Genomic DNA, 115343 nt, shown 5'->3' on the forward strand with positions numbered 1-115343 from the left:
GCGAAGGTCAAGGCGTTCGATCCCGTCGGCATGGAGCAGGCCAAGGGTGAGCTGCCGAACATCACCTATTGCGAGGATGCCTATTCCTGCGCGCAAGGCGCCGACGCGCTGGTCGTCGTCACCGAATGGGTGCAGTTCCGCGGCCTCGATCTCGACCGGCTGAAGAGCGTCATGGCGCAGCCCGTCGTCGTCGACCTCCGCAATATCTACAGCCCCGAAGACATGCGCGCGGCCGGCTTCACCTATGAGAGCGTCGGCCGCCCGTCGGCGCGGGGCTGACAGCGACACACGATTGTCATACCCCGCGAAGGCGGGGTATCCAGTACACACAGATCTCCGGAATGGCCGGGATCTAATTGACTGGATCGTCCGCCGCGCGCGGACGATGACGGACCGAGACTATTGCCCCGCACTTTCGACACGCCCCTCCCGATCGATGCCGTGCTCGACGATTTGTCGCGCACGCTGGAGGCGCACAACGCGGCCGTGCTGGTGGCTCCCCCGGGCGCCGGCAAGACCACGCGCGTGCCGCTGGCGCTGCTGGATGCGCCCTGGGCCAAAGGCAAAAAGATCATCGTGCTGGAGCCGCGCCGTATCGCCGCGCGCGCCAGCGCCGACCGCATGGCCAAGTCGCTCGGCGAGCGCACCGGGGAGACCGTCGGCTACCGCGTGCGGTTCGGCTCGAAGATCTCGCGCGCGACCCGCATCGAGGTCGTGACCGAAGGCATCTTCACGCGCCAGATCCTCGACGATCCTGAATTGTCAGGCGTTGCCGCTATCCTGTTCGACGAATTCCACGAGCGCTCGCTCGATGCCGACATGGGCCTCGCGCTGGCGCGCGATGCGCAAACCGGCCTGCGCGAGGATCTCCGCATCCTCGTGATGTCGGCCACGCTCGATGGCGCGCGTGTGGCAAAGCTGCTGGGCGAGGCGCCCGTCGTCGAAAGCGAGGGCCGCGCCTTTCCGGTCGAGACGCGCTATCTCGGCCGCAAGGCGGACGCACCGATCGAGCGGCAGATGGCGGATGCCATTGTCTCTGCGCTCCGCGCCGACAGCGGCTCGGTGCTGGCATTCCTGCCGGGCGCCGCCGAGATTCGCCGCACCCAGAATTTCCTTTCCGAGCGCGTGCAGGACGCCAGCATCGAGATCGTGCCGCTGTTCGGCGCGCTCGATGCCGCCGTGCAGGACCGCGCTATTGCTCCGGCGCCGAAGGGTACGCGAAAAGTGGTGCTGGCGACCTCGATCGCGGAGACCTCGCTGACCATCGAGGGCGTGCGCATCGTGGTCGATTCCGGTCTCGCCCGCGTGCCGCGCTACGAGCCCGACATTGGCCTGACCCGGCTCGAGACCGTGCGCGCCGCGCGCGCGGCGGTGGACCAGCGCCGCGGCCGCGCCGGCCGCACCGAGCCCGGCGTCTGCTACCGGCTCTGGGACGAGCCGCAGACGGCCTCGCTCGCGCCTTACACCCAGCCGGAAATCCTCAGCGCCGACCTGTCCTCGCTCGTGCTCGATCTCGCGCAATGGGGCGTCGCTGATCCCGCCGCGCTGTCCTTCCTCGATCCGCCGCCGCAGCCGGCCTGGAAAGAGGCAAAGAGCCTGCTCTCCGAGCTCAACGCGCTCGATACCGATGGCCGCATCACGGCGGAGGGCAAGAGCCTGCGCGCGCTGGCGTTGCCGCCACGGCTGGCGCGCATGATCGTGGATTCGCATCGCGCCGGCGAGGGCGAGGCCGCCGCCGAGATTGCGGCCATCATCACCGAGCGCGGGCTCGGCGGCGACAGTGTCGATCTCGAGCACCGGCGCGACCAGTTCCGCCGCGACCGCTCCCCGCGCGCCGCGAGCGCGCGCGATCTGGCGCGACGCTGGGCCTCGCAGGTGGCAGCGTCCGAGAAGGCGGGGCAACAGGAGGATCTCTCCACCGGCCTGATGCTGGCCTATGCCTTCCCGGACCGCGTCGCGCGCAATCGCGGCAATGGCAGCTTCGTGCTCGCCAATGGTCGCGGCGCCGCCGTGGAGCAGACGTCCTCGCTCGCCCGTGCGCCCTATATCGCAATCGGCGAGATGACGGGAACGGCGGCGAGCGGCCGCATCCTGCTTGCGGCGCAGATTACGCAGGACGAGATCGAGCTTCATTTCGCCGAGCATATCGGAACCGTCGACGAGATCTCCTTCGATCGCGGCGCGATGGCGCTGCGCGCACGGCGCAAGCGCGCGCTGCATGCGATCACGCTCTCCGAGGCCACGCTTGCCGTGTCGCCTTCGGAAGACACCGCGCGCATCTTTGCGGACGGACTGATTGCCGCGGGCCTCGACCGGCTGCCCTGGTCGAAAGCCGCCAAGCAATGGCGCGACCGCGTCATGTTCCTGCGCAAGGCCGAGGGCGACAGCTGGCCGGATCTGTCCGACGACGGCCTGATTGCGCGGCGCGACGACTGGCTGGTGCCGGCGCTCTACGACAAGATCGCGGTCAAGGACATCTCCGCCGGCGATCTCTCCGATGCGCTGATGGCGCTGTTGCCGTGGGAGATGCGCGCACGGCTCGACCGCGAGGCGCCGACCCATTTCGAGGCGCCGACGGGGAGCGTGCTCGCGATCGACTACGAGGCCGAGCAGGGGCCGACCATCGCGGTGCGTCTGCAGGAATTGTTCGGCCTCAACACCCATCCGTCAATCGCGGCCGGCAAGGTGCCCCTGGTGCTGGAATTGCTGTCGCCGGCACAGCGCCCGGTGCAGGTGACGCGCGACCTCCCCGGCTTCTGGCGCGGCAGCTACGCCGCCGTGCGCTCCGACCTGCGCGGCCGCTATCCGCGCCATCCCTGGCCGGACGATCCCGCGAGCGCACTGCCGACCCGGCGGGCGAAGCCGCGCGGGACGTGAGATGTCTTCTCCCTCGCCCCGCGCTTGCGGGGAGAGGGTTGGGGTGGGGGTTGTCTCCTCAGGCTCGTCTCCATCGATAGACCTGTACCCCCTCACCCGGATTGCTTCGCAATCCGACCTCTCCCCGCAGGCGGGGAGAGGTTTAAGTAGCCGCATTAACCGTACGCTCATCCTTTTCGCCAAAATGGCCAGGTTCTGGCCGCGGCTCCGCTCGCGGGCAGACGGGTTGCGTGGTGAAATCGAGCATTCCGGCTCGGAAGTGGTGTGATGCGTAACATTATGATCTTCGCGGCCATCATGATCGGCCTCGGCACCTTCATGGCGCAGATGGCGGACAAGATGAGCTCGGCGTCTGCCACCTCAGTGCCGCGCACGACAGTCGCTGTCGCCGCCGCAGCGCCGGCCGGAGGCCGCAGCCTCGCCATTTCCCGCGATGGCCGTGGTCACTTCCAGACCGAGGGCCGGATTGACGGACAGCGCATCGGCTTCATGGTCGACACCGGCGCCTCCGTCGTCGCGCTGAACGAGACATCGGCCGCCCGCTTCGGCCTGCGTCCCTCGCGCAGCGAATACAACGCCACCGTCTCCACCGCCAACGGCACCATCAAGGCCGCGCGCACCCGCATCGCCATGCTTGATGTCGGCGGCCTCATCGTGCGCGACGTCGATGCCATGGTGCTGCCCGACGAGGCATTGTCGGAAAACCTGCTCGGCCTGTCCTTCCTGTCCCGCCTCAAGCGCTTCGAATACGCCAACGGGCAGATGGTGCTGGAGCAGTAATACGCGTCATGCGCTCCCTGGCGCGCTGACGAACGGCCATTCGCACCAAATTTTTGAACGGAACGAGCGCAAGTCCCGCGCAAGATTGCGTTTCGCCGTTACCAAACTGCCGCAATTATCGGCCATAAGCCTTCATTCCCGCCTTCCGCTGCGGCCCGGCATTCGCTAAGGCTGCATCAATTCCTGCCCTTTTCACGAGACTGTATCAATGTTTCCCAAGCCGAAACCCGTCTTGCTGCCCAACACCTACGCCTTCGAATCCGAGCCGATGGTGAAGCCTACCGGCTTTCGCGAATACGACGCGCGCTGGTTGTTCCAGAAGGAAATCAACCTGATGGGTGTGCAGGCGCTCGGCATGGGCCTGGGCGCACTGATCGCCGAGCTCGGCGTCAAGCAGGAGATCGTCACGGGCCACGACTTCCGCGGCTATTCGGCCTCGATCAAATATGCGCTGATCTCCGGCCTGATGGCGGCCGGCTGTAAGGTGCATGACATCGGCCTTGCGGTGACGCCGATGGCCTATTTCGCGCAGTTCGACCTCGACGTGCCCTGCGTCGCCATGGTCACCGCCTCGCACAACGACAATGGCTGGACCGGCGTGAAGATGGGCGCCAACCGTCCGCTGACCTTCGGCCCCGACGAGATGACGCGGCTGAAGGAGATCGTCCTCAACGCCGAGTTCAAGAACAAGGCCGGCGGCGCCTACCAGTTCCACGAGAATTATCCAGCGCGCTACATCGCCGATCTCACCAATCGTCCGAAGCTGACGCGCAAGCTCAAGGTCGTCGCGGCCTGCGGCAACGGCACCGCCGGCGCGTTCGCGCCGCAGGTGTTGGAGGCGATCGGTTGCGAGGTGATCCCGCTCGACACCGAGCTCGACCACACCTTCCCGAAATACAATCCGAATCCAGAAGACATGGAGATGCTGCACGCGATCCGCGACGCGGTGCTGCATCACAAGGCCGATGTCGGGCTCGGCTTCGACGGTGACGGCGATCGCTGCGGTGTCGTCGACAACACCGGCGAGGAGATCTTTGCCGACAAGGTCGGCGTGATGCTGGCGCGCGACATGTCGGCGATCCACAAGGACGCGCAGTTCATCGTCGACGTGAAGTCCACCGGCCTCTTCATCACCGACCCGGTGCTGCAGAAGCAGGGGGCCAAGACCGCCTATTGGAAGACCGGCCATTCCTACATGAAGCGCCGCACCAACGAGACCGGCGCGCTCGCCGGCTTCGAGAAGTCGGGGCATTTCTTCTTCAACAAGCCGTATGGCCGCGGCTATGACGACGGCCTGGTGTCGGCGATCGCGATCTGCGACATGCTCGATCGCGCGCCCGGCAAGTCGATGGCGGACTTGAAGAACGCGCTGCCAAGAACCTGGTCGTCGCCGACCATGTCGCCGCATTGCGCCGACGAGGTCAAATACGGCGTCATCGACAAGGTGGTGAAGCATTTTGAAGGCCTGCAGGCCAAGGGCGCGAAGATCGGCGACCAGTCGATCCGCGATCTCGTCACCGTCAACGGCGTCCGCGTCACGGTCGAGGACGGCAGCTGGGGCCTGGTGCGCGCCTCCTCCAACAAGCCCGAACTCGTTGTCGTGGTCGAGAGCCCGGTCTCCGAGCAGCGCATGCACGACATGTTCGAGATGGTGAACAGCGTGCTGCGCACGCATCCCGAGGTCGGCGAGTACAATCAGACGATCTGAGCGCCTGCGCGCGCTCAGCCACCGGGCGGGCCGAACAGGGCGCGGAGCTTCGCGCCTGCGCCCTGCGCTTTCCAGGCATCGCCCAGCATCGCGATCCATTCGCCGAGCGCGATCCGGATCGGATTGAAGGATGCCGTTCCGCCAACGAGACCGAAGCGGAGCGGCTGGTCGGAGGGCTGCTCGGCAAAGGTCCCGAACAGGCGGTCGAATGCGATCAGGATGCCGCCATAGTTCTTGTCGAGGCACGGCTCGTTGCAGGCATGATGCACGCGATGGTGGCTCGGCGTGTTGAGCAGCCATTCGAGCACGCCGAGCGTCGGCGCGAAGTCGCTGTGGATGAAGAACTGGTAGAACAAATTGATCCCCAGCATCGACACGATCGCGAGGGGATGGAAGCCGAGCAGCGCGAGCGGCAGGAAGAATAGAAAATTGCCCGAGAGGTTGCCGGTCCAGCCGAGCCGGATCGCCGCGGTCAGGTTCAGCCGCGTCGTCGAGTGATGCACCGCATGCGTCGCCCACATCCAGCGAATCCGGTGCGAGGCGCGGTGCTGCCAGTAGTACAGGAACTCACTGCCGATGAATAAGCCGGCGAGCGCCGGCGGGCTGGTCTGCGCGAAGTCGAACAGGCGATGCTCGTACAGGAACGCGAACGGCACCGCGAGAATGCCGGCCTCGACCGCGCGTAGCAGGTTCTGCCCGAGGGCTACGCCGAACGATGCGACGCTTTCGCGCCAGTCGTGGGTCTCGCGATGCGCGAGCCGGCCGATGCCGTATTCGAGCAGCATCAGGCCGACCGCCGTCGCCAGGACCACGTGCCGCAGCGTCGGATCAAGCAGGAGTGAGGCGTAGCCCACAGCGTCCTCCTATTTCGGTGCGACGCCGGCGCTGACGGCGCTGTCCCTCAGCGCCTGAGCGCGGGGCAGGGCTTGTGCGCAGGTCGGGGTGAGCTGGCCGGCATGGGATTGCAGGCAGGCGAGGATGCGTCCGCCTCCCGGCGCGACATCGCTGCAAAGCCGGTCATAGTCGGCGCGGCAGGCCTGCATGACCGCTCGCGCTTCGCTCCGCATCTGCGGCGTGATCTGCATTTGCGGTTGGCTTTGGGCGAACGCGGACGTCGAGGCGCCGAGGGCGATGATGGCCACAGCTCGCGGCAGGAAACGGAAAATCGATGACACGGTGCTCATCCTTTCTGATCAGAGGTGATGGACCGTCGCCGCCCGGGGCAGGCGCGGCGACGGTCCGGCCCGCTCAGCGCGAAATCGTGCCGGTGCGGGTGTAGGTGTTGCCGGCCGGGCCGGTGCGGGTGACGTTGCGCGTGCAGCTTCCGTTGGCGCAGCTTCCCGTCGCGGTGACGCTGGAGGTGCCGCGCGGACCGGAGCCGGTCGCCGAGCGCGTCCAGGCATTGGCGTCGGCTGCGGCAGCAACCGACAGGGCGCCGATGACGAGGGAGGTGAGGAAGAACTTGGTCATGATCGTCGTCTCCTTGTGGGGCTGCCGTGAGCGGGAGCCGTGAGGAGGAGACTGGCGCTACGGCGTCTGCACCGCTTTGCAGGAGCGAAACGTTTGTTAGGGCTTTGTCGGCCCCGTGTAACACTATGTAACAGGTGCGCCGGCGCCCTTGCGCGACGCGTGCCGTTGCCCACAATGCAGCCATGAACACGCAAGCGGTCACGATTCTCATGGTTGAGGACGATCCAGAGATCAGCCGCCTCGTTGCCGACTTCATGCGACGCGAGGGGTTCGAGGTCGCCTGCGTCGCCGACGGCAAGGCGATGGACAACATGCTCCAGCGCGTGCGGCCCGACCTCGTCATCCTCGATCTGATGCTGCCGGGCGAGGACGGGCTCTCGATCTGCCGCCGCTTGCGCGCCGACGACTCTCTCCCGATCCTGATGCTGACCGCCAAGAGCGACGAGATCGATCGCGTCGTCGGCCTCGAGATGGGCGCGGACGATTACCTGACAAAACCGTTCGGGCCGCGCGAACTCTTGGCGCGCGTTCGTGCCATCCTGCGCCGCGCCAACGGGGCGCCGGCAAAGCCGCTGGTTCGGCGCTTCGCGTTCGACCGTTTTGTCATCGATCTCGACTCGCGCAGTGTCGAGACTGTCGAGAGCGAGGTCGTCGCGTTGCAATTGACGAGCGCGGAGTTCGACTTGCTCGGCTGCTTCGTGCAGCGCCCGCGCCGGGTGCTGACGCGCGACCAGATCCTCGACTGGACCCGCGGCCGTTCGGCTGAGCCGTTCGACCGCACCGTCGACATGCTGATCTCGCGGCTGCGACGCAAGCTCGACGGCGCAAGCCCCGGCTCGAACCTGATCACGACGGTGCGCAATGGCGGCTACCTGTTTACCGCGACCGTGAAGCAGGTGTCGTGATGCTGCGCGTCACGCTTGCCGCGCGACTGGCGCTGATCGGACTGGTGGGATTCACCGTGGTCGTCACCGTCATCCTGGCGATCTTTTATCGAACCACGGTGCACGAGAACGAGCTGACGCGGCCATCGCCGGCGCGGCTCGATGCGCTTGCAACGCTGCTCGAGCGCACGGCCGGCGACGCGCGGCAGGCCGTCCTCGACGCGGTGTCGTCGCCGCAATTCATGGCGCGCATCGTGCCGTCGGGCGCACCCGTCAGCGGCGAGACGCCGCCGCAGCAGGAGCAGTTGCGCGAGACCTATGCGGCCGGCCTTGCGGGCCGCCCCGTCGAGATCGTGTCCCCGCCCGATCATCGCGCCAGCCGATTGTTTCCCCGTCTCGCGCGGCTGATGGCCAATGCGGTCGAGTTCCGCATCGGACTGCGCAGCGGCGATCTGCTGGTCATCGACGCCTATACCCGCCTGCCGGTGACCCCGTTCGGCCTGCCCGTCGGCTTCGGCGCGGGCCTGTTCGGCTCGATCGTGGCGCTGCTGGCGCTTCTCGTCATGCAGCGCGAGACGCGGCCGCTGGCGCGGCTTGCCGCGGCGGTCGACCGCGTCGATTTGTCGGCCGATCCGCCGCCGCTGCCGGATGCGCGGCGCAGCGCGCCGGAGATCCGCGCCGTCATCGCCGCGTTCAACCGCTTGCAGGCGCGGCTCGCCGAGATGCTGCGCGCGCGCATGACGCTGGTCGGCGGCATCGCCCATGACGTCAGGACGTTTGCGACACGGCTGCGGCTGCGCGTCGAGCACATCCCCGACGATGCCGAGCGGCAGCGCGCGGTCGCTGATATCGACGACATGATCCGGCTGCTCGACGATGCGCTGCTGTCGACGCGGGCCGGCGCCGGCGGGCTGTCGCAGGAGATGGTGGAACTGGCTGCGCTGATCGCCGTCGAGGTGCACGACCGGCGCGTTCAGGGCAAGCCGGTCGATCTGGTGACGGACGAGCGCGCCCGGAATGCCGTCGTGCTCGGCGACCGGCTGGCGCTGCGGCGTATCCTCGCCAACATCATCGACAACGCGCTTGCTTACGGCCACGCGGCGCATGTGCGCACGGCCCTGAAGGACGGTGCCGTCGTCGTGTCGATCGACGACGAGGGGCCGGGCATTCCCGCCGATCAGCGTCAGACCGTGCTGGAGCCGTTCCATCGGCTGGAGAAATCGCGCAATCGCGCGACCGGCGGCGCCGGCCTCGGCCTCGCCGTGGTCCGCAATTTGGTCGAAGCCCATGGCGGCACGATCGAGATCGGGGCGGCCCCGGGCGGAGGCACGCGCGTCAATCTCGCGCTCCCGGTCTTTCAGACGGCGTGAAGCGTTTTCGAGCGAAGTGGATACCGGTTCACGTGAAGAAAACGCGTCAAAACAATAACCGCGCGTCAGGCCGCCACCACCGCCGGGATCGGCAGCGCCGTGACCGACTTGATCTTCTCCATCGCGAAGCGCGAGGTGACGTTCTTCAGTGGCACGGCGCTGATCAGCTTCTTGTAGAAGATGTCATAGGCGTGCATGTCCGCGACCACGACGCGCAGCATGTAATCGACGTCGCCGGCCATGCGATAAAACTCCATCACTTCCGGCATGGCGCTGACGGCCTCCGCGAACCGCTTCAGCCAGGCGTCCGAATGGTCGGCGCTCTCGACCGACACGAACACAGAGATACCGAGCCCGATCTTGTTCTGGTCGACGAGGGCGACCCGCTTCAGAATCACGCCATCGGCCTCCAGGCGCTGGATGCGCTTCCAGCAGGGGGTCGAGGACAGCCCGACGCGGTCGCCGATTTCGGCGACGGACAGGGAGGCATCTTCCTGGAGTACCATCAGGATCTTGCGGTCGATGGCGTCGAGGCGGCGGCTGGTCTCGGGGATCTGGACAGCGGCATCAGTCATTTGAAGAACTTTGTTCCATTTCAGGGGCAGATTTCCCTGATATAGAGAAAATCCTTCCACCACAAGCCCATAATCTCGGCGTAACGGTGGAATCGCTCTAGGGTTGACCGCACAAAAACTCTTCAACTTCAATGCGTTGCGGGGCAGCCAGGCCCCCGCCGTGACGGGTGCATTTCAGCGCTGCGGCGGCCGCGGCGAATCGCAGCGCCTCCCGCACTCCCTTACCCTCGGCAAGGCGAAGCGCGAATGCGCCATGGAAGACGTCGCCGGCGCCAAGCGTATCGACGGCCTGGACCGGGAAGGCCGGGGTCTCCTCCAGCGCGCCCGCCTCGTCCAGCCAGATCGTGCCCTGCGGGCCGCGGGTGGCGGCGAGGAAGGCCGGGGTCAGGCTTGCCAGGAGCTTCAAGGCCTCGCCGTCATTGGCGATGCCGGCCGTCTCCTGCACCTGCTCGCTCGAGAACAGCAGGTGCGAGGCAGCGGTGAGCAGCCCGTCCTGCAACGACATCGCGCGGTCGACGCCGGCTACGACGGCAATGCCGCGCCGACGTGCCTCAGCGCAGAGGTCTACGCAGAACGATGCGCAGCGGCTCTCGACCAGAACCGCCCGGCAATCGGCGAGCAGCTTGTCGGCGTCGGGCAGCTTCACCGTCCACAGCGCAGGATCGCGATAGATGGTCAGCGTCCGTTCGCCTGTCGCATCGATGATGATCGCAGAGACGGGCGTGGTCGCGCCCGGCATACGCAGGATATGGCCGGTCTCGATGCCCTCGGCGGCCATCCGCTCAAGAATGAAGCCGCTCGATGTTTCACCGGCATCGCCCATCGGCCCCGCGAACGAAACGCGGCCGCCAAGCCGCGCGATGGCGATCGCAGCATTGAGCGCATTGCCGCCGCAGATCTCCGCAAGATGCGTGGCGTTCGCCTTGCTGCCGCGCGCGGGCACGGCCTCGACGCGAAAGGTCAGATCGCGCACGGGAATGCCGATGCAGAGGATGCGCGGCGCGATCACGGCTGGCGCCATCGGCGGTTAGCCCTTGTCGTGCACCCAGCGGCCGAGCAGGTGATGGGCAATCGCAAAGGGATGCGGGCCGGCGAGCCCGTCCGGATGCGTCCGCGTCAGCATCTTCGCCGCTTCCTCGCGCGTGAACCAGCGCGCGTCTTCCAGCTCGGAATGGTCGACGACGATGTCCTCGCTCACGGCCCGCGCACTGCAGCCGATCATCAGCGACGACGGATAGGGCCAGGGCTGCGTCATGTAATATTGCACGTCGGTGCAACGAATCCCGGATTCTTCGAGGATCTCGCGGCGCACCGCGTCCTCGATCGTTTCGGCCGCCTCGACGAAGCCGGCGAGGCAGGAATACATGCCGGGCGGGAAGTGCTTCTGGCGGCCGAGCAGGCATTTTTCGCCCGAGGCGACGTGCATGATCACCACAGGATCGGTGCGCGGAAAATGCTCGGCCTTGCAAGCAGGGCATTCGCGCTTCCAGCCGCCTTCCTTCATCGCGCTGCGCGCGCCGCAATTGGCGCAATAGCCGTGGCGTTGATGCCAGCCCACCATCGACTTCGCCATTGCGATCGCGGACAGCTCGTCGGGCGGGATCGCGCCCTGCATCGCCATGCCGCGCAGCTCGGTGACGGTGTAGTCCTCGCGCCCGATCAGCTTTTCGGCGGCAGCCTGCGGCATGCCCATGCCGAACATTGCCGCGCCGTCGCGCAGGCCCAAAAAGATCGTGCCGGGATTGGCGCCGCATTTCAGCGCCTCGTCGATCGAGAGCAGCGCGCGCACCTTGTCGCCCTCACGCTTCACCAGCAGCGAGTCGCGGTAGACGACATAGGCGCGCGAGGACGGTTTTTGCTCCAGCGCGAACAGCTTTTCATCGTCGCGGCGCAGATGCGCGGCGCGGTCGAGGACGTTGGTGACGAAGGCCGGCTGCCCCAGCGGAAATGCGTCGAATGCTGACATTGTTATTCTTTCAACCCAACCAGATTTTTCGGCGAAGCGCGCTGATGAAATTCTGAACTTCAGTGGCGTCATGAGCCAGAGGCGGCATCACGCCCCACACCGGCCGCGGCCAAGCCGCGTCACTGGTGCGGCGCGCGATGATGTGGACGTGCAGCTGCGGCACGAGATTGCCGAGCGCTGCGACATTGAGCTTGTCGCATTTGGTGATCTCCTTCAGCGCGCGCGAGACGCGGGAGATCTCGGTCATCAGCTGCGCTTGCTGGACCTCGTCGAGATCGATGATCTCGACCGCATCGGGTCGCCGCGGCACCAGCAGCAGCCAGGGATAATGTGCGTCCTTGATGACCAGCACCTTCGACAGCGGTAGATCGCCGATGTCGATGGTGTCCTCTTTCAGGCGGGAGTGCAGCGACCAGGCGGGTTCGGACATATGAGTTTCCGGATGGCCCGATGGGCGGGCTTGTTTGGTGCGACCATACGATACGGGGTCTGATTGGGGAAGGATGGCAACTGCATACGCGCTCGTCGTCCCGGACAAGCGCGCCCAAGGCGCGCGCTGCTCCGGGACCCATAACCACAGGGAGTGGTTGCTACGCGAGCTGATAACTCCGAATCTTCGCCAAACTCGATCCTGTGGTTATGGGTCCCGGGCTGCGCTGACGCTTGCCCGGGACGACAGCGAGGTTGTGGCGCCTCTTTACGCCTCCGCCAGCACCCGCGCATTGGCGCGGACGGAGGCTTCGCTGACGCGGATGCCGAGGCCGGGGCCGTCGGGCACCACGACGTGGCCGGCGCGGTTGGCGACGCGTTCCTCCAGCACGTCCTCGGTCAGCACGTGGTGCGGCATGTAGAATTCGCAGCCGAGCGAGATGCCCGGTGTGGCTGCGATCAGCTGCGTGCCGGCGGCAAGCCCGATGCCGCCCTCCCACAGCGTGCCGCCATAGCCGGGCAGGCCGGCGATGTCGGCGATCGCCATGATCGCCTGCGCCTCGAACAGGCCGCCGGCCTTCATCAGCTTGATCGAGACGACGTCCGCCGCCTCGCGGCGCACCACCTCCATCATGTCGCGGCGGTCGAAGCAGCTTTCGTCTGCGAGCACGGGCGTCTCCAGCGCCGCGGTGAGCTGCGCCATCACGTCGAGATATTTGCGCGGCACCGGCTGCTCGATGAAGGTCGGCGCGAACTCTTCGACGTCGCGCAGGATCTTGATGGCACCGAACGGCGCCAGCGCCTGGTTGTAGTCGACGCGCAGATCGACCTTGTCGCCGAATTCCTTTCGGATCGCTTCGAGATGATCGAGGTCCTCGCGATGCGGCTTCACACCGGTCTTGACCTTGTAGATGACGTTGCCGTCCGGAACCATCTTTCGCATGCGCTCGAGGTCGGCGGCGAAATCCGGATCGGCGATCGAGAAGGAGAGGGGGATGGTGTCGCGCACGCGGCCGCCGAGCAGGTCGGCGACGGACAGTCCCGACGACTTGCCGACAATGTCGAGCAGCGCCATCTCGATTCCGACCTTGGCTTCGGCGTGTCCGACCAGCGCGCGGTCGAGTTCCGCCATCAGCGCGCGGATGCGGCGCACGGATTTTCCGCGCACGATGGGACGCAGATAGATGTCGAGCGCGGAGAACGCAGCCTCGGGCGTGCCGGTAAACACCTCCCAAGGGGCCGCCTCGCCCCAGCCGACGACGCCGTCGCTCGAGGTGAGCTCGATCAGCACGCGCTTCACGGTGCCCTTGACGTTGCCGACGCCCTGCAGGCGCGCCATCTTGATCGGGCTTTCGATCAGGAACAGCCTGATGCGTTCGACGGTTGCTTCGGTCATGTCAGGCCTCCATTGACGTGCCAGACCTGGCCGGTGACGTAGGACGCCTTCGGTGATGCCAGGAAGGCGATGATTTCGGCGACTTCCTCCGGCCGCCCGCGGCGGCGCATCGGGATCAGTGCTTCGGTTGCGGCGATCTGCTCGGGCGAGAGCCGGCTCTCGCTCGGCTTGTCCTTGACGATCAGGCCCGGCGACACCGCATTGACGGTGATGCCATCTTTCGCAAGCTCCATCGCGGTGAGGCGCACCAGCGCTTCCAGTGCGGAGCGGCTTGCGGCGGTCGCGGCGAAGGGAGCGAATTCGGGACGGATCGCATGTGCGACGAAGGACGACACTGCGACGATCCGCGCATCGCTCCCGGCACGCAGCAGCGGCAGCGCGGCGTCAACGAGCCGCGTGAAGGCCAGCGCCGATTCATCCATGGCCTTGCGGAATTCATCCGCGGGCGTGCCGATGGCGCTGCCGCGGCGGGCGTGGCCGCCGACGAGAACCAATCCATCGAGCCGGCCGAAGGCGGCTTGCGCGGCGGCAATGGCGTTAGCGGCAGCAGCCTCTTCGGCGAGGTCGCCGAGGCATTTTGCGACGACGGCGCCTTTCGCTTCGGCCTCCGCGGCGGTGGCGTCGAGACCTTCGGCGTTGGAGCGCGTGTGCAGAAGCAGCGCGGTGCCGGGGGCCGCGAGCAGCTTGGCGGTGGCGCGGCCGATGCCGCTGGCGGCACCTGTGACGAGATAGACGCGATCGATGTTTGGCATCACGATGCTGGCGTGGCCGGCGGCAATGCGCCGGTGCGGTGGAAATGGCTGAGGAAGGCGCGTGTGGCGGCTTCCCTTGGATTGTCGATCACCTGCCGCGCCGGGCCTTCCTCGACCACGACGCCGTCGCGCATGAAGATCAGGCGGTCGGCAACTTCGCGGGCAAACGCGATCTCGTGGGTCACGATCACCATGGTCATGCCCTCGGAGGCAAGGCGCTGCATCACGTTCAGCACCTCGCCGACGAGCTCGGGATCGAGCGCCGAGGTCGCCTCGTCGAACAGCATGACGTCAGGCTCCATCGCCAGCGCGCGTGCGATCGCGACGCGCTGCTTCTGCCCGCCGGAGAGCGTCGCTGGATACTGATCTGCCTTTTCCGCGAGGCCCACCTTGGCAAGCTGCGCCCGCGCAAGCTTCTCGGCGTCGGCCTTCGCCATGCGGCGCACCGTCACGGGACCCTCCATCACGTTCTGGAGCGTCGTCATATGCGGGAACAGGTTGAAGTGCTGGAACACCATGCCGGTGGTCGCGCGAAACCTTGCCAGCGTCTTCACATCGGGCAGCTTTGCGCCCTCGCCGAACGCAAAGCTTGTGTCGCCGACGCGGACGCTGCCGCCGTCGGGCACGACCAGCAGGTTGATGCAGCGGAGCAGCGTCGATTTACCGGAGCCCGATGGCCCGATCAGCGCGACGACGCCGCCCTTGGCGACGTCGAGATTGATGTTCTTCAGGACCTCGTTGCTGCCAAAGCTCTTGCGCAGGCTGCGGATCTCGATCTTCGTTGTGTCGCTCATTCGCTGACCGCCAGTCGCTTCTCGCCGCGCCGGACGATGATGGTGAGCGGAATCAGGATCGCGGCATAGGCGACCGCAACCGCGGTGTAGGTTTCCAGCGGCCGGTAGCTGTCATGGGCGGCGACCTGGCTCTGATACACAAGGTCCGGCACCGCCAGCACCGAAACCAGCGAGGTGTTCTTGAACTGGATGATCGACTGGTTCATCAGCGCCGGGATCATGCGCTTGATCGCCTGCGGCAGCACGATGCGACGCATGGTCTGGATCGGCGTCATGCCGAGCGCGGCACCGGCCTCCGACTGGCCGCTGTCGATCGAGACGATGCCGCCGCGAATGATCTCCGAATAGAACGAGCCGCCATAGAGCGAGAGCGCCAGCGCCGAGGCGGTGATCGGCGTCATCTCGACACCGGCGAGAATCGGCAGTGCGTAGTAGAACCAGATCAGCTGCACCAGGATCGGCGTGCAGCGAAATGCCTCGATGAAAGCCAGCGCGGTCAGCCGCAGCGCCCTGAAGCGCGACAGGCTGCCGAATGCGCCGAGCAGGCCGAATAGCAGCCCGCAGACGACGATGACCACGGTGAAGCCGACGGTGACGCCGAGCCCGTTGAGAAAGAGCCAGCGATAGCTCCAGAGGATGCCGAAGTCCCACTGATACATATTCTTTCGGACCTCAGTCGCGACGAAGTTTGGTTTGGCAGAGCGGCAGTCTCACTGCACCTCTCCCGCTTGCGGGAGAGGTCGGTGCGCGTCAGCGCGCCGGGTGAGGGCTCTCTCCTCTGGGGGAGTCCCTTTGTGGAAGCACCCTCTCCCCGACCCTCCCCCGCAAGCGGGGGAGGGGGCGGAGCGGAGTCCGCGGGGCGAGCCAGCCTCGAACATCACCTTACAACGACACGCCCGGCGGAATGTCCGCTTCGGTCACGCCCACGAGCTCCATGTTGGTGATGATCGCGTTGCGGATGAAGCCGAGGCCCTTGTTGAAGTCGATCCAGGTGTTGACGTAGTCGCGCCAGGTCTTGTCGGCCTCGCGGCGGAAGCCGGCGTTCGAGGTCGTCGCGAAGATAGGCGTCGGCAGCACGAACTGGCCGAGCGAGGGGTTCTTCTTCAGCACGGTCAGCGACAGCATGGTGATCAGGCACTGCGCGTCGACGCGGCCGGTTTGCAGCGCGGCGGTGGCATCATCGGCGGTCTTGAGCCGGGTGATCTGCGCCTTCGGCGTCAGGCGGCTGACGACCTGGTCGTGCGAAGAGCCCTGGTCGACCGCGATCTTGATGTCGGGCGAGTTCAGCTCGGCCCAGCTCTTCGGCTTGAAGTCCTTCTTGCAGAGAATGCCGAAGGCGTTGTTGAAGACCGGCACCGAGAAGTCGACCACCAGCGCGCGCTTCGGGGTCGGGTTGAGGCCGAAGAAGATGTCGATCTTGTTGGACTGCAGGTCGAGCACCGAATTGCCCCAGGTGGTCTCGGTGATCTCGAGCTCGGCCTCCATGTCGTCGGCAAGCCCCTTGGCAATGTCGATGTAGAAGCCCTTCCACTGGCCGGTGGCGAGGTCCTTCATGTAGTAGGGCGCGCCGCCGCCGACCGCGCCGATCCGCATCTTCTTGGTCCGGCGGATGCGGGCGAAGGTCGATTCGTTCGGATCGGCGGTCTGGGCCACGGCCGGCGCCGCCAGCGCGGCCGCGGTCACGGCGCCAAGTCCGACAATCGATGCAACATCACGACGTGTAACCATTGGGATCAATCGCTTTTCTGGTTGGATGGAGTTCCGGCCGCGTTCTTACCAAGGCGGCGCCAGCAGTGAAAGCACAGCCTATCGGCTGGGCAGGCCCGGGATTGCCCGGATGCTGGGCAAACTCGATCCGTTCGCGCCGATACCCGCTTGCTTTCCGCTCCCTTTGGCCCCAAATAGGGACCGGGAGATTGGCGGTGGACGAGCCACTCGCCAACCGGGTCAGGTCCGGAAGGAAGCAGCCCTAACGAGGTCCGGATCGGGTCGCTCGTCAGTCTCCTACCTGTTTTTCCGAGCGAATTGCGCCGGCGGGCTCCCCGCCAGCGCGCTCCTTTCCGCAAAAGCCGGCCGAGAGAGATTTCATTGCGGATCGACCGATGACCGACGCTGGCGCCCCTCCCAATCCTGACAGCGCCGGCCCGGCTGGCAACGCGCCTTACCGGGTGCTGGCGCGCAAATACCGTCCCTCCAGCTTCGACGATCTGATCGGCCAGGAGGCCGTGGTCCGCACCGTCTCCAATGCGTTCGAGACCGGCCGCATTCCGCAGGCCTGGATCCTCACCGGCGTCCGCGGTGTCGGCAAGACCACCACAGCGCGCATCCTGGCCCGTGCGCTCAACTACGAGATGTCGGACGGCTCGGTGCAGGGGCCGACCATCCACATGCCGACCTTAGGGGTGCATTGCCAGGCGATCATGGAAAGCCGGCACATGGACGTGCTGGAGATGGACGCGGCCTCGCATACCGGCGTCGACGACGTCCGCCAGATCAATGACAGCGTGCGCTATGCGCCGGCCAGCGCCCGCTACAAGGTCTACATCATCGACGAAGTCCACATGCTGTCGACGGCGGCGTTCAACGCCTTCCTGAAGACGCTGGAGGAACCGCCGGAGCACGCCAAGTTCGTGTTCGCGACGACCGAGATCCGCAAGGTTCCGGTCACCGTGCTGTCGCGCTGTCAGCGTTTCGACCTGCGCCGCGTCGAGGCCGACGTGCTGATGAAGCACCTCGCCAACATCGCCGCCAAGGAAAGCGTCGAGATCGAGCCCGAGGCGCTCGGCATCATCGCCCGCGCGGCCGAAGGCTCGGTGCGTGATTCGCTGTCGCTGCTCGACCAGGCGATCGCGCATGCGGCGGGGCAGGTGAAGGCCGACGCGGTCAGGCAGATGCTGGGCCTCGCCGACCGCACCCGCGTCATCGACCTCTTCGATTCGCTGGCGCGCGGCGACATCGCGGCCGCCTTCAAGGAGTTCCGCGACCAGTACGATGTCGGCGCCGATCCGATCGTCGTGCTCTCGGACCTCGCCGAATTCGTCAATTTTGTCACCCGCGTGAAGATCGTGCCGGCGACGGCCGACAATGTTGCCTATGGCGAGACCGAGCGCGTCCGCGCGAAGGATTTCGCCTCGAAAATCTCGATGCGCGTGCTGTCGCGGATGTGGCAGATGCTGCTCAAGGGCATCACCGAGGTGCAGGCCGCGACGCGCCCGGCCGCGGCCGCCGAGATGGTGTTGGTGCGCATCGCCTATGTCGCCGACCTGCCGACACCGGACGAAGCGATCAGGATGCTGGAGCAGAACGGCGGCGGCTCGCCGGTCGTGAACGGCGGCGGTGCTGCACGCAGCAATGCGCCGGCCGCACCGATGGCCTCGGCGGCGCCGGTTGCGTCGGCCTCGCCCGTTCGTATGCCGACATCGTCGCCGACCGGGTTCGGCGGCGCTGCCCGTCCGCAGATGGCGGCACCAGCGCCCGATCCGCAAGGTGCGGCGCCCCAGCTGCGCATCACGAGCTTCACTCAGCTCGTCGCGCTCGCCGGCCAGAAGCGCGACATCATGACCAAGAGCGCGCTCGAGGGCGACATGCGCCTCGTCCGTTTCGAGGAGGGCCGGCTCGAAGTCGCGCTCGAGCCCAACGCCTCCAAGACCATGATCTCGGAGCTTGCGAAGAAATTCGAGCTGTGGACCGGCCGGCGCTGGACGGTGATCGTCTCGAACGAGCAGGGCCAGCCGACGCTGCGCTCGGTGAACCAGGCCGCCAAGCAGGAGCATGCGCGTACCGCCGAAGCCGACCCGCGCGTGCAGGAGGTGCTGTCGCGCTTCCCCGGTGCGAAGGTCGTCGAGGTCCGCAGGCTTGCCCCCGAGGCGCCGGAATCCAATATTAATGCGGACTATGGCAGTGACGATCCGCCCGACGGTTCCGACGGCGACGACGATCTCTGAGCCAATTTTCCAAGGACACATATCGATGGCTGATTTTCTCGGCATGATGAAGCAGGCGGCGCAGCTGCAATCCAAGATGCAGGAGATGCAGGAGCAGCTCGCCAATGTGGAAGTTGAAGGCATCTCCGGCGGTGGTCTCGTCGCGGTGCGCATGACCGCCAAGATGGACGTGAAGGGCATCAAGATCGATCCCTCGCTGATGAAGCCGGAGGAGCGCGAGGTGCTGGAAGACCTGCTCGTCACCGCGCTCGGCGATGCCCGCCGCAAGGCGGAGACGGCGGTGCAGGACAAGATGCAGTCGCTCACCGGTGGGCTCGGCCTGCCGCCGGGGCTGTTCGGCCAGTAACATGGGCGCGGTTGCAGGTCCCGAGATCGAGCGGCTGGTCCAGCTTCTCGCGCGGCTGCCGGGCCTTGGCCCGCGCTCCGCGCGGCGCGCGGCGCTGCATCTGATCAAGAAGCGCGAAGCGCTGATGATGCCGCTGTCGTCCGCCTTGCAGGTCGCGTTGGACAAGGTCCAGGTCTGCAAGACCTGCGGCAACATCGACACGCAAAATCCCTGCACGGTCTGCACCGACCCGAAGCGCGATCCCGCGATTATCGTCGTCGTCGCCGACGTCGCCGACCTCTGGGCGCTGGAGCGGGCCAATGCGACCCAGGGGCGCTATCATGTGCTGGGCGCGACATTGTCACCGCTCGACGGTGTCGGCCCGCAGGACCTCACCATCGACGCGCTGGTGGCGCGCGCGCATGCTGCCGAGGTGCACGAGATCATCCTGGCGCTGAACGCAACGGTGGACGGCCAGACCACGGCGCACTACATCACCGACCTGCTTCAGGACGCCAACGTAAAAGTAACCCGGCTCGCGCATGGTGTGCCGGTCGGTGGCGAGCTTGATTATCTCGACGAAGGTACGCTATCGGCCGCCATGCGGCAGCGGACCCTGTTCTAGCTATCCTACAGACCTCACGGAACGGACGACATGACGAAACTTTTCGCCACACGCTCGGCTTTGGTCGCGACGATGATGCTGCTGGTGACGCCGGCCATCTCCGCGCAGCAGGACGATGCGGCGCCGCCGGCCCCCAAGCCCGGCAAGCCGATCAACACCGGCGACGTGCTCTCGGGCGAGCTGAACGCGATGAAGGTGCGCGACGTCAAGAACGCCGGCAAGCGTGTTGCGATGTACCAGATCACATCCGAGCCGCGCCGCCTGCCGGCGCCGAACGGGCTGTGCAACCTCGAGACCGGCCCCGAGACTTTCCAACTCGTCACCTCCAGCGACGCGCAGGCCACGCAGCTGAAATCGTTCGTCGGCAAGGAGATCTCGGTCAAGGTCGACGAGGTCGCCTGCGCCAGCGATCCCGGCCAGATGAGCGAGGCCGTGATCACGAAGTGGAGCCTGGTGAAGAAGCAGTAGGGGCGGCAGGCAAGGTGCCGTAGGGTGGGTTAGCCGAAGGCGTAACCCACCACTGTTCATATCCGCGGAAGCAGAAGAGGTGGGTTACGCTTCGCTAACCCACCCTACAAAGGCGCCCTACACCCTCACCGGCCCCAGCGCCTCAAAGTGCCCGCGCTTCTGCAGCCAGGTCAGCAGCATCAGGCTCGGGATCGCCACCAGCACGCAGATCACGAAGAACAGCGGCCACCCCGTGGTCTCCGCAACATAGCCTGCGCTCGATGACAGATACGTCCGCCCCACCGCCGCGAGCGCGGTGAGCAGCGCATATTGCGTCGCCGTGTGCAGCGGATTCTGGCACAGCGCGGAGAGATAGGCGACGAAGATCACGGTGCCGATGGCGCTGGTAAAATTCTCGGCGCAGATGGCGAGCGCCAGCGCCCATTGATTGGTGCCGACCACGGCGAGCCAGGAGAAGGACAGATTGGCGAGCGCCTGCACCACGCCGCCAATCCACAGCGATGTCGCCAGCGAGTAGCGCCGCGCGACGAAACCACCGGCGAACCCGCCGATCAGGGTCGCAGCGAGTCCCACGCCCTTCACGATCGCCGCATAGTCGTTGCGGGTGAAGCCGAGATCGATCACGAACGGCGCCGTCATCGTGCCCGAGAAGGCGTCGGTGAACTTGAAAAGCACGACGAAAGCGAGCGCCGCGAGCGCGTCCTTGCGCGACAGGAATTCCGAGAAGGCGCCGATCGCCGCGTGCAGCACGCGCGTGAACGCGCTCTCTTCGTGCGTCGCCGCCTCGGCCCGCACCGATTGCTCGGGCTCGGTCGCGACCAGCGCCGTGACCGTCCCGATCAGCACCATCGTCGCCATCACCACATAGCCCCACATCCAGGCCGAGGTGCGGGTGATGCCGGTGTTCTCGAAGCCGGAAACGATGAACAGCGCGCCCGCGGTCGAGACCAGCATGCCGATGCGATAGGCGGCGACGTAGGCCGCCATGCCGGCCGCCTGCTCGCTCTCGGGCAGGCTTTCGACGCGGAAGGCATCGACCACGATGTCCTGCGTCGACGACGTCGTCGCCACCAGCAGCGCGCCGAGCGCAACGTAGAACGGCGAACGCGCGGGATCGGTCATCGCCAGCAGCACGATCGAGACGATCAGCAGCAATTGCGAGAACACCAGCCAGCCGCGCCGCCGTCCGAAGGCGCGGGTGAACAGCGGCACATGCAGCGCATCCACCAGCGGCGCCCACAGGAACTTCAGCGTGTAGGGCGTACCGACCAGCGCGAACAGGCCGATGGTCTTGAGATCGACCCCGGCCTCGCGCATCCACACCAGCAGCGTCGAGCCCGACAGCGCCAGCGGCAGCCCCGAGGAGAAGCCGAGGAACAGCACGATGAGCACCCGCGGTTGCAGGTACACGGCAAGGCTCTCGCGCCAGGAGGGGGCGTCGGCACTGGTTTGGACGGTTCCGGAAGTCGCGTCGGGTGCGGTCATGGGCAGGTGTTAGCAGATTCTGGCCGTGATGCCTCGTCTCTCTCTCTCTCTCTCCCCGTTCTTACGGGGAGAGGGCGGGGTGAGGGGCCTTTCTCCGCGGATGAGGTGGTCGTGGGACCTGTACCCCCTCACCCGGATCGCAAGAGCGATCCGACCTCTCCCCGCAAGCGGGGAGAGGTGAAGACATCACTCCCCCGCCTGGAGCTTCCTCGGAAACAACTCCGGCGCGCCGGTCGCCACCAGCCTCGGCCCTTCCGGCGCATCGGTCTTGCTGAAATCGAGCTCCTCGATTCTCCCCGCGCGCTTCTCGATCTTGTCGGCGGAGATCAGGATCTGGCGGACGTCCTCGTTCGCGTCGGAGAAATGTTTCTGCAATTTCAGCACGCGCTCGCGCAGGCGTCCCAAATCGTCGCCGAGCTTGATCACCTCGGTCTGGATCTGGTCGGCGGCGTCGCGCATGCGCGCGTCCTTCATAATCTGCTGCATCACCTGGATCGCGAGCATCAACAGCGAGGGCGACACCAGCACGACGCGGGCGCGATAGGCCTTCTGGATCACGTCGTCGAAACCGTCATGGATTTCCGCGTAGACCGATTCCGACGGCACGAACATCAGCGCCATCTCCTGGGTCTCGCCGGTGACGAGGTATTTTTCGGCGATGTCGCTGACATGCTTCATCACGTCGCCGCGCAGGCGCTGTGTGGCGATACGCTTCTCTTCGTCGGTGCGGGCGTCGTGCAGTGCCGTCATTGCCTCCAGCGGGAATTTGGCGTCGATGCAGAGCGGGCGCTGGTCGGGGAGGAACACGACGCAGTCGGGCCGTTTCCCCGTCGAGAGCGTGAACTGGAACTCGTAGGATCCCTTGGGAAGACCGTCCTGGACGATCGCCTCCATCCGCGCCTGGCCGAAGGCGCCGCGCGACTGCTTGTTGGCGAGCACGTCGCGCAAGGTGGTCACCTGCGTGGTGAGGTCGGTGAGGTTCTTGTGCGCGTTGTCGATGATGCCGAGCCGCTCGTGCAGGGCGCGCAGGCTCTCCATGGTGTTGCGGGTCGAATGTTCCATGGACTGTCCGACGCGGTGGGTGACCGAATCCAGCCGCTCGTTGACCGCGCGCGCCATCTCGGCTTGGCGGCCGGCCAGCGCCTGGGTCATGGCGTCGACCCGGCCCGAGGCCTCGCTCTGGGCGCGCAGCACTTGGGCGAGGCGCTCCTCGAGCTCATCGGCCCGGATCGCGTGCGCCATGGCGAGTTCCGCCCCACGCCGCCCTGAACGCGCGATCACGACCGCAATCACAACCAGCAGGATGAGGACGAGCGCACCGAAGCCGATCAGCGCGTCGATGGTGCGCACCGGCCAGTCGCCGAGCATGACAATGATCTCGTTCATGCCAGCTCTTCTAACCGATTCGCCGTCCGGCGCGAACGAAGAGGGAACGCGTTCGGTTAATGGTCCCAGAATTTTTATGGTTAACGAAACCTGAAGTTTTCTGGTTAGCGGAGGGTTAACAGGGTTCCTCGCCGCATTGACCGCATCCGGCGCGGGGCTTAAATCGCGGCCATGGCCCTACGAGAAATCATCATCCTGCCCGACAAGCAGCTGCGCCTGGTCTCCAAGCCGATCGAGAAGGTCACTTCGGAGATCCGCAAGCTTGCCGACGACATGTTCGAGACCATGTACGACGCGCCCGGCATCGGCCTGGCTGCGATCCAGGTCGCGCAACCCTTGCGGCTGATCACCATGGATCTCGCCAAGCGCGACGAGAACGGCGAGACCAAGCCGCTTCCGCGCGTCTTCATCAATCCGGAGATCCTGGCTTCCTCCGAAGAGCTGTCGGTCTACGAGGAAGGCTGCCTGTCGATCCCCGAATATTACGAGGAGGTCGAGCGACCTGCGAAGGTGCGCGTGCGCTTCACCGATCTCGACGGCAAGGTGCACGAGGAGGATGCCGAAGGCCTCTACGCCACCTGCATCCAGCACGAGATCGACCATCTCAATGGCGTGCTGTTCGTCGACTATCTGTCGAAGCTCAAGCGCGACCGCGTGATGAAGAAGTTCGAGAAAGCCGCCAAGCGCGCGGAGTGAGTTCTAGACGACTGTGTTGCCGCATGCTCCCCTGCGCCCCTCCCCCCTTGCGGGGGAGGGCGGGGGAGAGGGGTAGCCCAGCAAACGGTGCTCCTGATTTGCGGAGCGCAAGCAAGGCACCCGCGCTAACGCCGAGCGAGCGCGTCGTGTGGCACCCCTCTCCCTAACCCTCCCCCGCAAGGGGGGAGGGAACGTACCGAGTCCTTGTCATGCCTCTCCGCCTCATCTTCATGGGCACGCCCGATTTCTCCGTGCCGACGCTGCTCGAGCTGGTCGCGCATGGCCATGAGATCGCGGCTGTCTATACGCGTGCGCCGAAGCCGGGCGGGCGGCGCGGCCTGCAATTGCAGCCGACGCCGGTCGAGGACGCCGCACGAAAACTCGGCATTCCCGTGCTGACGCCGAAGACGCTGAAGACGGAAGAAGCGCTGGAAGAGTTTCGCGCATTCGATGCTGACGCCGCCGTCGTCGTCGCCTACGGCATGATCCTGCCGCAGGCGATCCTCGATGCCCCCAAGCTCGGCTGCTACAATCTGCATGCTTCGCTGCTGCCGCGCTGGCGCGGCGCTGCGCCCATCAACCGCGCTATCATGGCTGGCGATGCCGAGAGCGGCGTGATGGTGATGAAGATGGATGTCGGTCTCGACACCGGCGACGTTGCCATGGCGGAGCGGCTTCCAATCGCCGACAACATGACCGCGCTCGACCTGCACGATCGCCTCTCTCGCCTCGGTGCCGACCTGATGGTCCGTGCCATGGCCGCGCTCGAACGCGGCGGGCTCCAGCTCAAGACCCAGAGCGAGGACGGAGTCACCTATGCCGCCAAGATCGACAAGGCCGAGGCACGGATCGACTGGAGCAAGCCTGCGCGCGCGGTGCTGCGCCACATTCACGGCCTTTCGCCGTTTCCCGGTGCCTGGGCCGAGCTTGCCGGCGTCACCGACAATGCGCGCGTCAAGATCCTGCGCTGCGAGCTCGCGAAAGGATCGGGCGAGCCGGGCGCGGTGCTGGATGAGCAGCTCACGATCGCCTGCGGCGAGGATGCCATTCGCATCATCGAGCTTCAGCGCGAGGGCAAGGGCCGGATGCAGGCCGCGGACTTCCTGCGCGGCGTGCCTGTGAAGCCGCCGATGCGGCTGGCCTGATGCCCCGCTACAAGCTCACCATCGAATATGACGGCGCGCCGTTCTTCGGCTGGCAGGTGCAGGACACCCTGCCGTCGGTGCAGGGCGCGCTCGAGGCGGCGGTGAAGGCGATGACCGGCGCGGATCTGCGGGTGCATGGTGCGGGTCGCACCGATGCCGGTGTGCATGCGCGCGGCCAGGTCGCGCATGTCGACGTCGAGAAGCAGTTTCCGCCCGGCCGTTTTCGCGACGGGCTCAATGCGCATCTGCGTCCGCATCCGATCGCGGTGCTGGAAGCCGAGATCGTGCCTGACACGTTCGAGGCGCGCTTTTCGGCCGTGAAGCGCCACTACCGCTACCGCGTCATCAACACCCGCGCCAATCTCGCGCTCGATGTCGGCCACGCCTGGCGCGTGCCGCGCCGGCTCGATGCCGAGGCCATGCACGCGGCGGCGCAGCGTCTGCTCGGCAAGCACGATTTCACCACCTTCCGCGACACCGAGTGCCAGGCCAAATCGCCGGAGAAGACGCTCGACCAGCTCGATGTGATTCGCGACGGCCGCGAGATCACGATCATCACCTCGGCGCGCTCGTTCCTGCACAGCCAGGTGCGCTCGATGGTGGGCTCGCTGGTGTGGGTCGGCGAGGGCCGCTGGACCGCGGACGATCTCTCCGCAGCGCTTGCTGCCCGCAACCGCGCCGCCTGCGGCATCGTCGCCCCGCCGGACGGGCTGTACCTGATGAAGGTGGATTACGAGTGAGGCGGGTTGCGGGAGCGCTATCGGACGAACAAAAAAGCCGGCGCTCGCGCACCGGCTTTTTGATTGGTGAAGGCGAACCCCTCAGTTCAGCTTCTGCCGAACCTCGTTGATGCCCTTGGCGAGCAGGTCGTCGGCGACCTGGCCCTTGACCGACTGCGACAGGATCGTGGAGGCGGCCTGGACGGCGGCTTCCGCGGCTGCGGCGCGGACATCGGCCAGCGCCTGGGCCTCGGCGAGCGCGATCTTGCTCTCCGCGGTCTTGGTGCGGCGGGCGACGAAGTCTTCCATCTTCGCCTTGGCCTCGGTCGCGATGCGCTCGGCTTCGGACTTGGCGTTGGCGATGATGTCGGCAGCCTCGCGCTCGGCGGTGGCACTGCGCGCCTTGTAGTCGGCGAGCACCTTGGCCGCTTCCTGCTTGAGGCGCGTCGCGTCGTCGAGCTCGGCCTTGATGCGGGCGGCGCGATGATCCAGCGCCGTCATCGCCGACTTGAAGACCCCGAGATAGCCGAACACGACCATCAGGACCACGAAGGCGACGGCGACCCAGGTTTCAGGATCGAAGAACATCTCGACTAACCCTTCAAGGACGCATCAACGGCGGCATTGACCGACGCCGCATCCGGAATGACACCGGTGAGCTGCTGCACGATCTGGCCTGCCGCATCGGCCGCGATGCCGCGGACGTTGCTCATGGCGGTCGTGCGGGTCGAGGCGATGGTCTTCTCCGCCTCGGCGAGCTTGGCCGCCAGTTGCTCTTCCAGCGCCTTGCGCTCGGCATCCGCCTGCGCATTCGCCTTGTCGCGGGATTCGTTGCCGATCGCCTGTGCCCGCGAACGCGCCGAAGCGAGCTCGCCTTCATAGGCCTTCAGCGCCGCCTCGGACTGGTCCTTCAGCGCCTGCGCCTCAGCGAGGTCACCCTCGATCTTGTTCTGGCGCGCCTCGATCGCACCGCCGACCTTCGGCAGAGCGAGCTTGGACACGATCACGTAAAGCAGGACGAAGAAGATCGCGAGCGACACCAGCTGCGAAGCAAAAGTGCTGCTCTCGAACGGCGGAAAACCGCCGCCGTGATGACCGCCATCGGCTTCGGTGTGAGCGCCCGCCGCCGGACCTTTTGCCCCGCCATGACTCTCGGCCATGGAGTACTCCTGTTGCTGTCACGCGCCGCTTCGGATGAAGCGGCGCGAAAGAAGTCGTTCTCAGAAAACGAACAGCAGAAGCAGCGCGATCAGCAGCGAGAAGATGCCGAGCGCTTCGGTCACGGCGAAGCCGAAGATCAGGTTGCCGAACTGGCCCTGAGCGGCCGACGGATTGCGGACAGCTGCGGCGAGGTAGTTGCCGAAGATCACGCCCACGCCGACGCCCGCACCGCCCATGCCGATGCACGCGATGCCCGCGCCGATAAGTTTTGCTGCTGCCGGATCCATTTTAGACTCCTTGGAAGAAAGATTGGGTTGTGGGTGGAAATTCCCCGGACCGCTCAGTGTCCCGGATGAATGGCGTCGTTGAGGTAGATGCAGGTCAGGATCGCAAACACATAGGCTTGCAGGAACGCGACCAGAATCTCGAGGGCGTACAGCGCGACCGTGAGCGCCAGCGGCAGCACGCCGCCGACCCAGCCGATGGCGCCGAGCGAGAAGCCCAGCATGGCGACGAAGCCCGCGAACACCTTCAGCGCGATGTGGCCGGCCAGCATGTTGGCGAACAGACGAATGCTGTGCGAGACCGGCCGCAGGAAGAACGACAGGATCTCGATGAACATGACCAGCGGCAGGATGTAGCCGGGGACGCCGTGAGGAACGAAAATCGAGAAGAATTTCAGGCCGTTCTTGGCGACGCCGTAGATCAGCACGGTGAAGAAGACCAGCAGCGCCAGTCCTACGGTGACGATCAGGTGGCTCGAGACCGTAAAGGTGTAGGGGATGATGCCGACCAGGTTCGAGACGCAGATGAACATGAACAGCGAGAAGATCAGCGGGAAGAACTTCATGCCTTCCGCGCCGGCCGTCGAACGGATGGTCGAGGCGACGAATTCGTAGGAGATTTCGGCGACCGACTGCAGGCGCCCGGGAATCAGCTGCGCGCCGCTGGCGAGCATCAGGAGCGAGATGATCGCAACTGCCACCAGCATGTAGAGCGATGAATTGGTGAAGGCGATCGTTTGATTGCCGATATGGCCGATCGTGAAGAGAGGCTCGATGTTGAACTGGTGGATCGGATCGATTTTCATCGGCGCGGCATCTCTTGGTCTGCCGGGCAATGCCGGCGGGTCTCGGTCTGCCGGCCGGGCCGGCCCGTACCGGCAAGGCCGGCACGATCATTCCTCTCCTGTGCGGATCGCCCTACGAACCACCGCGCCTGTTTTGACCCGCGCCCGCCGATCTCACCACATTCACCACGCCGGCCACGAAGCCCAGCAGCAGGAACACGATAAATCCGAAAGGCGACGTCGACAGCAAGCGGTCGAACCCCCAGCCAATCCCCGCCCCGACAGCGACACCGGCGACCAACTCGGAGGATAACCGAAAACCAAGCGCCATCGCCGAGGCTCTGGCCGCTCTGTCCTCACCGTCACCTGCGGGTTGCTCGGTCTTGGTGCGGCGGTCGCGAAGTTCGGACAACCGCTGATCAAGATTTCCGAGCCGTTCGGAAAGCGCAGCTTCCTCGGGCGATCTATCGCGATCTCCATTCTCGCCGTGTCCCGTGCCCTGTGTCATGCAACGAAGACCCGAAACGCACCGGCTGAATGGAAATTACGCCCGCCACCCTCAAAAGCCGCGCGGACCATACTGATGGCCTATAATCAAGTCAAGCCAAGTCACGATTGCGTCGCTTTCCGCTATGTAGCTGATTTATTTGATAATATTGGCGCGTGCGGCAGCGCTGCGCACAGCGTGACGCCGCACCGCAGCAGCTCTCCTCTTGATCGGTGGATGTCGTCGCCATTTCGCAGCGCTGCCGGGATCAAACGGGCCGGCGGGATCGTTGATTCCAGGCGGTGTTTTTGGCGGCGCATGACCTCGCCGGGGTATAGAATGGCGGGCGTGCGACCTGCGCGTCGTGGCGGAGAGCGCGATGAGACCAGTGACGTCATCCACAGCATCATGGCTCGCGGCGTCGTTCGCCGCTGTGATGGTTGTCAGCGGCAGCTTGGTGGCCGCGCAATCGGCGCCCGACAGCGAAAACGGCCGCTACGCCATGACACCCATCCCGGAGGGGGTGCTGCGGCTCGACACCCGCACCGGCACGATGTCGACCTGCAGCAAGAACGGCACCGGCTGGGCCTGCTACGCGGTGCCCGACGAGCGCGCCGCGTTCGATGCCGAGATCGGCAGGCTCCAGGCCGAGGTCGAGAAGCTAAAGGGACAGCTCGCGGCCGGGCCGACCGTGTCGGGCAAGATCGATGAGGCGCTGCCGAAATCCGACCCGCTGAAGAAGGCGGACCCGAAGGTCGCCGAGGGCGACCGCAAGATCGAGATTCCGCTGCCAAGCGATCAGGACCTCGATCGCGTGATGTCGTTCCTGGAAAAGGCCTGGCGTCGGCTGATCGACATGGCCAACCGGGTGCAAAAGGACGTGTCGGGAAAGATTTGAGGGCCCCTTCGCGCTATCCATGCGTTGAGGTGCCGTAGGGTGGGCAAAGGCGTTCTTACGCCGTGCCCACCATGTCTCTACAACGATGAAAGAAGACGTGGGCACGGCGCTTTGCGCCTTTGCCTACCCTACGGCAGTGTTCGATCAGTCGAGACCTTTGATGACATCAGCCAAATCCGTAACCCGCTCGGCGCCATCGGCGGTGCAAGCCACCACCATCTCATCGTCGCTGCTGACCGTGCAGACGCTGGGCCGCGGCTTTACCGACCTCACCAGCGAAGCCGCAAAATTCGTCGCCGAGGCGCACGCACGCGAAGGCGCGTTGACGCTGTTCGTTCGCCACACCTCGGCGTCGCTGACGATCCAGGAGAATGCCGATCCCTCCGTGCTCGTCGATCTCACCACCGCACTGTCCCGGCTTGCGCCGGAGAACGCCGGCTGGACGCACGACACCGAGGGACCGGACGACATGCCCGCGCATATCAAGACCATGCTGACGCAGACGTCGCTTCAGGTCCCGGTCCTGAACGGTAGGCTTACGCTCGGCACCTGGCAGGCGATCTATCTGATCGAGCACCGCGCCCGCCCGCACCGGCGCGAGGTGGTGCTGCAATTCATCGGCAGTAACGACCAGGGCTAAAGCAAAACCGGCCGCGGAGACCGCGGCCGGTTCGTGTCGCTTGGGTTCGCAGTCTTCGATCAGGTCGCCTTGATGTCGACGTCCTTGGTCTCGGGCAGGAACAGGAAGCCGACCACGGCGGTGATCACCGCGAACACGATCGGATACCAGAGACCCGCATAGATATCGCCCGTCGAGGCCACGATCGCGAATGCGGTCGCCGGCAACAGTCCGCCGAACCAGCCGTTGCCGATGTGGTAGGGCAGCGACATCGAGGTGTAGCGGATCTTGGTCGGGAACAATTCGACCAGCATCGCCGCGATCGGCCCGTAGACCATGGTGACGAAGATCACCAGGATGAACAGCAGGCCAATGATGGCTGCGACCTGCGGGCGGAAGATGTCGAACGGATTCGACATCTTCACGATACCGGCGTCACCCACCTTCGGATAGCCGGCCGCCTGCACCGCGGCGAGCACCGCGGGGTTGCTGTCCTTGGCGTTGGCGTAGGCCACCTCCTTGCCGTTGACGACGACCTTGACCCCGGAGCCAGCCGGACTGGCCGTCGTCGAATACTTGACCGACGACTGGGACAGGAAGGCGCGTGCGGTGTCGCAAGGCGCGGTGAAGACGCGGGTGCCGACCGGGTTGAACAGGTCGCCGCAGCCTGCGGGATCGGCCACCACCTCGACCTTGGTCTGCTCGATGGCCTTTTCCAGCGCCGGGTTGGCGTTGGAGGTGATCATCTTGAAGATCGGGAAGAAGGTCAGTGCCGCGATCAGGCAGCCGCCGAGGATGATCGGCTTGCGGCCGATCCTGTCGGACAGGACACCGAACACGATGAAGAAGCCGGTGCCGAACAACAGCGACCAGGCGATCAGCAGGTTGGCGGTATAGCCGTCGACCTTCAGGATCGATTGCAGGAAGAACAGTGCGTAGAACTGCCCCGTGTACCAGACCACGCCCTGGCCCATGGTGCCGCCGAGCAGGGCGAGCAGCACGAGCTTGCCGTTCTGCCAGTTGCCGAAGGCTTCCGTCAGCGGCGCCTTCGAGCTCTTTCCTTCTTCCTTCATCTTCTGGAAGATCGGCGATTCATTGAGGCGCAGCCGGATCCAGACCGAGATTCCGAGCAGCAGCACCGAGACCAGGAACGGGATGCGCCAGCCCCACTTCGCGAAATCGGCTTCGCCGGTCGCGGTGCGGGTGAACAGGATCACCAGCAGCGACAGGAACAGGCCGAGCGTCGCCGTGGTCTGGATGAAGGAGGTGTAGTAGCCGCGCTTGCCGTTCGGCGCGTGCTCCGCGACATAGGTCGCCGCACCGCCATACTCACCGCCGAGCGCAAGGCCCTGGGCGAGGCGCAGCGCGATCAGGATGATCGGGGCTGCGATGCCGATCGTCGCCGCGCTGGGCAGCAGGCCGACGATGAAGGTCGAAAGACCCATGATCAGGATGGTGACGAGGAAGGTGTATTTGCGGCCGACGATGTCGCCGATACGGCCGAACACGATCGCACCGAACGGGCGCACCAGGAAGCCGGCGGCGAATGCCAGCAGCGCGAAGATGTCGCGTGTGGCCGGCGGATAATCCGAGAAGAACTGCACGCCGATGATCGAGGCGAGCGACCCGTAGAGGTAGAAATCGTACCACTCGAAAACGGTACCGAGCGAGGAGGCGAGAATGACGAATCGTTCGTCCTTCGTCATCCCTCCTGCGCCAGCCTGAGACACAGCCATTGTCGACATATTGAGTCGCTCCCCGAAATACGTTTCCTCGCGCCCCGGGCGTCCGGACATGCCGGATCGACCCAGGTCTTGCCTGCAAGGTAACATCGGCGTGAAACCCGCCCCAATACGACTTTCGGCCTTGCGCACTGACGCGCACCTGACTGCCCGGTATCGGGCGCCGGTGCGCGCCGCGAAGGCCTGCGGATTAACCCCTTTGCAGCAAAGGGATAATGCGCACTTGCATGCCACGGCCGGGCAGGGAAGAATTGGCCTGCCGCGGCATCGACTCGCCGGCCGGTTGCGAACGACAGCAAGAGAACGATGAACGCTCCCTCGACCCATCTCGTCATTGCCGATGATCACCCCCTGTTCCGCGACGCGCTGCGGCAGGCTGTGGCGAGTGTCCTGACCTCGGCCAGGATCGACGAGGCGGGATCGTTCGAGGACCTGACCAAGCTCCTGGAGCAGACCTCCGACGTCGACCTGATCCTGCTCGACCTCTCGATGCCGGGGATCTCCGGCTTCTCCGGCCTGATCTATCTGCGCGCGCAATATCCGGCGGTCCCGGTGGTGATCGTCTCGGCCTCCGACGACAGCGCCACGATCCGCCGCTCGCTCGATTTCGGCGCCTCCGGCTTCATTCCCAAGCGGTTCGGCGTCGAGACACTGCGCGACGCCATTCTCAAGGTGATGGAAGGCGACGTCTGGGTCCCCGCCGACACCGACCTGTCCGCCGCTGCCGATCCCGACATGACGCGCCTGCGCGACCGCCTGGTCACGTTGACCCCGCAGCAGGTCCGGGTCCTGATGATGCTGTCCGAGGGTCTCCTCAACAAGCAGATCGCCTACGAGCTCGGCGTCTCCGAAGCCACCATCAAGGCGCATGTCTCGGCGATCCTGCAAAAGCTCGGTGTCGAGAGCCGGACGCAAGCCGTGATCGCCGCCGCGAAGATCGCCGGCGGCCAGTGGAAGCAGGGCACGCCGACGGGGTGAAGTCGCGGCGGCTCGTGCCGCGCCGCCCATGATGGGGCGCATCGACATCAAGCATCTGTATTCGCCGTCCCGCCGCACATCAGTCGTCGTTGTCTGGCTTGCACCATGGCTTCCTTTTGCTACAACCTTGGCGTGGTTGGTTGCAAAGGTACTCTCGGGGCGCGGATGTGAGGCTGGAACGGATTGCGCAAGACCTCGTCCAGTGTGTCCCGTTACCCGACTGGATCGACCACCAGCCTTACCGAAGCGAGATTCCAGATACGGACGTCTCCTGCGTTGCCAGCGGCCTTTGTCGGCTGCTCTATGATTCGCAGCTTGATCTGCGCAATTCCGAGCAGGCCTGGCACTGCCGCACCGTCCAGCGGGTCCTGACGCGAGAGGGGGCCGAACGCGCCGCGAATGTGGTCGTCGAGTTCGATCCCGGCTACCAGCGCATCGACGTCCACTTCGTGCGGGTCTTGCGTGGTGCCGAGGTCATCGAGCATGCCAAGGCCGATGCTTTCCAATTGCTCCGGCGCGAGACCAATCTGGAACGTCTCATCTTCGACGGGCGGTTGACCGCGTCGTTGCTGATTCCGGATGTGCGGATCGGCGACATCGTCGACCTCGCAGTCACCGTCTATGGCAACGTTCCCGTCCTGGGCCGACGCCACGCCGCGTGGGTTGTCTTCGATTCCTTCAATCCGTGGTTCGAGCATCGGCACAGACTTCTGCGACCGCTAGAGCGGAATGTCATCGCCAAGGCCTACAACGATCCGCCCGAGGCGGCTGTTGTGGTAGCCGGGCAGACGGAGGATGTCCGCTGGCGGATGACCGGGCAGGAGCGCCGCACCATCGAGGCGCTGACGCCGTCTTGGGTGCTGCTGCGGCCCGCACTTCAGTTCAGCGAGTTCGAGAGCTGGAGCGACGTCGCTCGCCTTCTTGCACCATTCTATGAGGGGACTGAGCTTCCGCCTGCGCTTGCCGAGGAGGTCGACCGCCTCGCGGCGGCTACCCCTGAGCCCGATCGGCGTGCTGTCGAGTGGTTGCGGTTCGTGCAGCGGGAACTGCGCTATTTTGCCTTTTCACTGGGTGAGGGCGGGCTGACGCCGCGCGCCCTCGATGCGATCTGGAGTACGCGCTTCGGCGACTGCAAGGATGCGGCAACCCTTTATGTTGCCGGCGCCCGGCGGATGGGACTGGACGCCTGCGCGGCCCTGGTTTCGACGACACATGGTTACTCCCTGAACCGGTTTCTCCCAAGCTCGGCTGTGTTCGATCACTGCATTGTTCGGCTTCGGCTGGATGAGAGGAGCTATTGGCTCGATCCGACGGCCAGCGTTCAGTCGGGCACCCTCAAGCACGTCTTCCAGCCGCATATCGGATGGGGGCTCGTGCTGTCGCACGGAACAGTCGAGTTGGAAGAACTCGGGCGCGGTGCGGCCCTCCATGTCCTGCATTGGGAGGACGACATTACGATCGGACCGAAGGTGACATCGCCGGCGATCGTCAGGCGGAAGATCGACTATTCCTTCTGGGCCGCCGACGCGATACGGAACCGCTTCGCCAACGATGGTCCAAGCGCATTTGCCCAGACCATGCTGCGGGAATTGCAGGACGTTTGGCCCGGCGCTGCCGAGACCGCTCCGATGGAGATTCAGGACGACAAAGATCGCAACACAGTCACGTTGAGTTTGAACTATGAGGTTCGCGATTGCTGGAAGCCCGCCGATGACGGATCGCAATTGAAGCTGGTGGTTGCCCGCGCACTGGGTCGGGAGTTGCAGCCTCTTCCGGGCGAACGCCGCGAGATCGACATCGTACTCGGCCGTCCTCGCAAGATGACAGGATTCGTCCGGCTGAACATGCCGAGCCGTTGGCGCGGCGATGGCTGGTTGTATCGGCTCGAAGCATCCGGTGTCAGTTTCATCGACCGATCGCTGGTCAATGGGCGAACGGTCACGGCATCCCAGGAATTGGTGATTGATGCTTGGTTGCTCGCTGCCGCCGAACTCCGAGCCTACAACGACATCGCGAAGAAGCTCGGGGAAAACCTGTTCATCCTCACAGGCCGCCAGCGGTTCGGCAGGATTCGCCAATGGTTGAGCCTAAAGGTCCGTTTCCTGTTCGCTCTTCGCCTCTTTTGGTATGTCGTGTGGGGTGGATGGGTGCTGATCTTCCTGATCAGTATCCTGTTTGCCCGGCGGTGATCGTTGGATGAATTCACGCATCGTGTGATGGGCCCGGCTGGCATCTCGGCCGTTCATCCTTCGAGGCTCCCGGCGCAATGCTTTTGCATTGCGCCACTCGCACCTCAGGATGACGGAGTTGATAATGTCAGTAGCAGTTCATTGGCGGCCCTGATATCCGCCGTATCGGAACCTTCCGCAAAGCCCTCAAGAGCCGCTTGAAGCAATCGCGTCGCTTCCTCGCGCCGGTCGCGCGCCGCGAGGAATTCGGCAAGGTCGATCGCGGTCCGCAGCTCCCAGGCTTTTGCGCTCTTGCGGCGGCTCAAATCCAATGACTGCGTGAAGTGGGCTTCTGCCTGCTCAGCCTTGGATTCTGGCAGCGACAACAGAACTCTGCCCTTCATCCGCAGCAGCTCGGGCATATAGAGATGATCGCCGCTCTGCTCGACGAGGCGGATCGCATCGTCGATCAGGCACGCGCTCTGTTCGACCCGCCCGAGCGCCAGAAGCCCCTGCACCAGCGCGATGTTGAACGTCGTGGTGAGCAGCTCGTAACCGGCATCGTGAAGCTCGCGCAGGCTGGCTCTTATCGTCTCGACGCCGCCGGCGGCGTCACCGCGCCGGATCGCGAGTTCGCCTTTGACGCCCCGGCCGACCGCGAGATAGGGGCCCATCGAGCGCGACTCGGCATGCGCGATGAAGCGGTCGATGTTCTCGTCCGCATCGTCGAGCTCTCCGCTCCAGAGGTCGATCGAAACCGCCCAGATCAGCGCGATGCAGAGCGTGATCGGATGATCCATCTGCGCGGCTTCGTCGACCGTCTGCTGAGCCAGTTGCCGCGCATCCGCGGACCGGCCCTGCAACCAAAGCTCCCGTGCCAGCGAGATGCCGGCGCGGTTGCGGTGATCGAAGCCGTGGACCGTGCTGATGCGTTCCGTGCCAGGCCCCTGCCAGGCAGCCTGCAGCATGTTCGGTGCGTCACGATGCTCGCCGGCCAGATGCAGCGAGACCCCCAGGAGGGAGTGGGCGAGGGCGATCGAGCCCGCATCGCCCAGCGTCTCGGCGACGGTGAGGCTCTGCCGGGCGTAACCAAGCGCGGCGTCGAACTGTCCCATCCGCTCGTGGAAAATGTGCATCCGGCCGAGCAGCTGAAGCTGGTTCGGAGCGTCGCCGCGCGCCTCCGCGATCGCGAGGCCCCGGCTCAAGGCCGTGCGCGCCGCCTCGCTGCCGCCGCGCGTGAACATCAAGGTCAGGCCGAGCGCGGCCTGGATGTGCATCTCCTCGGCACTGCCGCGCGAGGACGCATCGATCGCAAGCAGCGCCCGTTCCGACCAGCGACGGCATTCGATCAGCGGCGACATCGCGAGAAAGATGGGCGCTCCTGCAGCTGCAAGCGCGATGCCGATGTTCGCATTGCCATTCGCGCCAAAACACCAGTCCAGTGCGGCCCGGACATTGTGAAGCGCAGAGAAATGGATGGCCCGTTCGTCGGCGCTCGGCACCGCCGCCCATGTCATGCCGGCCTGCTCCAGCCATCGGCGGTAGTAGGTCGCGTGACGTGCCGAGAGCGCCGCGTCGCTTGGCTCGTTCTCGAGCAGATAGGCGCGCGTCGTGTCGAGCAGGCGGTAACGCATCATGGCACCGATCGGTCGCGGCGCGACCATCGACTTGGCGACGAGGCTGTCGATGGCGTCGAACAGCCGGGCGCGGTCGACGTGTTCGTCCGGCACGACATCGAGCGCGGCGTCGATGGTGAAATGGCCGGCGAAGACCGCGAGCCTGCGCAGCACGAGGCGCTCGATGTCGGACAGCAGCCCGTAGCTCCAGTCCAGCGTCGCCTGCAACGTCTTTTGCCGCGGCGGCGCGGTGCGCTGACCCTGCCAGAGGAGATTGAGGCGCTCGTCGAGCAGCGCCGCCGTCTGCTCCAGGCCGTAGGCCTCGACCCGGCCGGCGGCGAGCTCGATCGCCAGGGCCATGCCGTCGAGCTTGCGGCAGACGCCGGCGACGATCGCGGCATTGCCGTCGTCGAGCGCGATCTGCGCGCCGGCGGCGGTGGCCCGTTCGATGAAAAGCTGAAGCGCGGGATAAGTCTGCGCGGCCGCCGCAGTCAGCCCGGCACTGTCCGGCGGAACGGCGAGGGGCGCTAATCGATAGACCTGCTCGCCCTCGACACGCAGGGCTTCACGGCTGGTTGCGAGGATATGGACATGCGGCGCGGCGTGGAAGATCTCCGCCGCCAGCGGTGCCGCCGCGGCGATGACGTGCTCGCAATTGTCCAGGATCAGCAGCATCCGCTTGTCCCTGATATGCGCGAGCAGCGCGGGCAGGGGATCATCGGTCTCGGCCGGCAGGCCCAGCATCAGCAGGATCGACGTGATCACGAGATCGGGATCGCTCAGCGCGGCAAGATCGACAAAGTGTGCGGCGTCGGAGAACGTTTCGAGCAGGTCGTGAGCGATCGCCACGGCAACGGCCGTCTTGCCGACGCCGCCCGGGCCGGCGATCGTGACGAAGCGGGCGGTGATGAGCTTGTCCGAGATGGCGGCGACCGCATCGTCGCGTCCGACCATTCGCTGCAGCCGGTTCGGCAGTTTCACCGGCGGCAGCTCCATCCGCGGTGCCGGGCGCGGCTTCGCCGCAATCTGCGTTTGCGAGATCGGCGCCACGAAGCAATAGCCGCGGCCCGAGAGCGTGGTGATGTAGCGGGCGCCGTCCTTGCCGCCGCCGAGGACTTTGCGAAGCGCCGCGATGTGAAAGCGTAAGTTGGCCTCCTCGACGGCCATGCCGGGCCAGACCTGCGCTATCAGGTCCCATTTGCTGACGACCTCGTTCGGCCGCGACATCAGCGCGATCAGCGTGTCGAAGCTCTTGGCGCCCATCGGCAGCGCGACGCCGTCGCGCATCACGAGCCTCTCATGCGGCCTCACGGTGAATGGCCCGAACGACAGTGTCGTTGCCGCGGGCGCGGCCGGTTCAGTCATCGCGAAATCTTGCTCATTTGGAAAACCGGATAACCACCGGGCATCGATCCGGCAAGACCGGCTTTGCATCGGCATCAGACCGCGTACGCAGGCCTCCCAACCGGGTTCCCTGCCGGCCTCACAACTTCTCACAAGTCCCAACGGGTGTCCTGCCGGGGCGGCTGATAGTCAGTTGCGCGACGGCAAGGAGACTTTCATGACGCAAGCGGCAAAGCTGCTCTACACGGCCAGGACCCGCACCAGCGGCGGGCGGCAGGATGGCATGTCCCGCAGCTCCGATGGCCGCCTGGATGTCAGATTGTCGCCGCCGGGCGGTGCCGGCATCGGCACCAATCCCGAGCAATTGTTCGCAGCCGGGTGGTCAGCCTGTTTCGAAGGCGCCATGGAGATGGCCGCGCGCAAGCGGAAAATCGTGCTTCCCAGAAAAAGCGCGATCGATGCGGAAATCGATCTTCTTCTCGATGAAGGCACATATGCGCTTCGGGCGCGCCTCAATGTCAGCCTGCCGGGCCTCGATCGCGAGGTCGCGCGCGACATCATCGATGAGGCGCACCAGACCTGTCCCTATTCCAAGGCCGTCCGCGGCAACATCGACGTCGCGGTCGCGCTGACCTGACGCACCACCACCCTCAACGAGGTAACCCATCATGAAGCAGCACATCGACCAGCATCGTCGCAAGTTCTTTGGCCTCGCCGCCGGAACGGTCGCCGTCGGTCTCGGCGTGATCGAGCCTGCCCGCGCCGAAACGGAAGCGCCGAAGTCGTCCGCATCGAATGCATCCTTCGGCCCGATCAAGCAGATCGAGGCCGGTGTCCTCAATGTCGGCTATGCCGAGGCAGGCCATTCGAACGGTCCGGTGGCGATCCTGCTGCACGGCTGGCCCTACGACATTCACGCCTTCGTCGACGTCGCGCCGATCCTGGCGAAGGCCGGTTATCGCGTGATCATCCCCTACCTGCGCGGCTACGGCACGACGCAATTCCTCTCCAGCGAAACGCTGCGCAACGGTGAGCCCGCCGCGATGGCCGCCGACATCATCGCGCTGATGGACAAGCTCGAGATCAAGAAGGCGGTCGTCGCCGGCTTCGATTGGGGCGCGCGCACCGCCGACATCATCGCCGCGCTGTGGCCGGACCGCTGCCGCGCGCTGGTGTCGGTCAGCGGCTATCTGATTTCCAGCCAGGCCGCCGGCGGTGCGCCGTTGCCGCCATCGGCCGAGCTGCAATGGTGGTACCAGTTCTATTTCGCGACCGAACGCGGCCGCGCCGGCTACGAGAAGTACACGCACGATTTCGCCAAGCTGATCTGGAAGCTGGCCTCGCCGCAATGGAAGTTCGACGACGCCACCTTCAACCGCAGTGCGGCGGCGCTCGACAACAAGGATCATGTCGCCATCACGATCCACAATTATCGCTGGCGGCTCGGGCTCGCCCAGGGCGAGGCGAAGTATGAGGAGCTCGAAAAGAAGCTCGCGGCCGCTCCCGTCATCAGCGTGCCGACGATCACGATGGAAGGTGACGCCAATGGCGCGCCGCATCCTGACCCCAGCGCCTATGCCAAAAAATTCTCCGGCCGGTACGACTTTCGGCTGATCACGGGCGGCATCGGCCACAATTTGCCGCAGGAAGCCCCGCAGGCCTTTGCCAAGGCCGTCATCGACGCTGACGGCGCCTGAGGACCCATTCGATGCCTCGGTCCAGCACGGCTGGACCGAGGACATGCCGCGATCCCCGCTTGAACAAACATCATGACACCTGTCGAACCTGAAACGAAAAAGCGCTCCTACGCCACGGTGATCACGCTTGCCGGGCTCCTTCTCGTCGTTCTCCTGACTTGCGTGCCCTATTTGGTCTCGATCGCCGCTGCCGAACAACCGGCGCAAGACAACACGGCAGACGCCTCGCCGATCTTCGGTGTCACGATTCCGCAGGGCTACAAGCAGTGGGAGCTGATCGCCCCGGCCGAAGAGGCGGCGCCGCTCGACGAGCTTCGCGCTGTCCTCGGCAATCAGACGGCCGTCGAGGCCTATCAGGCCGGCAAGCTTCCGTTTCCGGATGGCACCATTCTGGTCAAGCGCGCCTGGAAGCGGAAACAGTCACCGGAATTCGCATCCGCAACGATTCCCGGCGCCGCCACCACGGTCCAGGTGATGGTCAAGGATTCCAAAAAATACGGCTCTACCGGCGGCTGGGGTTTTGGCCGGTTCATCAACGGCAAGCCGGTCGACGAGGCCCAGCACCGCACCTGCTTCGCCTGCCACGAAGCCCGCGCCAAGAGCCGCGATTATGTCTTCACGCAGCTTGCGCCGTGAGACGTGAAGGCGCGCAGCATCGTCTTACTCCGCCGCCACCATCTGCTGCGTGCGCCACTGGCCGAGCAGGGCGCGGAGCGAGGCCGGCTTCACCGGCTTGTTGAGCACCGCGATCTTTTCCTCGCGGGCGGCCTGTTGCACGGCGGGGCTGCGGTCGGCGGTGATCAGGATCGCTGGAATGGTATCGCCAAAGCGGCGGCGGACGTCGCGGATCGCGGCGATGCCGTTGCCGCGGTCGAGGTGATAGTCGACGAGCAGGCCGGTGACGCGCTTGCCGGCAGCCTCGATCGCGGCGATCGCGGCTTCGGGATCGGCGACCGCGATCACCTCGGCGTCCCAGGCCTTCAGGAGCGTGCGCATGCCGTCGAGGATCGCGGCATCGTTCTCGATGCAGACGATCAGCGCGCCCGCGATCGGCGTGCGCGCCAGCGGCGTGGCGCTGGTGACGGCGGCCGTGAGGGTGATCGCCTTCGCTGTCGGCACCGTCACCGAGAAGACCGAGCCGCCGCCGGTATTGGAGCCGATGGCGATGCTGTGGTTGAGCACGCGCGCCAGCCGTTCGACGATCGACAGCCCGAGGCCGAGGCCGCGCGCGATCCGCGCGCCTTGCTCCAGGCGGTGGAATTCCTTGAAGATCTCGCCGCGCTTGACCGGCGGGATGCCGACGCCGGTGTCGTAGACGCAGATTTTGAGCGAGGCGCCCTGGCGGCGGCAACCGACCAGCACGCGGCCGCGCGGGGTGTACTTGATCGCGTTCGAAATCAGGTTCTGGAGCAGGCGACGCAGCAGCAGCCGATCCGACTGCACCGGCAGCGAGCAGGGCACGAAGGCGAGATCGAGGCCCTTGGCGCGCGCGACCGGCGCGAACTCGATCTCCAGCGAGCGCATCAGATCGGCCATCTTGAAGCTCGAGATCGAGGTCGCCATTGCGCCGGCATCCAGCCGGGAGATGTCGAGCAGCGCGCCGAGGATCTCCTCGATCGCCTGGAGCGATTCGTCGATGTTCTCGACCAGCCGCGTCTCCTCGCCGCTGTGCTGGCGCTCGACCAGGCTGGTGACATAGAGCCGGGCCGCGTTCAATGGCTGAAGAATGTCGTGGCTCGCGGCAGCAAGGAAGCGCGTCTTGGAGATGCTGGCATCTTCCGCCGTGCTCTTGGCAAGCGCGAGTTCCGAGTTCAGTCGGGTCAGCTCCTCGGTGCGGTCGCGCACGCGCTTTTCCAGCGTCGCGTTGGCGCGCTCCAGCGCTTCCGCCGCCTCGAAGGTCGGTGTGACGTCGGTGAAGGTGATGACGAAGCCGCCGCCGGGCATGCGGTTGGTGAGCACCTCGATCACCATGTGGCGTTCCGGCAGACGCTCGAGATAGGGCTCGCTGTCGGTAGTGTAGGCCACGAGCCGCTGCTCGATCATCGCCTCGCGGTCGGCCTGGTTGTCCAGATCGCTTACGCCCATGAATTCCAGGATTTCACGCAGGGGCGTGCCGAACTGGATGAAATGCGGGGGAACGTTGAGGAGATCGCCGAACTGCCGGTTGGAGCAGATCAGCTGCAGGTCGGCGTCGAACACCGCGATGCCCTGGCGGACATGATTGAGCGCGGTCTGGAGGATCTCGCGGTTGAAATGCAGCGCCGCATGGGAATCGTCGAGCAGTTTTAGCGCGGCTTTGGCGGAGACGGTGCGCTTGCGCAGCAGCAGCGACATCACGAGGCGCGAGGACGCAGCTCCGATCGACGAGGCGATCAGGTGCTCGGCGTGCTGCAACAGCTCGAAATCGGCGGGTGCCCCGGGCTCGAGCCGCACATTGCGCCGTGCCGAGAAGGCTTCGAAGGAATGCCGGGCGCGGTCGGGCCCGAGATATTGCGCCACCGTGCTCTGGATGTCCTGTACCGTGACGGTGGTGCGCCAGCGGCGGAAACTCGGGGCGATCGGGGCGAGCGTGTTGGGCACGAACAGATCGGCCTGCACCAGCTCGATCGACGACGGCCGTCGCGCCAGCGAGAGCAGCACATAGGTGAGGATGTTGAGCGACAGCGACCAGATCACGCCGTGCATCAGCGGCGGCAGGTCGGCGCCGAACAGCGCCTGCGGCCGCAGCGCCTCGATGCCGAACGGACCGTGCTGGAGCCACAGGATGCCCGTCGTCGAGGAATCCATGAAGCTCGGCATGAACAGCGTGTAGAGCCACATCGCAAAGCCCACCAGCATGCCGCCGATCGCGCCGCGCGCGGTCGCGCGCCGCCACAGCAGCCCGCCGAAGAAGCTCGGCGCGAGCTGAGCGATGGCGGCAAAGGAGAGCAGGCCGATCGCGACGAGCTGGGTGTTGCCGAGCGCGCGGTAGTAGAAATAGGCCATCACCATGATGGCGAAGATCGCGAGCCGCCGCGAGCGCAGCAGGAAGTCGCTGAAATCGGCACCGCCGGAGCGTCCCTCCGGCCGCCGTTGCAGCACCAGCGGCACCACGAGGTCGTTCGAGACCATGATCGAGAGCGCGACGCATTCGACGATCACCATCGCGGTTGCAGCCGACAGGCCGCCGACGAAGACGGCGACGCTGAGCAGATCCGCGCCGCCCTCCATCGGCAGCGCCAGCACGTACATGTCGGGGTCGGCCGCGCCGAACGGGAAGCTGACGAGGCCGGCGATCGCGATCGGGATCACGAACAGATTGATGGCGACGAGGTAGAGCGGGAACAGCCAGCGCGCGCGGCCGACCTCGGTGTCGCTGGAATTCTCCACCACGCTGACATGGAATTGGCGCGGCAGAAGCATGATCGCGCACAGCGACAGCAGCGTCATGGTCAGGAAGTTGCCGATCGACGGCGAATAGTTGATCGTGCGCACCGCCTCCGGCGTCTTCATCGCGCGCTCGATCAGTTCCTGCGGCGAGAACATCCAGAAGGTGACGAAGATGCCGGCAGCGAGGAAGGCGACCAGCTTGACGATGGATTCGGTGGCCACCGCCAGCATCAATCCGTGCTGGTGCTCGGTCGCATCGGTCTGCCGCGTGCCGAACAGCACGGCGAAGGCCGCCATCGCCAGCGTCACCATCAGCGCCATGTCGCCGAGGATCGGGATGTGGGAGAAGGCCTGGTCCTCGCTCAGGATCGTCTGCAGCGAGGAGGCGACCGCCTTGAGCTGGAGCGCGATGTAGGGGACCGAGCCGATGATCGCGATCAGCGCCACGGTCGCCGCCACCGCCTGGCTCTTGCCGTAGCGCGCGCCGATGAAGTCGGCGATCGAGGTGATGTTGTGGGCTTTCGCAAGCTGGATCACGCGGCGGAGCACGCCGGCGCCAAGCCCGATCATCAGAATCGGGCCGACATAGATCGCAAGGAAGTCGGTCGAGGTGCGGGTGGCGAAGCCGACCGAGCCGAAGAAGGTCCAGGAGGTGCAGTAGATCGCTAGCGACAGCGGATAGATCAGCCCGGACGCGCGGCCGGGGCCGGCCGGCGAGCGACGGTCGCCATGGCTCGCCACCAGGAACAGGAAGCCGATATAGCCGAAGGCGGCGGCGATCACGCCCCAGTCGTGCAGCATGGCGAGCGCGCTTCTCCCTGGGCGCCAGCGCGCCCGGTCTCATTTTCCCTGCAAATCTAGCGCGTTGCAGGGACGCAAGCGACAGCGAAATGCCGTGCGGGGGGAAGAACTGGGGTTGTCGTTAAGGTGCGAACCCCGACGTCGTCCTGGCCTAGTGCGCAATTGCGCACGGGAGCCAGGACCCATAACCACAGGACGTGGTTACGGGCACGCTGGCGGCCACAGCGAGGCACAACAATCCGCAGTTGGGGTAATAGGTCCTGGCTTTCGCCAGGACGACGATCACTCCGCCGCCAGCGACTTCTGCTGCAGCGGCAGGCCGAGGCGGTCCCACACTTGCAGCAGGGCCTCGGCGAGCTGATCGATCAGGCCGTCATCGTGATAGGGCGAGGGCGTGATGCGCAGGCGTTCGCTGCCCTTGGGCACGGTCGGATAGTTGATCGGCTGGATGTAGATGCCGTGCTCTTCGAGCAGGAGGTCGGAGGCCTGCTTGCACTTCTCGGGATCGCCGACGAACAGCGGCACGATGTGGGTGTCGGTCGACATCACCGGCAAGCCGGCGGCGCTGAGGATCGCCTTGACGCGGGCCGCGCGGTCCTGGTGGCGCTCGCGCTCCCAGCTCGAGGTCTTCAGATGCTTGATCGCGGCGGTCGCGGCCGAGCAGATCGCCGGCGGTAGCGCGGTGGTGAATATGAAGCCCGGTGCGTAGGAGCGCACGGCGTCGATGATCTGGCCGTTGGCGGCGATGTAGCCGCCGAGGCAGCCGAAGGCCTTGGCGAGCGTGCCTTCGAGAATGTCGATGCGATGCATGACGCCGTCACGCTCGGCGATACCGCCGCCGCGCGGGCCATACATGCCGACCGCGTGAACCTCGTCGACATAGGTCATCGCGCCGTATTTCTCGGCGAGATCGCAGATCTTGGCGAGCGGCGCGACGTCGCCGTCCATGGAATAGAGGCTCTCGCAGGCAATCAGCTTTGGCCGGCTCGGGCCCGCAGCCTTCAACTGCGCTTCGAGATCGGCGAGGTCGTTGTGGCGGAATACGACCCGCTCGCAGCCGGACTGACGGATGCCCTCGATCATCGAATTGTGGTTGAGCTCGTCCGACAGGATCAGGCAGTTCGGGATCAGCTTGGCGATGGTCGCAATGCCGGTCTGGTTCGAGACATAGCCCGAAGTGAACAGCAGCGCGGCTTCCTTGCCGTGGAGGTCGGCAAGCTCGGCCTCAAGCTGCACCAGCGGATGATGCGTGCCGGCGATGTTGCGGGTGCCGCCTGCGCCGGTGCCGACGCGGGTTGCGGTCTCGACCATGGCGCCGACCACTTTCGGGTGCTGGCCCATGCCGAGATAGTCGTTGGAGCACCAGATCACGACGTCGCGCTTGCCCTTGGGGGAGTGCCAGATCGCATGCGGGAACCGGCCGGCGGTGCGCTCGAGATCGGCGAACACGCGGTAGCGGCGCTCGGAGTGGAGACGATCGAGGGCGGAATTGAAGAACTGGCTGTAATCCATCGGCAAAACCTAAGACGGAACTGACCAAAAGGGCCGCATCTTCTTAGAGCTTTTCCAGCTCCAATGTCTATGCGCTATCCCACATTTGGCCCTGGAGGGCATTTGGGCAAAATGCCCTATCCGGCGCGTCGCCATTTGATCCCGATCAACTTCGCGCGACATATAATGCTGCTTTGCACCATCTGCTGGGCTGTGGGTCTGGCCGGCCCGGGTCTTCCTTCGCGGCTCGGCACGCGCTTTCCTTGACCGCGGCCGCCGGCTTTACCCAATCCGATTCTCGCAGCGCATGCGCCATTGGCTCGGAGAGCATGCTCAAACCAGCCCTTCGAAAGGACCCCTCCCATGAAGCGCGTGATGATCCTCAACGGTCCCAACCTCAATATGCTCGGCATCCGTGAGCCGCACATCTACGGCACGACGACGCTCGCAGAGGTCAATGCGAGCTGCGAGGACGCTGCCGCAAAGCTAGGGCTCAAGCTCGCCTTTCATCAATCCAACCATGAGGGCGTGCTGGTCGATCTGATCCAGTCGGCGCGGCAGGATGCCGATGCCGTCGTCATCAATCCGGCGGGCCTGTCCTTCACCTCGGTCTCGATCATGGACGCGATCAAGACGTTCGAAGGCCCGGTGCTGGAGGTGCACATCTCCAACATCCACGCCCGCGACGAATATCACCGGCACTCCAAGATCTCGTTCGTGGCAGCCGGCGTGATCTGCGGGCTGGGTCCGTTCGGCTACATCGCGGCGCTGCACGCGATCGCGAATATGAAGTGAGGTGTTAGCCGCAACGGTGGGGCGCTCCCTCGCCCCGTTCTTACGGGGAGAGGGTGGGGGTGAGGGGCTGTTTCGGCAATGATGGTGAGAGTTGGACTCGCGGAGAGCCCCCCTCACCCGGTCGCTTCGCGACCGACCTCTCCCCGCAAGCGGGGCGAGGTGAAGAACTCACGTCGTCCTGAACTGCAGCACGCCGTCCTTCGTCCCGGCCGTCAGCCGGCCCTCGACGATCATGTAGTTGACGTGGGCGACGAGCTCGCCGGCGGCAAAGCCCATCTGGTGTTCGTCCAGCACGTGCTTGTTGAACACCACGGGCACCAGTTCGCGCGAGGTCTTCGGCTGCTCGCGGCAGGCGTCCGCGATCAGGCGGCAGCGCTCCTCGTGGTGGTCGGCGAGCTGCTTGATGCGGGTCTTGAGGCCGTAGAATGGCACGCCGTGGCCGGGCAGCACGAGCAGATCATAGGGCAGGGTGGTGGTGAGGCTCGCGAGCGATGCCAGATATTCGCCGAGCGAGTTCTGGTCGGGCTCGACCGCCCACACGCTGACATTCGGCGAGATCTTGCTCAGCACCTGGTCGGCGGAGAGGAACAGCTTGTCGTCGGCGCAATACAGCATCACCTGGTCGAGCGCGTGCCCGCCGCCGGTGATCACCTTGAAGCGGCGCGGGCCGATCACGATCTCGTCGCCATGCGAGATGCGGCGGTAGGACGGCGGCAGCACCGACACCTGCTTGAGATAATCCTGGCCGCGGCCGAGCAGCTTTTCGGTGAGCGACTCGTCCATGCCGTGACGGCGGAAGAACAGCCGCTGCGCGTTGCGACGCTCCTCGGTGCCGCGGTTCTGGTGATAGACCGATTGCAGATATTCGACCTGCGACATCACCAGCGGGCAGTTGAACCGCTCGACGATCCAGCCCGCGAGCCCGACATGATCCGGGTGCGAATGGGTGACGATCAGGCGCGTGATGTTGACGCCGTTCAGCGGGCCGTCGAACAGGTTCGTCCAGGCCTCGACCGTCTCCTCGTTGCCGAAGCCCGCGTCGACCATGGCATAGCCGTCGCCGTCGGCGAGCAGGTAGATGTTCACATGGTTGAGGCGGAACGGCAGTTTCAGCCGCGCCCACAACACGCCGGGGCGCACCTCCACGACCTCGTCATGGCCAGGATGCTGTTCCCAGGGGTAGCGCAGGGCCTCGGCCGAGGACTGCGCGGTGTCGGGTTTTGCGTTCATGCTATCGGCTTAAACCCAGCGCGGGCGGGGCGCCAGCCGAAAAAGGTCAGGCCGTGCTCTCCGCATGGCCGGCATACCGGCCGGATTTTTCCGTGATGTGGGATAGTCGTGCGCCGAGCTCACTGCACCTCTCCCGCAAGCGGGAGAGGGAGTGCAGTCCCGATGCCGCCGGCGGCCTACGCCGCCCGCATGTTGTTGAGGAACGCGTCGATCTCTCCGCGCAGCATATCGGCCTCGCGGCGGAGCGCGTCGGAGGCGCCGAGCACTTCGTTTGCCGCCGCGCCGGCTTCCGCGGAGGCGGTGGAGACGCCGACGATGTTGCTGGAGACCTCGCTGGTGCCGCCGGCCGCATGCTGGATGTTGCGAGCGATCTCGCGGGTGGCCGCGCCCTGTTCCTCGACCGCAGCGGCGATCGTGGTGGTGACGTCGTTGATCTCGCCGATGATCCGGCCGATGCCCTGGATGGCGCCAACCGCAGAGGTCGTGACCTGCTGCATGCTGGCGATCTGGGTGCGGATTTCGTCGGTCGCCTTGGCGGTCTGGCTCGCGAGGCTCTTGACCTCGGAGGCGACCACGGCAAAGCCGCGGCCGGCCTCACCCGCGCGCGCCGCTTCGATGGTGGCATTGAGCGCGAGCAGATTGGTCTGCGAGGCAATCGTCTGGATCAGGTCGACGACGACGCTGATGCGGCTGGCGCTGTCGGCGAGGCTCTGCACCGTGGTGTCGGTGGCCCCTGCTTCGTCGACCGCCTTCTTGGCGATCGCGGCCGAGGTGACCACCTGCTTGCTGATCTCCTCGATCGAGGATGACAGCTGCTCGGTGCCCGACGACACGGTCTGCACGTTGACCGAGGTCTCCTCCGCGGCGGAGGCGACCGCGTTCACCAGCGCGTTGGACTGATCGGCGGTGGTCGACATGCTCTGCGCGGTCGACTGCATCGAATTGGCCGATTGCGCCAGATTGTCGAGCGCGGTGCGCACCGTACCTTCGAATTCGGCGATCTTCGCTTCCATCCGCGCGGCACGCTCGGCCTTGGCGGCGCGGTCCTTGTCCTGCTCGCCGGCGAGCGCGCGGGCCTCGACCATGCTGTCGCGGAATACGGTCAGCGTGTCGGTCATCGCGCCGATCTCGTCATTGTGCTTCGAGCGCGCGATCTCGGTGTCGAGGTCGCCGGCCGAGAGCTGCTGCATGGCGCGCTGCAGGCCGGTGATCCGGCGCAGGATGTTGCGGCCGACATAGAGCCAGACGAACAGGGCCGAGCCGACCAGCATCAGCGCGCCCAGCGCCAGCATGACCGTTGTGGCGAGCGAAATCTCCTGCCGCGCCTGGAAGGTCGAGGCGTTGGTCTCCTTCTGCACGCCGTCGACGAGCTGCTGCACGCTGATGCCGAGGCCGACATTGAGCTTGCGCGTCTCGTCCAGGATGGTCTGGCCGTAGTCGATGGAGTCGAGCTCCTTCTCACGCAGATTGAACACGCCGGTCTTGCCGGTGCCGAGTGCGAGCAGCTTTTCCGCCGTCGCGCGCAGCATCTTGTTGCCCTCATTGTCCGGCAATAGATCGAGGTTGGACCGCAGGCGTCCCTGCGCAGTCTTGAACTCCTTCTGGATGTCGTCGAGCTTGTCGCTCGTGTTCGCCGACAGCGCCGCGCTCATGTCGGCGGCCGCGAGATTGCCGCTGGCGACGACGTTGCCGAGCTGGCCGACGGTCTGTGCGGCGTCGGTGGCATCTTCGGCCGACAGGTTTGCCGAGCCGAGAATGGCGTTGACCCGGGTCTGCGCCTCCAGCATCGCCGGACTGGCCGCGCCGACGAACGCGCCCTGCGCGCCGCGCAGTGCGTCATATTGCTTGTCATGAAGGGCGGCGATGTCCAGCCGTTCGCGGGCGGCCTTGGCCAGGCTCTGGGCCGCCTCGTTGATGCTCTTCATGGTCTCGCTAAGTCCGGAGACAACGGCCTTGTCGCCGCCGAGCTCGATGATCTCGTTGAGCTTCTGTTGGGTCTGCTCCTGCAATTCCCTGAGCTTCTTGGTGCGTTCGTTCAGGGCTTCCTCGCTTTGAGCCGCAAGCAGGGCCGGTCCCTGTGCTGCAAGGCTCGCGCTCAAGGCCGACAATTGCAGGCTGGCGGCAAGGCGCGGAATGTCCCGCCCGCTCAGTTCAGTGATGCGTCCGCCGAGATTCTGCAGCGCGAGGCCAGCGCCGGCTGCGATCACGAGGCCCATGCCCGCGATCACCGCGAAGGCGGTGAACAGGCTTCCGCGCACGCCCCATTTCGGCATTTTGAAACGAGGCTTGAATCGGCCAAGCAAACGGCCAACGCCCAGACGGATCGCCATCGAAATTCCCCCACGCTCTTGCTTCTGTTTTGTGGCGGGCAGTATCGGCAGGGCCGGTTAAAAAATCGCAATTGGTGCAATCGCTTGCTTGGTTCCGCACAGCGAAAAAAGAAGGGCCGGCGAGATCGCCGGCCCTTCGCGAAGATAAGGTTTTGCTAACCGATCAGTAGCGCGCGACGGCCGGGCTCGCCCAGTTGAAGCGGTAGTTGAGGCCCGCCTTAACCGTGTGGTCGTCGGTGGTGAAGCTGCCGGTGCCCGCCAGCGGACCGCCGGTGAAGCTCGCGTCGCCGAAATTGTAGTACTGGTACTCGGCCTTGGCCGACCAGTTCGGGGCGAACATGTATTCGACGCCGGCGCCGACAGTGTAGCCGTTGCGGTGATCGCCGGTGATGACGAACGCGGTCGGCACGCCGCCGACGGTCACCTTCTCGTTGTTGTCGGAATAGGCGTAGCCACCCTTCACGTAGACGAGGCCCGGGCCCCAGGTGTAGCCGACGCGGCCGGTGATCGAGCCGAGGCCGCGCTGGTCGTTGGTGTAGGCGATGCCGCCCGGGAACACCGCGCCGACGCTGCCGGAGAGCCAGGAATACTGGCCTTCGACGCCGACCACGAAGTTCGGGTTGAACTGCCAGTCCGCACCGACCTGCACGCCGCCGAGGAAACGGCCGTTGCCGTTGTTGCCGGTGGAGAGGCCGTTGAAATTGTTGTCGCTGGAGAAGGCGCCGCCGAGATGGCCACCGATGTAGAAGCCGGTCCAGTTGTAGATCGGCGCGGCATAGGCCGGCGCCGGCGTCTTGTAGTAGTTGCGGTTACCGAGATCGGCGCCGACGGCCGGCGCGGCAGCGCCCGCCGCCAGCAGCGCCACGGTCGCAAACAGAATCTTCTTCATAGTCTTGAACTCCAACACGTAAGGTCCCCGGCTGGCGCGCTCTTTCGCGCCGTCGTTGGTTTTGCAGATAGCTCGCTTTTGATGAAAATGCTGTCACAACCGTGGCACAGCAGCAGCCAACCTAACTGATTGGGCTGCAATTGATTTTTGTGCTTAATGCCAGCTTAAGAAATGCTGAAGGAACGCTTAATTCCGCAGCTTCCGGCAAGCTTGTGCGCGTTCATCGTTAGCCAAGACGCCGCAGCACCTCGTCGCGCATTTGCGCGCGGAACGCTGCGCGCTTGGCCGGCCTATCCTCCTCGCGCACGTCGTGGCGATCGAAAATGTCGAACTTCTCCAGGATCGGATAGCGCTCGCTCGCCATCGCGAGCACGCGCAGCACCTTGGTCGCCGACGGCGTCGGGCCGCTCACCTCCCAGCGCCGGATCGTGTCGGCCCCGCCCTTGTCCGGCAATCCGCAGAGTCTCGCCATATCGGCTGCCGTCAGCTTGCGCTCGATCACGTCGGAAAGGTCGCTGCGAAGCTGCTTCAGTTCGGGGCCGGTCATGTCCACTCGCGTCCAGGAAGTCATTCAGGCAATGCAGTAGCGCTGATTCGGGTCCATCCGAAGGCGGCGAGCGGACGCTCCGACTGCGGCACCTCCGCGCGCGCACGATGTTATGAACGAGAGGCCTATGGAAATTGTCCGATGAATGATCAGATGATCGGAAGGGGCGCCCCAACGACAGAGGGATCAGCCATGACCAGCATCAGGCTCGCCATCGCCGCACTCATCACTGCCGGACTGCTTGCTGCGCCCTTCGCGGCGGAAGCGAAGAAGGTCCGCTCGAGCAGACATTATTACAACACAAGTGTGGTGGGTCCGACCTATAGCGGTGCCGGGGCGCCAATTGCGCAGCCCAGGCCGACTTACGGCTCGTCGGGACAGACGGTCGGCACGGTTACGGCGCCGTCGATCGGAACGTATAATTGGCCCTCAGTCGGCGTGACCAACGCGGTTCCGACCTGGAGCAACACCACGAGATAGCCCGTGCGGGTCAGCGCGCACCGGTCGCGGGGCTGGAGAGAAGGTACAGCGCGACCAGCAATGTTGCGACCGACAGCATTGTCGTGACCGAGACCGTGGCCGCGACCAGCTTCTCCTCGACCTTGTGCTCATGCGCCAGCACGTACACGGTCTTTGCCGTCGGCACGGCCGCGCATATGACCGCGGCGACGGTGTAGAGGGGATTGAGGCCGGTGATCACGCAAAGTCCGTAGACGATCAGCGGCATGACCACGAGCTTCACGGCCGCGAGCGCGAACGATGCCTTCAGGTTGGACCGCAGGCCTTCGACCGAGAGGCCGAGCCCGATGGCAAACAGTGCGCAGGGCGTGAGCGCGGCGGCGATCATGTTGAGATAGGCCGCGACCGGCGCCGGAATGGGCAGGCCCGTGATCGCCCAGACAAGGCCGATAAGCGTCGACAGCATCATCGGATTGAGCAGGATCTGCTTCGCGAGGCCCGCGGAATGCGCAGGCCCGCGCGCGTCCCTTTCCAGCAGGATGACCGTGATCGGAAACATCACCGCGGCCACGAACACCGTCGCCACCGCAGCAGGCAAGACTGCGGGCTGGCCGTAGATCGCGTGCAGGATCGGCAGCGCCACGAAACCGGTATTGGTCATCGCCGCCGCCATGCCATGGATGGTGCTGCTGGCGAGATCATGCTTTCCGCCGGCGCGCACAGTCAGGAAGACCAGCGCGAAGCAGACAAGGGAGCCGCCGCCGAAGGCGAGCAGGAAGCGCCATTCCAGCAGATTGCGCGCCGGCTCCTGCGCGATCGTGACGATCAGCAGCGCCGGCATCGCCACGTTGTAGGCGAAGTGCACCAGCGCGTCCGCCAGCGTGCGGGAGAGATAGCCGAGCTCACCGGCGAGCCAGCCGGTGACGATGATCGCGAATACGGGAAGAACGAGGCTCGCGACTTCCATCCGGCTTCCCCCTTGCTGCCAATGGCCGCAACGAGAGGTTATCCCGGCAAGGGAGTGTCGTCACTGCCTTGCGTGAGCTGCGTCCGGCTCGAAAGTCCTTGGGGGTAGCGGGGCCGCCGGCCCTAGATGCCCCGGCCGCTCTGTTGACCGATTACGCAGCGCCATGCCGCCAGGCGTTCAGCCGGATGCTGGTTCATCCATTCGGCGAGCTGCGGGGCGCCCATCAGGCAGGACTGCACCGAGATCTGCGCGAAGTCCGAGGTGGTGACGATCTGTTCGTGGCAATTGGTGGGAGAGGCGAGACTGCAGAGCACGGCAATGATCTTGATCACGACAAATTACCCCTGTCGCGGCCGATCGCTGCCTTGTCCTTCCCTTCGTTGGCCGGATCGGCCGGCGGGAAGATGCTGTCGTAGATGGCGCGTGCCTCCTGGATGAGGCGTACGCGCTCGCGCTCGGATTTCGAGACGAATTGAATAACCTGGCCCATGTCGGCTCCAATAGATCGCGAGATCCATCATCAGATGATGGAAATCATTCCATGCGGATATGGGGTGAATGTCTCGGACTTGCAGCCGTGCGAGCGGTCACAAGGGATAAAAAGCCTGTGACCGTATCGTTACGGAAGCGGAACGGGATACCGGAGCGAAACGCGCCTCACGCCGCCGGCGCGCGCTCCTTCCGTCCCGGCACGGCCGCAAGCAGCTCACGCGTATAGGCGTGCTCGGGCGCGGCGAAGAGCTGCGCGGTCGGCTTCAGCTCGACGATGGCGCCGCGCTGCATCACCGCGATGCGGTCGCAGATCTGGGCTGCGACGCGCAGGTCGTGGGTGATGAACAGCATCGACAGGCCAAGGCGCGCCTTGAGGTCTTCGAGCAGCTTCAACACCTGCGCCTGCACGGAGACGTCGAGCGCGGAGACGGCTTCGTCCGCAACGATGATCTCGGGCTCGAGCGCGAGTGCGCGGGCAATGCCGATGCGCTGGCGCTGGCCGCCGGAGAATTCGTGCGGATAGCGTTCGAGTGCGCCGGCATCCAGGCCCACCATCTTGAGGAGATCGCGGGCGCGATCGAACGCCACCTTCGGATCGGTGCCGGCCGCGATCGGGCCGTCGGTGATGATGTTGCCGATCTTGCGTCGCGGATTGAGCGAGGCGAACGGATCCTGGAAGATCATCTGGATGCGATGACGCTCGGCGCGCAGCGCCTTGCCCGAGAGTGAGGTGAGATCGGTCTCGCCGATCCGCACCGTGCCGCGGTCGGCCTCGATCAACCGCATGACGAGACGCGCGACCGACGATTTGCCGGAGCCGGATTCGCCGACGAGGCCGAGCGTCTCGCCCTTGAGGATGTTGAAGTTGACCGCGCGCGCCGCGTCAACGCGGCGGTCCTCGCGAAACCAGCCGCCTGACGTGACATAGGTCTTGTCCAGCCCGATCACCTCGACGGCCCTGGCCTGGTCGTCGAGGGGGCTGCGCGCCGGTGGATCCATCGACGGCACGGCGGCGAGCAATGCCTTGGTGTAGTCGTGCTGCGGCTCGTTGAAGACGCTCGCAGCCGGGCCTTCCTCCACGACCTTGCCGTGGCGGAGCACCACGACCTGGTCGGCGATATCGGCGACCACGCCAAAGTCGTGGGTGATGAACATCACCGCCATGTTGCGGTTGCGCTGCAGGTTGCGGATCAGCTTGAGGATCTGGGCCTGCGTGGTGACGTCGAGCGCGGTGGTCGGCTCGTCCGCGACCAGCACGGCCGGCTCGAGCGCAAGCGCCATCGCGATCATGGCGCGCTGGCGCTGGCCGCCGGAGAGCTGGTGCGGATAGGCGCGCACGATGCGTTCGGGGTCGGGCAGGCCGACCTCGCGCGCCAGCGCCAAAGCTCGCGCGCGCCGCTCCTTTGGCGTCAGCAGGCCGTGGGCCTCGAACATCTCCGCCATCTGGTCGCCGATCCGCATCAACGGATTGAGCGCGGTCATCGGCTCCTGGAAGATCATGGCGAGGCGGCGGCCGCGCAGATCGCGCCAGCCGGCATCATCGAGCTTGAGCAGGTCGCGTCCCTCGAACTGGATCTCGCCAGAGGCGACCGACACCGTATCCGGCAACAGGCCCATCAGCGCATGCGCGCACATCGACTTGCCGGAGCCGGACTCGCCGACGACGCAGACGATCTTGCCGGGCCGCAGGTCGAGCGAGACGCCGTCCACGGCGAAGGGACGCTCGGCTCCCTCAGGCAGCGCGATCCGCAAGTTCTTGATCGAGACGGCGGGAGGAGCGGTCATCATCAGCGTCCCTCCCGCGACAGGCGCGGATTGAGCGCATCATTGAGGCCCTCGCCGATCAGGTTCAGCCCGAGCACCGAGATCAGGATGGCGACGCCGGGGAATACCGTGATCCACCAGGCCTGCCGGATCACGGTGCGGCCGGCACCGACCATATAGCCCCATGAGATCAGGTTGGGGTCGCCGAGGCCAAGGAACGCCAGCGAGGATTCCAGCAGGATCGCGGTCGCCACCATCAGCGAGGCCAGCACGATCACCGGCGACAGCGCGTTGGGCAGGATCTCGCGCAGGATGATCCAGCTGTTGCTCTGGCCGGTGACGACGGCGGCCTGGACATAGTCGCGCGTGCGCAGCGACAGCACCTCGCCGCGCACGAGGCGGGCGACCGGCGGCCAGCTCACCACCGCGATCGAGGCCACGATCGAGTAGATCGAGGGCTGCAGGATCGCGACCAGCACGATGGCAAGCGCGAAGCTCGGAATCGTCTGGAAGAACTCGGTGAAGCGCATCAGCGCGTCGTCGACCTTGCCGCCGAAATAGCCGGCCATGGCGCCGATGGGAACGCCGACGACCAGCGCGACCAGGGTGGAGACGAGACCGACCAGCAGCGAGACGCGGGCGCCGAAGATCATGCCGGCGAAGACGTCGCGGCCGAGCGCGTCGGTGCCGAGCGGCACGGTCGAGAGCGTGAACGGCGGCAGGAACGGCCGCTGCACCATGCGCCAGGGCGAGTTCGGGAACAGCATCGGCCCGAACACCGCGACCGAGATCGCGAGCAGGAGGATGATGAGCCCGATGACGCCGCTGGGGCTCTTCAGCATCGATTTCCAGAACTGTTTCATGTGGCGTATTCGATGCGCGGATCGACCAGGCGATAGACGAGGTCGGTGATGAGGTTGAAGATCAGGACCATGACCGAGCAAGTCACGAAGACGCCGAGCAGCAGGTTGTAGTCGCGTTGCAGCAGCGCGTCATACATCAGGCGCCCGATGCCGGGCCAGGCGAACACGGTCTCGGTGATGACAGCGCCGCCGATCAGCGTGCCGGCATGCACGCCGGCGAGCGTCACCACCGGCAGCAGCGCGTTGCGCAGCACATGGCGGCGCTGGATCACGGCGTCGGAGAGGCCCTTGGCGCGCGCCGTCTTGACGAAGTCGAGCCGCTTCACCTCCAGCATCGAGGCGCGCGTCATGCGGGTATAGGTCGCCATGAAGAACAGGCCCAGCGTCATCGCCGGCATGATCAGGTGCTTTGCAACGTCGACCGCGTGGGCGAGGCCGGTGAGGTTGGCGCCGACCGTCTCGTAGCCGAAGCTCGGCAGCCAGTCGACGGTGACCGAGAACAGCAGGATTCCCATCAACGCCACCCAGAAGATCGGCATGGCATAGAAGATCAGCGCGAATATCGTGATGCCGGTGTCGAGAAAGGTTCCGGCAAAGCGCGCGGCGAATGTGCCGAAGAGGATGCCGAGCATCAGTGAGATCGCGAAGGCGGTCAGCGTCAGCAGCAATGTCGCGGGCAGCCGTTCGCCGATCAGCTTGGCGACCGGCTCCTGCTGGCGGAAGGAGAAGCCGAGGTCGAGGGTGGCGACACCCTTGACGTAGATGAAGAGCTGCTCGGGCAACGGCTTGTCGAGGCCGAACTTCTCCCGGAGCTGCTTGACGAAGACCTGGTCACTGGCGCCGGCCTCGCCCGCCATCACGATCGCGGGGTCGCCGGGCGCGAGCCGGATCAGGAAAAAATTGAGGATGACGATCGCGAGCAGGACGATCACGCCCTTCACGACACGCTGAGCGACGAAGGAGAGCATCTAGTGAGTCATATTGGTGATGTGACCTGGAGCCACGGAGACGGAGTGACTCCCTCGCCCCGCTCCTGTCCGCCGAAGCCTCGGCGAAGGCGGATGCGGGGAGAGGGTTGGGGTGAGGGGGACTCTCCGCGAGCGTATCAGCAGTTGGACTCGTGGAGACTCCCCCTCACCCGAATGTGCGCTATGCGCACATTCGACCTCTCCCCGCAGGCGGGGAGAGGTGAAGAAGGAAGGGCTCACTTGTCGAGCCATGCGTCCTTGAAGCCGTCATTGACCCCGATCCCCGTGGTGATCAGGTTCTTGACCTTGCAGCGCGTGATGGTCGGGAATTGCAGCTCCAGCATCCAGGCCACCGGCACGTCCTCGACCAGGATCTTCTGCGCCTTGTCGTAGATCTCCTTGCGCTTGGAATCCGGGGTCGCGGTCGCGCCGTCGGCGAACAGCTTGTCGATCTCCGGGTTGGAGTAGCCCTCGACGTTGTTGAAGACCTGCCCCTTCGCGATGTTGCTGGAGACATAGTTGCGGCCGACGCCGAGCGCGGGATCGCCATACTGGTAGAGATAGGTGAAGGCGATGTCATAGTCCCAGTCGCCGATCTTCTGGTTGCCGCCGGCAACGTCGGTGGCGATGGTCTCGATGTTCATGCCGACGTCCTGGAGGTTCTGCTTCACCGCTTCACCCCAGCGCTGCCAGGTCTCGCCATAGGCGAGCGGCAGCAGGCGGATCTTCTCGCCCTTGTAGCCGGCTTCCTTCAGCAGTGCCTTGGCCTTGGCCGGATTGTAAGGGTATTTCGGCACGTCGTCGGTGTAGAACTTGATGGTCGAGGCGGACGGGCCTGTCGCCACCTTGCCGAGCCCGTTCCAGATCACGTCCTTGGCGAAATCGCGGTCGATCGCGTACATGATCGCCTGCCGCACCCGCTTGTCGGCGAGCGGACCCTGGCGGTTGTTCAGCCACAGCCAGGCCAGCGGCGAGAAGAACTCCCAGCCGGCGCCGGTGACGCAGGTGTCCTTCAGCTTGGAGAGCCGCGGCACGTCGAAATTCTCGACCGAGCCGCCGGGCAGCACGTCGACCTTGCCGGTCTCATACGCCACCGAACGCGCGGCCGCGTCGGGAATGATCTGCCAGTAGATCTCGTCGAGATAGGGCTTGCCCTTTTCGTGGTAGTTCGGGTTCTTGACCAGGCGGATGAACGAGCCCTTCTGCCACTCCTTGAACATGAAGGGGCCGGTGCCGACGGGCGCGTTGTTGTAGGGGTTGGTCTTCCAGTCGGTGCCTTCATAGAGATGTTTTGGCACGATCGGCATCGAGCCGACCTCGAAGATGCCGAGGAACGGGCCGAACGGCTGCTTCAGCGTGAAGACCACCGTATAATCGTCCGGCGTCTCGATCTTGTCGACCTGCACCAGATTGGAGCGAGCGCGCGCATGCGTCTGCTTCAGCATCTCGATCGAGAACAGGACGTCGGCGGCGGTGAAGGGTTTGCCGTCGTGCCAGGTCACGCCCTTCTTGAGCTTGAAGGTGTAGGTCTTGGCGTCCTCGCTGACGCTCCAGCTTTCGGCAAGCTCCGGCAGCGGCTCGAGCTTCGGGCTGTAGCGCAGCAGGCCCTCGAAGATGTTGCCCGAGACCATCTGGACCGGGCCATTCTGGACCTGCGCAAGCATCAGGCCGGGCGGCTCGGGCTGGATCACGGCATTGATCACGCCCCCCGTCTTCGGCTCTTGCGCCAGCGCCGGGGCCGTGAGGCCGCCCGCGAGGAGGAGACCAAGCAACACTCGTTTTGGCATATCGTATCTTTCTCAAGCGCGGCCAGCCGTAAACGCTTCGCGACGTCCTCGCGCGCAAAGCGACGGCCGGCCCATCCCAGTCCCCATCCACCATCGAGGCTCACATAGTCTCATTCGGCGCCGCAAGATGAAAGTCTCGACAGGGTTCGCACAAAAAATGTACAGCGCGTCCTGTTTTCACTTGATTCATGCTCCTGTCACGGAGACAAGTCCGCCATGGACAACGCCACGCGCTCCGAACGGTCCCGCAATGCTGCGCTCGAAGCGGCCATCGCCATCATCGCGCGCGACGGACCCGGCCGGCTGACGCTCGATGCGATCGCGCGCGAGAGCGGCCTGAGCAAGGGCGGGGTGATGCACCAGTTCCGCACCAAGGAGGCGGTGCTGAAGGCGCTGCTCGAGCGGCAGATGGCGCATTTCGAGGAGTTCTCGACCCATTATATGGCGAAGGTGAGCGCGACCTCGGCAAATCCCAATCTGGCGACCCAACTCGCCACGATCCGGGAAGCGGCGACCACGCCGAATTCCGCTGCGCTGGCCCTGGTTGCTGCCATGGTTGAAAATCCCAGCCTGATGGCACTGCCGCGCGAGCTTGAGTCGAAGCGGATGGCGGCGATCAAGGAAGAAGCCGCCGATCCCGATCTCGCGATGCTGCGCTGGGCCGGCGCGCTCGGCCTGCTGCTGAGCTCGCTGTTCGGCATGTCGCCGCTCAGCAAGGACGAGCACCAGCGGCTGTTCGTGCGCCTGCTCGATGACGCCCAATGGACGGGCCTGGAACAGCCGGCGACGAAGCGTGCTGCAAAATCCGGAGCGGCATCGACGGCAAAGGCCGCAACCCCGCGCAAGCGCGCCTGATTCACCGTTAACGAATTTCGACTGATCGCTGCCCAAAACCGCGCCTACGGCCAAATGTGTCAGGGACCTCTTTTGAGACTTTACAAACCAACCAGTCGGTTTTATAAATTGAAACACTGAGACGGCCCAGGGCATCCGAAATGGCCCCGGACGATGCCATTGGGCCGGCAATGGTGAGCGCCGCAGCCGTGTCTGGTCCCTAAGCGCGGCTGCGGTCGTCATTGCCCTCCAAAAGAAGCCGCAAGAGGAGTCTGGAATGGATCGCTCGATCGCCCTGCGCGGTCTGGGAACGCTGGTGCTTTGCGTCACCTCAGCCGGCTGCGCCTCGGTCGCGCCCGTGCCGTACTCGGAGATGGCGTCCTCAGCCTACATGGCGCCGGACAAGTCGGACGCCTCCGGCCGCGTGCCCTACCGCTATTCCACGCCGGTCGACTGGCGCTCCTATAATAAAGTCATCCTTGATCCCGTCGTGGTCTACCGCGGCAGGGACCACCAGTTCGGCGACATGTCCGACAAGGACAAGGCGACGCTCGCCGCCTACATGCAGAACTGTTTCGCCGACCGGTTGCGCGGCCGCTTCGCGCTGGTGCGCGAGCGCGGGCCGAACACGTTGCGTATCAGGCTGACCCTGACCGGCGCCGTCACCAACACGCCGGTGCTCGGCACGCTTTCCCGTTTCGACATGGCCGGCGCGGTCTACAACGGCGTGCAGGCGGCACGCGACGGCGAGGGCATGTTGACCGGCTCGGTCATCTACGGCGTCGAGATCTTCGACGCTTCGACCTCGCGGCTGGTCTCGGCCTACGTCACCAAGCAATACCCCGGTGCTTACGACATCAAGGCCAGTGTCGGCGCGCTCGCGGCCGCTACCGCCGGCATCGACAAGGGCGCCGACGCGCTGATGGCGCAACTGAACTGACGCGGCCCTCCCGCTCAACGAAAGGCATGCAGATGAACCTTCTCCTTCGCTTCGTGCTGCGCGTGGCGATCACGGTCGTGATGATGATCATCGGCGGTCGCGCCGGCGCGGCCGCCCCGGCCGATCCCAGCGGCACATGGCTCGTCGAGGACGGCCGCGCCCGCATCCGGCTCGAGCGCTGCGGTCCGACTCGTGACCGCATCTGCGGCTTCATTGTCTGGATGAAGGAGCCGGCCGACAAGCGCGGCCAGCCCTATCGCGACAAGGAAAACCCCGACCCCGACAAGCGCGCCCGCACGCTGCTCGGCCACCAGCTCATCATGGGTCTGCAGGCAACGCCCGAGGGACGCTTTGCCGGCGACATCTACAACGCCGAGGACGGCAAGTTCTATTCGGTCTCGCTTTGGCGCGAATCCGCCGATCGCTTGAAGCTGAAAGGCTGCCTCATCAAATTCCTGTGCCAGACCCAGACCTGGCAGCAGACCCTCGACGTGCTGCCCGGTCAGCTCGTCGGCCTGACCGGCGATATCAACGGCCCGCGCGCCGACAAGGAATGGGCGGCGGTGCCGGCCCCGAAGCCGATCCAGGTGAAAGCGAAGTAGCCGTCAGGGCGTCCGCAGCGCCCGTCGCAATTCGTCGAGGGCGTCTGCGAGCTGCTCGCGATGGGCAATGTCGTCCTTGGGTATGGCAGCGACGCTGCCGGCAAGCTCCCGCAGGATGCCGGCGAGCAGCCCGAAATTGATATGCAGATGGACCGATTTGCGCTCGTCGGCCGCGCCCGGATGCTGCAGCACGAGCGCCACGCCGCTGCCGTCGAGTCGCGCCTCGAAGCGCGATGAATGCTCGAAAGCGCCGACATAGAACTTGTCGGGATATTCGAGCGCGACCTCTGCCTTGTCGGGAACCGGCCTGGACATGTGAGCCTCATCGATATCCCCGCATTGTGGCTGGGAATAAACCCGTCCGCCTTGCGATAGGTCAGAGGCGGGTCGGCGCCAAATTTGATCCGGATCAAAGCCGGGGCGCCGCTTCTGCGATCCAATAGCAACTGGCGGGATGTCGGTGCACGTCCTGGTTCTTGCAGACGTGAGACGATCGATGGACATGCACGTCACAAATATTCCTGCGGGCGACGACAGCGGACCCGATGTCGCCGAACCGGAGGTGGATGAGGGCACGCAGCACTGTCTGCAATTGCTCGTCGATGCCGGATTGCGGCCAACGCGCCAGCGCTTGGCGCTCGGCCAGTTGCTGTTCCTGCGCGGCCACCGTCACGTCACCGCAGAGAGCCTTTATGAAGAGGCGATCGCGGCGAACGCCTATCTATCGCTCGCGACCGTCTACAACACCCTGAACCAGTTCACGGAAGCCGGCCTGTTGCGCCGGATCGCCGCCGACGGCATCAAGTCGTTCTTCGATACCGATACATCAGTGCACCCGCACTTCTACCTCGAAGGCGAGGATGTGCTGGTCGACGTCGCCGACGGCCTCGCCTTCACCAGGATGCCCGAGGCGCTTCCCGGCCACGAGATCGCGCGGCTCGACGTCATCGTCCATTTGCGCCGGAAGCGCGTGGCGTAGCGTCTTCTTTTTACCCTACCCTGGAGGGCCCTGGAGGGGGAGGGTAAGAGCGCCTCACCGCAATCCCGCCCGCCGGAATCCCTCCAGATAGTGCTCGCGATCGTCGTCACTGGCCCACGGCAGTTGCGTCGCGATCCAGTGCAGCGAGATGCCCGGCTGGGTGCGGCGGAGCTCGCCGAGTGCCATCTCCGCAAGCGCGCTATCGCCGGTCATGCCGGCCGAAACGGCGAGCACACGGTAGGCGCCGGTGAGGTCGCCGCGATGGCGGATCGCCTCGCGCGCGAGCGCGATGGCTTCGTCATACTGCCGCTCGGTGAAGCGCGCATAGCCGGCGATGCCGTGATAGATCGCCAGTGACGGATCGCGCGGTGAGAGCCGGATCGCCCGCTGCGCCGCCACAAACGCCTGCTTCGACCGTCCGGCATAGGACAGCGCCAGCGCGTGGTAGCCTTGCGCCAGCGAGAAGTTCGGGTTGAGCGCGAGGGCCTGCTCGAACTCGGACAACGCGTCCGCAAGCCTGCGGGTCGAGAAGTAGACGCTGCCGAGCGCGGCATGCGCCCAGGCATCCTCATGGTCGCAGCGCACCGCTTTGAGCGCGGCGGCTTCCGCGACTGGGCCAACCGCGGCCAGTTCGGCCCAGCCGAGATGCACGCCGAACATGTCGTTCACGGCCAGCACCGACAGCGCCTGGCCGTAGTTCGGATCGATCGCGATCGCGCGCTCGAGCAGCACCTTCGCGGCCTCGTGGTCCTGCCGAGTCACGCGCCAGTAATGCGACAGCGCGCGCATCAACAGGTCCCACGCGTCCAGGCTCGCGGGCGGCTTGCGATGGCTGCGAAAATTCTCCGCGGCGTGGATCTGCGGCTCGATCGCCGCGACGATCGCGTTGGTGATCTCGTCCTGCACGGTGAAGACGTCGACCAGGTCGCGGTCGTAGCGCTCGGCCCAGAGATGGCTGCCTGACGTGGCATCGTTGAGCTGCGCGGTGATACGCACCCGGTTGTCCGCCTTCCGCACGCTGCCTTCGACGATGTAGCGGACGCCGAGCTCCTCGGCGATCTGCCTGATGTGGACCGCGCGACCCTTGTAGGTGAAGGACGAGTTGCGGGCGATCACCATGAACCAGCGTTGCTTCGACAGTGCGGTAAGAATGTCCTCGCTGATTCCGTCGCCAAAATAGTCCTGTGCGGGATCGCCGCTCATGTTCTCGAAGGCGAGCACCGCGATCGCCGGGCGGTCCGTCGCGGCGCGCGGCCGGGCCGTGGCAGGTTCAACGGGCGCCGGCGCGGCCGCCGCGTCTTCTCTGACGTCGCCGACGAAACGAAAGCCCTTGCGCGGAATGGTCTTGATCAGCCGCTGGGTCGCTCCGTCGTCGCCCAGCGCCTTGCGCGCGGCGTTGATGCGGCTGTTCAGGGCAGAATCCGAGACAATGCGGTCGCTCCAGATCTGGCTGATCAGGTCATCCTTGCTGACCACACGGGCGCGCTCCGCAACGAGATAAAGCAGGAGATCGAACACCTGCGGCTGCAACGGCACGGCCGTCCCGCCGCAGGTGAGCTCCCGCAGATCGCCGTCCAGCACGTTGTTTTCAAAGCAAAATCGCACGTTTCTGTCGTCTCAAGCAAAAATCAAAGTCGTCTCAGGCGAAAATCAACCCTCCGCGAAAGTCGGGGGACGTCCGATCCGGCATGGTGCGAAGACCAAACAGTGCCGATGCCTCGGCACAACGGAGCGTTCTATGACCCAACTTGATCACCAGGTTCATTCTATCGGCCCGGAGGTTGCGGGCTCACGCATTTTCAGGTTCATCGCCTTTCTGTACGGAATTGCGGCATATCTCGTTTTTTTCGTCACCGTTCTCTACGCCATCGGCTTCGTCATGGGGGTGATGGTACCGAAGACCATCGACACCGGAGCCGAAGCGCCCGTCGTTCGCGCGGTCATCATCAATCTGCTGCTGATGTCGCTGTTCGCGGTTCAACACAGCGTGATGGCGCGTCAACAATTCAAGGCGTGGTGGACGCAGTTCGTCCCCAAGCCGGTCGAGCGCTCGACCTATGTGTTGTTCGCGAGCCTGTCATTGCTTCTCCTGTTTTGGCAGTGGCGTCCGCTGCCGACGGTCATATGGGAGGTTGAGAACCCCGATCTTGCCGTGACGGTGGTCACGCTGTCCTTCGCGGGCTGGGTGCTGGTGTTCACCTCGACCTTCATCATCAACCATTTCGAGTTGTTCGGCCTGTCTCAGGTGACCGATCATCTCGTCGGCAGGGAAGCCGCGCCGGCGCGCTTCAAGACGCCGCTGCTCTACAAGTTCGTCCGTCATCCGATCTATCTCGGTTTCATCATCGCGTTCTGGGCGGCGCCGGTCATGACCGTGGGCCATCTGCTGTTCGCGGCCGTGACCACGATCTACATCTTCGTCGGCATCGCGCTGGAGGAGCACGACCTCGTCGATCTCTTCGGCGACGAGTACCGGCAGTACAAACAACGGGTGTCGATGCTTATTCCCTGGCGCCGGTCGGTATAGCCGTCGCAGCTTTCCATCGCGTCCCCCGAAAGGAGGACGCGCGATGGAACCGAGGCGCGTATCGGACCTTGTCTGACTCTCAACGTCTGACTCTCAACCTCCAGCGTCCCCCGGAGTGATTCCCCCTCACTCCGACGCCTCTCCCCGCATCCGCATCAGCCGAGTTATCGGCGAACCGGAGCGGGGAGAGGAATTCCAACCTTCATCAACGGAGACGTTCCAATGAAACATGTCGGAAACTGCTTTTGCGGCGCGGTCACGGTCGAGATCACGGGCGCGCCGGAGGCGATGGGCTATTGCCATTGCCGCTCCTGCCGGTCCTGGTCCGGCGGACCGGTGAACGCCTTCAGCCTGTGGAAGCCCGAAGCCGTGCGCATCACCGAGGGCGCCCAGCATGTCGAGACCTTCGCCAAGACACCGCTCAGCCAGCGCAAATATTGCAGGAAGTGCGGTGGCCATCTCATGACCAATCACCCGCCGCTCGGCCTCATCGACGTCTTCACCGCCACCATCCCCACGCTCGCGTTCACGCCCGGCGTCCACGTCAATTACGCCGAGACCGTGCTGCCGATGCGCGACGGCCTGCCCAAGCTGAAGGATTTCCCCGCCGAGTTAGGCGGCAGCGGCGAGATGATGCAGGAGTAGCTCTCTCTTCCCTTCTCCCCTTGTGGGAGAAGGTGCCTTGCCGAAGGCAAGGCGGATGAGGGGTTCTGTCCACTCGTCGGACTGCTCGTGAGGATAGAGACCCCTCACCCGGATTCGATGCTTCGCATCGAATCCACCCTCTCCCACAAGGGGAGAGGGTGCACCGTCACTGTGGTGAACGCCTACCTCATCCCTGCGCGCCGCAATCCTTCCAGATAATGTGCGCGATCATCTTCCCGCAGCATCGGCAGCTCGCGCGTGATCCAGGCGAGCGAGATGCCAGGCTGGGTGCGGCGCAGGCCTTCCAGCGCGGATGCTGCGAGCGCGGGATTTCCCGACATGCCGGCGGCGGCGGTCAGCACGCGATGGGCGCCGACGAAATCGGCGCGCTGCCGCATCGATTCCCGGGCCATCTGCATGGATTGTTCGTAGTTGCGGCCGATGAACTGGGCGTAGGCGGCAACGCCGCAATAGATCGCCGCGAGCGGATCGCGCGGGCTCAGCCGCAGCGCGCGCCGTGCGGCGCCATCGCCGTCCTGCCATCGTCCCGCGTAGCACAGCGTCACGCCGTAGAAGGCGTGCGCCATCGCGCAGTTCGGATTGAGCCTCAAGGCCAGCTCGAACTCGGCCAGCGCGTCGTCGAAGCGGCGGCGGAACAGATAGGTATAGGCGAGGCCGAGATGGGCAAAGGCGTCCTCGCGATCCGCCTCCACCGCCGCAAGCGCGGCGCGTTCGGCGACCGGCACGGTCGCGGCCATGTCGGCCCAGCCCATATGCGCACCGAAGATATGACTGGTCGCGAGCAGGCCCAGCGCCTTGCCATAGGCCGGGTCGATCGCGACGGCCTTCTCGAGCAGCCCTTGCGCCGTCGCATTGTCCTCGCGGGTGATGCGCCAGTAATGCGACAGCCCGCGCATCAACAGGCCCCAGGCGTCGAGGCTGCCCGGCGGCTTCTGCTGGGCGCGAAAGCTCTCGGCGGCATAGAGCTGCGGCTCGATCGCGGCGACGATCGCCTCGGTGATCTCGTCCTGCACGGCGAAGATGTCGGCAAGCTCGCGGTCGTAGCGCTCGGCCCAGAGATGGCTGCCGGTCGAGACGTCGTTGAGCTGGGCGGAGACGCGCAGGCGGTCGCCGCTCCGTCGCACGCTGCCTTCGACGACGTAGCGCACGCCGAGTTCGCGCGCGACCTCGTGGATGTGCACGGCGCGGCCCTTGTAGACGAAGGAGGAATTGCGCGCGATGACGAAGAACCAGCGCAGCTTCGACAGCGCGGTGATGATGTCCTCGCTGATGCCGTCGGAGAAATAATCCTGCTCGCGGTCGCCGCTCATGTTGGTGAAGGGCAGAACGGCGATCGCGGGCCGGTCGGGCAGCGCGAGCACAGCCTGCGGCGCTGGAGTGAGGCGACCGAGCTCCGGCGGAACCGTGCCAAGCTGTGTCTGCACGTCACCGACGAAGCGAAATCCCTTGCGCGCGATGGTGCGGATCAGCGCCTGGTTCGCACCATTGTCGCCGATCGCCTTGCGGGCCGCGTTGATCCGGCTGGTCAGGGTGGATTCGGAGACGCTCCGCCCATGCCAGATCTTGTCGATCAGCTCGTCTTTGCTGACGACCCGGTCGCGGTTTTCCATGAGATGGACCACGAGATCGAAAACCTGCGGTTCCACGGCAACGGGAACCTGCTCGCGGCTCAGCTCGCGCAGGTCAGTATCGAGAAGGTGATCCCGGAATAGAAACTGCACGTCGAAACTCAGATCTCACAGCGGTATCGGGCAATAAAAAAATCAAAATGGATTTCGACTTGAAGTCTGTGTGTCCACCGAGCGGTCGGTCCGGTTCACCACGATCGCGTGATGGCAGCCATGCGGTTTTCGAGGGGGAATAGAACCTGAAATGACAATCTGGCCGTTCCGGCCAGATTGTCGCGGGCAACTCATGGGTCGAGCGCTGATCGTAGCCCGGATGAGCGGAGCGACATCCGGGACGACTATTACCGTCATCCCGAGGCGCCGGAGCATAGCGGAGGCCTTGAAGGATGGACGGCCCGGCTGCATCCCGGCCGCTCCTCCTTCGAGGCTCCGCGTGCGCTGCTTCGCATCGCACGCTTCGCGCCTCCAGCGACAACCGCTTCGCGGTTGCGCAGGGATGACGGAGCAGGCGGCGGCGCGCTCGTCGTAACGGCATTTGAACATGTGACGAACTGCGAATGTCCATTGCCGAACACTGCGACGTGCGTAAGCTGCCCGCACATAGAACAACAGCCACGAAGAAACCATGCCCGCTTTTCACGCCTCGACCACCGTGCTCGACTCCATGCTGTTTCGCGACGCCTTCGGCACGCCCGAGATGCGCGAGGTGTTTTCCGACGTCGCGCTGGTCGCCCGTTACGCCGAGGTCGAGGTCGCGCTGGCGAAAGCGGAGGCAGCATGCGGCGTGATCCCGCAGGACGCTGCCGATCAGATCGCGGCGAGGACCAACGTCGCCGCGCTCGACTTCGACCTGCTCAGGCAGGAGACCGACATCGTCGGCTATCCGATCCTCCCTTTGGTGCACCAGATGGTGAAGCAGTGCGGCGAAGCCGGCCGCTACGTGCATTGGGGCGCGACCACGCAGGACATCATGGATACCGCCGTGGCGCTGCAACTGCGCGCCGCGCTCGGGATCGTCGAGCGAGACATCGCCGAGCTGCGCAAGATCCTCGCCGACCTCTCCAAGCGCTATCGCGACACGCCGATGGCCGGCCGCACCCATCTGCAACAGGCGCTGCCGGTCACCTTCGGCTACAAGACCGCGATCTGGCTCGCGATGTTCGACCGCCACGCCGAACGCCTGGCGCAATTGAAGCCGCGCGTCCTGGTCGGTCAGTTCGCGGGCGCCGCCGGCACGCTGGCCTCGCTCGGCGACAAGGGTTTTGAGGTGCAGGAGGCGCTCTGCGCCGAGCTGAAGCTCGGCGTTCCCGCCTCGACCTGGCACGTCGCGCGCGACGGCTTTGCCGAGGCCGTGAACTTCCTCGCCCTGGTCACCGGCTCGCTCGGCAAGATCGCGCTCGACATCATGATCATGGCCTCGACCGAGTTCGCCGAGGTCTACGAACCCTTCGTCAAGGGCCGCGGCGCCTCCTCGACCATGCCGCAGAAGCGCAACCCGATCTCCTCGGAGCTGATGCTGGCAGCGTCCAAGGCGGTGCGCCAGCACGCCGGCCTGATGCTGGACGCGATGGTGCAGGATTTCGAGCGCGCCACCGGTCCCTGGCACGCCGAATGGATGGCGATCCCCGAAAGCTTCGTGCTGACCGCCGGCGCCCTGCACCAGGCGAAGTTCGCGCTCGCGGGCCTGATCGTGGACGAAAGGAAGATGAACGACAATCTCGCCGTCAGCCGCGGCCTGATTGTGGCCGAAGCGGTCATGATGGGGCTTGCGCCGCAGATCGGGCGGCAGGAGGCGCATGACGTGGTCTATGATGCCTGCCGCGAGGCCAACGACAAGGGGATCAGCCTTGCCGATGCGCTATCCGCAGATTCACGGATATCGAGCCGCATCGACCGTGCCACAATCGAGGCGCTCACCTCACCGAAAAATTACCTCGGGCTTGCGCCCGCCATGGTCGATCGGGTGCTGAAATCCTCAACGCGTTGAAAACCAAGATGCGTGAAACCACGTATCTTTCTCGTCTCGCAAGGCGCTCGCATACTTGTGTCTCGCGATGCTAGGCTTAGATTGAACGAGAGACTTTCGGCAGAGGACCCGGCATGACCGATCAACGCATCACCGCCACTCCCATCGATCCCGCGAAACTCGACCGGCTGGCCGAGGTTGCGGTGAAGGTGGGCCTGGGCTTGCGGCCGGGACAGGATCTGCTGCTGACGGCGCCGGCGATCGCGCTGCCGCTGGTGCGGCGGATCGCCGTCCATGCCTACAAGGCCGGCGCCGGCATCGTCACGCCGATCCTGTCGGACGAGGAGATGACGCTGGCGCGCTACCGCCACGGTCACGACAACAGTTTCGATCGCGCCGCCGGCTGGCTCTACGAGGGCATGGCCAAGGCCTTCTCCGACAACACCGCGCGGCTCGCCATCGTCGGCGACAATCCGATGCTGCTGTCGGGCGAGGATCCTTCCAAGGTCGCACGCGCCAGCAAGGCCAATTCGATGGCCTATCAGCCGGCGCTGGAAAAGATCGTCAATTTCGACACCAACTGGAACATCATCGCCTATCCGAGCCCGTCCTGGGCCAGGCAGGTCTTCCCCAATGATCCCGAGGACGTCGCCGTCGGCAAGCTCGCGGATGCGATCTTCGCCGCGTCCCGCGTCGACCGTGAAGACGCCATGGGCAATTGGGCGAGCCACAATGCGGTGCTGCGCGAACGCACCAACTGGCTCAACGGCCAGCGTTTTCGCGCGCTGCAGTACTCGGGGCCGGGCACCGATCTCACCATCGGCCTTGCCGACGGCCATGAATGGGAAGGCGGCGCCTCGCTGTCCAAGAACGGCATCAGCTGCAACGCCAACATCCCGACCGAAGAGGTCTTCACCACGCCGCATTGCCGGCGCGTCTACGGCCATGTCGTGAGCTCGAAGCCGCTGTCCTACCAGGGCACGCTGATCGACAACATCGCGGTGCGCTTCGAGGACGGCAAGATCGTCGACGCCAAGGCCTCGCGCGGTGCGGAAGTGCTCAACAAAGTGCTCGACACCGACGAGGGCGCCCGCCGGCTTGGCGAGGTGGCGCTGGTGCCGCATTCCTCGCCGATCTCGCAAAGTGGATTGCTGTTCTACAACACGCTGTTCGACGAGAACGCCGCCTCGCACATCGCGCTCGGCCAGTGCTATTCGAAGTGCTTCGTCAACGGCGCCCAGCTCACGCCGCAGCAGATCGCCGCGCAGGGCGGCAATCAGAGCCTGATTCATATCGACTGGATGATCGGCTCGGCCGAGACCGATATCGACGGCATTCTGGCCGACGGCAGCAAGGTCCCGGTGTTCCGCAAGGGCGAGTGGGCGAAGTAACACGCTTCACCTCTCCCCGTCGGGGAGAGGTGAGCATCCCGGCGACGGTCTTTTCCCAGACTATAGTCTAGCGTGCTCTCTCACGCCGCCGCGTTGCGCAGCATCGGCTTGTTGTCGATGCTGAATCTGTTGAACAGCGTCGTGAACGGGCTGCCGTCGGTGGCCCGCACAATGGCGTCGGAGGCGGCGACCGCCTCGTAGAGCGCTCCGACGGGATCGTTCACTTCCGGCAAGGCGAGAGCCGTGCGGATGTCCTCGCGGGCCTCGTTGATCTCGTCCTCGTCGTCGAGTGTCGCCTCCAGCGCGTCCGCCGCGCGCCGCATCTCCAGGAGGTCGCCGCCGCCGGAAAATTTCAGGATATCGAGCCAGTAGGGGCGGGCGACGACGAGCTGGATGAACGCCTCGAAGCTTTCCGCGATGATTCCTGCGCGGCCCTCCGATGAGACGTAGAGCACATTCTGCGACGGCAGCAGCACGAACGTGCCGCCGGAGCCGTCGCTGCCGATCTGCCGCGGGTTTTCGATGCCGTCGATGGTGAACCAGGGCTCTTCGTCCGGCGTGAAGGAGACGTCGAAGCCGCCGAGCCGGGCGACCACGTCGCCTTTGGCTGTCAGAGCCTCTGGGCTGAGGGGCATCGGTATGGCTCCTTTTTGATGCTTCGCGCACTTTGTCGCACCCCCGAAAAGTTCGGTTCATGTGCGCGAATTTGCAGGGAAATCGTGACGTTAGCTGCTTCGCACCTGCAACTTGCGGCTGATTGTCGGGACCTGCGTAAGAAAGAATTAAAAGCGGGCCACTAGCGTTCCCGCATCTTTCTGACCAATCCGGGCCGAGACCCGGCCATTCATATTATATTTTCCTGGGGAAGTAGATGTCTCGTGCATTGATTGAAATCGGTAGTAGCAATGTGGAGCTCGAGCTGCGGCCGATCGAGCCGTCCTGGATCATCGAGGGCAATCCGGTGTCGCGCTCGCGCGTGCTATCGACCAGCGCCGACGGCACCGCCCAAACAATCATCTGGCATTGCACCGAAGGCCGCTTCAACTGGTACTACGACATCGACGAGACGATCATGATCATGGAAGGATCGATCGTGCTCGAGAGCGAAGGCATGCCGCCGAAGCGCTATGGCGCCGGCGACGTCGTCTTCTTCCGCGACGGCGCGCATGCCAAATGGCATGTCGAAGGCCACGTCAAGAAGATCGCCTTCTGCCGCAAGACTAATCCCGTGATGATCGGTTTCCTGATCCGCGTCGTCAACAAGCTCAAGAAGATGTTCTTCACCGGCGCGCCCCGTCCCGCCTCGCTCATGGGCGCCGGCTAGTCATCTCATAACGTTTCAAGGACGCTTCCCAGCGGCCACGACGAAGAGGGGTCGGGATCAACATCCCGGCCCCTCTTCTCGTCAGGAGGGCAGTTCGAGCCGGTAGAATTCGGTTGCGGTCTGCGAGAACAGTGCGGTCTTCTCGGCCTCGCTCAAGGATGCGGTGATGCGCTTGAAGGCATTGAAGATCACCTGGTAGCTGCACTGGCCCTTGTCCGGTGGAAAATTGCTCTCGAACATCGCGCGCTGCGGCCCGAACGCCTCGATGCAGGTCTCGACATAGGGTCGCCATGCCGCGGCAAGCTCCTCGGATGACGGCGGCTTCTCGCGCAAATGGAAGTCGTGGCCGAGCAGGCACATCGCAAGGCCTCCGAGCTTGACCACCACGTTCTCGCATGTCGCGATCTCCCGGATCGACGCGCGCCACTGCGGGAACACCTCCTCGCGCCGTCCCGCAAAGCGGCCGACGCCCGCCGGCCCGCCGCAATGGTCAAGCACGATCCTGGTGTCGGGAAAGGCGCGCGCGAGCTCCGTCAGCTCGCCGATCTGCGGATGAAACAGCCAGGCGTCGAAGCTGAGGTTCAGCGGGGCGAGATGGGCAAAGCCTTTGCGGAAGGCCGGGTCCTGCAACAGTCCTTTCGGCCTGTTGGCATACATGCCGGCGACGACGGGGTCTTCGTCCCAGGCCGAGGAGTGCCGGATGCCGCGGAAGCGGCCGTTGCCGGCGGCGATCTCGGCCTCCAGCACCGGCCTTGCGGCGTCACCCAGCAGCAGATTGGCGTGGCTGACGATGCCGGCGCAGATCGCGGCCTTGCCGTAACCACCGCTCGCACTCATCGCCGCGACGCCGTTGGCGAACTCGACTTCGCCGACGGGGCGGAACGCCTCGGGTCCGTGCGCACGATACATCGAGCGGCAGTCGACATAGACCGTGGCGATGACGTTGTGGCCGGAGGCGATGTCGGAGGCCATCTCCTCGATCAAATAGCGGTGCTCGCGATTCCAGAGATGGTGGTGGGGATCGACGATCGGCCGCAAGGGGTCGATGATCTCTTCCTGATGCAGCGCGAGCCACTCCTCGCGCGGCTCGACGAACAGCCCGCTCGTGTTGGCGGGCACACCGCTTGCGGTCATCGGCGTTCGCTCCCTTTGTATTTTGTGGCGGGAGCCTAGCAGCTCGTTTCGTCAAGCAGCAGCGCGCGTTGCTCAGAGCACCATAGCAGCAGCGGAGGAGGTGCGCTCCCTCTCCCGCTTGCGGGGGAGGGCCGGGGTGGGGGTGTCTCCACAGAGAGATTCCCAGTGTGGAGAGAGCCCCCACCCGCGCCTTCGGCGCGACCTCCCCCGCAAGCGGGAGAGGTTACAGCGAGCCCGCAGCCAACAGGTTCAAGATCCATTCGATCTTAAGCCTTCCGCCGCTTCGCCATCACGTCGACCACTAGCCGCCAATCGGTTGCGGCCGCAGGCTTGACCTCGCCGAGCCAGTGGAAGGAATCGTCGGCGATCTCGGTAAAGCTCCAGCGCGTCTTCTCGCCTGCGTCGGTCGTGCCTTCCTGCACGATGTCATCGCCGCGCGGCCGGCCGACCTGCTGGCGGAACACGCTGCGACCGGGATCGAACCAGGAAATCCGCCATGCGGATATGGCGGGATCATAGACCCGCAGCGTCGTGCCGTACCAATTGCCGGCGATCGGAAAGGCCGGCGCGCCCGCCGGCCGGGGAATGATCCAGACGTCCTGCACGGCGCGCCCCTCCAGCACCCAGCCGAAATGGATCTCACCGGGCGCTATGTGTTTCGTTCCATCGGGTCCGTGGGCGGCGATCTCGGCTTCCCAATCGCCGACGAAGCGGCCGTAAAGCTGAAGCGCCGCCGCGTGCTCCGGGTTCGGTCCATCGGCGTGTAACAGTCGCGCAAACTCGGTCATGTCGATCTCCTCTGGCAGGAGATCAGCACCAAAGGCGACAGCCGGCTTGGAGAAAATTGCGCCTCAGACGCCGTCGAGGATGATCACCGTCGGCGTCGACGGCAGCCCGTCCCGCGACATCCGGAACGAGCGGTCGATGCGCCTGTCGATCTCGAACTGCTGGCCGATCCGGCGCATGAAGTCGTCGAGCGGGGTCGCGAAACGGTGCATCGGCAGCACCACGGAAGCACGCAGCCGCCTGGTGATCTCCGAGACGCCGTCGAGCGACATGGTATAGGTGCCGTCGATCGGCACCATCACGATGTCGAGCCGCCCGATCTGGGCGAAATGGCTGTCGTCGAGCTTGTGATGGAGGTGACCGAGATGGCCGATGCAGAGGCCGGCGACCTCGAAGATGAAGATCGAGTTGCCGTCGCGGATCATGTCGGTGCCGGCATCGTCGCCGAAATAGCGGCGGATGTCGGTGGTGACGTTGCGGATGAAGGCGTCTCCGATGCGCTCGGAGACGATGGCCGGCTTGCCGTCCTCGCCCCAGCCATGCAGCACGTGGGGAATGCGCTTGTCCGGAAATAAAGAGTAGTGCGTGCTGTGCGCCCGGTTCATGGTGACGACGTCGGGCAGCCTTCCGACCTGATAGGCGCCGCTATAGTCGGTGGCGATGCGCAAGCCGCCGGGCGTGTCGATGAAATAGGTGGAATGACCGGCGTAGGTGATCTCGACCTCCGCAGGCGTCGTCGCTTGCCTGAAGGCGACCGGCATGACCCGCGGCGCGGCATTGGCCATCGCCAGGCATTCGCTGCGCTGGGGCTGCTGGGCGAGGGCAGGGGTGAGGAATGCACCGAACAGCGCCAGAGCCGCCGAAACCAGTCGCCGCATGAATCCGTCCCCGATGACTTCAGGGGAAAGTCTAGCGTGCAATGCAGCGCGCCGCCAACAGCTGGCGATCAACAGCGCGTCAGTGTCGCACCTGTCATTCCCGCCACCTAGTCGCGCTTTGGGCTGAATTTCCAGGTGATGGCGACGAGGCCTGCGGTGATCAGGCCGCTGATCAGGCCGGCCAGCGGCAGGGCGAGCAGTAGGGCGGCGCTGGCCGCCCAGCCGATCGAGGAGAAAGCTTCGGCAAAGGTCGCAAGCCGCGACGAGGTCTGGCGGCGGCGAAATTGGCTGCGCCGCGCCTGGACGCGGAACCAGAGCTGGATCGCGGTCGCGGACACCGCGCTGACGATGATCGCTCCGGCACTCACCGCGGCCTGGAATGGCGAGGCAAAGGCGAGCGCTCCGACCAGCGGGCAGAAGATGGCGGCGATTGCGATCAGCACGACCTCGATCTTGGCACGGATGACACTCGACGGCATCAATGGCGCGGTTGCGACCAGGTCGGGGGCGTCTTCTCCGGAGATCGTCAGCCAGGCGAGCCCGCCGGCGAGCTGTCCCGCCGCCATCACGATCACGGGCGTGATCAGCGTCAGCGCCGCGGAGCTTTCGGCAAAATTGCGCCAGAGCAGCAGCGCCGGCGGCACCAGATAGAGCAGCTGCATCAGGGTCTGCGAGATCAGCCAGGGATCGCGCCAGAGCAGCGAGAATTCCTTGCGCCGCAGCGCCTGCTGCCGCGATCCGCCGCGGAACGCGCGCTGCTTCGCGCTGCTGCGGCCGGATCTGCCGTAGGCGGCCGCGTCGATCGCGGTGTCGGCAAAGCGGCCCGAGAAGATCGCCATGACGCTTCCGAGCAGCACGAGCGCGAGTGCGAGTAGCAGCAGCAGCGCCTCGTTGTCGCCCATAGTCGCGCGCGCCGGCCACCACCAGATGCTGTCGATCTCGGGGGCGTGGGCGGCCATGCTGCCGGAGGTCAGGATGGTGAAGCGCGACAGCGTGCCATAGGACATGATCGCGGCGACCTGCAGCGCGATCACGAAGCCGGCGCCGATGATGGCGGCGAGGATCTGCGCCACGAGGCGCGTCCGCGCCGGGCCGATCAGGCGGAACAAGAGGATGGTGACGGCAATCGCGATCGCCGCCGCCGACAGGCCCATCGCGACCACGACGCCGAACGCTGCGAGCCAGCGCGGCCCGCCGCCGATCACGAGAACGTCGATGAAGGGCGTCGAGAACAGTAGCGCCATAGCGGTGACGGTGACCGCGATCGCGGCGATGCGGACCGAGAACAGATTGGCGAGCCGCGCGGGCGAGGACATGATCAGGTCGAGATCGGCGCGGGCGTAGAACACCCGCGTCACCGATTCGATCGCTTGCGACAGCATCAAGGTCCAGGCGAGAAAGATCGTCGCCGTGATCACGATCAGCGAGGATTTGTCGAGCGGCAGCTGCAGATCGGCGAAGCGGCCGATCACCGCCCAGGCCGGCACGTGCAGCAGTGCCGCAAAGAACAGCAGGCCGATGACGGCGGCGCGCGCCCGCGTGCGCCGGCCGCCGGTCATCATGGCGAACCATTCCCGCCAGGCGAGCCGCAGCTCGTGGCGTGCAAACCAGGACAGCGCGGTCGCCGAGCTCATGCGGCTTCCTGCAGCGTCACCAGTGCGATGAAGAGATCTTCCAGGCTGGTGTCGGCATGGCCGTTCTGCTGGCGCAGCTCAGTGAGCGTGCCCTCGGCGACGAGGCGGCCCGAGGCGATCACGCCGATGCGGTCGGCCATGCGTTCGGCGACCTCGAGGATGTGCGTGGTCATGATGACGGTGCAGCCGGCGCGGACGCGCTCGCCGAGCAGGCCCTTCACATGGCGGGCGGAGACGGCATCCAGCCCCGTCAGCGGCTCGTCGAGAATGATGAGACGGGGATCGTGCACCAGCGCGCCGGCCAGCGCCACCTTCTGGCGCATGCCCTTGGAAAAGCCCTCGCAGCGCTCATGCCGGTGCGGCTCGAGCCCCAGCGAGCTCAGCAGTTCCTCCGCGACCGGCTCCGAGATCGATGGCGCGATGCCCCAGAGCCCGGCGACGAATTCGAGATATTCGAGCGGGGTCAGCTTGTCGTAGATCATGGGCTCGTCGGAGACCCACGCCATCACCTGCTTGGCGGCGACGGGGTTTTGGAGCGCATCGACGCCGAAGATCGAGACCGCGCCGGCATCGGGCCTGAGCAGGCCCGCAACCATGCGCAAAGTGGTGGTCTTGCCGGCGCCGTTGGGGCCGACCAGGGCATAGAATTCGCCAGCGTGAATGGTGAGATCGAGGCTGTCGACCGCCAAACGGTCAAAACGCTTCGTTAACCCTCGGACTTCCAGCGCCGAGTTGTCCGGCTTCATGACGGCCATACCATCCGGTTTTGCATCGCCCGCGACCTTGACTTGAAGATGTTTCGGCGCGGTGAATCGCATTGCCGCAAATTCCGTCATCCGTCTTGGACTAAAGGCAAGTCACCGTTTGTTGACAGCGCACGGGCGTTCAGGCTGAATTGGCGCCGGGACAAATGGAGCTAACGCAGCGAAACGACTGCGTAGCGACTGGACACAAGATGCGGCGAGGCGGTCAAAGATCCGCCGGTTGCATCGGGAGGAAGCGCGGCGATGCTGGATTTCGTTCAGCAGCTGGTCAGCGGTGTTGCGCTCGGCTGCGTCTACGGGCTGATCGCGCTCGGCTTCGTGCTCGTCTACAAGGCCACCGAGGTCGTCAATTTCGCCCAAGGCGATCTGATGATGCTGGGCGGCTTCTTCGCCTTCACCTTCATCGGCATGATGGGCCTGAACTACTGGATCGGCTTTGCCGGTGCGGTGGCGGCCATGGCGCTGTTCGGCATGCTGGCCGAACGCGTGGTGGTGCGGCCGATCCTCGGCTATCCGCAATTCTCCATCATCATGGCCACGATCGGCCTCGGCTATTTCCTGCGCTCGATCGCCGGCATGATCTGGGGCACCGACGATCTGAAGATCGAGACGCCGTTCAGCCAGGGCGTGTTGCGGATCGGCTCGCTGGTCCTCGCCTATGACAAGCTGTCGGTGATCGCGGCGACGATGATCCTGTGCACGCTGCTCTATCTGTTCTTCAACAAGACCACGCTCGGCACTGCGATGCGCGCCAGCTCAGAGAACATGCTCGCGGCCTATTACATGGGCATTCCGGTCAAGCGGGTGGTGTCGATCGTGTGGGCGATCAGCGCGGCGGTGGCGACCTGCGCCGGCGTGCTGCTGGCGCCGATCACCTTCATCCATTCCAATGTCGGCCTCGTGCTCGGCCTCAAGGCATTTCCGGCCGCCGTGCTCGGCGGCTTCGGCTCGATCCCGGGCGCGGTGGTCGGCGGCGTCCTGATCGGCGTGATCGAGAGCATGGCAGGGTTCTACCTGCCCGAGGGCTGGAAGGACGTCGCGCCCTATATCGTGCTGCTCACGGTGCTGCTGCTCAAGCCTGAAGGCCTGTTCGGCCATCACGTCCGCAAGAAGGTCTGAACGCCATGCGCTTCCTGTTCAAGACCGACTACGAGGACGACATCAAGCTGTTTCCACATTCGGGCTACGTCGTCACCTACGGCATCCTGCTCGCACTGCTGCTGATCGCGCCCTATATGCTCTCCAGCTATCTGATGAGCCAGCTCGTCTTCGTCTGCATCTATGCAACCGTCGGCGTGGCGCTGTTGATCCTGACCGGTTTTACAGGGCAGGCCTCGCTCGGACATGCCGCGTTTCTCGCGATCGGCGCCTACACCGCGGCGTATTTGCAGAAATACAACGTGCCGTTCCCGGTCTATTTCTTGGCGGCAGGTGCCTTGACCGGGTTGATCGGCGCGATGGTCGGCTTTCCCGCGTTGCGCCTCACCGGCATCTACCTCGTCATCGCTACCATCTCCTTCGCCCTGATCGTCGAGGAGATCCTATCGCGCTGGGAGAGCGTCACCAACGGCAATGAGGGCATGCGGGTCAAGACGCTGTCGCTGCTCGGCGTCACCGTGCCGCGCGACAGCCCGACCTTCTACTACCTGTGCCTTGCCGTGCTGGTGCTGACCATCGTCGGCACGCTCAATCTGCTGCGCTCGCCGACCGGCCGCGCCTTCGTCGCGATCCGCGACTCCGAGACGGCGGCGCGCAGCATGGGCGTCAACGTCGCGCTCTACAAGGTGAAGTCCTTTGCGATCTCGGCCGCGATCACCGGCTTTGCCGGCGTGCTGTTCGCGCATAAGCTCTCCTTCATCTCGCCGGAGATGTTCACGCTCCAGCTCTCGATCGAGTTCATCATCGTGATCCTGATCGGTGGCACCTTCAGCCTGCACGGCGCGGTGCTGGGCGCGATCTTCATCGTGATGATCGATCCGTTCCTGACTTACCTGAAGGACGACATGCCCGGAATCATCGCCGGCATCGCCGCGACATTCGGGGCGGGCTCGGCGACCGCGGGCAACATCGAGTCGAAGGTCGCGGCCTTCGCCTCGCTCAACGGGCTGAAGGGCGCGATCTACGGCATCATCATCGTTCTCTTCGTGCTGTTCGAGCCGCTCGGGCTCTACGGCCGCTGGCTCAAGATAAAACTCTTCTTCCAGCTGTTCCCGCTCTACAAGCGCGCCACCTTCAAGCGGCAGAAGATCTACGTGAAGTCGGAGCGCAACCGATGAGCTATTTTCGCGCCGAGAACCTGTCGCTACATTTCGGAGGTCTTAGGGCGGTCGATGCGGTGTCGTTCGCGGTGGAGAAGGGCGAGATCCTCTCGATCATCGGGCCCAACGGCGCCGGCAAGAGCTCGATCTTCAACCTGATCTCGCGCATCTACCGGCCGACCTCGGGCCGCATCTTCTTCGAGGACCAGGACATCACCGAGCAGCCGCCCTACGACATCGCAAAGCTCGGCATCGCCCGCACCTTCCAGAACATCGAGCTGTTCGAGAACGCGACCGTGCTGTCGAACCTCCTGGTCGGCCGCCACCGCCATTCGACCACGCGGCTCTGGCAGGAATTGTTGTTCCTGCCGAGCGTGCGCGCCAGCGAGAAGGTGCACCGCCGCCGGGTCGAGCAGGTCATTGAGCTCCTCGATCTCGAACCCTATCGCGACAAGCTGATCTCGGGCCTGCCCTATGGTGTCCGCAAGGTGATCGAGCTGGCGCGTGCGCTGTGCTCGGAGCCGAAGCTCATCCTGCTCGACGAGCCGTCCTCCGGCCTCAATGTCGAGGAGACCGACGACATGTCGTTCTGGATCCGCGACATGAAGAGCGAGCTCGGCGTCACCGTGCTGATGGTCGAGCACGACATGTCGCTGGTCAACCGCGTCTCCGATCGCGTCATTGCGCTGAATTACGGCCGGGTGCTCGCCATGGGCTCGCCCGCCGAAGTGCAGCAGCACCCCGACGTCGTCGCCGCCTATCTCGGAGCCTGACGCGATGGATGCCGCCGTGACCCCGGACATCATCCTCAAGCTTTCCAACATCGAGAGCTATTACGGGCCGATCATGGCGATCCGCGGCATCTCGCTGGAGGTGCCGCGCGGCCGCATCGTCACGCTGCTCGGGGCCAACGGCGCCGGCAAGACCACGGTGCTGAAGACCATCTCGGGCATCCTCGATCCGCAGAAGGGCGCGATCGAGTTCATGGGCAAGCCGATCCAGCGCATGGAGGCCGACCGGATCGTGCGGCTCGGCCTCAGCCACGTGCCTGAAGGACGCGAGGTGTTCCCGTTCCTCTCGGTGCGGGAAAACCTGATGATGGGCGCCTATCCCCGCAAGGACCGCGACGGCGTCGCCGAGGACATGGAACGGGTCTACGGCTATTTCCCGCGCCTGAAGGAGCGCATCAACCAGCCGGCCGGCCAGCTCTCCGGCGGCGAGCAGCAGATGCTCGCGATCGGCCGGGCGCTGATGAACCGGCCGACGCTGCTGCTGCTCGACGAGCCCTCGCTCGGCCTGTCGCCGCTGCTGGTGAAGGAGATCTTCACCATCATCCGTCGGGTCAACGAGGAACAGGGCATGTCGATCCTGCTGGTCGAGCAGAACGCCAAGGTGGCGCTGGAGACCGCGCATTACGGCTATGTGCTCGAGATCGGCCGCATCGTCATGAACGACAGCTGCGACCGCTTGATGCATTCCCAGGACATCCAGGAATTTTACCTTGGCGCCAAGGAAGCGGGCGCTAGAGGCGAACGGCGCTGGAAAAAGAAGAAGACGTGGCGTTAGATGGGTAACCCCTCCAGCGCAGAGACCGCCGGCAAGGCAGGCAGCGGAGGGAAGGGCGGCAAGGAGGAGACGCGCATGGCCCGACCGGCGGTGCTGACGGTCGCTGATACGATCGCGAAGAGCTTCTTGCGCGCCGCGGAGATGCGCGGCGACAGGCCGGCCATCCGCGAGAAGAAGTTCGGCATCTGGCAGCCGACCAGCTGGCGCGAATGGCTGGAGATCTCGAAGGAGATCGCCTATGCGCTTCGCGCCATCGGCTTCATGCCCGGCGACGTCGCCTCCATCATCGCCAATGCCGTGCCGGAATGGGTCTACGCCGACATGGGCATCCTGTGCGCCGGCGGCGTCTCTAGCGGAATCTATCCGACCGATTCATCGTCCCAGGTCGAGTATCTCGTCAACGATTCCGCGACGCGGGTGGTCTTCGCCGAGGACGAGGAGCAGCTCGACAAGATCCTCACCTGCCGCGCGCGCTGCCCGTCCCTGCAGAAGGTCATCGTGTTCGACATGGAAGGCCTCGGCGGCTTTTCCGACGACATGGTGATGTCGTTCGACGAGTTCCGCGCGCTCGGGTGCAACCACATGGTCGCCCGCGAAGCTCTGTGGCAGGAGATGATCGACAGCCGCAGCGCCGGCGATCTCGCCGTGCTCGTCTACACCTCGGGCACGACGGGTCCGCCCAAGGGAGCGATGCACGCCAACCGCAGCGTCACGCACCAGATGCGGCACGCCAACGACTTCATCCCGGCGCGGGAGGACGAGGACCGGCTGATCTTCCTGCCGCTCTGCCACGTCGCCGAGCGCGTCGGCGGCTATTACATCTCGGTCGCGCTCGGCTCGGTGATGAATTTCGCCGAAAGCCCGGAGACCGTGCCGGATAATCTGCGCGAGGTGCAGCCGACCGTCTTCCTCGCGGTGCCCAGGATCTGGGAAAAATTCTATTCCGCCATCACCATCGCGCTGAAGGATGCAACGCCGCTCCAGCAATGGGTCTACCGCCGCGCCATCGACATCGGCTACCGCATGGTCGATTGCCGCATCGAGGGCAGGGCGCCGCCGCTGTCGCTGCGCATCGCCAACCGGTTTGCCTACCAGTTCGCCTTCCGCAACATCCGCCGCATGATCGGGCTCGACCGTTGCCGCATCGCCTTCACGGGCGCTGCGCCCATCGCGCCGGAATTGATCCGCTGGTATCTCGCGCTCGGCATCGACATGCACGAGGTCTACGGCCAGACCGAGAATTGCGGTGTCGCCACCATGATGCCGGCGGAGCGCATCAAGCTCGGCTCGGTCGGCACCGCCGTGCCCTGGGGCGAGGTCGCGCTGTCGTCCGACGGCGAGATCCTGATCAAGGGCGACTTCCTGTTCATGGGCTACCTCAATCAGCCGGAGAAGACCGCGGAGACGATCGATCAGCGCGGCTGGCTGCACACCGGCGATGTCGGCACCATCGACAACGAGGGGTTCGTCCGCATCACCGACCGGATGAAGGACATCATCATTACCTCCGGAGGCAAGAACATCACCCCGTCCGAGATTGAGAACCAGCTCAAATTCTCGCCCTACATCTCCGATGCCGTCGTGATCGGCGACAAGCGGCCGTATCTCACCTGCCTCGTGATGATCGACCAGGAGAATGTCGAGAAGTTCGCCCAGGACCACGACATCCCCTTCACCAACTATGCGAGCCTGTGCCGGGCGACGGAGATCCAGCACCTGATCTGGCGCGAGATCGAAGCGGTCAACGCCAATTTCGCCCGCGTCGAGACCATCAAGCGGTTCTACCTGATCGAACGCCAGCTCACGCCGGAGGACGAGGAGCTGACGCCGACCATGAAGCTGAAGCGCAGCTTCGTGAACAAGCGCTACGCCGCCGAGATCGACGCGATGTATCGCGAGCGTGCGGTGGCCTGAAACGCGCGTGCCCGACGGGGGGCGTGCGCAGACGAGAAGCGAAGAAGCGATGGCCCCGCTCTTCGTGCAACATGGGCCTTATGGAGAGGAGACGTCGATGTCGAAATCGTTCAGCGCGTTCGGCCTTGCTGTGAGCGCCGTGGTGCTCACGCATCTGCCGGCCGCAGCGCAGACCAAGGTCACCAATGAAGGCATCTCGGCAACCGAGATCGTCATCGGTACCCATCAGGATCTGTCGGGTCCGATCAAGGGCTGGGGCGTCCCCGTCTCCAACGGCATGAAGATGGCGGTCGACGAGGTCAACGCGGCCGGCGGCATCAACGGCCGCAAGATCCGCCTGGTGGTCGAGGACAGCGGCTACGATCCGAAGAAGGCCGTGCTGGCATCGCAGAAGCTGATCGAGCGCGACAAGATCTTCGCGATGGTGGGGCCGATGGGATCGCCCACCGTGCTCGCCGCGCAGGATATCCTGCTCGACGCCGGCGTGCTGCAGCTCTTTCCGCTGACGGCCGCGGAGTTCACCTTCAAGTTCGATCCGGCCAAGCCGCAGGAGCGGCTGAAGTTCAACAACCTCCTGCCCTATGTCGAGAGCACGCGCGCCGCGCTCAAATACATGATTGAGGCAAAGAATTTCAAGAAGCCGTGCATCATGCATCAGGACGACGAGTACGGAAAGAACGTGCTCGATGGCTTCAACCAGCAGCTCGCCGCCATGAAGGTGCAGCCAGCATCGATCACGAGCTACAAGCGCGGCGCCTCCGACTTCTCGGCGCAGGTCGCCAAGATGAAGTCCGACGGCTGCGACCTCGTCGTGCTCGGCGCGGTCCTCCGTGAGCCGATCGGCACGATGAGTGAAGCGAAGAAGCTCGGATGGGACGTCACCTTCCTCGGCGCCACGCCCGTTAACGTGCTCGAAGTGCCAGCGCTCGGCAAGGAAGTGGTGGAAGGCTTGTATTCCGCTTCGAACTTCGAAATTCCCTATGAAGACACCGCGAAAGGAAAGGTGAAGGACTGGCTCGTCAATTACAAGAAGATGTTTAACGCCGACGCCAACACCCAGGCGATCATTGGCTACAATGCGGTGATGACGTTCGCGCATTATGCCAACAAGGCTGGCAAGGATCTCACTGGCCAGAAGATGCTCGACGCGCTGGAGTCCGGCGACAAATTCCAGGACATCTTCAATTCGCCGCCGACGGTGTTCTCGAAGACCAACCATCTCGCCACCACCATCACACAGGTCCAGCAGGTCAAGAACGGCCGCTGGGTGCTGGTGAAGGACAATCTGATGTTTTGAGATCTCGCGGCGCGAACGGTGCACCCTCTCCCCTTGTGGGAGAGGGTGGATCGCCGCGAAGCGGCGAGCCGGGTGAGGGGTCTCTATCCTCGCGAACAGTCTTGCGCGTCGTGAGAACCCCTCATCCGGCGCGCTCAGGAGCGCAATTGCGCTCCAAAGCGCGCCACCTTCTCCCACAAGGGGAGAAGGAAGAAGAGTCCTACGACCCCCCGCCCGCCGTCCCCGAGTTCACCGGGGACAGCTCGTCTTCGCGGCAGCGCCAGCCGTCGGCGGCTTTGACGAAGGCGAAGGTTCGCTGGATCCTCAGCCGGCGCGTGACGTTGAAGGCGTCTGCGGAGCGCTCCTTGTTGCCGGCGCCCGGCTGCGGGCGACCCGTCCTGGCGTCCCAGCAGGTGCCGGTGCAGCCGGAGGCGACCTTGCTGCAGGTGGTGAAGGGGGCGAGCACCACCATCTCGATCTCGCCCGTGACCTGCGCGTCCTGGTCGGTCACCTGACTGTCGACGGCGTAGACGCGGTTGATGCGCAGGAAATTGCCGCAGGAATTGGCCGCATGGATCCGCGCGGCGCAGAAATCGACGGCGTCGGTATCCGGGATGCGGGCCGCGACTTGCCGGCCGAACACCTTTTTCGGATCGCCCTTGGCGGCGCGGATCTCGTCGGCCTTGCGCGTGAGGTAGTCGGCGAGACAATCCTCCGCCGACTCGAGCTCTTGCAGCGGCACGTTCTCCTTGCCGACGAGATTGCACTTCCGATCGCGCTCTCGCGTCCACCTTCCGTATTCGGCGAAGGCAAAGCGCGCCGCGGTCGGGTCCAGCTTGCCGATCAGGCCGAGCACCTGGCCATTGAGCTCCGTTTCGGCAAGCGCCAGCGACGGGTCCGCGCAGATCACCGCGCCCGCCGCCGTATTGGCGGCGAGACAGTCGAAATCGGGATCGCGCAGGATCGCGGCGCGCTCCTCGGTCACCTTGAGCAGGCACGCCTTCACCTGGTCGAACTCGTCGGCGCGGATCGCGGTCTGGCCGACGATGCCGCAACTGAGATTGCGCTGGCGGCCCCAGATCGCGTTCTCCTCGATCGCCGGCAGGCGATCGGGCAGGCGGGCGAGCCGCGCTTCGTTCGCCATGCTCAGCTTCGCGGCGGCGGCGGCAAGCTCGGTGTCACCGCAGAACAATTGATTGCCGGGATCGCGGATCAGTTGGCAGTTGTTCTTCGCGAACAGCGGCAGCCTGTCGGCGATGGCGCGGTCGTATTGCGCGGACACGGGCGCCGCCGCAAACGCCAGCAGCGCAAGCACAGACAGCACGATGAACCGCATTCCAGTCGCCCCCCGCCAAGCCCGCGGCCATGCTAGCGCCCCGGATCGTGCGGTGGAATGGGGTTTTTGGTGGGTGCAGACTCGTAGCCCGGATGGAGCGCAAGCGTAATCCGGGGCCGGTGCCAGTGGTAAGAGTCCCGGATTTCGCGGAGCCTGTCATCGGGCGGCGCTTCGCGCCGACCCGTTGGCTCCATCCGGGCTACAAAAGGATCAGTGCGCCTCGGCGGGCGCCATCGACAGCCGCATCGGCTCGTCGACATATTTCATCACGGCCGACTGGTAGAGCACGAACAGCGGCTGGTAGCTGCGCGCAGCGTCGTCCTCGACCATCGCCATGCGGCGGTTGTCGAGCATCAGCCAGTGGCCGTCCAGCTTTGCGGCCACAACCGCGTGCTCTTCGCCGGCCCTGACGTCACGCACCACGACGATGCCGAGATCCTCGGTGGCGACGCCCGCAAGCCGCAGCGCGGCCAGCTTGGCGATGGCATAGTCCTCGCAATCGCCGGCGCCGCGCGCGAAGGTCGCTAGCGGCGAGCTCCAGACGTCGTCGGTGCCGTCATTGGCGGGGTGGATGGCGAGATTGATGGCGCGATTGGTCTCGCCCAGCCGGGCGCGGCCGTCGCGGGCACGGGCCTGGTCGACGATGGCGAGCAGCTTAAGGGCCGCGGGCGACGCGCAATTGTCGCGGTCGCCGTCGCACAGCGCGAGCTGCACCATGTCGTCGTCGAGCCTGGACTTCAGCGCGGACCATTTCTGCTGGAGCCCGCCGGACGAGATCGCGAAGGCGAACACGCCGAACGGCTCTGCGGATTTGCGCACGAGGACACCGGCGCCCGGCGACAGCAGCGTGCCGGCGCGAAGCTCGGCGGCCGATCCGAGCAGGACCAGTCCGCACAGGACAAGGATTGCGCGCCAGGCGCGCGAGCGAGCAGCGGTCTCCATCTGACATCCCCTTCCAGCTTCGCCCAGGTCTCTCTCGACCTCGACGTGCCGGGCTTTGTTGCTTTCGCGGAGATAGTGCGAGACGGGCCGTTTTGTTCTGCTTAACGGGCCCGGCAGGGGTCCCAAAACCGTGGGACAGGCTGAAACAAGCCCGCCCAAATTGCGTAAAATTTTACGAATCGGCAGCTAGGGAAGTGTCCGGTGGCGGCGAAATGCAGCCGACTGCAAGTTAAAGTTGTGGGGCTGTCGATTCTACGTCCTATGGCTAACAAGCCCGCGATTTCACGGGGTCTGTTAGTTAGGTCACAGATTTAGCTCCGTATTTGCCGCAGGATGTCGCGGGGAACTCCTGGGAAAAGATGACAAGAGTATCTGCTGTCTGATCTATACAGCGGATTACTTTGGATGCTTGGAAATGTCCGCAAAAAAGCCGAATTCGACTTCAGAATACTGTCAGTATTACTTCGATTCCTTGCCGGAGACGCGGTTTCCTAGGCGCCGGTAGGGCCAAGTGATGCGAAATCACACAAGCAATAGATGGTTTCGCTAAGGACTTGGTAATGCTAAGCAAGCTTAGGCGGTCGATACTTTCATAATTATTAACCCTTTTACGGTGCCCCGTTGAATTACGCTGGCAAATTTGACGCCGCGATTCCCTTCCACGGCGAAGGTTCCCATGCGCCCGCCTATGTCCACGTCGATTCCTTTACAGCTAAGGCGCACGGTCACGTGCCCGATGGGGCAGTCGTTGTTCCCGACCCGAACCTGATTTTTTACGGCGAGTTCAAGCGCGCAGGCCTCGACCTCGTGCTGTCCCATGAGGGGCGTGACGTCGTCGTTCACGATTATTTTAGGGGCGACAAGCGCGCGGCGATCGCCTCGCCCGATGGCGCGCACCTCACGGGCGACATCGTCAATGCGCTCACCGGCCACGTGCAATATGCGCAGGCCGCGCCAGGCGTTGCCACGGCCCAGGTCATCGGCCACGTCACGAAACTCTCCGGCAGCGCGACCGCGATCCGCAACGGCGTCTCGGTCGCCCTGAACAACGGCGACAATGTCGAGAAGGGCGATGTGGTCTCGACCGGCGCCGACTCGACGCTCGGCATCACCTTCATCGACGGCACCGTGTTCGGCCTGTCCTCCAATGCGCGGATGGTGCTGAACGAGATGGTCTACGACCCCAACGGGTCGAACAACTCCTCGCTGCTCAGCCTGGTCGCAGGCACCATCACCTTCGTCGCCGGCGAGACCGCCAAGCACGGCGACATGAAGGTCGACACGCCGGTCGCGACCATGGGCATCCGTGGCACCGCGGTGCTGAACCAGATCAATTTCGTCGTTCCCGTCGGCGGCGGTGATCCGCAGCCGCAGGTGAGCTTCCAGGTGCTGGTCGAGCCGAACGGCACCACCGGCTCCTACATCCTGTTCGACAAGGTCACGCTGCTGCCGATCGCGACGGTCAACCAGGCCGGCCAGATGATCCAGATCAGCGGCGGCAACGTCTCGATCAGCAACGCGCTGATGTCGCCGGACGTGCAGAAGCTGATCACGGACGTGTTCACGCTGAAGTTCACCGACAACAACAGCAACACCAAGCTGACCACGAACTTCACCGACACGATCACGCCGGGCGCCACCCAGGAGCTGATGTTCAAGTCGGCCTCGGGCGACGTCGCGATCGCGACCTTCACGAACCTCAATCACACGGGATCGGCGGGGCCGGGCGATTCCCAGCCGACCGCCGAGCGTATTCCCGGCCAGCCGCTGGCGCGGAGCCTCGATCTCGGCGGCAATGTGACGACGGCATTCTCGCTGAGCGAGCGCGCGGGCACCACCGGCGACACCACGCATTCCGATACGATCTCTGGCCGGATCACCTTCGTCGATCAGAATCTCGGCGACCTGCCGACGGTGAGCATAAGCCTCGCCGAGGCGCCGAACTACGTCTACAAGAATGCCGGCCAGCAGGACGTCACCGGCTCGCTCAGCGCTCTCCAGAAGCAGGACATCGCTGCGACGCTGATCCAGATCAGCGTGGCCCCCGACGGCGGCAACAACAACAACGGCTCGGCGGTCTGGACCTACACGATCCCCGACAACGTGTTCGATTTCCTCGCGGCCGGCGAAACATTGACGCTGACCTACATGGTCCGCGTCGACACCAATTTCCAGGTCAACCCGGAATCCGCGTTCATCCCGATCACCATCACGATCACGGGCACCAACGACAAGCCGGTGATCACCAGCAGCGTTCCGACCATCACGTTCGAAGGCGGCACCAGCGTGCCGGGCGGCCCGCTTGTCAGCGATGAGGCGACCTCGGGCACGCTGAACTTCGCCGACGTCGATCTGACCGACACGCACACCGTGTCGGTGGCGCTGACCAGTGCGACGCTGCCCGATGGCAGCACCGTTCCGCCGGGCCCGCTCGCGGCATTCCAGAGCGCGATGTCGGTTGCGATCGCGTCGGGTGCCGACAGCACCGGTGATGGCACCGGCACCATCAACTGGTCGCTGGCCGACCTTCCGGTCTATCTCGCCGACTTCATTCCGAGAGGCGAGGTGCTGACGCTCGTCTACACCGTGACGGTCACGGACGCGCAAGGCGCGACCGCGCAACAGACCATCACCGTCACGATCACCGGTACCGATGCGCCCGCCGTGGTGTGGATCGCGACCGAGAAGCCTGGCGCACCCTCGGGCGGCTTCTGGAAAGACGCCGCGAACTGGGCGACCGGCACCGTTCCGACCATCGACGACGACGTCATCGTCATCACCGATCAATTGCACGGCCTGACGCCGTCTTTCCCGGCCACGATCGACGCGCCGGCCTATGCCAAGTCGGTCACGATGAATGATTTCGGTGGTCCGCCGCCGCAGCTGATCAACCGGAGCTCGCTGACGATCGCGGGCTCGCTCGACATGGGCGCGGACTCGATCTTCACCAACGCCGCGACCGGCACGGCGTCGATCGGCGGCCTGGCCGAGATCCTGGACACCAGCGTATTCACCAATGCCGGATATTTGACGCTCAAGGCCGGCGGCGATTTCGCCGTCGGCACCACGATCACCAATTCCGGCACGCTCGAACTGTTCGGCGGCACGCTGAAGACGCTGGCCGAGATCCACAATGCCGGCGGCACGCTGAAGACCGATGCCGGCGCGACGTTGATCGTCGACGGCACGACGGTCGACGGCGGCACTGTCACCATTCTCGGCACGCTGGAGCTCGACGGCGTCAGCCTGATCGAGAACGGCACGCTGAACAATTCCGGCACGATCAACGTCAAGGGCACCGCCGAGTTCGCCGGCGAGACCGTGGACAACGCGGCGAGCGGTGTGATCGAGGTGCTGGCAAATGGCTGGCTGACGATCCATCAGGGTTCCAGCGTCACCAATGCCGGCCAGATCACCATCGACGCCTCCGGCAGGCTGGTCGTCAACAACGCGACGATCGGCGGCGCCGGCGAGGTGATCGGCACCCTGGACGGCGAGGGCGAGGATGGCCCGATCTTCAACGCCGGTGCCGGCACGATCACCAGCAATGGCGAGATCGATCTCACCGGCGACGCCGTCCTGAGCGGCGGCATCCTGAACAACAATGCCGTCTTCAACGTCAGCGGTACCGGCAATGCGCTGAGCGACGAGACCGTCACCAATGCCGGCATCATCGAGGTGCTCGCCGGCGGCGCGCTGGCGATCGATCTGGGCTCGACGGTCGACAATTCGAGCGGCAACGTCATCATCGACGGTAATGCCGCGCTGACGCTCGACGACACCACGATCAGCGGCGGCGCGATCAAGGGTGTGGGCACGATCGACGTCACCGGCGCCAGCCGCATCGACGGCGGGGCGACGCTGAGCATCAGCACGGTTACCGTCGACGCCGAGCTGACGCTGGACGGCATCACCGTGTCCGGCACCGAGATCACCGACAATTCCAGCATCGTGCTCGGCGGCACCGTCAAGCTCAAGGGCGGCGCAAATATCCAGGGCGGCCCGGTCACCAATCTCGGCACGCTCGAGATCGCCGGTGCGGCGACGCTGCTCAACGACGTCGTCACCAACACCGGCACGATCGCGGTCGACGACGGCCAGACGCTGACGCTGTCCGGCACGGAGATTTCCGGCGGCGCCATCAACGGCAGCGGCACGATCGACGTCACGGGTGCCAGCAAGATCGATGGCGGTGCCACGCTCAGCAATGGCGCCGTCACGGTCGAGAGCGGCATCACGCTGACGTTGGGCGATGCGACCGTTGCTGGTGCCGCGATCGCCAATCATGGAGCCGTCAAGGTCGATGCGGGCGAGACGCTGACGCTGTCGGCCGCGGGCCTGACCGGCGGTGCGCTCACCGTCCAGGGCACGGTGAAATCGACCGGCGCGACGACGATCACCGACGCCTCCGTCACCAACAACGGCCTGATCGAGGCGATTGGCGGCGTGCTGACGCTCGCCACCATGACCTCGGCCAGCATCGCCAATGCCGGCACGCTTCGGGCCAATGGCGCCGAGCTCGACATCGACCACCAGGCCGTCACCAACAGCGGCACGCTGGCTGCGATCAACGGCGGCACGCTGAAGCTGATCGCGACGACGGTGACTGGCGCTGCCGGCGCGGTTTCGGTCGGCTCCGCCTCGACTCTCGATCTCGTCGGCACGGTCATCGACGGCGGCACCGTGACGATCGCGGGAACGCTGGAATCGACCGGCACCAGCGCGATCGACAATGCCGGTATCACCAATACCGGTACGATCGCCGTCGCTGGCGGCACGCTGACGATCGATCCGGCCACGATCCACGCCATCACCAATCAGGGCCTGATCGAGGCGGTGACCGGCGGCACGCTGAAGCTGACGGCCGCCATCATCACCAATACCGGCGGGACGATCTCGGTTGACGACACATCGAAGCTCTATCTGACCAACGTGTCGATCAACGGCGGCAGCCTGAGCAATGCCGGCAATCTCTACAGCGTGTCGGGCTCCAACACGATCACGGCTGGCGTCACCAACACCGGTGGGACCATCGAAGTCCAGGCCGGCACGCTCAACCTTGCCGGCGGCATCACCGGCCCCGGCACGCTGATCGTCGACGACGGCGCGAAGCTGGAGCTCGGCGGCGCCGACGCGCAGACTGTCACGTTCGCCGGCGGCACCGGCACACTGCAGCTCGACAAGGTTGCCGGCCAGAGCTTCACCGGTACCATCGCGGGCGAGGCGGCGGCCGACGGCACATTCACCGTCACCGGCGACGCCGACATCACGGCGTCGGTTGGCAACGCGCTCGACTTCGCGGTGTCGAACGGGACGAATGCCAGCATCGTGCTCACGCTCACCGGCAAGGCGACCGGCACCGGCGCGAATTCGGTCGGCGTGCTCGTCGAGAATTCGAATGCCGCCAATGGCGGCGACATCTCGATCACCCAGCTCGGCGGCGCCGTCGGCGGTGCCTACGGCATCGATGCCCTCACCCAGGGCAGCGGCGACATCACCATCGACGCCGGTGGTGTCATCACCGGCAGCTCGATCTACGGCATCCGGTCGCGCAGCTATGGCACCGGCGACCAGACCGTCACGACCGAGACCGGCAGCGTTCTCACCTCGGGCAGCTCCGGCATCGTCGCCGTCAATCGTGCGACCTCGATCGGTGCAGCGGCCAGCAGCACCATCACGGTCAACGCCTACGGCACCATCAATTCCGGCAGCAGCCCGAATCTGAGCGGCAATACCCCGGCCGGCATCCAGACCGGTTACACCGGCGCCACCAACGGCACCAATGCCACCACCGCCGTCAACGGCTCGGTTGTCGTCAACAACCATGCCAACATCACCGCCGCCGCGGGCTACGGTATCCACGCCTATAATTACGGGAATGGCGACGTCACGGTGAACGATGCCGCCGGCACCACGATTGTCGGCGCGGAGGAGGGCATCAGGGCCCAGGCGCTCAGCGGCGGCACCGGCAACATCGCCGTCACGCTCGGCGCCAACGCCTCGGTGACGGGCACGACCAGCTACGGCATTCTCGCCTACAGCGTCGATCAGGGCGACATCAGCGTCACCCTTGCGGCGGGCGATCACGTCACCTCGGGCAGCTCCGGCGTCGTGGCGGTCAACTACGCCGTCGCGATCGACGACGATGTCGGCAGCACGATCTCGGTCGAGGCGCACGGCACGATCCATTCCGGCTCCGCGCTGAACAACGACCTGACCACGCCGGGCGCGATCATCGCCGGCTACAAGCCCGGCGGAAACGGGACCTTCTCGGGCGCGGTCAATGGCGATGTCGTCGTCACGAGCGATGCGACGATCACCGCGGATGCCGGCTACGGCATCGAGGCGTTCACCTGGGGTGTCGGCGACGTCACCGTCACGACCGGCGCGACCTCGCAGATCACCGCCGCGGGCACCGCGATCGGCGCCTTCAATCACGGCGGCGGCGACGTGACCGTCACCAATGATGGCTCCGCCACCGGCGCGATTGGTCTGTCGGCCCTGGCGGCCGGCGCGGGCGACGTCACCATCGTCAATCACGGTAGCATCACCGGCACGAGTTCTGTCGGCATCAGGGTCACGCAGAACGACGCGGACGCGGCGGGCGATCCGGTCGCGACCGGCTCGACACATATTACGAACAACGGTTCGATCGTGGGTGCGACCGGCCATGCCGCGATCTTCATCCAGGAAAACGCCACCGGTTTTGCGACGATCGACAATTCCGGCACGATCGGGCCGGCCGTCGCCTCGAGCGTGACCTCTGCGACCTATGCGATCGTCGAGACCGGCGGCGCCGCCATTACCATCACCAACACCGGCCACATCAACGGCAACATCTCCGCCGTCAGCGCGACCTTCTACAACAACGCCGGCGGCATCTGGACGGTGTCCGGAACGAGCGTCTTCGGCAACGTGTCCTCGATCGTCAACGGCGGCGAGATCGATCTGCTCAGCGGTGCCGCGATTTCCGTGGCCGGGCTCGGCATCACCAATACGAACGAGATCGAGAGCTGGGGCACGGCGTCGATCACGGGCACCATCACCAACAACCACTCCATCGAGGTCCACACCGGCACGCTGACGCTGTTCGACTCGCTGTCCGGCTCCGGCTCGGTCACGATCGACGCCGGCGCGACGCTCGAAATCAAGAGCACGGTGGCCCAGACCATCACCTTCGCGGGCGCCGGTGCCGGTGCCGAGCTCCAGATCGACACGACAACCTTCGGCGGTTCGATCTTCGGCTTCGCCGCCTTTGAGAAGATCGACCTGTCGACTTTCACCTGGGACAGCGGGAGCACGGCGGTCTACGACGCCATGACCGGCAATCTCGTCGTGAGCGACACGCATGATCACAGTTTCACGCTCAAGCTGATCGGCGACTACAGCGAGGCGCATTTCATCACCAGCAGCGACGGAAACGGTGGCACCATCGTCGAGATCGCTCCGGTCGACGAATGGATCTATCCTCTTGGCGGCGACTGGAACACGGCGTCGAACTGGAGCGTGGGCGTGCCCGGCGCCAGCTACGACGTGAAACTGCTCGCCGCAGGCGAGCCCTACACCGTCGACAGCGCGACCAACGTCACGATCCACGACCTCACCGTCGACTCCGGTGTGACGCTGCTGACCGAGCCCGGAACCGTGTTCACGGTGAAAGGCGAGGTCGTCCTCGACGGCCTGATCGAGGCCGGCCCATTCTCCGGGGATGATGTGTCGACGATCGACATCAAGGGCAACGTCACCGGCACCGGCGCGATCGAGATCTCCAACAAGGCGGTCGTGGAGATCGAGGGCTCGGTTTCGGGGGTCACTGTCTTCTACGACAACGGGCTCGGCACCCTGATCCTGGACGATTCCAAGCATTTCCACGGGCTGATCTCGGGGTCTTCGGACGGAGCCCCGCTCTCGTCCAACAACCTGATCGACCTGAAGGACCTCGCCTGGACGTCGAATATGTCGGCGCAGGCCGACTACAATGCGGATACGAACATCACCACGGTCGGCTTCTACAACGGCGCGACCACCGTCACCCTGTCGTTCCTCGGCAGGGACGTGAACTGGCACCTTCAGAGCGACGGTCAGGGCGGCACCACCGTCTACGATCCGCTCGCCGATGCGCCCATGACGATCGAGAGCGGCACGGTGCTGAACCTCAGCGAGGCTTCGTCACAGGACGTGACCTTCGCCAACGACAGCGGCACCACCGGCACGCTCGCGATCGAGCACGCCGCCGATTTCACCGGCACCATCAACGGCTTTGCCGGCGACGGCACCGTTGCCAATTCGGATTTGCTCGACCTCAAGGACATCGACTTCTCGACCCTGACCGGGGCGACCTACACGGAAAACGCCGACCATCTCGGCGGCGTGCTGACGCTGAGCGACGGCACCGACACCGCCACCATCAAGTTCGCCGGCAGCTACAGCATCGACAGCTTCCAGTTCGTGAGCGACGGCAACGGCGGCACGCTGGTCGTCGATCCGCCCACGGGACCGACCCTCGTCGGGACCAGCGGACAGGACCAGTTCGCCTTCACCAATTCGACGCTTCCGGTCCAGAGCACGATCGTCGATTTCGAGCTGGGCCAGGACAAGATCGACCTGCGCGAGTTCGCCGGCATCAAGTCCTTCAGCGACATCGTCATCACGCAGCAGGCGGGTGGCACGCTTGTCACGCTCGACGATCACCAGTCGATCCTGCTGAAGAATCTGGTCGCGAGCAGCCTGCACGCCAGCGATTTCATCGTTGCGAACCACGCCTGACGGTTCGGTGGCGGCACCTCGTCCGCGGCGGATTCCAGTACCAAAGGCCTAGCCGATTGCGTATTGTTGGCCCGATATCGGCCGAAAGCGGGCTGCGGGAAACTCGACCAGCATGAGACGTCTCAAGATCCTGCGGCGGTGGTTTGCGCAAAAATTCGGTTTTGCGCGGCTGATGTGCCTTGCGCTGCTGGTCGCGTTCGCCGGCGCCCGCCTCTGGGACCCGCCGCCGATCCAGGAATTGCGGCTGCGCACCTTCGACATGTTTCAGCTGATCGACCCGCGCCACAAGACGATGCGGCCGGTCGCCATCGTCGACATCGACGACAAGAGCCTCGCCAAGCTCGGCCAGTGGCCATGGCCGCGGACGCAAATCGCCGACCTGATCCAGAACCTCACCAGCAACGGCGCGGTCGCGATCGGCTTCGACGTGGTGTTCTCGGAGCCCGACCGGCTCAACCCGGACCTGGTCGCGGGACAGATGCGCTATCTGGACGATGCCACGCGTGCCAGGCTGCGCGAACTGCCGACCAACGACCAGATCCTCTCCGACGCGATCAGGCGCTCGCGCGTGGTGCTGGGCGAGACCGGGCAGAGCGCGATCTCGTCGGAGCTCGACAAGTCGCTTCCGTTCACCGGTGTCGCCACGGTCGGCGAGGAAAACGCTGAACGCTTCCTGTTCGAATTCCCGGGTCTCCTGCGCAACGTGCCCGTGATCGAGAAGGTCGCGGCCGGCCGCGGCCTGTTCACGATCAGGACCGAGCGCGACGGCCTGATCCGCCGCGTGCCGATGATCATGCGCGCCCAGGGCAACATCATGCCTTCGCTCAGCCTGGAGATCCTGCGGGTCGTCACCAGTACGCCGACGCTGCTGGTCCGGACCGACAAGTCCGGCGTGCGGGCCATCCGCATCAAGGGCAAGGAGATTCCGACCGACCGGAACGGCCAGCTCTGGGTGCACTATGCCCCTCATGACCCCTCGATCTACGTCTCGGCGGCCGACGTGCTCGACAACAGTGTCTCGCCGAGCAAGATCGCCGGCAAGCTCGTGCTGGTCGGCACCTCTGCGGTCGGCCTGAACGACATCAAGACCACGCCGGTCTCCCGGGCCATGCCGGGTGTCGAGATCCACGCCCAGGTGCTGGAGAGCGTGCTGAGCGGCGCGATGATCTCGCAGCCGAACTACGCGCTCGGTATCGAGCTGCTCGCCGCGCTGTTCATCGGTCTCCTCGTCATCATCTTCACGCCGAATCTCGGTCCCGTCCGCCTCGTGCTGGCGGGTGCGATGTTCGCCGCCATCCTGGTCGGCACGTCCTGGTTCTATTATTCGCAGGACCGCCAACTCATCGATTTCACCTATCCGCTGCTCTCGACCACCGCGATCTACCTGACGCTGATCTTCGGCAGCTTCGTGCGCGAGCAGCGCCAGCGCGTGCAGATCCGCGGCATGTTCGCGCAATACATGTCGCCGGTGCTGGTCGAGCAACTGGCGCAGTCGCCGGAAAAGCTCGTGCTCGGCGGCGAGGAGCGCGAGATGACGATCATGTTCTCCGACGTGCGCGGCTTCACCACGATCTCGGAAAGCTACAAGCAGGATCCGCAAGGGCTGATCGCGCTGATGAACCGCTTCCTGACGCCGCTGACCGACGTCATCATCGAGCGGAAGGGCTACATCGACAAATACATGGGCGACGCCATCATGGCGTTCTGGAACGCGCCGCTCGACGATGCCGAGCACCAGGTCAACGCCTGCGAGGCCGCGATCCGGATGCTCGAGAAGATCGACGAGGTCAACAAGGAGCGCGAGCAGGAGGCCGCCGACGGCGGTCACGTCTACATCCCGCTCAATGTCGGCATCGGCCTCAACACCGGCATCGGCGTGGTCGGCAACATGGGCTCCGACCTCAAGAAGAACTATTCGGTGCTCGGCGACAGCGTGAACCTCGCCTCGCGCTTGGAAGGGCAGACCAAGGAATACGGCTTCCCGATCATCGTCGGATCCAGGACGGCACTTGCCGCCAAGGACAAGTTCGCGATCCTCGAGCTCGACTTCATCATGGTCAAGGGCAAGACCGAGCCGGAAGTGATCTACGCCATCGCCGGCCGCGAGGACGTGATGCATTCGGCCGCCTTCCAGCGCCTGCGCAACATCACCATCGAGATGCTCGGCTGCTACCGCAACCGCGACTGGCAGGGCGCAATGAACGCGATCGAGCGTGGCCGCCGCAGCGAAGACGCCGACACGCTGGAAAAGCTGTTCAAGCTCTACGAGGCGAGGATCAAGGAGTTCCAGCTCAATCCGCCGCCGGAGGACTGGACCGGGGCGTATGCGCTGCTGACGAAGTAGTCGTCACACACTCGCTGTCGTCCCGGACAAGCGCGCCTCAAGCGCGCGCCGATCCGGGACCCATAACCACAGGGAGGAGTTGTGTGGCGAGCTGGTAACTCCGAGCCTTCGCCAAATTTTCTCCCTGTGGTTATGGGTCCCGGGTCTGCGCTGGCGCTTGCCCGGGACGACAGCGGTGTTTGACGTGACGCCCAGCGCTCAACAGCGGCTACCGTAGGGTGGGCAAAGGCGCGTCAGCGCCGTGCCCACGTCTTCTCTCACGTCGCATCATGGTGGGCACGCTTGCGCTTTGCCCACCCTACGGCGGCTGCGCTCGGCCCTCACTCCACCCCGATCGTCGTCAGGTCCTGGAACCAGTGCTGCGCCTGCACGAACTGCTTGATCTTCGGCGACAGCGCATGCGGGTTGGTGTCGTGGACGACCCAGACCAGCACGGCATCGTCGACGATCAGCGCATGCGCCTGCGCCAGCAGCTCGTCCTGCTTGGCGCTGTCGAAGGTCTGCTTGGCCTCGTCGATCAGCGCGTCGACTTTCGGATTCTTGTAGCCGCCCCAGTTGACGCCAACCGGCGCGATCTGGCCGGAGTGGAAGAAGCGGACGATGGCGTAGAGCGGGTCCGAGGTGACATAGGCGATGTTGTTGGCGGTGATGCCGGCGTTCATCTCGTCGGCTGCGCCCTTGCGCCAGTGCGTGTAGAGCGTCTCGAGCTCGACCACCTTGAAGTCGATGTCGATGCCGATCTCCTTGAAACTCTGCTGCAGGAATTCGTTCATCGGTAGCGACAGCATCTGGCCGGTGCCGCCCTGTGCGATGATGAAAGTGGTCTTCAGCGGCTTTGCTTTCGAATAGCCCGCTTCCTCCACCAGCTTCTTGGCGGCGGCGAGATCATATTTCAGCTCGAAGCTGGGCTTGCCGAACCACGGGCTCGACGGGTCGACCTGGCCCTTGGCGGGCTTGGCGAGGCCGTTCATCAGCCCGACGACTTCGTCGCGGTTGATCGCGAGATTCAGCGCCTTGCGCAGGCGGATGTCGGTCCAGGGCGAGCCGGGCAGCACGCTCAGGTGATAATTCCAGACATGCGGGGTGACGTTGTCGACCAGCTTCATGCCGGCTGCCTTCAGCTGCGGCACGGCATCCGGCGCCGGCGTCTCGATCAGGTCCACTTGGCCAGCGAGCAGCGCATTGGTGCGCGTCAGCGCTTCCGGCATCGGCACCAGCACGATCTTGTCGACCTTGGGAATGCGCTTCTTGTTCCAGTAGTCCGGATTCTTGCTGAGCTCGGCGAGCTCGCGCGGCACCAGCTTTGTCAGCTTGAACGGGCCGGTGCCGGAGGGCTGGCTCGCGAACTTGTCCCAGTCCTTGCCGAGCTTTTCATACTGCGCCGGGCTCGACACCAGGAACCACAGCATCTGATAAGGGAAGAAGGAATCGACGGTCTTGGTCGTGATCTCCACCGTGAAGTCGTCGATCCTGGCGTAACTGGCGACGGAGGGAAGGCGGGTCTTCACCTGCGCGCTCTGCCGCTTGTCGAATTGCGGCGCCTTGTCGTTGAGCACCTTGTCAAGATTCCAGATCACCGCATCGGCGTTGAACTCGCTGCCGTCGTGAAACTTCACGCCCTTGCGAAGCGTGAAGCGCCATTTGGTCTTGTCGGCATCGTCGACTTTCCATTCGGTGGCGAGGCCGGGGACCAGCTTGCCGGGACGATCGGCGACGTCCATCTCCCAGGCTACCAGCGGATCGTAGATCGTGTAGGCCGTGAACTGATAGGCGCCGGCGCCGCGATCGGGCTGGCCCGTCGTCAGCGGAATGTCCGCCATCGAGATGCCGTAGCGCACCACCGTTTCGGCGCGCGCCGAGACCGCGGAAACTGCCAGCGCAAGCACGGCGAGACAGGTCGATAGACGAATACGCATGGCCCAAAGCTCCCAGGAGATTTCAGGGCCAAACTTGCAATCTTGATGCCAGAATAGGCAGCGTGGCAATTTTGCCCGTGCGTTATCACAAGGACTTGTCGTCGCGGGGGCAATTTGCAGAATAAGTTTCTCTTTGGCATAGCCATTGCATACGATTGCATCAAAATTAATCATCGAAAGCCGAAGAAGGATCGAGGCGATGCTTATCAAGAACAAGAAGACTCGGGCAGCGCTGATCGCGCTCTTGGCACTTGGCAGCGCGGCCGCATGGCCGCGCGTCGTTGCTGCGGAAACGGTGCTGCGCATCGGCATGACTGCTGCCGATATGCCACGCACCCTCGGCCAGCCCGATCAGGGTTTTGAAGGCAATCGCTTCACCGGCCTCACCATGTACGACGCGCTGACCGGCTGGGATCTGTCCTCTGCCGAGAAGCCAAGCGTGGTGATCCCCGGCCTTGCCACCGAGTGGAAGGTCGACGATGCTGACAAGACCAAATGGACCTTCAAGCTGCGCCCCGGCGTGACCTTCCATGACGGCTCGCCGTTCAATGCCGACGCCGTGGTGTGGAACGTCGAGAAGGTGCTGAAGCAGGACGCGCCGCAATTCGACGCCAGCCAGGTCGGCGTCACGGCCTCGCGCATGCCGACGCTGGCCTCGGCGAAGAAGATCGACGACATGACGGTCGAGCTCACCACCAAGGAGCCCGACAGCTTCCTGCCGATCAACCTCACCAATTTGTTCATGGCGAGCCCGGCGAAGTGGCAGGCCTTCTACGATAAGGCCGAAGGCGCGGACGCCAAGGCGAAGTCGCAGGCCGCATGGACCGCCTTCGCCAAGGACGCTTCGGGCACCGGCCCATGGAAGATGGCGAGCTTCACGCCGCGCGAGCGGCTCGAGCTGGTGAAGAACGCGAGCTACTGGAACAAGGATCGCGTGCCCAAGGTCGACAAGATGGTGCTCTTGCCGATGCCGGAGGCGAACGCGCGCACCGCGGCGCTGCTCTCCGGCCAGGTCGATTGGGTCGAGGCGCCGGCGCCGGATGCGCTGCCGGAGCTGAAGCAGCGCGGCTTCAAGCTCTACGCCAACGAGCAGCCGCATGTCTGGCCGTGGCAGTTCTCGCGCGTCGAGGGTTCGCCCTGGAATGACATCCGCGTGCGCAAGGCGGCAAACCTCTGCGTCGATCGCGAAGGCCTCAAGGACGGCCTGCTCGCCGGTCTGATGGTGCCCGCGACCGGCACTTTCGAGCCGGGCCATCCCTGGCGCGGCAAGCCGAGCTTCGCGATCAAGTATGACAAGGCGGCTGCGCAGAAGCTGATGCAGGAGGCCGGCTTCGGCCCGAACAAGAAGCTGGCGGTCAAGATCCAGACCTCGGCGTCCGGCTCCGGCCAGATGCAGCCGCTGCCGATGAACGAATATCTCCAGCAGGCGCTCGCCGAATGCTATTTCGACGTGAAGCTTGACGTCATCGAGTGGAACACGCTGTTCACCAACTGGCGCCGCGGCGCCAAGGACCCCTCGGCCAACGGCTCGAACGCGACCAACGTCACCTATGCGGCGATGGACCCGTTCTTCGCGCTGGTGCGCTTCCTGCAGTCGAGCATGGCGCCGCCGGTCTCGAACAATTGGGGTTTTATCAACGATCCCAAGTTCGACGAGCTGGTGAAGAAGGCGCGCCAGACCTTCGATCCCGCCGCGCGCGACGCCGCGCTCGCCGAGCTGCACGCCGCCTCCGTCGATGACGCCGCCTTCCTGTACGTCGCCCACGACGTCGGCCCCCGCGCCATGAGCCCGAAGGTGACAGGCGTCGTGCAGCCGAAGAGCTGGTTCATCGACTTCTCGCCGGTGTCGATCGCGCAGTAATGCGTGCCGCATACTCGCTGCACCCTCTCCCCCTGTGGGAGAGGGTGGCTTCGCGACAGCGAAGCCGGGTGAGGGGTCTCTCTCCGCGGAGAGACCCTCGCTCGTTTGAGATGACCGTATCCGCGGATAGAACCCCTCATCCGGCGCTTCGCGCCACCTTCTCCCGCAAGGGGAGAAGGAAGAAAGAACCAAACGTGCTCGCCTACACCGCCAGACGCATTGTCTATGTCGTCCCCATCGTCATCAGCGTGGCGCTGGTGTGCTTCCTGCTCGTGCACATCACGCCGGGCGATCCGCTCGTTGCGGTGCTGCCGGCCGATGCGTCGCAGGAGCTCGCGGCGCAGCTGCGCGCCGCCTATGGCTTCGACCGCCCGCTGCCGGTGCAGTTCGGGCTTTGGCTGCTCCGTGCCCTTCATGGCGATCTCGGCAATTCCATCGCGACGGGGCGCCCCGTGCTGGCCGAGGTCATGCGCGCGGTCGGCAACACCGTCACGCTCGCGATCGCCGCCGCCATCATCGGCTTCACCATGGGCATCCTGCTCGGCCTGATCGCCGGCTATTTCCGCGAGACCTGGATCGACAAGGTCGCGACCTCCTTCGCCATCGCCGGCGTCTCCGTGCCGCATTACTGGCTCGGCATGCTGCTCGTCATCATCTTCTCGGTCCAGCTGAACTGGCTGCCCGCGGTCGGCGCCGGTCCCAGCGGCTCGAATTCCTGGGCCTGGGATTGGGCGCATCTGAAATATCTCGTGCTGCCGGCGATCACGACCTCGGTGATTCCGATGGGCATCGTCACCCGCACGGTGCGTGCGCTCACCGGCGATATCCTCAGCCAGGACTTCGTCGAAGCCCTGCGCGCAAAAGGCCTGCGCGAAACCGGCGTGTTCCGCCACGTCATCAAGAACGCCGCGCCCACCGCGCTCGCGGTGATGGGGCTTCAGCTCGGCTACATGCTCGGAGGCTCGATCCTGATCGAGACCGTGTTCTCCTGGCCGGGCTCGGGCTTCCTGCTCAACTCGGCGATCTTCCAGCGCGACCTGCCGCTGCTGCAGGGCACGATCCTGATCCTGGCGCTGTTCTTCGTCTTCCTCAATCTGCTGGTCGACATCGCCCAAGCCGCGATCGACCCGCGCATCAAGCGGGGCTAGCAATGAGCCCAGCTGTAGCCAAGAGAAAGGTGCGCTCCCTCCCCCGCCTGCGGGGGAGGGTTGGGGAGAGGGTGTCTCCTCAATCGAGGACCCCCAAGAGGAGAAAACCCTCACCCGCGCCTTCGGCGCGACCTCTCCCGCAAGCGGGAGAGGTGTACCACCTCCTTGGCTCGCATCGATCGTACCAACTTCCGGGAGCCAGCCAATGAGCGAGCTTCCGTTGTCCGCCACCGCCGACGCCGCGCTGCAGGCCGCGCCCGCCACCAAGGCGCGCGGCTATTGGGCGACCGTCGGCCGCCGCATCATGCGGGACAAGGTCAGCATGGCCTGCGCGCTGGTGCTGCTGCTGATCTTCCTCTCCGCGATCCTCGCGCCGTGGCTCGGTCTCGAAGATCCCTATAAGGGCTCGATGATCCGCCGCCTCCGTCACATCGGCACCACAGGCTATCCGCTGGGCACCGACGAACTCGGCCGCGACATGCTGGCGCGGCTGATCTATGGGGGGCGGCTGTCGCTGGTCATCGGCATCCTGCCGGTCATCCTGGCCTTCTGCGTCGGCACCTCGCTCGGCATCATTGCCGGCTATGTCGGCGGCAAGCTCAACACCGCGATCATGCGCACGGTGGACGTGTTCTACGCCTTCCCGTCGGTGCTGCTGGCCATCGCGATCTCCGGCGCGCTGGGGGCCGGCATCCTCAATTCCATCGTGGCGCTGACCATCGTATTCGTGCCGCAGATCACCCGCGTCGCCGAAAGCGTCACGACAGGCGTGCGCAATATGGACTTCGTCGAAGCCGCGCGCGCCTCCGGCGCCGGCGCCTTCACCATCATGCGCGTGCACATCCTCGGCAACGTGCTGGGCGCCATCTTCGTCTATGCCACCAGCCTGATCTCGGTCTCGATGATCCTGGCGGCCGGTCTGTCCTTCCTCGGCCTCGGCACAAAACCGCCGGAGCCGGAATGGGGCCTGATGCTGAACACCCTGCGCACCGCGATCTACGTCAATCCCTGGGTCGCGGCCTTGCCGGGTGCGATGATCTTCGCGGTCTCGATCTGCTTCAATCTGCTCTCTGACGGCTTGCGTAGCGCCATGGACATCAGGAACTAGGCCATGAGCGAGATCAACACATCTGTTGAAATGCTGGAGCCGGTCGAGGACGTCGGCGGCGTCGCGCAGCCGCTGCTCCAGGTCAACGGCCTGACCAAGCACTTCCCGGTGCGCGGCGGATTGTTCGCCGCCAAGCGTACCGTACGCGCCGTCGACAATGTCTCCTTCTCCGTCGCCAAGGGTGAGACGGTCGGCATCGTCGGCGAATCCGGCTGCGGCAAATCCACCACCGCGCGGCTCTTGATGCATCTGATGCCGCGCGATGACGGTGACATCATCTATGACGGCATGACCGTCGGCCGATCCTTGTCGTTGCGCGAGCTGCGCCGCGGCATGCAGATGGTGTTCCAGGATTCCTACGCCTCGCTCAATCCACGTCTCACCATCGAAGAGTCGATCGCCTTCGGCCCGAAAGTCCACGGCATGGCCGATGGCGCGGCGAGGGCGCTGGCGCGCGAGCTGCTCGGCAAGGTCGGCTTGCGTCCGGAAAACTTCGCCAATCGCTACCCGCACGAGATCTCCGGCGGCCAGCGCCAGCGCGTCAACATCGCACGCGCGCTGGCGTTGTCGCCGCGGCTGGTGATCCTGGATGAGGCGGTCTCCGCGCTCGACAAGTCCGTCGAGGCGCAGGTGCTCAATTTGCTCGCCGATCTCAAGCGCGAGTTCGGCCTGACTTATCTCTTCATCAGCCATGACCTCAATGTCGTGCGCTACATCAGTGACCGGGTGCTGGTGATGTATCTCGGCGAGGTCGTCGAACTCGGCCCGGTCGACGAGGTCTGGGACAGCCCCGCGCATCCCTATACGCGCGCGCTGCTCGCCGCGATGCCGTCCTCCGATCCTGACAGACGCACCGAGAAGCCGCCGATCACCGGCGATCCGCCCAATCCGATCGACCCGCCACCGGGCTGCCGCTTCCACACCCGCTGCGCGTTTGCGGAGCCGCTCTGCGCAAATGCCGCACCAAAGCTCACGGCCGTCGATACAATGGGCCACGAGGCCGCGTGCTACATGGCGATCCCGGGTTCAGGCCATAGCCGCGCACCCGCAGGGGAAACAGCATGACAAGACCGACACCAAAAGAGATCAAGCCGATCGCGCAAGTCTCGGGCGTTCCCGTGGACGACGAGATCGCAACGCGCATCTCCAACTCCATCGGGCCCGCCTTCGAGGGCTTTGCCGCGATTGCCGGCACCTTGCCCTTCGACCTCGAGCCGGCGTCCTACGTGGTTGCGCAGGCGACGAAGGTGTCGAAATGAGCCTTGAACCTGCCTTGATGACTCTCACCGAGGTCGCGCGTGCGATCGCGATGAAGCAGGTGTCTTCGCATGAGGTCACGCGTGCGCTGCTGCACCGCATCGCGCAATGGCAGCCGCATCTCAACGCCTTCATGTCGATCGAATCGGAGGCCGCGCTGAAGGCGGCCGAAGCCGCCGATGCCGAGCTCGCCAAGGGCAATGTCCGCGGTCCGCTGCACGGCGTGCCGCTCGCGCACAAGGACATGTATTACGACGCCGGCCACGTCGCGACCTGTGGCTCGCTGATCCGCCGCGATTTCGTCGCGACCACGACGTCCACCGCCTTGCAGCGGTTGAAGGACGCCGGCCAGGTCCGCCTCGGCACGCTACATCTCGCCGAGTTCGCCTATGGTGCGACCGGGCACAACAGCCATTATGGTCCGGTGCGCAATCCTTGGAACGTGGCGCACATCACCGGCGGCTCGTCCTCGGGCTCCGGCTCGGCGGTCGCAGCGCGCCTGACCTATGCCGCGCTCGGCTCCGACACCGGCGGCTCGATCCGCATGCCCTCGCATTTCTGTGGTGTCACGGGGCTCAAGACCACCTGGAGCCGCGTCAGCCGCGCCGGCGCCATGCCGCTGTCGCAATCGCTCGACACGGTCGGCCCGCTCGCGCGCACCGCGGAGGATTGCGCGCTGCTGCTGGCGTTGACGGCCGGCCCGGATCCGGAGGATCCGACCGCGAGCCACGAGGCTCTCTCGGACTACGTCGCCGCGACCAAGGGATCCCTGAACGGCCTCAAGATCGGCGTGCCCGCGACCTACTATGTCGACGATCTCGACAGCGAGGTCGCGCGCGTGCTCGACGAGACCATTGCGGTGCTCAAGCGCGAGGGCGCCGACATCGTCAAGGTCGAGCTGCCGGACCAGCGGCAATTGCAGGCGGCGAGCCAGCTCGTGCTGGCCGCTGAAGCCGCCGCCTTCCACAAGCGCTGGCTGGTCGAGCGTTCGCAGGATTACGGCGCGCAGACATTGATGCGCCTCCAGAACGGCTTGGCCGTTCCCGCCATCACCTATCTCGAGGCGATGCGCTGGCGCGGCCCGGCGCTCGCCGCGCACAATGCGGCGACCGCGGGCGTCGACGCCGTGATCGCACCGGCTTCGCCAGTGCCGGCGCCGACGATCGAGGAGAGCGACGTCGGCGGCGGACCGAACGCGCCGGCGCTGTTGCAGCGGCTGACGCTGTTCACCCGCCCGGTGAATTTTTTGGGCCTGCCGTCGTTGACCATTCCCTCGGGCTTCACAAAGAGCGGCCTGCCTGTCGGCATGCAGCTGATCGGCCGCTCCTTCGATGAAGCGACCTTGCTCACCATCGGCGCCGCCTTCCAGCGCGCCACCGACTACCACGACCGGATACCCAAACTGCCGTCATGACCAAGCTCGTCGAGATATCAGGCCTCAACATCCGCTTCACCGGCGAGCGCACGGTCTATGCCGTGAATGACCTCAGCCTGTCGCTCGGCGATGGCGAAGTGCTGGGCCTGCTCGGCGAATCAGGTTCGGGAAAAAGTGTGACGCTGCGTGCGCTGATGCGGCTGTTGCCGAAAAAGCGCACGCAGATTTCGGGCAAGGTCAACGTCATGGGACAGGACGTGCTTGCCATGAATGACGAGCAGCTGTCGTCGTTCCGCGGCCAGACCGTCTCGATGATCTTCCAGGAGCCCGCGCTCGCGCTTGACCCCGTCTACACCATCGGCGCGCAGATCGCTGAGAGCGTGGTGCGCCACGAGGGCAAGTCTTATGCGGAGGGGCGCGCGAGAGCGCTGGAGATGCTCGAGGTCGTGCGCATTCCCTCGGCCAAGCGGCGGCTGGACGCCTATCCGCACGAAATGTCCGGCGGCATGCGCCAGCGCGCGATGATCGCGCTGGCGCTCGCCTGTCGTCCCAAGATCCTGCTGGCGGATGAGCCGACCACGGCGCTCGATGCCACCGTGCAGATCCAGATCCTCTTGCTGCTGCGCGAGCTGCAGCGCGAGTTCGGCATGTCCGTCATCTTCGTGACCCACGACATTGGTGTGGCGATCGAGATCTGCGACCGCGTCGCGGTGATGTATGCCGGCCAGATCGTGGAGCAGGGGAGCCTGCGCGACATCGTCCGCACACCGGTGCATCCCTATGCCAAGGGCCTGCTCGCTTCCACCATCCACGGCGCGAAGCGAGGGCAACGGCTCGAGACCATCCCCGGCACCCCGCCATCGCTGGCCGAAAAGCCCCACAACTGTTCCTTCGCCCCCCGCTGCGCCATGGCGCAGCCGCGTTGCCTGGAGCAACTGCCAGCGAATGTGGAGGTCGGGCCGGGAAGGGCGGCCAGGTGCGTGCTGGCGGAGCCGGTGGTCGCGACGTAGTTCGTTCGCTGGAAGCCGAGGTACATCCCCGCGCACAACTGCGCTCCCTCCCCCCTTGCGGGGGAGGGCTATCGCATATGGCGTGCGCGATGCTGCGGCATCGGCACTGGGCTCCCTCTCCCGCTTGCGGGGGAGGGCTGGGGTGGGGGTGTCTCCGCGTCGGGATTGTCGAGGATTGCGGAGGATATCCCTGCGTGGCGAGAGCCCTCACCCGCCGCGCTCTGCGAGCGCGGCGGCCTCTCCCGCAAGCGGGAGAGGCGGAGCAAGCCCGCGGACAATCCTCGTGAAATCCATATGCGATTGCCCCGCCTTGCGGGGGAGGGCGGGGGAGGGGGGTAGCCCAGGAAATGGTCTAACCATCTACGATCCTGCCGCGCGCACAAATCGAGAGAGTCCCCGTGTGGCACCCCTCTCCCTGTCCCTCCCCCGCAAGGGGGGAGGGAATGAGAGTGCAGTGCGTCCCTCACTGAGAAATGCGCGCTCGCATGGAATTCCTCTATGACAACACCGAGTTGTCACAGTTCGCCGCCCGCATTCCGGCCAAGCGCGTTCTACTGTGCATGGGGTTGTTTTCGACATTTTTTGTTGGGGCGGTGCGGCAGCGAGGGCCGCAGGGGGGTATTCAGACCCCATTCATCCCGGTTCCGGTTCCATGCGCCCGTTCACGGAGAGGGACTTCAACTTATGTACATTTCTGGCCAAAGCCTCATCGTCATCCTGTTCGTCGGCCTGGTCGCCGGCTGGCTCGCGGGGAAGGTGGTCCGCGGGAGCGGGTTCGGCATCATCGGCGACATCGTGATCGGCATCGCCGGCGCCTTCGTCGCTAGCTTCCTGTTCCCGCGGCTCGGCATCCATCTCGGCATCGGGCTGGTCTCGGAGATCATCTATTCCGCGATCGGCGCCATCATCCTGCTGCTGGTGGTCCGCCTGGTGCGCGGCGGCGGGCGGCTCTAGCGCTTGAAAGCCGTCGGAACCTGGCGCCTCCCCATCTTGGGAAAGGCGCCAGGTCCGCAAGAAAAAGCCGCAAGCCTGTGAGATTCCGGGCTTGCGCGCGGGGCCATCAGGGGTAGTAGATGGGGCCATCAGGGGTTTGGATTGATTCAACCGCGTTGACGAAGGGCTGAGAACGCGATGTTAATCCAGGTCAATTACTCCTGAAATTGCCTTTGAAATCAGGGGCGTTGCCCCATACCCGAAAGAGATCAGACTGATGGCAGCCGTACCCGGCGTTCGCCGTTCAGAGCTTGCTGACGCGCTGCGCGCCTGTCGCACGGCGTTCGTCGGCGTCGGCCTGATGAGCTGCATGATCAACCTGCTCTATCTGACCGGGTCGATCTTCATGCTGGAGGTTTACGACCGGGTGCTGCCGAGCCGCAGTGTTCCAACCCTGGTCGGCCTCATTATCCTCGCCGGCTTCCTCTACATGGCGCAGGGCGTGCTCGACATGATCCGCAACCGGATCCTGGGACGGATCGGAACCTCGCTCGATGATGCCCTCAACAAGCGTGTGTTCGACACCATCGTGCGCCTGCCGCTGCTGGTCGGGAGCCGCAACGAGGGCCTGCAGCCGTTGCGCGACCTCGACAATGTCCGTTCCTTCCTCGGCGGCATGGGCCCGAGCGCGTTCTTCGACCTGCCCTGGCTGCCGCTCTACCTCGCCATCTGCTTCGCCTTCCACGTCCTGATCGGGGTGACCGCTCTGGTCGGCGCCATCATCCTGGTGGGCTTGACGCTGGTCACCGAATTCATGTCCCGCCAGCCGGCGAAAGAGGCGATGGGCCTTGCCGCGCAGCGCAACGATCTCGCCCAGTCCAGCCGCCGCAACGCCGAGGTGATGGTGGCGATGGGCATGACCGGCCGGATGAACCAGCGCTGGAGCGAGGCCAACGAAAAATATCTCGCCGGCAATCAGCGTGCGAGCGACGTCGCCGGCGGCTTAGGGGCGGTCGCAAAAGTGCTGCGCATGATGCTGCAATCGGCGGTGCTCGCCGTCGGCGCCTATCTCGTCATCCACCAGGAGGCGACCGCGGGCATCATCATCGCCGGCTCGATCCTGTCCGCCCGCGCGCTGGCGCCGGTCGATCTCGCCATTGCGCACTGGAAGTCCTTCGTCGCGGCCCGCCAGAGCTGGCATCGCCTCACGCGCCTCTTGGAGCAGATGCCGGCGCAGACGATGCCGACCCAGCTGCAGGCGCCGACCGGCCGCCTCTCGGTCGAGGGCGTCGCCATGGTGCCGCCGGGCGACCAGCGCCTCATCGTGCAGGACGTCACCTTCGCGCTCGCCGCCGGCAATGGTCTCGGCGTGATCGGGCCGAGCGGCTCCGGCAAATCCTCGCTGATCCGCGCGCTCGTCGGCGTCTGGCAGCCGGTGCGCGGCAAGGTGCGGCTCGACGGCGCGGCGCTCGACCAATGGTCAAGCGACGTGCTCGGGCGCCACATCGGCTATCTGCCGCAGGACGTCGAATTGTTCGGCGGCACCATCGCGCAGAACATCAGCCGGTTCGATCCCGAGGCCACCTCCGACGGCATCATCGCCGCGGCGAAAGAGGCCGGCGTGCACGAGATGATCATCAAGATGCGCGAGGGCTACAACACGCAGGTCGGCGAGCAGGGCACGGCGCTGTCCGCGGGACAGGCGCAGCGCGTGGCGCTGGCGCGTGCGCTGTACGGCAGCCCGTTCCTGATCGTGCTCGACGAGCCCAATTCCAATCTCGATACCGAAGGCGACGAGGCGCTGACCCGCGCCATCCGCTCGGCGCGCGATCGCGGCGCCATCGTCATCGTGGTGGCGCATCGCCCCATCGGCGTCGAGGCGGTCGACCAGATCCTGGTGCTGCGCGATGGCCGCATGCAGGCCTTCGGCCCGAAGGAGCAGGTGCTCGCCCAGGTGCTCCAGCCGCGGGTGACGCCGCCGGCCCCGATCAAGGTCGTCAGTGAAGGCGGAGTGGCCAAATCATGAGCACGATGGCGATCGGCGGTACGAAGTCCGCCGCCAAGAAGACCGTGCGTGATTCCATCAAGTTTCACCTGATGCTCGGCCTCGGCATCGTGCTGGTCCTCGTCGTCGGCCTCGGCGGCTGGGCATCGACGGTGCTGATCTCGGGTGCGTTGATCGCGCCGGGCCAGATCGTGGTCGAATCCAACGTCAAGAAGGTGCAGCATCCGACCGGCGGCGTGGTCGGCGAGCTGCGCGCCCGCGACGGCGACGTGGTCAAGGCCGGCGACATCGTGGTGCGGCTCGACGACACCGTGACCAGGGCGAACCTCGCCATCGTCACCAAGAATCTCGATGCCGCGCTGGCGCGCACCGCCCGGCTCCAGGCCGAGCAGCGCGGTCTCGACAAGATCGAGTTCCCGCAATCCCTGCTCGATCGCGCTGGCGATCCCGATGTCAAGGCGCTGCTCTCCGCCGAGTCCAAGCTGTTCGACGTCCGCGTCAACGGCCGCGCCGGCCAGAAGGCGCAGCTGCGCGAGCGCGTCCTGCAGCTCAACGAGGAAATCGAGGGCCTGTCCGCGCAGGAGACGGCCAAGGACAAGGAGATCGCGCTGGTCCAGAACGAGCTCACCGGCGTCCGCGATCTCTACGACAAGCGTCTGGTGCAGATCTCGCGCCTGACCCAGCTCGAGCGTGACAGTGCCCGCCTCAACGGCGAGCGTGCGCAGTACATCGCCTCGCGCGCACAGGCCAAGGGCAAGATCACCGAGACCGAGCTTCAGATCATCCAGGTCGACAAGGACATGGTCAGCGAGGTCTCCAAGGATCTGCGCGAGACCAACGACAAGATCGGCGAGCTGATCGAGCGCAAGGTCGCCGCCGAGGACCAGCTTCGCCGCGTCGACATCCGTGCGCCGCAGGATGGCATGGTGCTGCAATCGACCGTTCACACCGTCGGCGGCGTCGTCACCGCCGGCGACACGTTGATGCTGATCGTGCCGCAGGCCGACGACCTCCAGGTCGAGGCCAAGGTCAATCCGGTCGACATCGACAAGCTCCAGATCGGCCAGAAGACGCTGCTGCGCCTGTCCGCCTTCAACCAGCGCACCACGCCCGAGCTCAACGGCGTCGTCAGCCGCGTCTCGCCCGATGTCACCACCGAGCAGCGCACCGGCCAGAGCTACTACACCATCCGCGTCTCGATGCCGCCGGAGGAAATCGCCCGCCTCGGTGACGTCAAGATCATCCCCGGCATGCCCGTGGAAGCCTTCGTCCAGACCGGCGACCGCACCATGCTGTCCTACCTGATGAAGCCGCTGCACGACCAGCTGATGCGCGCCTTCCGCGAGAAGTGACGCGCGAAAGCGCGTCATCCCGGAGCGCGCTTGGCGCGCATCCGGGATCTTGAGCCGTGATGACGGTCCGTAGGGTGGGCAAAGGCGCAACGCGCCGTGCCCACCGTCTTTCACACGGCGAGCATTGGTGGGCACGCTTCGCTTTGCCCACCCTACGGCACTCTCCGCAGAAGCAGAAGTGGTGGGTTACGCTGCGCTAACCCACCCTACGCTTTCCCGTTCTTTGCTATAGTTCGGCTCAAGCCCCACCAACCCGGCGGTCGAACAATGCAGTCCCCTCCGTCCATCGCCACGAAATCCTTCTCCGATGCGTCTCTTGCCGTTGCCCGGCTCGAAGAGATCTACGAGCGCAACACAAAATTCCTGCGCGACCGGTTCGAGGCCTATGTCGGCGGCGAAGCCGTCACCACGCGGGTGCGGGCCTACTATCCCTTCGTCCGCCTCACCACCGCGACGCATGCGCGGCTGGATTCCCGGCTGTCCTACGGCTTCGTCGCCGGACCCGGCGTGCACGAGACCAGCGTCACGCGGCCGGACCTGTTTCGTGCCTATCTGACCGAGCAGATCGGCCTCTTGATCCAGAACCATGGTGTGCCCGTGGAGATCGGCGAGTCGGCCGAGCCGATCCCGATTCATTTCGCCTATCGCCGCGACATCAACATCGAAGCGGCCATCACCACCAGCGAGAACTCAGCCGTTACGCGCTCGCTGCGCGATGCGTTCGACGTGCCTGATCTCGCCACCATGGATGATGCCATCGCCGACGGCACCTTCGAGCTTCAGCCGGGTGCGCCCGAGCCGCTGTCGCTGTTCCGGGCCGCCCGCGTCGACTACTCGCTGCGCCGGCTCTATCACTACACCGGCACCGATCCCGAGCATTTCCAGAACTTCGTGATCTTCACCAACTACCAGTTCTATATCGACGCCTTCGCGCAGCTCTGCCAGCAGCGGCTTCAGGCCGGCGAAGCCGGCCTCGAAGCCTTTGTCGCGCCCGGCAACGTCATCACGCGCGCCGGTGGCGCGACGACGGGGGCCGCGCCCGTGCGCACGCCGCAGATGCCGGCCTTTCATCTGGTCGAACCCGATTATCGCGGCATCACCCTGATCAACATCGGCACCGGTCCGTCGAATGCGCGCAACGTCACCGACCACGTTGCCGTGCTGCGGCCGCACGCCTGGCTGATGCTCGGCCATTGCGCGGGCCTGCGCAACACGCAGCGGCTCGGCGACTATGTGCTGGCCCACGGCTATGTGCGCGAGGACCACGTGCTCGATCGCGAGTTGCCGCTCTGGGTCCCGATCCCGGCATTGGCCGAGATGCAGGTCGCCCTCGAGGAGGCGGTCGAGGACGTCACCGGCCTCGAAGGTTTTGAGCTCAAGCGCCTGATGCGCACGGGGACCGTCGCGAGCGTCGACAACCGCAATTGGGAGATCTCCGGCCCCGAGGTGATCCGCCGCATGTCGCAGTCGCGCGCGGTGGCGCTCGACATGGAATCGGCCGCGATCGCCGCTAACGGCTACCGCTTCCGCGTTCCCTACGGCACGCTGCTGTGCGTCTCCGACAAGCCGCTGCATGGCGAGATCAAGCTTGCCGGCATGGCGAGCGAGTTCTACCGCCGCCGCGTCGGCCAGCATCTCGAGATCGGCCTGAAAGCGCTGGAGCGGATCAAGCAGCAGGAATCCGAACGCCTGCATTCGCGAAAGCTGAGAAGCTTTGCCGAAGTGGCATTCCAGTAAGGGACAACAGAACTGTCGTACGAACGCTGACGTTTCCGTGAGCGCAGCGTCTTGGAATATCCCTGCCGACGCAGGGTTATCGATTCGTCCGGGGCCGCTTGAAGCAGGACAGGAGACGAAGATGTTCACAGGGATGATCAGGCTCGTCGCGCTCGGTGCATTTGCGGCGGCCCAGTTGAGCTCGCCTGCGTTCGCCGCGGGCGGTGGTGGAGGAGGCGGTGGCGGTTCCGGTTCTACCGATCCTTATGGCGGCGCCTATTCGGATCAGAAGCCGCAGCCAACCTATCCGAAGCGACCTGGCACCAAGGCAACCCAGAAGGGCAAGAAGCAAGGCAACCAGTCCAGCATCGGCGATCCCGCTTTCGCCGCGGGCTATCGCGTCGCCTATGATACCATCTACGAGCGCAACGACTATGCGGCCGCGATCGCACAGTTGAAGTCGCTCGGCCATGACGACCATCCGAACGTCGCCAACCTCATCGGCTACTCCTACCGCAAGCTTGGCGACTACGAGCAATCGCAGGTCTGGTACGAGCGCGCCTTGCAGGCAGATCCGAACCACGTGCTGACGTGGCAATATTACGGGCTGTGGCAGCTCGAGCGAGGCAACCGCGAGCAAGCGCTCTATCACCTCGATCGGATCGCATCCATTTGCGGGACGGACTGCGAGGAATATCGATCGCTGGCCGCGGCGCTGGACAAGCCGACCGGAACCGCGCTCGTCTACTGACGTTGGAGCGTGGCGGGCTGATGCGAGCGCGCTGTTGAAGAGCGTCGTATCACCGCCATGTCCCCAAAAGCATGATCCGGAAAAGCGCGAAGCGCTTTTCCGGAAAGTTCATGCGTAAACAATAACCTAAAGTGCGAAGACGATTCATCCAAATCTCATCGCGCTTCAGCGCGGGCGGTGACAACGCGTCAGATTTTCAGCATTGTCCCGTTCGGGGGCGCGAACGGGACAATTGGATGCCGCTGACGCGCGACAGGATTATCGGCCACGACCTCGAACGTCTGGCCTTTCGCTTCACCATGCTGAACGATGGTGACGTCGTGGATTGCCAGATCTCCGACGCCGCGATGGACGAGCTTGCGGGCATGCAGGGCACCGAGAGCAGCGCGCGGCAGGCGCAATTCCTGTCCCTGCGCGAGACCATCGAACGCATCGCGTCGGACCTCTACGACGAGGCGCCGCGGGTGCAGGGCTATGTGGTGCGGATTTTCATGAGGCATTTGGGGCGGTAGGGCCCACATATTCCGCTGTCATCGCCCGCGAAGGCGGGCGATCCAGTACTCCGAGACGGTCGTGATCGATCGATAGGCTGCGGCGTACTGGATGCCCCGCCTTCGCGGGGCATGACAGCGGCTATGCGGCGAGACTGTCCCGGCTCACCGCATCGATGCAGCTCACCCCTCCAGCTTCCTCAACAACAGCCTCAGCGCGGTCGCAGCAAACACCTGCATGTTGCTGAACCGGTCATTGTTGCCCGTCTCCAGCGTCATCACCTCCGTTGCGGGTCCCGCGACGGCCATGCAGCTATGGCCGGCGGCATCCCCGTAGCGGTTGCCGGTGGGGCCGGCGGCGCCTGTTTCGGACAGGCCCCAGTCGCTGTTGAAGCGGCTGCGCATCTGCTCGGCCAGCAATTGCGCGTAGGGCTCAGACGACGAACGAAAGCCCTTCATTCCTTCATCCGAAATATCCATCAGCACGCGCCTGGCATCGCGGGTGTAGACCACGGCGCCGCCGAGGAAATAGCCGGACGCGCCGGGCACCGCGAGCAGGCTGGCCGAGATCAGCCCGCCGCCGGACGATTCCGCCACCGCAATGGTCTGTTTGCGCGCGATCAGTTTTGCCGCGACCTGTTCCGCAATGCCGACGAGCTCTTTCATCCCTTGAGACCCCTTATTTCTTCGCAACCGAGCTCAGCCTTCCTAGCATATGACAGCAGGCTTGGCCGAGTTGCGGGCGACGGGCAGGCCTGCTTGAATGGCGGGTAAGAAAAGGGACATGCGAGGAAACGTGAGAAGGGAGACGTCATGGCGTCCCTGATCGCCGGCGGCATTGATTGCGACGTGCATCCGGCCGTGCCGCATCTGACCAGCCTGCTGCCATACCTGAACGATTATTGGCGCGATCAGGTAACGACGCGCGGCATGGTCGACCTCGTCTCGCAATCCTATCCGCGGAATTCGCCGATTACGGCGCGCCCCGACTGGCGCCCCGAGAGCGGCAAGCCGGGCGAGAGCCTGGAGGCGATGCAGCGCCATGTGCTCGATCCCTTCCAGCTCAAGCATGCGATCTGCAATCCGCTCTATGGCGTGCAGATGGTGTTTTCGGAAGATTTGCAGGCGGCCTTCTGCCGCGCGCTGAACGACTGGCTTGTGAAGGAATGGCTCGATCGCGATTCACGGCTGCGTGGTTCGATCGTGATTCCCACGCAAAGCATCGAGAAGGCCGTCGCCGAGATCGAGCGCTGCGCAGAAGACCGGCGCTTCGTGCAGGTGCTGATGCTTGTCATGGGCGACACGCCGCTCGGCAAGCGCGCGCTGTGGCCGATCTATGAAGCGGCGGAACGGCTCGGCCTGCCGATCGGCATCCACGCTGGTTCCGCCTATCACAATCCGCCGACTGCGGTGGGATGGGGGTCCTATCACATCGAGGATTATGTCGGTCAGGCCCAGGCGTTCCAGACCCAGCTCACCAGCCTGATCGTCGAAGGCGTGTTCGCCAAATATCCGCGGCTGAAAATGGTGATGCTGGAATCCGGCGTCTCCTGGATCGCGCCGTATCTCTGGCGGTTGCACAAGTTCTGGCGCGGAGTGCGGATGGAGACGCCGTGGGTCGATCGCGCGCCGCTGGAACT

Annotated in this window: 100 protein-coding genes and 1 other RNA gene (1 of these 101 running past the window's edge); 54 read left to right on the top strand and 47 right to left on the bottom strand. The window is 65.1% G+C overall.

The window, feature by feature from the left end:
• From JQ635_RS24145 to JQ635_RS24160, 4 genes are all read left to right on the top strand, one after another.
• The coding region (locus tag JQ635_RS24145) for a UDP binding domain-containing protein (protein WP_283826898.1) at positions 1 to 279 on the top strand (279 nt) is incomplete at its 5' end.
• Between the two features lie 123 nt (positions 280 to 402).
• Positions 403 to 2877 carry an ATP-dependent helicase HrpB gene (gene hrpB, locus JQ635_RS24150; protein WP_211412283.1) on the top strand — a complete coding sequence of 825 codons (2475 nt, stop codon included), beginning with the start codon at positions 403 to 405 and terminating at the stop codon, positions 2875 to 2877.
• A 267-nt stretch (positions 2878 to 3144) separates the two neighbouring features.
• On the top strand, positions 3145 to 3657 hold the full coding sequence (locus JQ635_RS24155; RefSeq protein ID WP_211412284.1) for a TIGR02281 family clan AA aspartic protease: 513 nt from the start codon (positions 3145 to 3147) through the stop codon (positions 3655 to 3657).
• Positions 3658 to 3865: 208 nt separating this feature from the next.
• Positions 3866 to 5365, top strand: a complete 1500-nt coding sequence (locus JQ635_RS24160) for a phosphomannomutase/phosphoglucomutase (protein ID WP_211412285.1) — start codon at positions 3866 to 3868, stop codon at positions 5363 to 5365.
• A gap of 14 nt (positions 5366 to 5379) precedes the next feature.
• Here the strand turns inward: JQ635_RS24160 and JQ635_RS24165 are convergent, their stop codons facing one another.
• The 3 genes from JQ635_RS24165 to JQ635_RS24175 form a co-directional block, all read right to left on the bottom strand.
• The gene (locus JQ635_RS24165; protein ID WP_211412286.1) at positions 5380 to 6219 is read right to left on the bottom strand and encodes a sterol desaturase family protein; all 840 of its coding nucleotides are present in this window, start codon (positions 6217 to 6219) and stop codon (positions 5380 to 5382) included.
• Positions 6220 to 6228: 9 nt separating this feature from the next.
• The gene (locus JQ635_RS24170; RefSeq protein WP_349631881.1) at positions 6229 to 6540 is read right to left on the bottom strand and encodes a cysteine rich repeat-containing protein; all 312 of its coding nucleotides are present in this window, start codon (positions 6538 to 6540) and stop codon (positions 6229 to 6231) included.
• Between the two features lie 73 nt (positions 6541 to 6613).
• The gene (locus tag JQ635_RS24175; protein WP_211412288.1) at positions 6614 to 6835 is read right to left on the bottom strand and encodes a hypothetical protein; all 222 of its coding nucleotides are present in this window, start codon (positions 6833 to 6835) and stop codon (positions 6614 to 6616) included.
• Positions 6836 to 7017: 182 nt separating this feature from the next.
• On the opposite strand from JQ635_RS24175, the gene JQ635_RS24180 reads away from it, so the two are divergent.
• Complete coding sequence (locus JQ635_RS24180) at positions 7018 to 7740, top strand: response regulator (protein ID WP_211412289.1); 723 nt, start codon at positions 7018 to 7020, stop codon at positions 7738 to 7740.
• Complete coding sequence (locus JQ635_RS24185) at positions 7740 to 9089, top strand: sensor histidine kinase (protein WP_211412290.1); 1350 nt, start codon at positions 7740 to 7742, stop codon at positions 9087 to 9089. Before JQ635_RS24180 ends, JQ635_RS24185 begins: the two co-directional genes overlap by 1 nt.
• A 65-nt stretch (positions 9090 to 9154) precedes the next feature.
• Here JQ635_RS24185 and JQ635_RS24190 read toward each other — a convergent pair whose 3' ends face one another.
• The 9 genes from JQ635_RS24190 to JQ635_RS24230 form a co-directional block, all read right to left on the bottom strand.
• On the bottom strand, positions 9155 to 9664 hold the full coding sequence (locus JQ635_RS24190; RefSeq protein ID WP_080137704.1) for an Lrp/AsnC family transcriptional regulator: 510 nt from the start codon (positions 9662 to 9664) through the stop codon (positions 9155 to 9157).
• A gap of 97 nt (positions 9665 to 9761) precedes the next feature.
• Positions 9762 to 10685, bottom strand: coding sequence for a sugar kinase (locus JQ635_RS24195; protein WP_211412291.1), 924 nt, complete (start codon positions 10683 to 10685; stop codon positions 9762 to 9764).
• 6 nt (positions 10686 to 10691) lie between these two features.
• Complete coding sequence (gene nudC / locus JQ635_RS24200; protein WP_211412292.1) at positions 10692 to 11630, bottom strand: NAD(+) diphosphatase; 939 nt, start codon at positions 11628 to 11630, stop codon at positions 10692 to 10694.
• Positions 11631 to 11640: 10 nt separating this feature from the next.
• Positions 11641 to 12060, bottom strand: a complete 420-nt coding sequence (locus tag JQ635_RS24205; RefSeq protein ID WP_211412293.1) for an HIT domain-containing protein — start codon at positions 12058 to 12060, stop codon at positions 11641 to 11643.
• Positions 12061 to 12327: 267 nt separating this feature from the next.
• Entirely contained in the window at positions 12328 to 13455 is a 1128-nt protein-coding gene (locus JQ635_RS24210) for a muconate cycloisomerase family protein (protein WP_211412294.1), read from the bottom strand.
• A complete protein-coding gene (locus JQ635_RS24215; protein ID WP_211412295.1) occupies positions 13452 to 14207 on the bottom strand; it encodes an SDR family NAD(P)-dependent oxidoreductase in 756 nt (251 codons plus the stop codon). The genes JQ635_RS24210 and JQ635_RS24215 overlap by 4 nt, the downstream gene beginning before the upstream one ends.
• On the bottom strand, positions 14207 to 15001 hold the full coding sequence (locus JQ635_RS24220; protein ID WP_211412296.1) for an amino acid ABC transporter ATP-binding protein: 795 nt from the start codon (positions 14999 to 15001) through the stop codon (positions 14207 to 14209). Before JQ635_RS24220 ends, JQ635_RS24215 begins: the two co-directional genes overlap by 1 nt.
• Entirely contained in the window at positions 14998 to 15660 is a 663-nt protein-coding gene (locus JQ635_RS24225; protein WP_211412297.1) for an amino acid ABC transporter permease, read from the bottom strand. Before JQ635_RS24225 ends, JQ635_RS24220 begins: the two co-directional genes overlap by 4 nt.
• A gap of 223 nt (positions 15661 to 15883) precedes the next feature.
• Entirely contained in the window at positions 15884 to 16729 is an 846-nt protein-coding gene (locus JQ635_RS24230) for a transporter substrate-binding domain-containing protein (protein WP_211412298.1), read from the bottom strand.
• Positions 16730 to 16912: 183 nt separating this feature from the next.
• On the opposite strand from JQ635_RS24230, the gene ffs reads away from it, so the two are divergent.
• The 5 genes from ffs to JQ635_RS24255 all read left to right on the top strand — a co-directional run bounded on the left by ffs (position 16913) and on the right by JQ635_RS24255 (position 20363).
• An RNA gene (gene ffs / locus JQ635_RS24235) (signal recognition particle sRNA small type) lies at positions 16913 to 17009 on the top strand.
• A gap of 94 nt (positions 17010 to 17103) precedes the next feature.
• Positions 17104 to 18945: a DNA polymerase III subunit gamma/tau gene (locus JQ635_RS24240; protein ID WP_211412299.1), complete on the top strand. Its 1842-nt coding sequence runs from the start codon at positions 17104 to 17106 to the stop codon at positions 18943 to 18945.
• A gap of 25 nt (positions 18946 to 18970) precedes the next feature.
• Positions 18971 to 19291 (top strand): YbaB/EbfC family nucleoid-associated protein, encoded by a 321-nt coding sequence (locus JQ635_RS24245; RefSeq protein WP_211412300.1) that lies wholly within the window; start codon positions 18971 to 18973, stop codon positions 19289 to 19291.
• Between the two features lies 1 nt (position 19292).
• Complete coding sequence (gene recR / locus JQ635_RS24250; RefSeq protein WP_027561562.1) at positions 19293 to 19895, top strand: recombination mediator RecR; 603 nt, start codon at positions 19293 to 19295, stop codon at positions 19893 to 19895.
• A 30-nt stretch (positions 19896 to 19925) separates the two neighbouring features.
• Complete coding sequence (locus JQ635_RS24255) at positions 19926 to 20363, top strand: hypothetical protein (protein ID WP_211412301.1); 438 nt, start codon at positions 19926 to 19928, stop codon at positions 20361 to 20363.
• A gap of 117 nt (positions 20364 to 20480) precedes the next feature.
• Here JQ635_RS24255 and JQ635_RS24260 read toward each other — a convergent pair whose 3' ends face one another.
• Entirely contained in the window at positions 20481 to 21848 is a 1368-nt protein-coding gene (locus JQ635_RS24260) for an AmpG family muropeptide MFS transporter (protein ID WP_211412302.1), read from the bottom strand.
• Between the two features lie 186 nt (positions 21849 to 22034).
• Positions 22035 to 23234, bottom strand: coding sequence for a DNA recombination protein RmuC (locus tag JQ635_RS24265; RefSeq protein WP_211412303.1), 1200 nt, complete (start codon positions 23232 to 23234; stop codon positions 22035 to 22037).
• Positions 23235 to 23405: 171 nt separating this feature from the next.
• On the opposite strand from JQ635_RS24265, the gene def reads away from it, so the two are divergent.
• From def to truA, 3 genes are all read left to right on the top strand, one after another.
• A complete protein-coding gene (def, locus tag JQ635_RS24270) occupies positions 23406 to 23930 on the top strand; it encodes a peptide deformylase (RefSeq protein WP_211412304.1) in 525 nt (174 codons plus the stop codon).
• A 209-nt stretch (positions 23931 to 24139) separates the two neighbouring features.
• Positions 24140 to 25075: a methionyl-tRNA formyltransferase gene (gene fmt / locus JQ635_RS24275; protein WP_211412305.1), complete on the top strand. Its 936-nt coding sequence runs from the start codon at positions 24140 to 24142 to the stop codon at positions 25073 to 25075.
• Complete coding sequence (gene truA, locus JQ635_RS24280) at positions 25075 to 25815, top strand: tRNA pseudouridine(38-40) synthase TruA (protein WP_211412306.1); 741 nt, start codon at positions 25075 to 25077, stop codon at positions 25813 to 25815. Before fmt ends, truA begins: the two co-directional genes overlap by 1 nt.
• 81 nt (positions 25816 to 25896) lie before the next feature.
• On the opposite strand, the gene JQ635_RS24285 is transcribed toward truA, so the two are convergent.
• The 5 genes from JQ635_RS24285 to JQ635_RS24305 form a co-directional block, all read right to left on the bottom strand.
• Complete coding sequence (locus tag JQ635_RS24285) at positions 25897 to 26382, bottom strand: ATP F0F1 synthase subunit B (protein ID WP_211412307.1); 486 nt, start codon at positions 26380 to 26382, stop codon at positions 25897 to 25899.
• 5 nt (positions 26383 to 26387) lie between these two features.
• The gene (locus tag JQ635_RS24290) at positions 26388 to 26954 is read right to left on the bottom strand and encodes a F0F1 ATP synthase subunit B' (protein ID WP_130365830.1); all 567 of its coding nucleotides are present in this window, start codon (positions 26952 to 26954) and stop codon (positions 26388 to 26390) included.
• 60 nt (positions 26955 to 27014) lie between these two features.
• On the bottom strand, positions 27015 to 27242 hold the full coding sequence (locus JQ635_RS24295) for a F0F1 ATP synthase subunit C (RefSeq protein ID WP_018643436.1): 228 nt from the start codon (positions 27240 to 27242) through the stop codon (positions 27015 to 27017).
• A 53-nt stretch (positions 27243 to 27295) separates the two neighbouring features.
• On the bottom strand, positions 27296 to 28045 hold the full coding sequence (locus JQ635_RS24300) for a F0F1 ATP synthase subunit A (RefSeq protein ID WP_211412308.1): 750 nt from the start codon (positions 28043 to 28045) through the stop codon (positions 27296 to 27298).
• A 112-nt stretch (positions 28046 to 28157) separates the two neighbouring features.
• The gene (locus JQ635_RS24305; RefSeq protein WP_018643434.1) at positions 28158 to 28532 is read right to left on the bottom strand and encodes an AtpZ/AtpI family protein; all 375 of its coding nucleotides are present in this window, start codon (positions 28530 to 28532) and stop codon (positions 28158 to 28160) included.
• A 358-nt stretch (positions 28533 to 28890) separates the two neighbouring features.
• Here JQ635_RS24305 and JQ635_RS24310 point away from each other — a divergent pair, with 358 nt between their 5' ends.
• Both JQ635_RS24310 and JQ635_RS24315 read left to right on the top strand, forming a co-directional pair.
• Entirely contained in the window at positions 28891 to 29409 is a 519-nt protein-coding gene (locus JQ635_RS24310) for a hypothetical protein (protein ID WP_211412309.1), read from the top strand.
• Positions 29410 to 29569: 160 nt separating this feature from the next.
• Positions 29570 to 30049, top strand: coding sequence for a secondary thiamine-phosphate synthase enzyme YjbQ (locus JQ635_RS24315; protein ID WP_211412310.1), 480 nt, complete (start codon positions 29570 to 29572; stop codon positions 30047 to 30049).
• Positions 30050 to 30108: 59 nt separating this feature from the next.
• On the opposite strand, the gene JQ635_RS24320 is transcribed toward JQ635_RS24315, so the two are convergent.
• Complete coding sequence (locus JQ635_RS24320; RefSeq protein ID WP_211412311.1) at positions 30109 to 31734, bottom strand: MFS transporter; 1626 nt, start codon at positions 31732 to 31734, stop codon at positions 30109 to 30111.
• A gap of 342 nt (positions 31735 to 32076) precedes the next feature.
• On the opposite strand from JQ635_RS24320, the gene JQ635_RS24325 reads away from it, so the two are divergent.
• Positions 32077 to 32748 (top strand): response regulator, encoded by a 672-nt coding sequence (locus tag JQ635_RS24325; RefSeq protein WP_018643430.1) that lies wholly within the window; start codon positions 32077 to 32079, stop codon positions 32746 to 32748.
• A gap of 167 nt (positions 32749 to 32915) precedes the next feature.
• Complete coding sequence (locus JQ635_RS24330) at positions 32916 to 34937, top strand: DUF3857 domain-containing transglutaminase family protein (protein WP_211412312.1); 2022 nt, start codon at positions 32916 to 32918, stop codon at positions 34935 to 34937.
• A 104-nt stretch (positions 34938 to 35041) separates the two neighbouring features.
• Here the strand turns inward: JQ635_RS24330 and JQ635_RS24335 are convergent, their stop codons facing one another.
• The gene (locus JQ635_RS24335; protein ID WP_211412313.1) at positions 35042 to 37897 is read right to left on the bottom strand and encodes an ATP-binding protein; all 2856 of its coding nucleotides are present in this window, start codon (positions 37895 to 37897) and stop codon (positions 35042 to 35044) included.
• Between the two features lie 196 nt (positions 37898 to 38093).
• Here JQ635_RS24335 and JQ635_RS24340 point away from each other — a divergent pair, with 196 nt between their 5' ends.
• From JQ635_RS24340 to JQ635_RS24350, 3 genes are all read left to right on the top strand, one after another.
• Positions 38094 to 38513 carry an organic hydroperoxide resistance protein gene (locus JQ635_RS24340; RefSeq protein ID WP_211412314.1) on the top strand — a complete coding sequence of 140 codons (420 nt, stop codon included), beginning with the start codon at positions 38094 to 38096 and terminating at the stop codon, positions 38511 to 38513.
• A 31-nt stretch (positions 38514 to 38544) separates the two neighbouring features.
• A complete protein-coding gene (locus tag JQ635_RS24345) occupies positions 38545 to 39573 on the top strand; it encodes an alpha/beta fold hydrolase (RefSeq protein WP_211412315.1) in 1029 nt (342 codons plus the stop codon).
• A 72-nt stretch (positions 39574 to 39645) separates the two neighbouring features.
• Positions 39646 to 40209, top strand: coding sequence for a cytochrome P460 family protein (locus JQ635_RS24350; RefSeq protein WP_211412316.1), 564 nt, complete (start codon positions 39646 to 39648; stop codon positions 40207 to 40209).
• A gap of 24 nt (positions 40210 to 40233) precedes the next feature.
• Here the strand turns inward: JQ635_RS24350 and JQ635_RS24355 are convergent, their stop codons facing one another.
• Positions 40234 to 43743 (bottom strand): PAS domain-containing hybrid sensor histidine kinase/response regulator, encoded by a 3510-nt coding sequence (locus JQ635_RS24355; protein WP_211412317.1) that lies wholly within the window; start codon positions 43741 to 43743, stop codon positions 40234 to 40236.
• Positions 43744 to 44025: 282 nt separating this feature from the next.
• Positions 44026 to 45255 carry a 5-aminolevulinate synthase gene (gene hemA, locus JQ635_RS24360; RefSeq protein ID WP_211412318.1) on the bottom strand — a complete coding sequence of 410 codons (1230 nt, stop codon included), beginning with the start codon at positions 45253 to 45255 and terminating at the stop codon, positions 44026 to 44028.
• Between the two features lie 342 nt (positions 45256 to 45597).
• Here hemA and aroQ point away from each other — a divergent pair, with 342 nt between their 5' ends.
• Entirely contained in the window at positions 45598 to 46029 is a 432-nt protein-coding gene (gene aroQ / locus JQ635_RS24365; RefSeq protein WP_211412319.1) for a type II 3-dehydroquinate dehydratase, read from the top strand.
• 168 nt (positions 46030 to 46197) lie between these two features.
• On the opposite strand, the gene JQ635_RS24370 is transcribed toward aroQ, so the two are convergent.
• From JQ635_RS24370 to JQ635_RS24385, 4 genes are all read right to left on the bottom strand, one after another.
• Positions 46198 to 47259, bottom strand: a complete 1062-nt coding sequence (locus JQ635_RS24370) for an MBL fold metallo-hydrolase (protein ID WP_211412320.1) — start codon at positions 47257 to 47259, stop codon at positions 46198 to 46200.
• A gap of 176 nt (positions 47260 to 47435) precedes the next feature.
• Positions 47436 to 49589, bottom strand: a complete 2154-nt coding sequence (locus JQ635_RS24375; RefSeq protein ID WP_211412321.1) for a methyl-accepting chemotaxis protein — start codon at positions 49587 to 49589, stop codon at positions 47436 to 47438.
• 163 nt (positions 49590 to 49752) lie between these two features.
• A complete protein-coding gene (locus JQ635_RS24380) occupies positions 49753 to 50478 on the bottom strand; it encodes an outer membrane protein (RefSeq protein ID WP_211412322.1) in 726 nt (241 codons plus the stop codon).
• Between the two features lie 226 nt (positions 50479 to 50704).
• Positions 50705 to 51025, bottom strand: a complete 321-nt coding sequence (locus tag JQ635_RS24385; RefSeq protein WP_211412323.1) for a hypothetical protein — start codon at positions 51023 to 51025, stop codon at positions 50705 to 50707.
• Positions 51026 to 51217: 192 nt separating this feature from the next.
• Between JQ635_RS24385 and JQ635_RS24390 the strand changes: the two genes are divergently transcribed.
• Positions 51218 to 51505 carry a hypothetical protein gene (locus tag JQ635_RS24390; protein ID WP_211412324.1) on the top strand — a complete coding sequence of 96 codons (288 nt, stop codon included), beginning with the start codon at positions 51218 to 51220 and terminating at the stop codon, positions 51503 to 51505.
• A 10-nt stretch (positions 51506 to 51515) separates the two neighbouring features.
• On the opposite strand, the gene JQ635_RS24395 is transcribed toward JQ635_RS24390, so the two are convergent.
• From JQ635_RS24395 to JQ635_RS24425, 7 genes are all read right to left on the bottom strand, one after another.
• Complete coding sequence (locus JQ635_RS24395; protein WP_211412325.1) at positions 51516 to 52451, bottom strand: AEC family transporter; 936 nt, start codon at positions 52449 to 52451, stop codon at positions 51516 to 51518.
• A 122-nt stretch (positions 52452 to 52573) separates the two neighbouring features.
• Positions 52574 to 52783: a hypothetical protein gene (locus tag JQ635_RS24400; protein WP_211412326.1), complete on the bottom strand. Its 210-nt coding sequence runs from the start codon at positions 52781 to 52783 to the stop codon at positions 52574 to 52576.
• On the bottom strand, positions 52780 to 52941 hold the full coding sequence (locus JQ635_RS24405) for a hypothetical protein (RefSeq protein ID WP_211412327.1): 162 nt from the start codon (positions 52939 to 52941) through the stop codon (positions 52780 to 52782). The genes JQ635_RS24400 and JQ635_RS24405 overlap by 4 nt, the downstream gene beginning before the upstream one ends.
• 167 nt (positions 52942 to 53108) lie before the next feature.
• On the bottom strand, positions 53109 to 54728 hold the full coding sequence (locus tag JQ635_RS24410; RefSeq protein ID WP_211412461.1) for an ABC transporter ATP-binding protein: 1620 nt from the start codon (positions 54726 to 54728) through the stop codon (positions 53109 to 53111).
• A 2-nt stretch (positions 54729 to 54730) separates the two neighbouring features.
• Positions 54731 to 55570: an ABC transporter permease gene (locus JQ635_RS24415; RefSeq protein WP_211412328.1), complete on the bottom strand. Its 840-nt coding sequence runs from the start codon at positions 55568 to 55570 to the stop codon at positions 54731 to 54733.
• Positions 55567 to 56538: an ABC transporter permease gene (locus tag JQ635_RS24420; protein WP_211412329.1), complete on the bottom strand. Its 972-nt coding sequence runs from the start codon at positions 56536 to 56538 to the stop codon at positions 55567 to 55569. Before JQ635_RS24420 ends, JQ635_RS24415 begins: the two co-directional genes overlap by 4 nt.
• Before the next feature lie 236 nt (positions 56539 to 56774).
• A complete protein-coding gene (locus tag JQ635_RS24425; protein ID WP_211412330.1) occupies positions 56775 to 58325 on the bottom strand; it encodes an ABC transporter substrate-binding protein in 1551 nt (516 codons plus the stop codon).
• Positions 58326 to 58541: 216 nt separating this feature from the next.
• Here JQ635_RS24425 and JQ635_RS24430 point away from each other — a divergent pair, with 216 nt between their 5' ends.
• The 3 genes from JQ635_RS24430 to JQ635_RS24440 all read left to right on the top strand — a co-directional run bounded on the left by JQ635_RS24430 (position 58542) and on the right by JQ635_RS24440 (position 60701).
• Entirely contained in the window at positions 58542 to 59180 is a 639-nt protein-coding gene (locus JQ635_RS24430; RefSeq protein ID WP_211412331.1) for a TetR/AcrR family transcriptional regulator, read from the top strand.
• Positions 59181 to 59436: 256 nt separating this feature from the next.
• The gene (locus JQ635_RS24435) at positions 59437 to 60099 is read left to right on the top strand and encodes a DUF3313 domain-containing protein (RefSeq protein WP_211412332.1); all 663 of its coding nucleotides are present in this window, start codon (positions 59437 to 59439) and stop codon (positions 60097 to 60099) included.
• A 32-nt stretch (positions 60100 to 60131) separates the two neighbouring features.
• Positions 60132 to 60701, top strand: coding sequence for a DUF2147 domain-containing protein (locus JQ635_RS24440; RefSeq protein WP_211412333.1), 570 nt, complete (start codon positions 60132 to 60134; stop codon positions 60699 to 60701).
• Positions 60702 to 60704: 3 nt separating this feature from the next.
• Here the strand turns inward: JQ635_RS24440 and JQ635_RS24445 are convergent, their stop codons facing one another.
• Positions 60705 to 61016 (bottom strand): hypothetical protein, encoded by a 312-nt coding sequence (locus JQ635_RS24445; protein WP_211412334.1) that lies wholly within the window; start codon positions 61014 to 61016, stop codon positions 60705 to 60707.
• Positions 61017 to 61197: 181 nt separating this feature from the next.
• Here JQ635_RS24445 and irr point away from each other — a divergent pair, with 181 nt between their 5' ends.
• Positions 61198 to 61680, top strand: a complete 483-nt coding sequence (irr, locus tag JQ635_RS24450; protein WP_246583722.1) for a Fur family transcriptional regulator Irr — start codon at positions 61198 to 61200, stop codon at positions 61678 to 61680.
• Between the two features lie 54 nt (positions 61681 to 61734).
• On the opposite strand, the gene JQ635_RS24455 is transcribed toward irr, so the two are convergent.
• A complete protein-coding gene (locus JQ635_RS24455; RefSeq protein ID WP_211412335.1) occupies positions 61735 to 63285 on the bottom strand; it encodes a winged helix-turn-helix domain-containing protein in 1551 nt (516 codons plus the stop codon).
• Between the two features lie 133 nt (positions 63286 to 63418).
• On the opposite strand from JQ635_RS24455, the gene mddA reads away from it, so the two are divergent.
• Positions 63419 to 64207, top strand: a complete 789-nt coding sequence (mddA, locus tag JQ635_RS24460) for a methanethiol S-methyltransferase (protein WP_211412336.1) — start codon at positions 63419 to 63421, stop codon at positions 64205 to 64207.
• A 222-nt stretch (positions 64208 to 64429) separates the two neighbouring features.
• Positions 64430 to 64852, top strand: a complete 423-nt coding sequence (locus JQ635_RS24465) for a GFA family protein (protein WP_211412337.1) — start codon at positions 64430 to 64432, stop codon at positions 64850 to 64852.
• A 182-nt stretch (positions 64853 to 65034) separates the two neighbouring features.
• On the opposite strand, the gene JQ635_RS24470 is transcribed toward JQ635_RS24465, so the two are convergent.
• Entirely contained in the window at positions 65035 to 66594 is a 1560-nt protein-coding gene (locus tag JQ635_RS24470; protein WP_211412338.1) for a winged helix-turn-helix domain-containing tetratricopeptide repeat protein, read from the bottom strand.
• Positions 66595 to 67126: 532 nt separating this feature from the next.
• Between JQ635_RS24470 and pcaB the strand changes: the two genes are divergently transcribed.
• Positions 67127 to 68488 carry a 3-carboxy-cis,cis-muconate cycloisomerase gene (gene pcaB / locus JQ635_RS24475; RefSeq protein WP_211412339.1) on the top strand — a complete coding sequence of 454 codons (1362 nt, stop codon included), beginning with the start codon at positions 67127 to 67129 and terminating at the stop codon, positions 68486 to 68488.
• Positions 68489 to 68601: 113 nt separating this feature from the next.
• A complete protein-coding gene (locus JQ635_RS24480) occupies positions 68602 to 69858 on the top strand; it encodes an aminopeptidase (RefSeq protein WP_211412340.1) in 1257 nt (418 codons plus the stop codon).
• Between the two features lie 80 nt (positions 69859 to 69938).
• Here JQ635_RS24480 and JQ635_RS24485 read toward each other — a convergent pair whose 3' ends face one another.
• Positions 69939 to 70493, bottom strand: coding sequence for a hypothetical protein (locus tag JQ635_RS24485; RefSeq protein ID WP_211412341.1), 555 nt, complete (start codon positions 70491 to 70493; stop codon positions 69939 to 69941).
• 236 nt (positions 70494 to 70729) lie between these two features.
• Between JQ635_RS24485 and JQ635_RS24490 the strand changes: the two genes are divergently transcribed.
• Positions 70730 to 71182 carry a cupin domain-containing protein gene (locus JQ635_RS24490; RefSeq protein ID WP_211412342.1) on the top strand — a complete coding sequence of 151 codons (453 nt, stop codon included), beginning with the start codon at positions 70730 to 70732 and terminating at the stop codon, positions 71180 to 71182.
• A gap of 81 nt (positions 71183 to 71263) precedes the next feature.
• Here JQ635_RS24490 and JQ635_RS24495 read toward each other — a convergent pair whose 3' ends face one another.
• The 5 genes from JQ635_RS24495 to JQ635_RS24515 form a co-directional block, all read right to left on the bottom strand.
• Entirely contained in the window at positions 71264 to 72316 is a 1053-nt protein-coding gene (locus tag JQ635_RS24495; protein ID WP_211412343.1) for an amidohydrolase family protein, read from the bottom strand.
• A gap of 266 nt (positions 72317 to 72582) precedes the next feature.
• Positions 72583 to 73104 (bottom strand): hypothetical protein, encoded by a 522-nt coding sequence (locus tag JQ635_RS24500; RefSeq protein ID WP_211412344.1) that lies wholly within the window; start codon positions 73102 to 73104, stop codon positions 72583 to 72585.
• Between the two features lie 63 nt (positions 73105 to 73167).
• A complete protein-coding gene (locus JQ635_RS24505; protein WP_211412345.1) occupies positions 73168 to 73980 on the bottom strand; it encodes an MBL fold metallo-hydrolase in 813 nt (270 codons plus the stop codon).
• Positions 73981 to 74087: 107 nt separating this feature from the next.
• Positions 74088 to 75614, bottom strand: a complete 1527-nt coding sequence (locus JQ635_RS24510) for a permease (protein ID WP_211412346.1) — start codon at positions 75612 to 75614, stop codon at positions 74088 to 74090.
• Positions 75611 to 76360 carry an ABC transporter ATP-binding protein gene (locus JQ635_RS24515; RefSeq protein WP_211412463.1) on the bottom strand — a complete coding sequence of 250 codons (750 nt, stop codon included), beginning with the start codon at positions 76358 to 76360 and terminating at the stop codon, positions 75611 to 75613. Before JQ635_RS24515 ends, JQ635_RS24510 begins: the two co-directional genes overlap by 4 nt.
• Positions 76361 to 76621: 261 nt before the next feature.
• On the opposite strand from JQ635_RS24515, the gene JQ635_RS24520 reads away from it, so the two are divergent.
• From JQ635_RS24520 to JQ635_RS24545, 6 genes are all read left to right on the top strand, one after another.
• Positions 76622 to 77497, top strand: coding sequence for a branched-chain amino acid ABC transporter permease (locus JQ635_RS24520; protein WP_211412347.1), 876 nt, complete (start codon positions 76622 to 76624; stop codon positions 77495 to 77497).
• Positions 77498 to 77502: 5 nt separating this feature from the next.
• A complete protein-coding gene (locus JQ635_RS24525; protein WP_211412348.1) occupies positions 77503 to 78654 on the top strand; it encodes a branched-chain amino acid ABC transporter permease in 1152 nt (383 codons plus the stop codon).
• The gene (locus tag JQ635_RS24530) at positions 78651 to 79409 is read left to right on the top strand and encodes an ABC transporter ATP-binding protein (protein WP_211412349.1); all 759 of its coding nucleotides are present in this window, start codon (positions 78651 to 78653) and stop codon (positions 79407 to 79409) included. The genes JQ635_RS24525 and JQ635_RS24530 overlap by 4 nt, the downstream gene beginning before the upstream one ends.
• A gap of 4 nt (positions 79410 to 79413) precedes the next feature.
• Positions 79414 to 80202 (top strand): ABC transporter ATP-binding protein, encoded by a 789-nt coding sequence (locus tag JQ635_RS24535; RefSeq protein ID WP_211412350.1) that lies wholly within the window; start codon positions 79414 to 79416, stop codon positions 80200 to 80202.
• A gap of 75 nt (positions 80203 to 80277) precedes the next feature.
• Positions 80278 to 82116, top strand: coding sequence for an AMP-dependent synthetase/ligase (locus tag JQ635_RS24540; RefSeq protein WP_211412351.1), 1839 nt, complete (start codon positions 80278 to 80280; stop codon positions 82114 to 82116).
• Between the two features lie 97 nt (positions 82117 to 82213).
• Positions 82214 to 83413, top strand: a complete 1200-nt coding sequence (locus JQ635_RS24545) for an ABC transporter substrate-binding protein (protein ID WP_211412352.1) — start codon at positions 82214 to 82216, stop codon at positions 83411 to 83413.
• Positions 83414 to 83612: 199 nt separating this feature from the next.
• Here the strand turns inward: JQ635_RS24545 and JQ635_RS24550 are convergent, their stop codons facing one another.
• Both JQ635_RS24550 and JQ635_RS24555 read right to left on the bottom strand, forming a co-directional pair.
• Positions 83613 to 84728 carry a hypothetical protein gene (locus JQ635_RS24550; RefSeq protein WP_211412353.1) on the bottom strand — a complete coding sequence of 372 codons (1116 nt, stop codon included), beginning with the start codon at positions 84726 to 84728 and terminating at the stop codon, positions 83613 to 83615.
• Between the two features lie 210 nt (positions 84729 to 84938).
• A complete protein-coding gene (locus tag JQ635_RS24555) occupies positions 84939 to 85670 on the bottom strand; it encodes a transglutaminase-like cysteine peptidase (RefSeq protein WP_211412354.1) in 732 nt (243 codons plus the stop codon).
• 621 nt (positions 85671 to 86291) lie between these two features.
• On the opposite strand from JQ635_RS24555, the gene JQ635_RS39240 reads away from it, so the two are divergent.
• Together JQ635_RS39240 and JQ635_RS24565 are read left to right on the top strand one after the other, a co-directional pair.
• Positions 86292 to 94436, top strand: coding sequence for a FecR domain-containing protein (locus tag JQ635_RS39240; RefSeq protein WP_283826899.1), 8145 nt, complete (start codon positions 86292 to 86294; stop codon positions 94434 to 94436).
• A 112-nt stretch (positions 94437 to 94548) separates the two neighbouring features.
• On the top strand, positions 94549 to 96780 hold the full coding sequence (locus JQ635_RS24565; RefSeq protein WP_211412356.1) for a CHASE2 domain-containing protein: 2232 nt from the start codon (positions 94549 to 94551) through the stop codon (positions 96778 to 96780).
• Positions 96781 to 97100: 320 nt separating this feature from the next.
• Here JQ635_RS24565 and JQ635_RS24570 read toward each other — a convergent pair whose 3' ends face one another.
• Entirely contained in the window at positions 97101 to 98696 is a 1596-nt protein-coding gene (locus JQ635_RS24570) for an ABC transporter substrate-binding protein (protein WP_211412357.1), read from the bottom strand.
• Between the two features lie 199 nt (positions 98697 to 98895).
• Between JQ635_RS24570 and JQ635_RS24575 the strand changes: the two genes are divergently transcribed.
• From JQ635_RS24575 to JQ635_RS24635, 13 genes are all read left to right on the top strand, one after another.
• Complete coding sequence (locus tag JQ635_RS24575; RefSeq protein WP_211412358.1) at positions 98896 to 100557, top strand: ABC transporter substrate-binding protein; 1662 nt, start codon at positions 98896 to 98898, stop codon at positions 100555 to 100557.
• Between the two features lie 194 nt (positions 100558 to 100751).
• Positions 100752 to 101705 carry an ABC transporter permease gene (locus JQ635_RS24580; RefSeq protein ID WP_018643381.1) on the top strand — a complete coding sequence of 318 codons (954 nt, stop codon included), beginning with the start codon at positions 100752 to 100754 and terminating at the stop codon, positions 101703 to 101705.
• Positions 101706 to 101910: 205 nt separating this feature from the next.
• On the top strand, positions 101911 to 102813 hold the full coding sequence (locus JQ635_RS24585; protein ID WP_211412359.1) for an ABC transporter permease: 903 nt from the start codon (positions 101911 to 101913) through the stop codon (positions 102811 to 102813).
• Between the two features lie 3 nt (positions 102814 to 102816).
• Positions 102817 to 103878 carry an ABC transporter ATP-binding protein gene (locus tag JQ635_RS24590; protein WP_211412360.1) on the top strand — a complete coding sequence of 354 codons (1062 nt, stop codon included), beginning with the start codon at positions 102817 to 102819 and terminating at the stop codon, positions 103876 to 103878.
• Positions 103875 to 104072 carry a hypothetical protein gene (locus JQ635_RS24595; RefSeq protein WP_211412361.1) on the top strand — a complete coding sequence of 66 codons (198 nt, stop codon included), beginning with the start codon at positions 103875 to 103877 and terminating at the stop codon, positions 104070 to 104072. The genes JQ635_RS24590 and JQ635_RS24595 overlap by 4 nt, the downstream gene beginning before the upstream one ends.
• On the top strand, positions 104069 to 105484 hold the full coding sequence (locus tag JQ635_RS24600; RefSeq protein WP_211412362.1) for an amidase: 1416 nt from the start codon (positions 104069 to 104071) through the stop codon (positions 105482 to 105484). Before JQ635_RS24595 ends, JQ635_RS24600 begins: the two co-directional genes overlap by 4 nt.
• Entirely contained in the window at positions 105481 to 106455 is a 975-nt protein-coding gene (locus tag JQ635_RS24605) for an ABC transporter ATP-binding protein (protein WP_211412363.1), read from the top strand. The genes JQ635_RS24600 and JQ635_RS24605 overlap by 4 nt, the downstream gene beginning before the upstream one ends.
• 684 nt (positions 106456 to 107139) lie before the next feature.
• On the top strand, positions 107140 to 107409 hold the full coding sequence (locus JQ635_RS24610) for a GlsB/YeaQ/YmgE family stress response membrane protein (protein WP_211412364.1): 270 nt from the start codon (positions 107140 to 107142) through the stop codon (positions 107407 to 107409).
• A gap of 256 nt (positions 107410 to 107665) precedes the next feature.
• A complete protein-coding gene (locus JQ635_RS24615; protein WP_211412365.1) occupies positions 107666 to 109414 on the top strand; it encodes a type I secretion system permease/ATPase in 1749 nt (582 codons plus the stop codon).
• Complete coding sequence (locus JQ635_RS24620; RefSeq protein ID WP_211412366.1) at positions 109411 to 110745, top strand: HlyD family type I secretion periplasmic adaptor subunit; 1335 nt, start codon at positions 109411 to 109413, stop codon at positions 110743 to 110745. Before JQ635_RS24615 ends, JQ635_RS24620 begins: the two co-directional genes overlap by 4 nt.
• Before the next feature lie 267 nt (positions 110746 to 111012).
• Positions 111013 to 112482, top strand: coding sequence for an AMP nucleosidase (locus tag JQ635_RS24625; RefSeq protein ID WP_211412367.1), 1470 nt, complete (start codon positions 111013 to 111015; stop codon positions 112480 to 112482).
• Between the two features lie 121 nt (positions 112483 to 112603).
• Positions 112604 to 113212 (top strand): tetratricopeptide repeat protein, encoded by a 609-nt coding sequence (locus JQ635_RS24630; protein ID WP_211412368.1) that lies wholly within the window; start codon positions 112604 to 112606, stop codon positions 113210 to 113212.
• Positions 113213 to 113448: 236 nt separating this feature from the next.
• Positions 113449 to 113724, top strand: coding sequence for a DUF1488 family protein (locus JQ635_RS24635; RefSeq protein WP_130365771.1), 276 nt, complete (start codon positions 113449 to 113451; stop codon positions 113722 to 113724).
• Between the two features lie 162 nt (positions 113725 to 113886).
• Here the strand turns inward: JQ635_RS24635 and JQ635_RS24640 are convergent, their stop codons facing one another.
• Entirely contained in the window at positions 113887 to 114369 is a 483-nt protein-coding gene (locus JQ635_RS24640) for a CinA family protein (protein WP_211412369.1), read from the bottom strand.
• Between the two features lie 147 nt (positions 114370 to 114516).
• Here JQ635_RS24640 and JQ635_RS24645 point away from each other — a divergent pair, with 147 nt between their 5' ends.
• Positions 114517 to 115343: the 5' portion of an amidohydrolase family protein gene (locus tag JQ635_RS24645; RefSeq protein WP_211412370.1), read on the top strand. 232 nt of this gene lie beyond the right edge of the window; 827 of the gene's 1059 nt are visible here — the first part of the coding sequence; it begins with the start codon at positions 114517 to 114519; its stop codon lies off the right edge, out of view.

Origin of the sequence: Bradyrhizobium iriomotense, assembly GCF_018130765.1 — a bacterium.
Taxonomy (GTDB): Bacteria; Pseudomonadota; Alphaproteobacteria; order Rhizobiales; family Xanthobacteraceae; genus Bradyrhizobium; species Bradyrhizobium iriomotense_A.

What these genes read in the sequence shown, in the direction of transcription:
- JQ635_RS24155 (WP_211412284.1), top strand. Translation starts at nt 3,145, where the DNA reads ATGCGTAACATTATGATCTTCGCGGCCATCATGATCGGCCTCGGCACC.
- JQ635_RS24160 (WP_211412285.1), top strand. Translation starts at nt 3,866, where the DNA reads ATGTTTCCCAAGCCGAAACCCGTCTTGCTGCCCAACACCTACGCCTTC.
- JQ635_RS24175 (WP_211412288.1), bottom strand. Translation starts at nt 6,835, where the DNA reads ATGACCAAGTTCTTCCTCACCTCCCTCGTCATCGGCGCCCTGTCGGTT.
- JQ635_RS24180 (WP_211412289.1), top strand. Translation starts at nt 7,018, where the DNA reads ATGAACACGCAAGCGGTCACGATTCTCATGGTTGAGGACGATCCAGAG.
- JQ635_RS24185 (WP_211412290.1), top strand. Translation starts at nt 7,740, where the DNA reads ATGCTGCGCGTCACGCTTGCCGCGCGACTGGCGCTGATCGGACTGGTG.
- JQ635_RS24190 (WP_080137704.1), bottom strand. Translation starts at nt 9,664, where the DNA reads ATGACTGATGCCGCTGTCCAGATCCCCGAGACCAGCCGCCGCCTCGAC.
- JQ635_RS24195 (WP_211412291.1), bottom strand. Translation starts at nt 10,685, where the DNA reads ATGGCGCCAGCCGTGATCGCGCCGCGCATCCTCTGCATCGGCATTCCC.
- nudC (WP_211412292.1), bottom strand. Translation starts at nt 11,630, where the DNA reads ATGTCAGCATTCGACGCATTTCCGCTGGGGCAGCCGGCCTTCGTCACC.
- JQ635_RS24205 (WP_211412293.1), bottom strand. Translation starts at nt 12,060, where the DNA reads ATGTCCGAACCCGCCTGGTCGCTGCACTCCCGCCTGAAAGAGGACACC.
- JQ635_RS24210 (WP_211412294.1), bottom strand. Translation starts at nt 13,455, where the DNA reads ATGACCGAAGCAACCGTCGAACGCATCAGGCTGTTCCTGATCGAAAGC.
- JQ635_RS24215 (WP_211412295.1), bottom strand. Translation starts at nt 14,207, where the DNA reads ATGCCAAACATCGATCGCGTCTATCTCGTCACAGGTGCCGCCAGCGGC.
- JQ635_RS24220 (WP_211412296.1), bottom strand. Translation starts at nt 15,001, where the DNA reads ATGAGCGACACAACGAAGATCGAGATCCGCAGCCTGCGCAAGAGCTTT.
- JQ635_RS24225 (WP_211412297.1), bottom strand. Translation starts at nt 15,660, where the DNA reads ATGTATCAGTGGGACTTCGGCATCCTCTGGAGCTATCGCTGGCTCTTT.
- JQ635_RS24230 (WP_211412298.1), bottom strand. Translation starts at nt 16,729, where the DNA reads ATGGTTACACGTCGTGATGTTGCATCGATTGTCGGACTTGGCGCCGTG.
- JQ635_RS24240 (WP_211412299.1), top strand. Translation starts at nt 17,104, where the DNA reads ATGACCGACGCTGGCGCCCCTCCCAATCCTGACAGCGCCGGCCCGGCT.
- JQ635_RS24245 (WP_211412300.1), top strand. Translation starts at nt 18,971, where the DNA reads ATGGCTGATTTTCTCGGCATGATGAAGCAGGCGGCGCAGCTGCAATCC.
- recR (WP_027561562.1), top strand. Translation starts at nt 19,293, where the DNA reads ATGGGCGCGGTTGCAGGTCCCGAGATCGAGCGGCTGGTCCAGCTTCTC.
- JQ635_RS24255 (WP_211412301.1), top strand. Translation starts at nt 19,926, where the DNA reads ATGACGAAACTTTTCGCCACACGCTCGGCTTTGGTCGCGACGATGATG.
- JQ635_RS24260 (WP_211412302.1), bottom strand. Translation starts at nt 21,848, where the DNA reads ATGACCGCACCCGACGCGACTTCCGGAACCGTCCAAACCAGTGCCGAC.
- JQ635_RS24265 (WP_211412303.1), bottom strand. Translation starts at nt 23,234, where the DNA reads ATGAACGAGATCATTGTCATGCTCGGCGACTGGCCGGTGCGCACCATC.
- def (WP_211412304.1), top strand. Translation starts at nt 23,406, where the DNA reads ATGGCCCTACGAGAAATCATCATCCTGCCCGACAAGCAGCTGCGCCTG.
- fmt (WP_211412305.1), top strand. Translation starts at nt 24,140, where the DNA reads ATGCCTCTCCGCCTCATCTTCATGGGCACGCCCGATTTCTCCGTGCCG.
- truA (WP_211412306.1), top strand. Translation starts at nt 25,075, where the DNA reads ATGCCCCGCTACAAGCTCACCATCGAATATGACGGCGCGCCGTTCTTC.
- JQ635_RS24285 (WP_211412307.1), bottom strand. Translation starts at nt 26,382, where the DNA reads ATGTTCTTCGATCCTGAAACCTGGGTCGCCGTCGCCTTCGTGGTCCTG.
- JQ635_RS24290 (WP_130365830.1), bottom strand. Translation starts at nt 26,954, where the DNA reads ATGGCCGAGAGTCATGGCGGGGCAAAAGGTCCGGCGGCGGGCGCTCAC.
- JQ635_RS24295 (WP_018643436.1), bottom strand. Translation starts at nt 27,242, where the DNA reads ATGGATCCGGCAGCAGCAAAACTTATCGGCGCGGGCATCGCGTGCATC.
- JQ635_RS24300 (WP_211412308.1), bottom strand. Translation starts at nt 28,045, where the DNA reads ATGAAAATCGATCCGATCCACCAGTTCAACATCGAGCCTCTCTTCACG.
- JQ635_RS24305 (WP_018643434.1), bottom strand. Translation starts at nt 28,532, where the DNA reads ATGACACAGGGCACGGGACACGGCGAGAATGGAGATCGCGATAGATCG.
- JQ635_RS24310 (WP_211412309.1), top strand. Translation starts at nt 28,891, where the DNA reads ATGAGACCAGTGACGTCATCCACAGCATCATGGCTCGCGGCGTCGTTC.
- JQ635_RS24315 (WP_211412310.1), top strand. Translation starts at nt 29,570, where the DNA reads ATGACATCAGCCAAATCCGTAACCCGCTCGGCGCCATCGGCGGTGCAA.
- JQ635_RS24320 (WP_211412311.1), bottom strand. Translation starts at nt 31,734, where the DNA reads ATGACGAAGGACGAACGATTCGTCATTCTCGCCTCCTCGCTCGGTACC.
- JQ635_RS24325 (WP_018643430.1), top strand. Translation starts at nt 32,077, where the DNA reads ATGAACGCTCCCTCGACCCATCTCGTCATTGCCGATGATCACCCCCTG.
- JQ635_RS24335 (WP_211412313.1), bottom strand. Translation starts at nt 37,897, where the DNA reads ATGACTGAACCGGCCGCGCCCGCGGCAACGACACTGTCGTTCGGGCCA.
- JQ635_RS24340 (WP_211412314.1), top strand. Translation starts at nt 38,094, where the DNA reads ATGACGCAAGCGGCAAAGCTGCTCTACACGGCCAGGACCCGCACCAGC.
- JQ635_RS24345 (WP_211412315.1), top strand. Translation starts at nt 38,545, where the DNA reads ATGAAGCAGCACATCGACCAGCATCGTCGCAAGTTCTTTGGCCTCGCC.
- JQ635_RS24350 (WP_211412316.1), top strand. Translation starts at nt 39,646, where the DNA reads ATGACACCTGTCGAACCTGAAACGAAAAAGCGCTCCTACGCCACGGTG.
- JQ635_RS24355 (WP_211412317.1), bottom strand. Translation starts at nt 43,743, where the DNA reads ATGCTGCACGACTGGGGCGTGATCGCCGCCGCCTTCGGCTATATCGGC.
- hemA (WP_211412318.1), bottom strand. Translation starts at nt 45,255, where the DNA reads ATGGATTACAGCCAGTTCTTCAATTCCGCCCTCGATCGTCTCCACTCC.
- aroQ (WP_211412319.1), top strand. Translation starts at nt 45,598, where the DNA reads ATGAAGCGCGTGATGATCCTCAACGGTCCCAACCTCAATATGCTCGGC.
- JQ635_RS24370 (WP_211412320.1), bottom strand. Translation starts at nt 47,259, where the DNA reads ATGAACGCAAAACCCGACACCGCGCAGTCCTCGGCCGAGGCCCTGCGC.
- JQ635_RS24375 (WP_211412321.1), bottom strand. Translation starts at nt 49,589, where the DNA reads ATGGCGATCCGTCTGGGCGTTGGCCGTTTGCTTGGCCGATTCAAGCCT.
- JQ635_RS24380 (WP_211412322.1), bottom strand. Translation starts at nt 50,478, where the DNA reads ATGAAGAAGATTCTGTTTGCGACCGTGGCGCTGCTGGCGGCGGGCGCT.
- JQ635_RS24385 (WP_211412323.1), bottom strand. Translation starts at nt 51,025, where the DNA reads ATGACCGGCCCCGAACTGAAGCAGCTTCGCAGCGACCTTTCCGACGTG.
- JQ635_RS24390 (WP_211412324.1), top strand. Translation starts at nt 51,218, where the DNA reads ATGACCAGCATCAGGCTCGCCATCGCCGCACTCATCACTGCCGGACTG.
- JQ635_RS24395 (WP_211412325.1), bottom strand. Translation starts at nt 52,451, where the DNA reads ATGGAAGTCGCGAGCCTCGTTCTTCCCGTATTCGCGATCATCGTCACC.
- JQ635_RS24405 (WP_211412327.1), bottom strand. Translation starts at nt 52,941, where the DNA reads ATGGGCCAGGTTATTCAATTCGTCTCGAAATCCGAGCGCGAGCGCGTA.
- JQ635_RS24410 (WP_211412461.1), bottom strand. Translation starts at nt 54,728, where the DNA reads ATGACCGCTCCTCCCGCCGTCTCGATCAAGAACTTGCGGATCGCGCTG.
- JQ635_RS24415 (WP_211412328.1), bottom strand. Translation starts at nt 55,570, where the DNA reads ATGAAACAGTTCTGGAAATCGATGCTGAAGAGCCCCAGCGGCGTCATC.
- JQ635_RS24420 (WP_211412329.1), bottom strand. Translation starts at nt 56,538, where the DNA reads ATGCTCTCCTTCGTCGCTCAGCGTGTCGTGAAGGGCGTGATCGTCCTG.
- JQ635_RS24425 (WP_211412330.1), bottom strand. Translation starts at nt 58,325, where the DNA reads ATGCCAAAACGAGTGTTGCTTGGTCTCCTCCTCGCGGGCGGCCTCACG.
- JQ635_RS24430 (WP_211412331.1), top strand. Translation starts at nt 58,542, where the DNA reads ATGGACAACGCCACGCGCTCCGAACGGTCCCGCAATGCTGCGCTCGAA.
- JQ635_RS24435 (WP_211412332.1), top strand. Translation starts at nt 59,437, where the DNA reads ATGGATCGCTCGATCGCCCTGCGCGGTCTGGGAACGCTGGTGCTTTGC.
- JQ635_RS24440 (WP_211412333.1), top strand. Translation starts at nt 60,132, where the DNA reads ATGAACCTTCTCCTTCGCTTCGTGCTGCGCGTGGCGATCACGGTCGTG.
- JQ635_RS24445 (WP_211412334.1), bottom strand. Translation starts at nt 61,016, where the DNA reads ATGTCCAGGCCGGTTCCCGACAAGGCAGAGGTCGCGCTCGAATATCCC.
- irr (WP_246583722.1), top strand. Translation starts at nt 61,198, where the DNA reads ATGGACATGCACGTCACAAATATTCCTGCGGGCGACGACAGCGGACCC.
- mddA (WP_211412336.1), top strand. Translation starts at nt 63,419, where the DNA reads ATGACCCAACTTGATCACCAGGTTCATTCTATCGGCCCGGAGGTTGCG.
- JQ635_RS24465 (WP_211412337.1), top strand. Translation starts at nt 64,430, where the DNA reads ATGAAACATGTCGGAAACTGCTTTTGCGGCGCGGTCACGGTCGAGATC.
- pcaB (WP_211412339.1), top strand. Translation starts at nt 67,127, where the DNA reads ATGCCCGCTTTTCACGCCTCGACCACCGTGCTCGACTCCATGCTGTTT.
- JQ635_RS24480 (WP_211412340.1), top strand. Translation starts at nt 68,602, where the DNA reads ATGACCGATCAACGCATCACCGCCACTCCCATCGATCCCGCGAAACTC.
- JQ635_RS24485 (WP_211412341.1), bottom strand. Translation starts at nt 70,493, where the DNA reads ATGCCCCTCAGCCCAGAGGCTCTGACAGCCAAAGGCGACGTGGTCGCC.
- JQ635_RS24490 (WP_211412342.1), top strand. Translation starts at nt 70,730, where the DNA reads ATGTCTCGTGCATTGATTGAAATCGGTAGTAGCAATGTGGAGCTCGAG.
- JQ635_RS24495 (WP_211412343.1), bottom strand. Translation starts at nt 72,316, where the DNA reads ATGACCGCAAGCGGTGTGCCCGCCAACACGAGCGGGCTGTTCGTCGAG.
- JQ635_RS24500 (WP_211412344.1), bottom strand. Translation starts at nt 73,104, where the DNA reads ATGACCGAGTTTGCGCGACTGTTACACGCCGATGGACCGAACCCGGAG.
- JQ635_RS24505 (WP_211412345.1), bottom strand. Translation starts at nt 73,980, where the DNA reads ATGCGGCGACTGGTTTCGGCGGCTCTGGCGCTGTTCGGTGCATTCCTC.
- JQ635_RS24510 (WP_211412346.1), bottom strand. Translation starts at nt 75,614, where the DNA reads ATGAGCTCGGCGACCGCGCTGTCCTGGTTTGCACGCCACGAGCTGCGG.
- JQ635_RS24515 (WP_211412463.1), bottom strand. Translation starts at nt 76,360, where the DNA reads ATGAAGCCGGACAACTCGGCGCTGGAAGTCCGAGGGTTAACGAAGCGT.
- JQ635_RS24520 (WP_211412347.1), top strand. Translation starts at nt 76,622, where the DNA reads ATGCTGGATTTCGTTCAGCAGCTGGTCAGCGGTGTTGCGCTCGGCTGC.
- JQ635_RS24525 (WP_211412348.1), top strand. Translation starts at nt 77,503, where the DNA reads ATGCGCTTCCTGTTCAAGACCGACTACGAGGACGACATCAAGCTGTTT.
- JQ635_RS24530 (WP_211412349.1), top strand. Translation starts at nt 78,651, where the DNA reads ATGAGCTATTTTCGCGCCGAGAACCTGTCGCTACATTTCGGAGGTCTT.
- JQ635_RS24535 (WP_211412350.1), top strand. Translation starts at nt 79,414, where the DNA reads ATGGATGCCGCCGTGACCCCGGACATCATCCTCAAGCTTTCCAACATC.
- JQ635_RS24540 (WP_211412351.1), top strand. Translation starts at nt 80,278, where the DNA reads ATGGCCCGACCGGCGGTGCTGACGGTCGCTGATACGATCGCGAAGAGC.
- JQ635_RS24545 (WP_211412352.1), top strand. Translation starts at nt 82,214, where the DNA reads ATGTCGAAATCGTTCAGCGCGTTCGGCCTTGCTGTGAGCGCCGTGGTG.
- JQ635_RS24550 (WP_211412353.1), bottom strand. Translation starts at nt 84,728, where the DNA reads ATGCGGTTCATCGTGCTGTCTGTGCTTGCGCTGCTGGCGTTTGCGGCG.
- JQ635_RS24555 (WP_211412354.1), bottom strand. Translation starts at nt 85,670, where the DNA reads ATGGAGACCGCTGCTCGCTCGCGCGCCTGGCGCGCAATCCTTGTCCTG.
- JQ635_RS24565 (WP_211412356.1), top strand. Translation starts at nt 94,549, where the DNA reads ATGAGACGTCTCAAGATCCTGCGGCGGTGGTTTGCGCAAAAATTCGGT.
- JQ635_RS24570 (WP_211412357.1), bottom strand. Translation starts at nt 98,696, where the DNA reads ATGCGTATTCGTCTATCGACCTGTCTCGCCGTGCTTGCGCTGGCAGTT.
- JQ635_RS24575 (WP_211412358.1), top strand. Translation starts at nt 98,896, where the DNA reads ATGCTTATCAAGAACAAGAAGACTCGGGCAGCGCTGATCGCGCTCTTG.
- JQ635_RS24585 (WP_211412359.1), top strand. Translation starts at nt 101,911, where the DNA reads ATGAGCGAGCTTCCGTTGTCCGCCACCGCCGACGCCGCGCTGCAGGCC.
- JQ635_RS24590 (WP_211412360.1), top strand. Translation starts at nt 102,817, where the DNA reads ATGAGCGAGATCAACACATCTGTTGAAATGCTGGAGCCGGTCGAGGAC.
- JQ635_RS24595 (WP_211412361.1), top strand. Translation starts at nt 103,875, where the DNA reads ATGACAAGACCGACACCAAAAGAGATCAAGCCGATCGCGCAAGTCTCG.
- JQ635_RS24600 (WP_211412362.1), top strand. Translation starts at nt 104,069, where the DNA reads ATGAGCCTTGAACCTGCCTTGATGACTCTCACCGAGGTCGCGCGTGCG.
- JQ635_RS24605 (WP_211412363.1), top strand. Translation starts at nt 105,481, where the DNA reads ATGACCAAGCTCGTCGAGATATCAGGCCTCAACATCCGCTTCACCGGC.
- JQ635_RS24610 (WP_211412364.1), top strand. Translation starts at nt 107,140, where the DNA reads ATGTACATTTCTGGCCAAAGCCTCATCGTCATCCTGTTCGTCGGCCTG.
- JQ635_RS24615 (WP_211412365.1), top strand. Translation starts at nt 107,666, where the DNA reads ATGGCAGCCGTACCCGGCGTTCGCCGTTCAGAGCTTGCTGACGCGCTG.
- JQ635_RS24620 (WP_211412366.1), top strand. Translation starts at nt 109,411, where the DNA reads ATGAGCACGATGGCGATCGGCGGTACGAAGTCCGCCGCCAAGAAGACC.
- JQ635_RS24625 (WP_211412367.1), top strand. Translation starts at nt 111,013, where the DNA reads ATGCAGTCCCCTCCGTCCATCGCCACGAAATCCTTCTCCGATGCGTCT.
- JQ635_RS24630 (WP_211412368.1), top strand. Translation starts at nt 112,604, where the DNA reads ATGTTCACAGGGATGATCAGGCTCGTCGCGCTCGGTGCATTTGCGGCG.
- JQ635_RS24635 (WP_130365771.1), top strand. Translation starts at nt 113,449, where the DNA reads ATGCCGCTGACGCGCGACAGGATTATCGGCCACGACCTCGAACGTCTG.
- JQ635_RS24640 (WP_211412369.1), bottom strand. Translation starts at nt 114,369, where the DNA reads ATGAAAGAGCTCGTCGGCATTGCGGAACAGGTCGCGGCAAAACTGATC.